Raw genomic sequence first — 112,734 nt, 5'->3', positions numbered from 1 at the left:
AGAGGTCCCAGGTTCAAGTCCTGGTAGCCCCACAAATACAGCCCCGGGGCCTTAGCTCAGTTGGTAGAGCGCCTGCTTTGCAAGCAGGATGTCAGGAGTTCGAATCTCCTAGGCTCCACCATGTGAAAAGCGCCGCCCCGAAGGGGCGGCGCTTTTCACATCATCGGGCACAGTGATTCGAACTGAGCGGCGAAGCCGCGTTCGACGGGCCCCTCGCAGAGGCTCCGCGCGACACGCAGTGGCGCGTGGAGGGGCGAGGGACTCCTAGGCTCCACCATGTGAAAAGCGCCGCCCCGAAGGGGCGGCGCTTTCGCGTATTCGGGGGGCGCTCTGGCTAGGGTGTCGGTGTGGACATCCGCGTGGCCGCCTACGCCGTCGTCGTGGACGACGCGCACCGCGTCCTCCTCGCGCACTGGAACGAGGGTCGACGCGCCGCCTGGACGATGCCGGGCGGGGGACTCGAGCCCGGTGAGGACCCGGAGCAGGCCGCTCGTCGCGAAGTCTGGGAGGAGACGGGCTACAAGGTGGAGATCCTGGAGCTCCTCGGCATCCATTCGCGGGTCATCCCGCCCTCGCGCCGCATCGCAGAGGATGCGACGGACCCGCTCCATGCCCTGCGCATCGTCTACCGCGCGCGTGTGACGGGCGGCCGCCTGCGCAACGAAGTCGACGGGTCGACCGATCGCGCCGAGTGGTTCCCGCTCGGCTCCGTCACGACGCTCCAGCGCGTCAAGCTCGTCGACATCGCGCTCGGGATGGCGGGCGCCGTCTGAAGGGCGTCAGCGCGCTTCGACGTCCTGCGAGATGTCGGCGACGGTCGCCGCATAGGCGGTGATGAGGTCGTCGGCCTGGACGAACAGGCTGTAGCCGTGCGCCCCGGCGCCCATCGCGATGCGTTCGCCCACGATGCGCTCGTCGGCGTACACGGGCCACTCGGTCGCGCTGCCGATCGGCACGATCGTGCCGCGCTCGTAGCCCGTCGCAGCGAGAGCGCGTTCCGGATCAGGCAGCTGCAGCTTGTTGACGCCCACGACGGCGCGCAGCTTGGGCCAGGAGATCGCACGATCGCCCGGCACGAGCGCGAAGAGGTAGGTGTCGTCGCTGCGCTTGACGACGAGCGTCTTCACGATGCCGGCGGGAGGGATGCCGAGAAGCTCGGCCGCCTCGGGGAGGCTCCTCGCCGCCGGCCGTTCGCGGATCTCGATGTCGAGCCCGCGCGCCGACGCCGCGTCTCTGACGCGTGCGGTGGGGTCGGTCAACTCAGGCGTCGGGGGCGCGCAGCGGGTCGTCGGCGACCCACAGCTCGTCGTCGGCGCGCAGCGTCTGCCATGCGGCGTATGCGACGCCGAGCGCTGCCGCGATCCCGAAGATGATCGCGATGACGCCGCCCGCGCCGATGCCGCTCTTCTTCGGCGGCTCGATGACGGGGAGGCGCGCGCCCGCGAACGAGACTCCGCGGCCCTCCGCGAGCTTCGCGCGAGTGTCGTTCGCGGCATCCCACACCGACAGCGCCGAGCCGACGAGCGCGCCCGCTGCAGGCACGACGCGGTCGTTCACGACCTGCTTCGACACCGCCATGCCCTTGTCGACATATGGTGCCGCGTACTTGCCGTACGTGTCCTTGGCCTGGGGAACGAGCTGCTCACGGCTGTAGTTGCCGAGCTGGCGCCGCGCCTCTTTGGCCACGGTGGCGGCCTCGCCCACGAGAACCTGCTGTGCATCCCACAGTCGGTTCGCCTGGTCCTGGAGTTTGCGGAGTTCCTTCTTGCGCTTGCGGCTGAGGCTCACGGGGCCCTCCCTGTCGATGGGGTGTGGTCTTCCCCATCTTGCCAGACAGGGCCTCAGCCGGGAGGGGTTGCGGAGAACTCTGGAACAATGTACCCATGCCCACGCCTACCGCGGTCGCGACCCTGCACACCAACCACGGCGACATCGTCGTCAACCTCTTCGGAGACCACGCTCCTCGCACGGTTCAGAACTTCGTCGGCCTCGCCGACGGCACCGGCGAGTGGAAGGACCCCTCGACCGGCCAGCCCGGCGAAGGAGCCCTCTACAACGGCGTCGTCTTCCACCGCATCATCCCCGGCTTCATGATCCAGGGCGGTGACCCCCTCGGTCTCGGCACCGGCGGTCCCGGCTACACGTTCAACGACGAGATCAGCCCCGAGCTCACCTTCCAGAAGCCCTACCTGCTCGCGATGGCCAACGCCGGCCTGCGTCGCAACGCCCTGACCGGCAAGCCGGAGGGCACGAACGGCTCGCAGTTCTTCATCACGACGGACCCCACGCCCTGGCTGCAGGGCAAGCACACGATCTTCGGCGAGGTCGCCGACGACGCGTCGCGCGGAGTCGTCGACGCGATCAGCGCCGTGCCGACCGCCGCGGGCGACCGGCCTATCGAGCCCGTCGTCATCGACTCGATCGACATCGCCTCCGTCTGACCGGGAAGCCGCGCCCTCGCCCGTGACCACGGACGCATTCCGTCGCAACAGCGACAACTTCTGCTACCGGCATCCCGATCGCGTGAGCTTCGTGCTCTGCCAGCGGTGCCTGCGCACCATCTGCGCCGAGTGCCAGACGCAGGGCGCGGTCGGTGTCATCTGCCCGGAATGCATGCGTGATCAGCAGAAGGCGCAGACCGACGCCCAGCGCAAAGCAGAGAAGCGCTGGGCGTCGCGTCCGCGCGCGGTGACGGTGTCGGACTCGCGTCCCTACGCGACGTACGGCATCATCCTCGCGACGGCGGTCGTCTTCGTCCTGCAGCTCGTCATCCCGGGTCACCTCGTCGAGCGGTTTCTGGGCTTCGCCGGTGCCTACGTCGATCCTACGAGCGGCTACGCGCTGCAACCATGGCGCCTGCTGACCGTCGCCTTCGTGCACGACGGGTTCTGGCACATCGCCCTCAACATGCTCGCCCTCTACATGATCGGGCGAAGTCTCGAGCCGCTTCTCGGGCACTGGCGATTCGTCGTGCTCTACTTCCTGAGCGCGCTGGGCGGATCAGTGGCTGTTGCACTGCTGATGCCGCCGACCGTCCTCGTGGTCGGCGCCTCGGGCGCCATCTTCGGCCTCTTCGGAGCCCTGCTCGTCATCGGCCGGCACATCGGGGCCGACATCCGCACGATCGCGATCCTCATCGCCATCAACTTCTTCTGGCCGTTCATCATCGCGCTCATCAGCAGCATCGGCCGCGGCTCGTTCAGCGACGCCCTCGCCACGATCGCCGTGTCGTGGCAGGCGCACCTCGGCGGCCTCCTCACCGGTGGGCTCGTCGGGCTCATCTACGCGCGCACACGCACCGCGGCGCGCCGCGCCGCCCAGATCTGGCTCCTCGTCGGGACGGCGGTCGCACTTCTCGCCCTCCTGGTCATCCCGGTGCTCTTCTACCGTTGAGACCCGGAGTTATCCACAGGCTCATCCACAGGTGGGGATGAATCACACCCGTGTAATTCGTGTGGTTCGGCAGACAAGAGAAAGGCCGAGACACGACGTGCGTGTCTCGGCCGAAGGAGGGATGCCGCGGGCTAGCGCCAGCGTGTTGTCATGAGGAAGCCGATGAAGGCGATGCCGAACCCGATCACGAGGTTCCACGGGCCGATGCCGGGGATCGGGTACTGCATGCCGCTCAGGTAGAAGACGAGCACCCACAGCAGACCGAGCAGCATGAGCCCGATCATGATGGGCTTGAACCATACGGGATTGGGGGCCGCTTCGCCCTCGCTGCGCTCGACGAGGTCTTCGTCTCTGCCGGATCGTGCCATTCCACCAGTCTACCGTCAGCCTTCTGAGGGACCAGCTGACTAAAATCACGCTGTGGATGAGCAACCCGGCGCACCGCTGCGCGCGCGCACGCGACGGCGACGGCGTGTCTCGTTCGTCGGGGTGCTCGGCGAAGTGCTCATCACGGTCGGCATCGTCGTCCTGCTCTACGTCGCGTGGCAGCTGTGGATCGGCGACCTCATCTACGGCGCCGAGCGCACCGCCCAGGCCCAGGCCCTCAGTGAGACCTGGCAGGAGGATTTCGAGGCGCAGCATCCCTCGCCCACCGCGAGCGGCACACCCGCACCCGCACCCATACCCACGGACGTGACGACAGACCCCGTCATCCTCCCCGAGGCCGCCGACGCCCAGGTGTTCGGCACGATGCACATCCCGAGGTTCGGCCCCGACTACGCCGTCGCCATCGCCGGCGGCGTCACGCGCGCGAGGACGCTCGATCCCATCGGCATCGGCCACTACCCGGGCACGCCGATGCCGGGTGCGGTCGGCAACGTGGCCTTCGCGGCGCACCGCACGACATGGGGAAAGCCGTTCAACCGCATCGCGGATCTCCACGTGGGCGATGCGATCGTGATCGAGACGCCCGACGGCTGGTACACCTATCGCTTCCGCACGCTCGAGTACGTCAAGCCGACGGCCGTCGAGGTACTGCTTCCCGTTCCTCAGGCGACGGGCGTCGCCGCCGACGACCGCTACCTCACGATGACCAGCTGCAGCCCCATGTACTCGCTCGCCGAGCGGATCGTCGCCTACAGCGTGTTCGAGTCCTTCACACCGCGGTCGGCAGGCGCACCGGCCTCGCTCACGACGGGAGCCGCCTGATGTACGCCGCGCTGTGGCACGTCCTTCCCGGCCCCTGGTGGCTCCGGGTGATCATCCTCCTGATCCTCCTCGCGGCAGTCCTGTACGGGCTGTTCTTCTACGTCTTCCCGTGGGTCAGCCCGCTCGTCAACCCGCAGGAGGTGACGGTCGAGTGACCGCCACGCCGAGCCGGGGCATCCTCGTCGTCGACAACCACGACAGCTTCGTCCACACCCTCGTGGGCTATCTGCACGAGCTCGGCGCACGCACGACGCTCGTCGAGGCGGACGCCATCGCCGCCGACGAAGCCCGCACCGTCATCGCGGGATACGACGCCGTGCTCGTGTCGCCGGGGCCGGGGACTCCCGAGCACGCGGGCTCCTCGATCGCCGTCGTCCACGCGGCGGCGGAGAGCGGCATCCCGCTCCTGGGGGTCTGTCTCGGGCATCAGGCGATCGCCGCCGCATTCGGTGCGACGGTCGATCACGCCCCCGAGCTCATGCACGGGCTGACCTCGCTCGTGCACCACGACGACGGCGCGCTGTACGCGGGCCTGCCCGATCCATTCGTCGCGACGCGGTACCACTCGCTCGCGGTCGTGCCCGACACGCTGCCGGCCGATCTCGTCGTGACGAGCCGCACCGACGGCGGTGTGATCATGGGGATCCGGCACCGGACGCTGCCGATCGAGGGCGTGCAGTTCCACCCCGAGAGCGTCTTGACCGAGGGCGGCTACCGGCTGCTCGGCAACTGGCTCGAGGCGGCGGGGATCCAGGATGCCGCGACCCGGGGCGCTTCGCTCAGTCCGCGCCGCTGACGGATCGGCCTCAGCTCGCGGGGCCCGAGCAGAACGTCAGGGTGATCGTCGAGTGCACGGGGACGTCGCCGGGTTGCAGTGACTGCTGGGTCACGGTCGGCGGCGTCGTCGCGGGGCACGTCGCGTCTTCCTGCGTCTGGACGGTGAGGCCGATCGTCGGAGACTCGAGGGCCGCCTTCGCCGCATCCACGGTGTAGCCCTTGTAGTCCACGATCGTCACGTTCCCCGTCGCGACCACGAGGTTCACGACCGTGCCCAGCGGCACCTCGCTGCCGGAGGCGGGATCGGCGGAGATGACGGTGTGGGCCGCGAGGCCGGGGTCATTGCGCGGCGTCACGGCGCCGACGGAGAGGCCGAGATCCTGCACCGCGGCGCGCGCGGCATCCTCGCTGAGGCCCTCGAGGGGCGGGATCTTGGCGGTCTGCACGCCGGCGGAGACGTAGACCTTCACCTGCTGTCCCGGAGCGACAGAGGTTCCGGATGCGGGATCGGTGCGGATGACGTTGTCCTGCGCGACGTCGGCGCTCGGCTCGTCGACGCGGTAGGCGAGGAGGTCCTCGCCCTCGAGCACCTGGTTGGCCTTGTCGTAGGTCATGTCGGTGACATCGGGGACGATGCGGGCGTTGGAGGGGACGGTGTTGTCGGGGTGGATCGTGAGAACCCAGAAGAGCACCGAGATCAGGAGCACGGCCAGCACGGCCACGCCGCCCCAGATCCACGCGACGGGCGGCCCCGCCTGTGTGCGCTTCATCGTGGTGTCGGTGCTGAGCTGGCGCAGCGACCGGGCGGTCTCGGCGGCCTGGCGCGGATTGGGCCCGTAGAGTTCGCTGGTCAGGGCGCCGACCTGTCGCTTCGACGGCACCTTCCCATCGACGGTCGCATCGAGGGCCTCACGGAAGGAGGCGGCATCCTGATACCGCTGGAAGGGATCTTTGGCGAGAGCGCGAAGCGCGACGGCGTCGAGCGAGCGCGGGACCGCCTCGTTGATCTCCGACGGCGCCACCGGCGTCTCGCTCACGTGCTGATACGCGACCGCGACCGGCGACTCGCCTCGGAACGGCTGCCGTCCCGAGAGCAGCTCGTACAGCACGACGCCCGTCGAGTAGAGGTCGGCTCGACCGTCGACCGGCTCACCCTTCGCCTGCTCGGGCGAGAAGTAGGCCGCGGTGCCGAGGATCTGCGTCGTCTCGGCGACCGTCGACGAGGAGTCGGACACGGCGCGCGCGATGCCGAAGTCCATGACCTTGACCTGGCCGGACTCCGTCACCATGACGTTGCCGGGCTTGATGTCGCGGTGCACGACGCCGGCGCGGTGCGAGTACTCCAGCGCCTCGAGGATTCCGTCGACGTAGCGCACGGCATCCGTGACTGGCACCGGGCCCGCCGAGATGATGTCCTTCAGGAGCGAGCCCTTGACGAGCTCCATGACGATGAACGGCACAGGGTGGACGGACCCGTCGGGGGCCGTCTCGCTGTCCTCGCCGGCGTCGTACACGCGCACGATCGCGGGGTGGGACATGCGCGAGGCCGCCTGCGCCTCGAGACGGAACCGCGTGCGGAACGCGTTGTCCGTCGCGAGATCGCGCTTGAGCACCTTGATCGCGACGACGCGGCCGAGCGTCAGGTCGTAGCCCCGATAGACGCTCGCCATGCCGCCACGGCCGATCAGCTCATCGACGCGATAGCGCCCCGAAAGCACGCGCGGCTCAGCTGTCAAAGGTCACTCCCTGGGGTGGAACACCTGCCAGCCTAGCCGACGGGCCCGGAGGGCCCGCCGGGTCACGGGGTCGGCTCGGCCTGCGGGGTCGAGGTCGCCGCCGACGTGATCGGCGCGTTGGCTTCGGGCGAGGAGCCGGACGTGCGCTTCTCGCCGTTGCCCGAGCAGTCGACCGTGTACGTGAGGATGATCGTCTGTCCGGCGGGGCCCGCCGTGAGCTCGCCATCGCGGTCGTTGCCGCCGTAGGAGATCTGCGTCACGTTCTGGCCGCCTGCGGAGAACGTGCCGTTGACCACCGTGAAGTTGTACGCACTCGGCGACCCGGAGCCGGACGGGCAGGTGTAGCCGGGCCACGTGAAGCTGACCGGCTGGCCTGTGACGGCAGGCGTCGTGGAGATGGTCGGCGCGTTGGGCGCGGGCATGGCGACCTGATCGGCGTAGTACGTGAGTGTCAGCAGTGTCGTCGGCTCGATGCGGCCGGACGGGTCGACCTGGTAGACGATGCCGACCTGGTCTCCCGTCGACGCCGCGTTGCCCGCGACGCACGACACGGACTGCACGCCGGCCTGCTTCGCGGCCGAGCTCGCGGCGTCGCACTGCTGCCCCGCGAGGTTGAGCGCGTCGATGTCGATGCGCGTCGCGGTGGGCGTCGGCGTCGGCGTCGGAGACGTCTGCGTGGCGGACGGCGTCGAGGGCGAGGGGTCGGGCTCGTTGGCGTTGTTGTTCGCGAAGATGGCCCACAACGTGCCGCCGAGCACGAGCAGCAGGAGGGCGATGAGGGCGATGAGCGGCCACGTCCACGGGCTGCGCTTGCGCTTCTGGGGCTCGTCCTCGACGGCCGTCATCGTGCTCGTGCCGGTGGCGACGCCGCCCGGCATGAGACGGGTCGCGGCGGACGTGTCGGTCGCACCCAGCAGCTGCGTCATGTCGTCGCCCGCGGCGGCACCGGCCGCGATGGCGGGCACGGCGGCTGCGGCGGCCGCGACGTCTCCCCGTCGCAGCGCCGTCGCGGCGCGCGCGACGGCCGACGCCGAGGCGGGCCGGTCTTCGGGCTTCTTGGCGATCATCGCCATGACGAGGTTCTGCACCGGCACGGCGACGGTCGGCGGCAGCGGCGGAGGCTGCTCATTGATCTGCGCCATCGCGATCGCGACCTGCGACTCGCCCGTGAAGGGGCGCTTGCCGGCGAGGCATTCGTACGCGACGATGCCGAGCGAGTAGATGTCGGTCGCCGGAGACGCCGGATGACCGGACGCCTGCTCGGGCGACAGATACTGCACGGTGCCCATGACCTGGCCCGTGGCCGTCAGCGGCACCTGGTCGGCGATGCGCGCGATGCCGAAGTCGGTGATCTTGACGCGGCCGTCGGGGGTGATGAGCAGGTTTCCCGGCTTGATGTCGCGGTGCACGAGCCCCGCGGCGTGGGCGGCCTGCAGCGCCGCCGACGTCTGCGCGACGATGTCGAGCGTCTTGTCGGTGGACAGCGACCCGTCGCGCTCGAGGATCGTCGAAAGCGCCTCGCCCGGAACGAGCTCCATCACGAGGAAGGCGGAGCCGTTCTCCTCGCCGTAGTCGAAGACGCTCGCGATGCCCTCGTGGTTCACGAGCGCGGCGTGACGGGCCTCGGCGCGGAAGCGCTCGAGGAACCCGGGATCGCCCATGTACTCGTCTTTGAGGATCTTGATCGCCACCGTCCGGCCGATGACGTGGTCTGTGGCTTCCCACACCTCGCCCATGCCGCCGATCGCGATCCGCGAATCCAGCTCGTAGCGTCCGCCGAAGGTCGCACCCTGCGTCGGTCTCATCGTCCCAGCACCGCCTCCATGACCTTCTTCGCGATGGGCGCCGCGATCGTGTTGCCGCTGCCCGATTGGCCTTGCCCGCCGCCATTCTCCACGACCACCGCCACGGCGACCTGCGGGTCGTCCGCGGGCGCGAACCCCGTGAACCACAGCGTGAACGGCTTGGTGTCGCCGTTCTCCGCGGTCCCGGTCTTACCGGCCACTTCGACGCCGTCTATTCTTGCACCCGACGCGGCGCCGTCACTGACATCGGCGACCATCATCGTCGTCAGCTGGGCGGCCAGATCCTGGCTGAGCGCCCGCCCGAACTCGGTGTCCTCGAACGTCTGCTGCACCGACAGGTCGGGGGCGATGACGCTGTCGACCATGCGGGGGTTCATCACCATTCCGCCGTTCGCGATGCCGGCCGAGACCATCGCCATCTGCAGCGGCGTCGCGGTCACCTGGCCCTGGCCGAATCCGCTGAGCGCGGTCTGCGCGTCGTCCTGGATCGTGCGCGGGTATCCCGACGGCGTCGAGACGAGCGGCACCTGGAACGACTGGTTGAACCCGTACTTCTCCGCCTCGTCGCGGATCGCGGTGTCGCCGAGCTGCACCGCGAGCTCCGCGAACGGGATGTTGCAGCTCAGCCGCAGCGCGTCGGCGATCGTGACGGTGTCGCCCGGGCCGCACGTGCCGCCCGATGCGTTGTACACGACGCTGCTGGACTGCGGGAGCGTGTACGAGGCCGGATTCGGCAGCGTCGACTGGGGCGTGTAGTCGCCCGATGCGAGGGCCGCCGACGCGACCACGAGCTTGAACGTCGACCCGGGAGGATTGAGGTCGCCGCCGATGGAGCGGTTGAAGAGCGGATGCGCCGGGTCGGCGTCGAGGCCGTCGTAGTACGTGTTCGCGGCCTTCGCATCGTGCGTGGCGAGCAGGTTCGTGTCGAACGTCGGGCTCGAGACCATCGCGAGGACGCGCCCTGTCTTCGGCTCGATGGCGATGACCGCGCCCTGCTGCGAGCCGAGCGCGTCGAACGCCGCCTTCTGCACCGTGGCATCCAGCGAGAGCATGACATTCGATCCGCGCTGGGGCTGACCCGTCACGATCTGCTCGATGCGCGCGAGGAACTGAGAACCCGCCGATCCGCTGAGCACCTGGTTCATCTCGAGTTCGATGCCCGTGGCCGACCCGAGGGCGGGGTTGATCCAGCCGGTCACCTGGCTCCACATGGGGGCGTCGGTATACACGCGCTGCCAGCTGTAGACGTCGGTCGAGGGCACCGACGTCGCGATCGCGGCACCGCTCGCGATGATCGAGCCGCGCTGAACCTGGTACGAGTCGTAGAGGGCTCGGGTGTTGCGGGGATTCTCGGCCAGGGTCTCGGCCTGCACCACCTGGATCCAGCTCGTCGACGCGAACAGCGCGAGGAACATGATGAGCATCAGGATGCTGAGGCGCTTCAGCTCCTTGGTCATCCGATCACCACCCTCGGGCGGCTGCGCACGGCGTCGGAGATGCGCAGGAGCAGCGCGACGATGAACCAGTTCGCGATGAGCGACGAGCCGCCTGCGGCGAGGAACGGCGTGGTCAGGCCCGTGAGCGGGATGATGCGCGTGACACCGCCGACCATGATGAACACCTGCAGGGCGATCGTGAACGACAGGCCCGTCGCGAGCAGCTTGCCGAAGTCGTCGTGCCCCGCGAGCCCGATGCGGATGCCGCGGCTCGCGAAGACCATGTACAGGCAGAGGATCGCGAAGACGCCGATGAGGCCGAGCTCTTCGCCGAGGCTCGGCAGGATGTAGTCGCTCTGCGACAGCGGGGTGAGGTACGGACGGCCCTGACCGAGCCCCGTGCCGATGAGCCCGCCCTGCGCGAGGCCGAAGATGCCCTGCACGAGCTGGTAGCTGCCGCCGTCGGCGTCGATGACGGCGGGGTTGAAGGCATCCAGCCAGTTCGTGAAGCGCCCCTGTACGTAGGGCAGCACGCGCGACGCGAGGAAGGCTCCCGCGACCGCGAGGCCGACGCCGATGACGACCCAGCTCGTCTTGCCCGTCGCGACGTAGAGCATCGCGACGAACATGCCGAAGATCAGCAGGCCCGTGCCGAGGTCGCGCTGCAGGACGATGATCGCGAGCGAGACGAGCCAGATCACCAGGAGGGGTCCGAGCTCGCGCGGCCGAGGCCACGTGATGCCGAGGAATCTCGTGCCGACCGAGCTGAGCGCCTCCCGCGTGCGCACGAGATAGCCGGCGAAGAAGATCGCGAGGGCGATCTTCGCCAGCTCGCCGGGCTGGAACGAGAAGATGCCCAGGTCGACCCACACGTCGGCGTTGGCATCGGCGCCGAGGCCCGGGATGATCGGCAGCAGGAGCAGCAGGATGCCGACGAGCCCCGCGATGTAGGTGTACCGGAACAGCACGCGGTAGTTGCGCAGCAGCACCACGATGAGGATCGCGCCGATGACCGCGATGGCCGTCCACGCGAGCTGACGCGTCGAGAAGGCATCCCACGCATGGAGCTTCTTGGCGATGTCGATCCGGTAGATCATCGCGAGCCCGATGCCGGTGAGCAGCGTCGCGATCGGCACGACGAAGGGGTCGGCATCCCGCGCTCGCAGGCGGAGCACGATATGGAGGGCGAGGACGAGGGCCGTCAGGCCGCCGCAGTAGACCAGGAAGAGCCCGTCGATCGCGTCCGTCGCGCCGAGCTGCACGAGCGCGATGGCCGCGCCGTTGATCGCGAACGCGAAGATCAGGAGCCAGAGCTCGCGGTTGCGCTGCGTCTGCGGGACGCGGATGCGGCGGAGGGCGCGGACGACGGCGGTATCGGTCGACACCACTCCGGTCCCCGCCGGCGGGGTCGTGGCGCTCATCCGCTCGCTCCCGTCGAATCGGCGAGGCTCGCGACGATCCGCTGCGCCTCCTGCAGGGACGATGCCGAGATCGTCTGCTCGACGGCCGCGCGCGTGAACTCCGTGAGGTCGTCGAGGGGGATGCCGGTGTCCTGGTACGGAGTCGAGAGCGAGATCGGGCCGATGTCCTGCTGGATGCCGCGGTAGATCACGACCGTGTCCTCGTCGGCGCCGACGAAATAGCGCGTCTGCGTCCACTGGTACCCGAGGAAGACCGCGAACGCGAGCAGCAGGATCGCGAGGGCGGCGCCGACGATCCAGCCCAGGCGCCGGCGCCGCGCGCGGCGCCGATCCTCCTCGATGAGCTCCTCGAGGAACTCCGGGGCCGGCTCGAAGTGCGACGGCTCGTTGGCCGCCTGCCGCACGGGATGCAGCCAGCCGGACCGGCCGGATCGTGCCGCCGGCACTTCGATGCCGATGGGGTTCGAGGCCGACCCGACGATCGTCGCGGTCCCCGAGAAGACGGGATGCTGCCCGCCGACGTCGACGAGCACGATCGTGACGTTGTCGGGCGCGCCACCGTCGAGCGCGTGCTTGAGCAGGATGTCGGCCGTGCGCCCCGGCGGAAGCCCCTGCGCCAGCGCCTTCGTCGTGTGCGCGTCGTCGACGACGCCGGACAGTCCGTCGGAGCACAGCAGCCACCGGTCGCCGGGCTGGGTCGGCATGATGAAGGTGTCGACTTCGGGCTCGGTGTCCATGTCGCCGAGCACGCGCATCAGCACCGACCGGCGCGGGTGGTAGCGCGCCTCCTCCGGCGTGATGCGGCCGGAGTCGACGAGGCGCTGCACGAAGGTGTGGTCGGTCGTGATCTGGGTCAGAGTGCCGTCGCGATACAGGTAGATGCGCGAATCGCCGATGTGGGCGATGACGGCATACTGGTCGACCATGACGAGCGCGCTGACGGTCGTGCCCATGCCGGCCAGCTCCGGGCGGATCCGCACGGTGTCGCTGAGCTCGCCGGCGGCATCCGAGATGGCATCCCGGAGGGCGCGCTCCGCCTCCGACGTCGCCGAATAGGGCTGGTCGAGCGCCTCCAGACGCGCGATGGCCAGACTCGACGCGACGTCGCCGCCCGCGTGCCCGCCCATTCCGTCGGCGACGACGAACAGGTTCGAACCGGCGTAGCCGGAGTCCTGGTTGTTGGAGCGCACCTTGCCGGTGTGCGAGATCGCAGCGCTCGAGCCCTGGAAGACCATCTGTCGGAGGACCGCTCGCTTACTTCCGCAGCTCGAACGTCGTGGCGCCGACCTTGATGGGGGCGCCGACGATCACGGGGACGGGCGTCGCGACGCGAACGCCGTCGTGCCACGTGCCGTTCGTCGAGTCCAGGTCCTGGATCATCCACTGATCCCCCCACAGCAGGAGGCGCGCGTGATGGCTCGAGGTGTAGTCGTCGCGAACGACGAGACCCGATTCGCTGGACCGCCCGATCGTGAGAGGTTCGGTGCCGAGGGGCAGCTCGAGACCGGTCTTGGGACCACTCGTGATCACGATGCGCGAGACGGTCGCGGTCGTCGCCTTCCCGCCCTTCAGAGGCGGAGCCGGCTTGACCGAGGGCGCGGCGGCGGTGGCGGCGGATGCCGCGGCCGACGCTGCTGCGGGGGTCGCGGCGGCCTGCGGCTCCGGCATCCTGCGCACCTTCACGCCGAACAGATCGGCTCGCAGCGAGTAGACGACGGCGAACACGAACGCCCACAGCAGCACGAGGAAGCCGATGCGCAGGAGGAGCAGCGTGAGCTCGCTCACGGCAGGGGCCCTCCTTCGCGGATGTCGAAGGCGCGCGTCACGTCGGAGGGCAGCGGGGGCTTGGGCGGCGCGGGAGGGGCGGCCTGCGCGACGACGCGGAACACGATGTCGGTGCGGCCGATCGTGACGGTCGAGTCGGGGGCGAGCGCGGCCTCGGCGACCTTCTGTCCGTTCAGCAGCGTGCCGTTCGTCGACTTGAGGTCGCGGACCATCGCCCGCTCGCCGTCCCAGAGGATCTCGACGTGTCGGCGGCTCGTGCCGGCGTCCGAGATCGTGATGTCGGCGTCGCTGCCGCGGCCGATCACCGTGCGGGACTTCGCGAGCGGATACCGGCGCCCGGCGATGTCGACGACGCCACGCCACGTGACGGCTCCCTGCGCGGCCGACGAGTCGACCCGCAGCGTGCCCGTCGAGAGCTGGTCGTCGCGCGCGATGGAGATCGTCACGGGTCCCGCGAAGCTGTACCCCTGCGCCTTCGCGTGCTTGTGCACGAGGGCGTCGAGCTCGTCGCCCAAGGCGGGGCCGAGAGTGCGCATTCTGTCGTCGTCAGCGGGCGCGAGCCGCACCGTGAACGTGTTGGGCGCCAGGATGCGGTCGCGGCTGACGACGGCAGCCTTCTTGTCGAGCTCGCTGCGCAGCGCGGATGCGATTTCGACAGGTTGGATGCCGCTGCGGAAGGTCTTCGCGAACGCGCTGTTGACTGCGCGCTCGAGTCCCTTCTCGAAGCTGTCAAGTAGTCCCACAAGACTCCTCAGGCAGGCGGGCCGGTGCGTACATGCTAGTCACTGAGCCTGGGACGCCCGTGGACCGTCCCCACCCGATTCGGGCGGTGCCGGGCTCCGTGTTATCCTCGGAAGGTTGATCCGCGGTGTTCACGACACTTCGGTTCGCGCGAGTGGCGGAATAGGCAGACGCGCTGGCTTCAGGTGCCAGTGCCCGCAAGGGCGTGGGGGTTCAACTCCCCCCTCGCGCACAAAATGACATCGGCCCCCGGTTACGGGGGCCGATGTCATTTTCAGGCTCCGTCGAGGGCGGGCACGAGCGCGAACACGACCTCCTCGACTTCCCGGTCGATGCCGGGTGCGAACGAGTCGGCGCGCGAGACCTCGGTGAACCCGCAGTGCTCGAGCACGGCGATCCAGCCCGGATCGACGGCGGCGGCGCGGGCGAAGAGCGGCCTGACCGGCTCGCGGGCGATCAGCAGGCGAAGGGCCGCGGTCGCGACGCCCCGACCCCACGCGTGGTGTGCGATCCAGCACGTCACCTCGCGGTCGCCGCCGACGGTGAACAGGGCGGCCGTGCCGGCGAATCCGCCGCGCTCGGTGACGACGAAGAGCGAGACATCCGCGGACGCCCGCTCCCGCGCGATCCAGGCGTCGAAACCCGCGCGGTCGTCGGGCTCGGACGCGGTGAAGGCGACCATCGCGACCGCCTCCGGGTCGCGCATCATCTCGTAGATCGCGTCGAGATCGTCGTCGTCGAGGTCTCGCAGCTCGATGTGGCCCACGGGGCCCACGCTAGCGACGGCCGCCGACGGGCGGAAGCGTCAGGCCAGGCCGTGCTGGGCGCGCAGGGCGCGCTCCGCACGATCGCCGTCCCGTGCGGCCAGCGCCGCCTTGAACTCCTCGTAGCCCTCGCTGCGCTGCACAGGGCACTCGACGAAGGGATGCCATCCCGAGAGGTTGCGCTTGATCACGAGCTCCGCCTCGCGCATGACGCGCACGAACGGGCGGTTCTTGGCGACGGAGGTCAGCGTCTCGAACAGGCGCGCGCTGCCGTCGATGATGCCGAGGCGGTCATCGGCACGGGATGCCACGATGACGGCGTCGATCTGGCCCAGGACGTCGTCGAGCTCGTCGTCGGACATGCGCGCGGCGGCGAGTCGGACGATGTTCCCGAGCAGGAGCACGACGAATTCGTGCGTCTCGCCGATGAGCCCGTGATCGGGCATCGTGACGCGCGTGTAGCGATTGGGGGCGACCTCGACGAGTCCCGTGCGCTCGAGGCGCTGGAGGGCCTCGCGGACCGGGGTGCGGGAAACGCCGAGCCAGCGCGCGAGCTCCTGGTCGCGAAGGTGTTCGCCGGGCTTGAGGCGCCCGTCGAGGATCGCCTCGCCGATCGCGGCGTACACCTCGTCTCCGAGCACGGTGCCGCGCGGATCCACGGGCATGAGCGGAACGGTGGTCATGGGCCCCACAAGTGTACTCGCGGCGTCATGCTCCTCGATCGGGGACTGATATATCGGTAGAGTGTGCGCTGTCACGCTCAGGCGTGGCCTATCCGGGGGGATCCGTCGGCGCCCGGGCCTCGAAGCTCATGCTCGGCCCGGGCGTTCGATGGTTTTGCGCACCATTCGGCCATGCAACGTTTATGTCACCTTCCGAAATGGGGCTATGTCGCATCCCTGGCTCTCGATAGCGTGTAAGCGTCGGCATGATTTGTGCCGGCGAAGAGCGTAGAACGGCATTTCATGAGCACGCAGGGCACCGTCAAGTGGTTCAACTCGGAGAAGGGCTTCGGCTTCATCGCGCCGGATGAGGGTGGTGCGGACGTCTTCGCGCACTACACCGCCATCCAGGCCGGTGGCTACCGCTCCCTCGAGGAGAACCAGCGCGTGGAGTTCGAGATCGCGCAGGGCCCCAAGGGGCTTCAGGCCGAGAACATCCGCCCCCTCGCGTAACCCGCGAGCACAGCCGCCCATCCACCGTCGGTGGATGCGGCGGTTTTTGTGCTGCCCGGACCTCAGTCCTTCTCGCCGCGGACCAGTTCGAGCCCCGCGCTCGCGAACTGACGGAGCGTGGCGTCGGGCAGGAACGCGCGGGTGAGACCCGTCGCGATGCGCGTGAGGTCGGTCTCGTCGCGGTAGAGGAGATACATCGTCTCGTACCGCGGGTGGAACTTCTCCTTGAACCGGTGCAGCGAACGGAACCCGTAGACGGGTTCGAGCAGCTCCGCGAGCCTGTCGGTGAGATCTGCGATGGGGCCGGCATCCTCGGGATACTCGTGTGTGAGCGGCGCGCCCGACAGCGAGAGGATCCGGGCCCCCTCTTGGGAGAAGTATCGCGCCGACGCGCCGATCAGATATTCCATGACGGGTCCGAAGCCGCCCTCGCGTCGGCGCATGAGGTCGAGCGTCCAGCCGCGCACCTCTGCATCGACGCCGTAGACGGGCAGCCACGAAAGGAAGCCGTCGACGTCTCCCTTGGGTGAGATCGCGAGGGCGAGGCGGACCTCGGGGTCCTGCGCCTCGTCGAGCGTGCCGAGCGTGAACCCCATCTCGGGCAGGCCTTTGTCACCGACCCACATCTCGGAGATCGCGCGCAGCTGCTGCTGAACGCCCCACGGCTCGTCGGCGAGTCGAGTCATGCGGAAGGTCATCTCCTCCCGCCCCGCGCGGTTGAGGGACGAGCGCACCGAGTTCCACTGCTTGCCCGTGAATTCGAGGCCCGGCAGGTCGACGATCGTGTCGTCGGCGACGACGAGGCTGCGCCATCCATCGGGCACAGCGGCCTTCGTCGCCTCGCTCGCGCTGAAGAAGCAGGGGATGAGCCCCGCGCGCTCCGCGCCGTCGATGAACTCGACGATCGAGTCGGGGCGGGATGCCTCCGCCCCGAGCGGGTCGGCGAGCACGATCGCGACGCCGGATCGGCGCTGATACGCGACGATGCCCGCGGAGGTGCGGACGTAGTCGTTGCCGTCCCACGTGGTCATCCACGACAGGGTGCCGCCGCCGCACCGATGCAGGACGTCCTTCACCTCGGCGACCGTCGGCGCGGGCTGCGCGCCGAGACGGGACTTGCGCCGTGCGCGGAAGGCGTGGCGCACCCACACGAGGTAGACCAGGAACATGAGCCAGAGCGCCGAGCGCGCGATCGCGACGCTGAAGTCGCCGACCGAGGACTGCAGGCCGGCGGTTCCGGCGAGGAGGAGGATGACCAGAAGCGTCGCGACGACGACGTTGAAGACGGCGTAGCCGACCGTCCAGCGCCAGGCCCAGCGGCGCCCGCGACGCAGGCCGTCGGCGAAGAACAGCGCGACGGCCGCGTCGATCGCGGCATCCAGCCACGGCCCCTCCACGGAATCCGTGTGCCCGAACGCTCCGTTCGTGGGAACGAGCGTCGTGAGCACCGAGACGGCGCCGAGGGTCAGCGCCACGACGAAGGCGATGAGCCGCTGCTCGCGGATGGTCGTGCGCTGGATGCGCAGCGACCGGTCGGCGAACAGCACGAGAGCGACCGCGAAGGCGTGCTCGAGGTCGTCGAGCGATCCCCAGAAGAGGAGGGCGAGCACGGTGACCCCGAGGAGCACGAGCCACGCCCGCACGCGCCACGGCTGCGCGAAGAGCCCGACGGCCGCGGCGATGCAGGCCATCGTGCCGCCCGAGGCTCCCACGTCGAGGGCGAGCGCCTCCTCCTGCGCCCACGGCCACGGGGTCATCGAGAAGACGAGGAGGAAGAGGGCCGATGCCAGCACGGCGAACAGCTGTCCGATCCCGAAATACGCGAGGGCGACGCGGGTGCCCCGGCGCGACTCCAGGAAGCCCATGCCCGCGAAGCTCGCGATCGTGAAGACGTAGGCCAGTGGATGGCTGACGAAGAACGTGCCCGTCACGGGCGTCCACCACCGGCCCTGGGACAGGGCGGGAAGGCCGTACGCGACCACCTCGAAGGTGTCGCTGTCTTCGAAGGGGTGCCAGAGGCCCTGCCAGACGACTCCGGCGACGAGCAGGAGCGCGACCACGGTCAGCGTCGCGGGGACGCGGCCGAGCATGCGCATCATCTGCCTCCCGTCGCCTCGAATTCTGCCAGCGCCTTGGCGTCCTCGGCATCCCGCATCGCACGGCGGGCGGAATCGAGCGCGGCAACGGGGTCCTGCGCCTGGCGGGCGTCGGCGAGCTCCCGCTGCGCCGACAGCAGCCGGAGGCGCGCGGGGGCGCCCGCTCGGGAGTGCACGACGGCTGCCTCGGCCTGTGCGATCGCGCCGCGCGCGGCGGCGAGCGTGCCCGGCAGGGCCGTGCGCGCACCGCGCAGTCGCTGCTGGGCCGTGTGGGCATCGCCGAGGGCGAGGTCGAGGCGATCGCGCAGCCGTGCGATGCGGTCGACGGTGCGAGTCGGATGCGAGCTCGACGCCGGCTCGAGCGCGTCGAGCTGAGCCGTCACGGCCCGAAGCTCCGAGCCGAGCCGAGCGGCGTCATCGGGCTCGAGGTGCTCGCGGGTCACGAGGGCCTGGCGCAGCGCGCCGCGCGCGGCCGCGAACTCGTCGGGGAGCGCCTGCGCCGCCTGCGTCACGAGGCGATGCGTCTCCTCGAGCGTGCGCGCGTCCGACTCGGCGAGCCGCAGCGACCGTTCGGCCGCCGCGAGATCGGCGAGAGCGCTGCGGGACGGATCGTCGGCCTCCGCGGCGGCACGCGCGAGCAGGCGTTCAGCCTGATCGGCCTCAGCGATCGCCGATTGCGCGCAGTGCGCGGCATCCCGCCATTCGTCCTCCGCGAAGCGGGCCCGCAGCTCGTCGACGAGCTTTCCCGGGTCGCCCATCGAGGCGCGCAGGCTTGCCAGTCGTGTGCGCTCGCCCTCGATCTGTGCGGCGGCGGAGACGTTGGCGCTCATCCACGCGGCGTGGTCGGCGCGCGCTCGCGCGATCGTCGCGAGGGCGTCGGAGCACTTGCGCTCGATGCGCGTCGCGACCCGCCTGATCTCGGGGGGCTGCACATCGGGCTCGCCCGACGCGCGATACTCATCGAACGCGGCATCCCGCGCGTGCTGTGCCGTGAGGCGTGCGCGGCGGAGGGATGCCGGAGCCCCGCCGCCGTAGAGCGCGCCGGACAGGCCCACCTCGAGCTCGAGCTCGGCCACGGCGTCGTCGAGGCGCACGAGCGCGGCGCCTGCGCGCTCGCGTTCGGCCAGAGCCCTCGTGCGCGCCTTGGACGAGCGCCGGGCTCGGCGCACCGCCCAGGCCGTGATCGCGATCGCGAGTGCCGTCGCGCCGAACACCACGAGCGCCGGGATGACCCACCCCAGCACTCCCGTGACAGTGTCAGCCATCGACATCCTCGATGAGCAGCAGGGTGCGCAGCTCCTCGACCGTGTCGACGGCGGCCTGCGCGCCGTCGGCCTCGTGCGGCCAGCTGAACCCCCACCGCACGAAGATGACGGGGACGCCGTGCTCGGCGCCGCCCTCGACGTCGTGATGACGATCGCCGACGAGCACGGGGCGGCTCGTGTCGACACCCGCCGCCGCGAGACGACGCAGCGCCTCGGCGACGATGTCGGACTTCGCGCTGAGCGTGCGCTCGTCGAGCGTCGCCCCCACGATGGAGGTGAGGTAGGGCTCGAGACCGAAGTGGTCCATGAGCGCCTGCACCTGGATCTCGGGCTTCGAGCTCGCGGTCGCCTGCGGCACGCCGTTCTCCGCGAGCTCGGCGATGAGCTCGCCGATGCCCGGGAAGAGCTTCGCCCCGGTCGTGTAGCCGTCGGCCTTGCCGATCGTCCGGTAGTACGCGACAGCCTCGGTGGCCTCGGCGGGACTCATGCCGACATTGACCTGGAACGAGTCGTACATCGGCGGACCGATCCAGTGCACGAGCTCAGCCCGCGTCGGGCGAGGCTTGCCGAAGTGGTCGAGGGCGATGGTCAGGCGACGCAGGATTCCGTCCGAGGCATCCACCACGGTCCCGTCGACGTCCCAGAGGACGCAGGTCCACGGTGATCGGAGCGACATGGGATCAGCCTAGGACGGGCCCGTGTCGTATGCCGGTCGCGGAAATGTCCGGTGCGTGTCGCACGCGGTTCCAGGACGGCGGCCCGGTGATCAGAAGAGGGTCGGGATGCCGCTCTCGACGCCCTTCATGGCGTCGTAGTCGAGCACGACGGTGACGATGCCGCGGTCGCCGGCGAGGGTCTTCGCCTGCGGTGCGATGCTCTGCGCTGCGAGAACGCCGCGCACGGGCGCCAGGTGGGGGTCGCGGTTGAGCAGTTCGAGGTAGCGCGTGAGCTGCTCGACGGCGTCGATGCCGGCGCGGCGCTTGACCTCGACGGCGATGTGCCGGGGCGAGCCCGCCTGCACCGTGAGGGTCGTGCGCAGCATGAGGTCGACGGGTCCGATGGCCGTCGGGAATTCGCGGCGGACGAGCGCGAGGTCGTCGCCGATGACGTCGACCTGCTCGGCGAGGAGGCGCTGCAGATCGGCCTCGACGCCGTCCTTGACGAGGCCCGGGTCGACGCCGAGCTCGTGCGACGAATCGTGGATCAGCTCGTGGATGCGCACGAGGAGCGCATCACCGGTCTTGGCGTGCGTCACGCGCCACTGCTCGACGACGCCTTCGGCGGCGGTCTCGGCATCCGGCTCCTCCACCGTGAGGGTGCAGGGCGGACTCATCCAGTTGAGCGGCTTGTACGACCCGCCGTCGGAGTGCACGAGGAGGCTGCCGTCGCCCTTGTGCACGAGCAGGCGCGTCGCGAGCGGGAGGTGCGCCGTGAGGCGACCCGTGTAATCGACGGAGCAGCGGGCGATGACCAGACGCACCCGAAGAGCCTAGCCCGGCGTCGCACCACCGCGAGCCGATACGTTCTCGACGAGCCGATACGGCTCAGACCGTCTGGCGCGTATCGGCTCGACAGGGCTGTATCGGCTCGCGGAAGAGGATGCCGGGTCAGTGCGCGGAGCGGTGACCGGCGCCGACCTGCGAGCCCGCGATCGGCTTGGCGGCGCCCGACGCGAAGCCCGACAGCGCGATGAGCGCGACGAGGATCCAGAGGGTCGGGAGCAGGCCGATCTCGTGGCTTACCCAGCCGAGGATCGGCGGGCCGCACAGGAACGCGATGTAGCCGATCGTCGCGGCGGCGCTCACGGATGCCGCGGCCTTGGCCGGGTCGTCGGCCGCGGCCGACATGCCGAGCGGGAAGCCGAGCGACGCCCCCATGCCCCACAGCGCGACGCCGATGAGGGCGACCGGCCAGGTCGGCGCGAGGATGAAGACGACGAGCCCCGCGCCCGCCGTGATCGCGAGGATGCGGAGCGTCCAGACGCGGCCGAAGCGGTCGACGAGCGGACCGCCCAGTGCCCGCACGGCCGTCATCGCCACGGAGAAGACGGTGAGCGCGATCGCGCCCTGCGCCTCCGTGCCGCCGTGGCCGTCGACGACGGCGAGCGGCAGCCAGTCGTTCGCCCCGCCCTCGGCGAAGGCCATGCCGAGCATGATCGCGCCGATCGCATAGGTGCGGGGGTCTCGCCACACGGCGACGGCCGCGGCGAAGCGCTCGCGACGCGTGACGGAGGGCACGTCGCCGGGGGTGTCGTCGGTGGCCTCGCGGCGCGGGACGAAGACGACCGCCACCGCGCCGCCGGCGACCACGACGGCTCCGACGATCCACAGGTGCGCAGCGACGCCGACCCCCCACGCCGTCATGGCGACGCCGACCGCGGCGCCCGCGACGGTGCCGAGGCTGAAGAAGGCATGGAAGAGCGGCATGATCGTCTTCCCCGTCGCCTGCTCGACGGCGGCGCCCTCGACGTTCATCATGACGTCGGTCGACCCCATGCCCAACCCCATGAGCGCGAGGCCGATGGCCGTCGCCGCGAACGAGGTCGTGATCTGGGCGCCGAGGCCCACGACGACGATGCCGGACGCGAAGATCCCGAGGCCCACGAGCAGTCCGCGGCGCGCACCCCAGCGGGCGAGGATGACGTTCGCGAGTGAGAGGCCGAGGATGGATGCCGCTCCCGACGCGAAGAGGAGGAGGCCCACCTCGAAGTCGTTGATGCCGAGGTTCGCCTTGACGGAAGGCACGCGCGACGCCCACGTCGCGAAGCCGAGGCCCGTCGCGAAGAAGATCGCGAAGATGGCCGTGCGCCAGGCGACGATCTGCGGGCGGGAGAGCGCGGTATCCATCGGAGTAGCTTACCGAATCGATTCGATGTTGAGGAGTGGGAGAGAGTACGATCGGAGCGCGATGAGCACCAGACGCGCCACGATCTCCGACGTCGCCCGCGAGGCGGGCGTCTCGCCGTCGACCGCGTCCGTCGTGTTCAGCGGCAAGACCCCGGTTTCCGACGCGACGCGCCGCCGCGTGCTCGAGGCCGCGGAGTCGCTCGGCTACACGGGCCCCGACCCGCGCGCGGCGTCGCTGCGGCGCGGCCGGTCGGGCATCGTCGCCGTCGTCTTCGAGGAGCACCTCGGCCGGGCCTTCCAGGACCCCGTCAAGATCCTCATGATGGACGGGCTCACCGAGAGCGTCGCGGGAATGGGCGCGGGGCTGCTGCTGCTGCGCGACCAGGACCCCGAGTCCAGCGCCCCCTCGCTCACGACGGCACCCGTCGACGCCGCCGTGCTCGTCGGCTGCAGCGGGATGCTGCGCGAGTCGCTCGCGGTCGTGCGCGCCCGCGGCATCCCGGTCGTCGTCATCGAGGGGGATGCGGGCGACGACGTGCCCCGCATCGGCCTGGACAACCGCGAGGCCCAGCGCCAGATGGCCAGCCACGTGCGCAGCCTCGGACACGAGCGCGTCGCCATCGTCGCTCTGCCCGTGCGCACGGGCTGGGAGCGCGGCTGGATCGACGATGACGAGCGCATCGCGGTCGACGTCACGCGCAATCGTCTGCTCGGCGCCCGCGATGTGTTCCCGCACGCGCCCGCGTTCGCGGCCGCCGGCAGCTTCATCGACGAGGGGCTCGCAGCAGGCCGCGTGCTCTTCGCCGATCCGGCGGCCCGCCCGACCGCCGTGCTCGCGCAGAGCGACCTGCTCGCAGCGGGCGTCGTGCGCGCCGCCGAGGAGGCGGGCCTGCGCGTGCCGGAGGATGTCAGCGTCACGGGATTCGACGGCATCGTCGTCGACGGGCTCGCGCCGTACGAGCTCACGACGATGTGGCAGCCGTCGGCCGACAAGGGCCGCGCCGCAGGCGAGGCGATCGTGGCGATGCTCCAGGGCGGGGAGGCGGCATCCATCCGCTTCACGTGCACATTCCGCGAAGGGAATACGACCGCTCCGCCGGCCTGAGTCCCGCCCTGCGGGAGGCCGGCCGACCCAGCGCCGGTAGACTGGCCGACGACCCCGAACGCCCGCGCCACTGGCCGCGACCCCCGAGGAGGCCGCGCATGCTCGTCCTTCTCGGCGCGTTCGCGGTGGCGCCCCTGCTGCTGCCGTGGCTCGTCGGACGGATCGGCGCACGCGCCTTCTTCTTCGCCGCGCTGCTGCCCGTCGTCGCCTTCGTGCAGGCGGCATTCGAGACGCCCGCCGTGCTCTCCGGCGACACCCCCTTCGAGACCTACGACTGGATCCCGGCGCTCGGCATCCAGCTGTCGATGCGCATGGACACGCTCGGCTGGCTCATGGCCCTCATCGTGACCGGCGTCGGCGCGCTCGTGATGATGTACTGCCGCTGGTACTTCCGCGGCAAGAGCGTCGAAGGGGTCGGCCAGTTCTCCGCCGTGCTCCTGGCATTCGCGGGCGCCATGTACGGGCTCGTGCTCACGGACGACATCGTCGTGCTCGTCATGTTCTGGGAGATCACGAGCGTCCTGTCGTACCTGCTCATCGGGTACTACCACCGCCGCGGCGCGAGCCGCCGTGCGGCGCTGCAGGCCCTGCTCGTGACGACCCTCGGCGGGCTCGTCATGCTCATCGGCGTCGTGCTCATCGTCGTCGAGGCGGGCACGTCGAGCCTCTCAACGATCCTGGCCCAGGCGCCGACGGGGGCCGTCGTCGACGCCGCGCTCGTGCTGATCCTCGTCGGAGCCCTCAGCAAGTCGGCCATCTTCCCGTTCCACTTCTGGCTGCCCGGCGCCATGGCCGCCCCCACGCCGGTCAGCGCATACCTCCATGCCGCCGCGATGGTCAAGGCGGGCATCTACCTCATCGCGCGCCTCGCACCCGTCTTCGCGATCGCCCCGCCGTGGCGGCCCATCGTCGTGTCGCTCGGCGTGTTCACGATGCTGCTCGGCGGCTGGCAGGCCCTCCGCGAGACCGACCTCAAGCGCGTCCTCGCGTTCGGCACCGTGAGCCAGCTGGGCCTGCTGACGGTCGTGCTCGGCTACGGCACGCAGGATGCCGCCCTTGCAGGCCTCGCGCTGCTCCTCGGCCACGCCCTGTTCAAGTCGAGCCTGTTCCTCGTCGTCGGCATCATCGACCGGCAGCTCTCCACGCGCGACATCCGCGAACTCAGCGGGGTGGGCCGGCAGGCGCCCGTCATGGCGACCTTCGCGACGATCGCCGTCGCCTCGATGATCGGCATCATCCCCACGATCGGGTTCGTCGCGAAGGAGGGCGCCCTGACCGCCCTGCTCGACGAGGCGACCGGCGGGGCGCCGTGGGGCATCGTCGCGTTCGGCGGGGTCGTGCTCGGCTCGGTGCTGACGTCCGCCTACGGCATCCGGTTCCTGTGGGGCGCGTTCTGGACGAAACGGGTCCCCACGCCCACTCCACGCGCCGCTGGCGCGTCGCGCGGAGCCTCCGGGCGCGTGGGCCCGGCCGTGGGCGAGACCATGCCCCCGACGGAATGGCCCGATCCGCCCATCGGCTTCCTGAGCGCACCCGTCGTGCTCTCCGGGCTCACCGTCGTCGCCGGTTTCGCGGCGCCGCTCCTCGACATCGCCTTCGCGCCCTACGCCGAGACGGCCCCCGCGTCGACCCCGGGCGTCGCCCCGCCCGAGCACATGTACCACCTGGCGCTGTGGCACGGGCTCGAGCCGGCGCTGTGGATCTCGCTCGCGACGATCGCGGTGGGAGCGGTCGTGTTCGCCCTCACGCGACGCGGGGCGCCCAGGCGCGTCATCCCGTTCACGGCCGCCGACATCTACAACGGCGCACTCCGCGGCATCGCGCGCCTTTCGGTGGTCACGACGAGCCTCACCCAGCGCGGGTCGCTCCCCGTCTACGTCGGCACGATCTTCGTCGTGTTCGTCGCGGCGGAGGGCACTGTGCTGGTCGCCGGCAACGACTGGCGCACGGCGTACGACGCGTACCAGACGCCCGCGCAGCTGCTCGTCGCCCCCGTCATGATCATCGCGGGCATCATCGCCACGCGCGCCCGCAAGCGCTACACGGGCGTCGTGCTCGTGTCGGTGACGGGCCTCGGGATGGTCGTGCTGTTCGCGACGAGCGGCGCCCCCGATCTCGCCCTGACGCAGATCCTCGTCGAGACCGTCACGCTCGTGGCCTTCGCGCTCGTGCTGAGACGCATCCCGTCGCGGCTCGGCGAGCACAACGCCTCGGTCGCGCCCATCGCGCGCGCGATCCTCGCGATCGCCGTAGGCCTCACGATGGCCGTCGTCGCGCTCGTCGCGACCGGTGCGCGGGTCGCGACGCCGATCTCCGCCGAGTGGGCCGATCTCGCCTACACGCTCGGCCACGGCAAGAACGTCGTCAACGTGGCCCTCGTCGACCTGCGCGGGTGGGACACGATGGGTGAGCTGTCGGTGCTGATCGTCGCGGCGACGGGGGTGGCATCCCTGGTCTTCGTGACCCACCGTGCCGACACGCTGTCGTCGCTGACCGCGCCGCTGCCTCGCGTGGCGTCACGGACGCGCCGGCCGCTCGTCGAGGCGGAGGACGGCGGCGTGCTGCCGCAGACCGCGGACCTCAGCCACCGGCCCCGAGCGTGGCTCGTCGGCGGGCAGCGGGTGAAGCCCGAGAACCGCTCGATCATGCTCGAGGTGATCGTGCGGATCCTGTTCCACACGATCATCATCGTGTCGCTCTACGTGCTGTTCGCGGGGCACAACCTGCCCGGCGGCGGGTTCGCGGGCGGGCTCATCGCGGGCATGGCGCTCGTCATGCGGTATGTCGCGGGCGGACGCTACGAGCTGGGAGCGGCGGCGCCGACGGATGCCGGACGGCTGCTCGGCGTCGGCATGACCCTCGCCGTCTCGTGCGCGATCGTGCCTCTGCTGTTCAACGCGCCGCCGCTGAAGAGCGCCTACTTCGAGGCGCACCTGGCGTGGATCGGCGACATCGAGTTCGTCACGCCGACGATCTTCGACATCGGCGTCTACCTCGTCGTGATCGGGCTCGTGCTCGACGTGCTACGCAGTCTCGGCGCCGAGGTCGATCGTCAGGCACTCGAGCTGCGCGAGGCGCGGGCGGGGGTGGGCTCGCGATGAACGTGTCGCTCATCCTCATCGTCGTCATGGCGGTGCTCTTCGCGTGCGGCGTGTACGCGATGCTCGAGCGAAGCCTCACGCGCGTGCTCATCGGGTTCCTGCTGCTGGGCAACGCCGCGAACCTGCTGCTGCTCGTCGTGATGGGCCGGCCGGGCGTCGCACCGTTCTACGGCGCGGGGGAGGCGGCATCCGATCCCCTTCCCCAGGCCCTCACGCTGACGGCGATCGTCATCACGTTCGCCGTGTCGGCCTTCCTGCTCGCGCTCATCTACCGGTCGTGGCAGCTCGGGCAGGCCGACACCGTGACCGACGACGAGGCCGACATCGCCGTGCGCGAGCGCAGTCTCGCCGCCGAGGAGACCATGGACGACGAGGCCGAGCTCATGGGCGACGACGCGACGACCGACTTCGTGGGCGTCGACACCGCGCCCATCACGGTGCTCGGCAGTCGCGACGTGCCAGGCATCGTCGACGACGCGCCGGCCGATCGGCCCCTCCGCGGACCGCGGGACAGGGGTGACGACTCGTGAGCGCGCTCGTCCCCCTGCTCGTGACGCTGCCCCTGCTGGGCGCGGCGATCGCCCTCATCGCGGGCCGCCACCGCAAGACGCAGGTCGTCGTGTCGATCGTCACGCTGACCCTCGTGCTCGTCATCGCCGCGGTGCTCCTGTGGGCCGTCGATGCGGGCGGACAGCCGATCGCCGTGTCGATCGGCGGGTGGCCCATCCCGTTCGGGATCGTGCTCTACGTCGACCGGCTCGCGGCGCTGCTCGTCGTCGTCTCGAGCATCGTGCTGCTCGCCGTCCTCCTCTTCTCGGTCGGCCAGGGTGCGGCAGACGGCGACGACGACACGCCCCTGTCGATCTTCCACCCCTCGTATCTGATCCTCGCGGCGGGCATCTTCAACGCCTTCATCGCGGGCGACCTCTTCAATCTCTACGTCGGCTTCGAGATCCTCCTCGTCGCGTCGTACGTGCTCATCACACTGGGGTCGACGGAGTCACGCATCCGCACGGGCGTCGTCTACATCGTCGTCTCGCTCGTGTCGTCGATCCTCTTCCTCGCGGCGATCGCGATGATCTACGGCGCCCTCGGCACGGTCAACATGGTGCAGATCTCGCAGCGCATGACCGAGCTGCCGCCCGACACCCAGCTCGTCCTGCATCTCATGCTCCTGCTGGCATTCAGCATCAAGGCGGCCGTCTTCCCGCTGTCCTTCTGGCTGCCCGACTCGTACCCGACAGCGCCTGCACCGGTCACGGCGGTCTTCGCGGGCCTGCTGACGAAGGTCGGCGTCTACGCCCTCATCCGCACCGAGACGCAGCTCTTCATCGACAGCAACGTCAACATGCTGCTCATGGTCGTCGCGCTCGCCACGATGATCGTCGGCGTGCTCGGCGCCGTCGCCCAGGCCGAGCTCAAGCGCATCCTGTCGTTCACGCTCGTGAGCCATATCGGCTACATGGTGTTCGGGCTCGCGATCGCCACGCCCGCCGCCATCGGCGCGACGATCTACTACATGGTCCACCACATCGTGGTGCAGACGACGCTGTTCCTCGCGGTGGGCCTGGTCGAACGCCGCGCGGGCAGCACGTCGATCCTGCGCGTCAAGGGCCTCATGCGCGCGGCGCCCGTCATCGCCGTGCTGTACTTCATCCCCGCCGTCAACCTGGGCGGACTCCCGCCGTTCTCGGGCTTCATCGGCAAGTTCGCGCTCTTCGACGCGGCGGCCAAGGTGGGCACGCCGGTCATGATGGTGCTCATCGTCGGCGGCATCGTGACGAGCCTCCTCACGCTCTACGCGCTCATGCGCGCCTGGAACCTCTCGTTCTGGCGCGAGGAGGAGGACTCATCCGAGACCGAGTCGCGCATCTCGTACCTCGGCGACGCGCCGGCGGCAGGCGTGCAGACCGAGCGCCGCGTCATCCCGCGCATCATGACCGCCGCGACGACCGGAATGGTGGCGGTCACTGTCGCGCTGACGGTGTTCGCCGGTCCGCTCTACGACGTGTGCGAGCGCATCGGCGCATCGCTGCTCGAACCCGTGACCCTCACGCAGCTGCAGGAGGACGCCGGACAATGAGCCCCGACTCGTCGAAGCGCCGCGTCGCGACGCAGCTGTGGCGCCAGCTGCCGTTCTTCGTCTGGCTCGTCGCCCTGTGGATGCTGCTGTGGGGCCAGTTCACGGTCGTCGCGTTCGTGACCGGCGTCATCGCGGCCGTCGTCGTGACGCGGGTGTTCCGCCTCCCGCCCGTCGAGCTGTCCGGGCGCGTCAACCTGTGGTGGGGCCTCGTGTTCGTCGTCGAGTTCCTCGTCGCCCTCGTCCGCGGGTCGCTGACGGTCGCGTGGCAGGTGCTCGACCTGCGCCGGCTGCCCGGGGCGGCCATCATCGCGGTGCAGCTGCGCATCCACGACGACCTCATCATGACCCACACGGCGGTCACGGCATCCCTCATCCCGGGCTCGCTCATCGTCGACGCCGATCGCGACCGCCGCATCCTGTATCTGCACGTCATCGGCGTGCGCAACGACGCCGACGTCGAGAGGCAGCGGGCGAGCGTGCTGCACTGGGAGGAGCGCATCGTGCGTGCGGTCGGCTCGCGCGCACAGGTGCGCAGGATCGCGGATGCCGTGGGAGGGGGTGCGTCGTGAACATCCTCGTCGCCGTCATCAGCGTCGTCTTCGCCGCCGCGGCCCTCGTCGCGCTGTACCGGATCGTCGTCGGACCCTCGATCCTCGACCGCGCCGTCGCGGCCGACGTGCTGCTGACCCTCGTCATGTGCGTCCTCGGCGCCGAGATGGCGATCAACCACCACACCCGGACGCTGCCCGTGCTCCTGATCATCGCGGCGGTGGGCGTCTTCGGCTCGATCTCGATCGCCCGCTGGGTCGCGCGACGGGACGGTGACAACAATGGATGAGATCCTCGACGTCGTCTCGCTCGTGCTGATCCTCATCGGCGCGCTGCTGTGCCTCACCGCCGCGATCGGCCTCGTGCGCTTCCGCGATGTGCCGAGCCGCCTGCACGCCGCGACGAAGCCGCAGGTGCTCGGCATGATCCTGATCTGCCTCGCGATCGCGCTGTCGCTGCGGTCGTGGCCCGTCGTCGCCTTCCTCGTGCCGATCGTGCTCATCCAGCTCGCCACGGCGCCGCTCTCGGCGCACATGGTGGGGCGGCAGGCTTACCGCAACGGCACGATCGACCGCGCGTCGCTGCACGTGGACGAGCTCGCCGGGTCGAGCGAGACCCCGCCCGCTGCCGGCGGCTGACCGGACCCGATGATCAGGATGCCGGGACGAGCGTCAGCGCGTCGGTCGTCGCGGCCGTGACCGCCTTGGGCGAAAAGACCCAGGGGGTCTGCTCGATCCGCTGCCACGTCTCGGTCTGGTCGGTGTAGTTCGGGTGGAAGGCGTGGCCGCTCTCGCCGGTCAAGTGGTTCCAGCGCGACGCGTCGAAGTCGGAGAGGTCGACGATCATGCGCATCGAGGGCACGGTGACGGTCTGGAATCCCTGGCCGAGGGTCCAGCCCGTCGCGTCGACGTTCGACGAACCGCCGCCCACCGGGTACGGGCCGCGGTTGAAGAGCCACTCGATGGGCGCGACGCCGGACTCGCCGAACGTCGCGTTCGTGAGCGTGAGCGCGTGCAGAGTGCCCCAGTTCCACCGGTCGATCTGGTCGCCCTGCAGCTTCACGAGCTTGTCGTACGCGCCCTTCGCGGTGCGTTCGAGCATCTCCTGCTGCCCCGAGACGCCGAGCCCCTCGTTCGTCCACCACGACGACGATGGGTCGTCGAGCAGGCGGCCGACGACGAGCGTCATGCGGCTCTGGTTCGACAGGGGCGCCGCATGCTCGCGTCCGCGCACGAAGAGGTTGCGCACGAGCTCGTCCCACAGCACGTTGGCGTACGCGGCGGCAGCCGAGTCGGGGTCGTTGTCGGCGTCCCACGTGCTGAGCAGGTCGAGAGCCGCGTCGACGTCGGCGTCGCCGGTCTGCACCGAGCCGTAGACCGAGGCGAGCTTCATCCCCATGCCGAAGCGGTCGTCGGCCTGGATGTCGCGCATGTCGTCGATGGTGACTCTGCCCTTGGCTATCGCACTTTCCAGGAGGTCGGTGATGCGCGCCGCCCGGTAGCCGTAGTCCCAGTCGCGCGTCAGAAGGTAGGGGTAGTCGGGTCCGACGATGGCGTTGTTCGCGGTGACGATGTAGCCCGCGCTCGGGTTGTACGACACGGGCAGCTCCTCGAAGGGGATCCAGCCCTTCCAGTCGTACGCCGAGTCCCAGCCGGGCTGGGGCATCGATCCGTCGCCCGCCCCGCGGATGGGGAGGCGGCCGGGTGCCTGGTAGCCGATGTTGCCCGCCGTGTCGGCGTAGATGAGGTTCTGCGCAGGCACGTCGAAGAGCGCGGCAGCGGCGCGGAAGTCGTCGAAGTCCTGCGCTGTATCGAGCGCGAAGATGGCGGATGCCGTCGTGCCGGGCTGCAGCGCCGTCCATTCGAGCGCGACGGCGTAGTCGCCTGACGCGGGCGGAGCGACCGGCGGCGACGTCGTACCGTCGGTGCCCTGATAGGGGTCGGCCGCGATCGCGTCGAAGTCGGAGGTGAGCCCGGACACGAGGGGACCGTGCGCCGTCGAGCGGATCTCCAGCTCGACGGGATCGGCGCCCGCGACCTCGATCGTCTCGGCGCGCACATCGAGGGGCACGAGCGCTCCGTCGCGCCAATACGAGTCGCCCTCCACCTTCTCGAGGTACAGGTCCGTCACGTCGGTCGTGAGATTCGTGAAGCCCCACGCGATGTGCTCGTTGTGCCCGATGACGACCCCCGGCATGCCGGAGAAGCCGAAGCCCGACACATCGAACGGGCACGACTCCGAGACCGTCTTGCAGCGCAGGCCGATCTGGTGCCAGACGCTGGGCATCGCAGCGCCGAGGTGCGGATCGTTGGCCAGGAGCGGCAGCCCGCTCTCGGTGTGCTCGCCCGACACGACCCAGGAGTTCGAGCCGATGCCCTCCGCGGCCCCGCCGACGAGCGTCGAGACGGCCGCGACGACGCCCTGCACCTCTGTCCAGTCGATCGACGCGGCTTGCGCCCGGGGCGCGGCATCCGGTGTCAGCGAGAGCGCGGGTGCGATCGGGGTGAGCTTCGGCACGATCACCGGATTGCGGTCGTAGGGATAGCCGGGATACAGCTCGGCGATCTGCTCGGCCGTGAAGTCGGGGGCCATGAGCGCGCGCTCGGTCTCGGTGTCGATGTTCTCGCGGAGGTCCCAGGCCATCGCCTTGAGCCACGCGACCGAGTCGGCCGGCGTCCACGGCTCGATCTCATAGTCCGGATTCTGGAGGCCGAGGATCGCGTACTCCAACGACACGTCGGCACCGGAGTGGCCTTTCAGGTAGGCGTTGACGCCGTCGGCGTACGCCTCGTAGTAGCCGCGTGTCGTGTCGTCGAGTGCGTCGACCTCGCGCTGCGCGATGTCGTGCCACCCGAGCGTGCGCAGGAACTCGTCCGTCGCGACCTGCGACTCGCCGAACAGCTCCGACAGCCGCCCCGACGTCACATGCCGGCGGAAGTCCATCTCCCAGAACCGGTCCTGAGCATGCACGTAGCCCTGCGCGTAGAAGAGGTCGTGCGTGTCGGAGGCCGTGATGACCGGGATGCCGAGACCGTCGCGCTGCACCGACACGTCGTGATCCAGCCCGGTGAGGGCGAGCTCGCCGGACACCTGGGGGAACGACCGCTGGATCGTCCACACGCCGAAACCCGCGGCGAGGGCACTGGTCACGAGCACGACGGCGACGATGCTGAACGCGATCACGCCGATCGTGCGCGCCACCGAGCGCTTGCGGGGGACCGGCACGGGGCCGGTGACGGGCTTCGGCATCGAAGGCACTTCCTCAGGAATGGACCGTGGGACGCCGTCTCATTCCGAGCGTGACCCAATCCCACGCGTCGGGCTCGCGCGGGCATCGTGTGGAATCGTAACCCGGGACGGCGCGGGATGCCTCGACCCGAAGGTATCGGCGCGGTATCGAGCCGCCTTCCCCATGTCGCCGGTCCTCTTGTGGGGGTCCGCCGCGGGGTGGTACACCGTGAGGACTGCACACACAGGACTTGGGGGTCAATCATGCGTGCAATGAATCGACGCGCCGCGGTGGGGACTGCGGCCATCACCTTCACCATCGCCCTGGCGGTCGGTGCGGCCGCTCCGGCGTTCGCGACCAGCCCGGTGGACGGCGACCACAGGGTCCCGTACTGCCACGCGACGCACTCGGAGACGAATCCGTACGTCTTCATCGAGACCGACAAGTATGCGGTCGTGCGGGCGCACGCCAAGCACCAGGACCTCGAGGACGTCTACCCGGGCTTCTGGTACGACGACCACGGCACGCCGACCTGGATGGACGGCCGCGGTGACGCGGCGTTCGCCGAGAACGGCTGCACGAGCGGCGGCATCGGCTGACACCAGCCATCGAGCACGCGCCGGTGCGGTCAGGAGACCGCCCCGGCGCGCGTAGCCGCGCCCCGGGGCGCCGTCAGCCGATGAGACTCGGCTGCAGGTCGCGGAGCGTGCGGAAGTGCGTCATGCGCGTCACTCCGATCGCGGCGACGACCAGGCCTCCCAGCATCCAGCTCATGAGCGCGATCAGGTCGGAGCCGACGCGGGCGAGGTCGCCGCCGTACATGAGCTGTCTCATGGCGTCGACGACGAAGCCCATCGGCAGCACCTGGTGCAGCGCTCCGAGGGGTGCCGGCAGCGTCTGCCACGGGAACGTTCCGCCTGCCGTCACGAGCTGGACGACCATCAGGACGAGCCCGAGGAACTGGCCGACCGAGCCGAGCCACACATTGAGGGCGAGGATGACGGCGGCGTAGGTGAACGAGGCGAGCACCATGACGCCCAGAGTTCCGAGCGGGTTGGCGAAGCCGAACCCGAGCGCGAACGCGAGGACGCCGAAGAGCGTCGCCATCTGCAGCGCGCCCAGCAGCGCGGGCGTCAGCCAGCCGGCCATCGTCACGCGGACGGGCGAGTGCAGCGCCGTCACGGCGCGCCGTGAGATGGGCTTCACGACGAGGAAGAGCGCGTAGATCCCGATCCAGCCCGCGAGGGCCGCGAAGAAGGGGGCGAGCCCGGCGCCGTAGTCGGCGGCCGATGCGACCTTGCCCGCCTCGACCGAGACCGGGTCGGAGATCGTCTCCGCCTGGCGCTGCCTGAGGTCGGCGGTCGAATCGGGGAGGGCCGCCACCCCCGCGTCGAGCCCGTCGCGCAGCTGCGCGGTGCCCTCGGCGAGCGTGCCGAGGCCGTTCGCGAGAGTGGATGCTCCGCCGCTCACCTGCGCCGCGCCGGAGGCGGCGGAGTCGGCACCCGTCGCGACCTGCTCCGCACCCGATGCCACCCGCCCCGCACCGGAGGCGAGCGCGTCGACGCGCCCGACGGCGGTCTGCACCGTCGTGTTGCCCTCGCGCAGCCGGTCGGCGACGGGATCGAGCTTCGCGAGCACGGCGTCGATCTGCGCCTGGTCGAGACCCTGGTCGGCGAGTGCCGCCGCGATGTCGGCGCGAGCCTGCGGGAGGGCGTCGGTCGCCGCCTGCACCGCGGTGCCGGCACGATCGGCGTATCCCGCGATCGTCGCCGTCCCTGCGGCGACCTGCTGCGCGCCGTCGGCCACCTGATGCGCGCCGTCCGCGAGTGAGGCGGTGCCCGTGGCGAGCGCGGCTGCTCCGGAGTCGAGCTGGGCCGCGCCGTCCGACGCCTGCGCGGCGCCGTCGGCGAGTTGCGCGGCACCCGACGCGGCATCGACGAGCTGCACGCGGATGTCGGCGAGTCCGGTGAGCAGGCGGCCCGCGGCCTCCTGCGCGACGAGCTGCGCGACCGAGGCGCGGATCTTCTCGACCGCCTGTGCGCCGATCGTCGAGGCGAGGTAGTTGTTGGCGTCGTTGGTCTCGAGTTCGATCGTCGCCTGGCGCGGGTCGCTGCCTGCGACCGAGGTGAGGGCTTCGGAGAAGTCGGCCGGGATCACGACGGTGAAGTCGACGACGCCCTCTTCGAGAGCGCGGGCGGCCTCGGGGCCCGACATGAGCCGCCAGTCGAACGCACCGCCGTCCAGCAGCTCGTCGGCGATCCGCCGACCGTAATCGTCGGACGATGCGTCGGCGGTGCCGGCATCGGCCGATGCCGCGACGCCGGCGTCCTCGTTCACGAGGGCGACGGGGATCTCGCTGAAACGTCCGTAAGGGTCCTGGTTGGCCCAGAGGTAGAGCCCGCCGTAGAGCACGGGCACGAGCACGAGCGCGATGAGCGCGATGACCGACATGCGCGTCGCGGTGAGGCGGCGCAGTTCCGCCGCGATCATGGCCGGGATCTTCACGCGCGCACTCTCCGGGACGAGGGGACGGCAGCTCGACGAGGCCGCACGCGGCTGGGGCGCGGCCGGGCGGGGCGCCCCGGCTGCGACGGTGCTTCGGCCAGGGCCATGACCGACGCCTCGCCGGCGACGACGAGCACGGCCAGCCCTCGGTCCGCGAACTCCTGCGCCAGCGCCCACCACTCCCGCGGGTCGCCGCCGTGTCGATCCGGTGAGACGAGCACGACGCCCTCGACGCCGTCCCGCAGGGTCGCGAGTTCGAGCAGCAGCCGCAGCCGCCGGGCGGGGGCGACGTCGGCGATCGGCACGCGGGCGAGGTCGCGCGCGTCCGTCTCGTCGAGCCAGCGGAGCGCGGCGAGGGGGTCGGAGCGGCGGCCGGCGAACATGAGCTCTTCGGCGACGATGCCGGCGACGGTCACGTTCGGCGCGGGATCGGAGACGTCGGGGACGTCGACGAGCGCGACGCGGCGGCGGAGAGCCGCGGCCCCCTTGTGGCCGTCGATGAGCACCGAGCCGGTGTCAGGACGCATGCGGCCCGAAGCGATGAGGCCGAGGATCGTCGGGCGCTGCTCGGTCTCGGCGATGGCGAGCGTGACCCGGCACGACGCGAACGCCACGGAGGTCTGGGGCAGGGCGATCCCGTCGCGCCCCTTCGAGACGTCGGTGAGCACGACGCGCATCACGCCTCGTCGTCCAGGAGCGACGGGTGGCGGTCGAGCAGGGCCGCCGACTCGGTCCACGACAGCCCCGCGATGCTCAGCACGGCGCGCACGGCGATCGATCGCGCCTCAGGCGACGAGGCATCCATCCGCGTGATGACCGCGCGCGCGGTCTCCTCCACGAGCCGCGCCAGGGTCGGCGCCGCGACGTCGGTGCGCAGTGTGCCGTCATTCTGCCCCGCACGGACGATCTCGGCGACCCGCCGCCGCACCGGCGCGAGCGCGTCGGCTGTGTCGTGCACGTGCGCCTCGTCGAGGGCGATGGATGCCGCGACCTGCACGTGCGCCGCCTCGCGCCACAGGCGCGAGGCGAGCCGGGCGAGCGCGACCCGCGCATCGGTGTCGTCGATCGTGAGGGCGATGGCGTTGAAGCGCTGTGCGCCGACCGCGATGACGGCGCGCACGAGCGTGTCACGGTCGTCGAAGTGGCCGTATAGCGCGCGGCGTGACAGGCCCGCCGACCGCGCGATGGCGTCGATCGAGGCGTGCGGGTCGCGGGCGATGAGGTCGGTGGCGGCCGTGAGGATCTCGGCGCGGTTCTCGAGGGCGTCGCGTCGTGGGCGTCGCGGAGTGGAGGTGGGTGTGCTCACTCACATCATGGTACTTAAGTTGCACAGGGGTGTGCAACTTAATGCGGCAACTGTCAGTCGGTGCCCAGGTCGAACGCGGCGCCTTCGTTCGCGGCATCGGTCGCCTCGGTCAGCGCTTCCTGATCGGCGCCGACCGGCAGCGCCGGCTCGGTGATCTCGTCGGCCTCGCCCGCCGAGACACGGCCCACGAGGGCGCCCGTCGCGCCGCCGATGAGGCCGAGGCCTGCGTACTGCTCGAGGCGCGCGCGCGAGTCGGCGATGTCGAGGTTGCGCATCGTGAGCTGGCCGATGCGGTCGGTGGGGCCGAAGGCGGCGTCGCCGACGCGCTCCATCGAGAGCTTCTCCGGCGAGTACGACATGCCGGCGGCGATCGTGTCGAGGATCGTGTAGTCGTCGCCGCGGCGCAGGCGGAGCGTGACCGAGCCGGTGATCGTGGAACCCACCCACTTCTGGATCGACTCGCGAAGCATGAGCGACTGCGGCTCGAGCCAGCGGCCCTCGTACATGAGGCGACCGAGGCGCCGGCCCTGCTCGTGATAGGTCGCGAGGGTGTCCTCGTTCAGGATGCTGTTCACCAGGCGCTCGTAGGCGATGAAGAGGAGCGCCATGCCCGGCGCCTCGTAGATGCCGCGCGACTTCGCCTCGATGATGCGGTTCTCGATCTGGTCGCTCATGCCCAGGCCGTGGCGTCCGCCGATGCGGTTGGCCTCGAACACGAGCTCGACGGGATCGATGAACTCCTGGCCATTGATCGAGACGGGTCGGCCGCCGTCGAACGAGATCGTCACATCCTCCGACGGGATGTCGACCGAGGAGTCCCAGAACCGCACGCCCATGATGGGCTCGACCGTCTCGAGCGAGACGTCGAGGTGCTCGAGCGTCTTCGCCTCGTGCGTCGCGCCCCAGATGTTGGCATCCGTCGAGTACGCCTTCTCGGCGCTGTCACGGTAGGGGAAGCCGTGTTCGACGAGCCACTCGCTCATCTCCTTGCGGCCGCCGAGCTCGGTCACGAAGTCGGCGTCGAGCCACGGCTTGTAGATGCGCAGCGCGGGGTTGGCGAGCAGGCCGTAGCGATAGAACCGCTCGATGTCGTTGCCCTTGTAGGTCGAGCCGTCGCCCCAGATGTCGACGCCGTCCTCTTTCATTGCGCGCACGAGCAGCGTGCCGGTCACGGCGCGGCCGAGGGGCGTCGTGTTGAAGTAGGTCTTGCCGCCCGACCGGATGTGGAAGGCGCCGCACGCGAGGGCGACGAAGCCCTCTTCGACGAGCGCGGTCTTGCAGTCGACGAGACGCGAGACCTCGGCGCCGTACTCGAGGGCGCGGCCGGGGATCGCGGCGATGTCGTCCTCGTCGGGCTGGCCGAGGTCGCCCGTGTAGGTGCACGGCACGGCGCCCTTGTCGCGCATCCACGCGACCGCGACGGAGGTGTCGAGTCCTCCCGAGAAGGCGATGCCGACGCGCTCGCCGACGGGCAGGGACTGGAGCACCTTGGACATGGAGTCCAGTCTATTGAAGAGGTCTCCGCGCCCATTCCGCAGACAAGGAGGATGCCGCGACCCGAAGGCCGCGGCATCCCCGTGTCTGTCCGCGCTCCGTCAGATGACGATCGCTCCCGATGCCGGAGTGTGGCGCCGCGTGGACCGCCGCTCCCGGAACCGGTCGATCGCGATGATCATCGCTCCGATGGCGAGGAAGCCCGCTGTCATGACCACGATGTACAGCAGCGGCGAGGTGTAACCGCCCGCGATGTGCGGGTCGAGGAACGGGTAGGGGTACCACCACGGTGTGGTCCCGTCGGGGTTCTCGACGCGCTCGCCGCGGACCATCGTGTACGTGACCCATGCGACCGGGTAGCCGACCAGCACGCCGAGCGACCACCACGGCAGTCCGCGACGGCGCGGCGCCAGCAGCAGATCGAGCAGGAAGTAGATCGGCATGACGACGTGCAGAACCTCGGCGGCGTACTTGTCGAGCAGCGCGATGCCGGCGGAGTCGCCCAGCGCGATGGCCGACGGCAGTCCGCGCAGCAGCAGGTTGTAGACGAGGCCGAGCAAGAAGACCGGGCCGGCGACCGCCGCGAGCGAGAGCGCGATGGCCAGCGGCTCACGCGACGATCCGGGGTGCCGCAGCGACCATGCTGCGGCGGCGAAGAGTGCCGCGATGCTCAAGAGCGTCGAGACGATCGTGAACAGGCTGAAGTAGTTCGCGAGCACATCGCCGAGAACCTCGGACTGCCGTGCTGCTCTGTCGACGTTGACGACGAACCCGGCGACGACCCCCGACATTGCCGTGAGTGCTGCCGCGATCCGGAACCATGACCAATACATTTCGACGACCTTTCCGTTTTGACTTGGTGGATATGTCGCCCCCATGCGGACAGGTGTACCGAGCGCCGCACCCGGAACCCCGAAACTCCGTAGGCCGGACAGCAGGTGCGCGATGTTGTCAGCGTTTGCCTTTGTGCGTGACCTACAACGCGTCCCCCAAATAGTGGACACTCTCGACAAAGCCCCTCATTCGGGCGAATCGAGCGGCGATTGCCCTGGTTCCCACCCGGTCGATAGCGTGGCGGGAAGTGTCGTCGACGGAACCGGGGGGCTCCAGGATGCTGCGGATTCGACGGGCGATCGTCGCGGGAGTGGTGGCGGCGCTCGTGGCTTCGGTGGTGGTTCCGGGCACCGCGATGGCGTTGGCCGACCCCGACCCCGCGGCGGTCACGGCGGTCGCCTCTCTCACGAAGGACGCGTCGGTCGACACGGTCGAGCCGGGCGAGACGTTCACCTACACGCTGACGATCGGATGCTCGTCGATCACCGACACGGGCTGTCGCGACGCCGTGGTGTCGGACACGGTTCCCGCCCCGTTCGTGCTCGTCAGCGCGGCGATCGGCCCCGGGGTCAACTCGGCGGCCCCACCGGTCATCGACGGCAATTCGGTCACCGTCGACTGGACCACCCCGCTCGGCGACGGCACCACAGGCATCCTCGACGCGTCGACGGCCGTCGTCGAGCTCACCGCCCAGCTGCCCGCCGGCGCCTCGTACGACGCGAACGGCGTCCCCGTCGTCAACAACGCCGTCATCGAGGGCACGAACTTCGTCGACGTCGACGCGGAGGCGCCGGTCACTCCCGTCATCCCTCTCGGCCTGGCCACGACCGCGACCAAGAGCTTCTCGCCGTCGTCGCTCATCGCCAGTCCGGGTGCTCCCGTGACGGCGAGCCTCGGCGGCTCCAACGACTCCAATGCCACGGTCACCTCCCTCGTGATCCAAGACCCCGGCGATCCCGACGCGTCCCCCAACCCGTTCACGCTCGCAGGATTCGCCGGCTTCGGCACGGTGACCGCTCCCGCGGGCACGACGGCGACCACGTACGAGGTCTACGTCGACGGGGCATGGGTCGTGGCTCCCGGCGGCGTGCTGCCGTCAGGCGTCGACCCCGCCGACGTCCGCGGAACGCGGGTGACGTTCACGGGCGAGATCCCCGCGGGCGCGACGGCGTCCGTCGATCTCGATCTCGAGCTGACCGAGCTCGCCACCACGCAGACCGACGGCACGACCGTGGGCAACGACGTCACATCGACGGTCGGCCGCGACGGACAGACGGCGTCCGACGACGCCGCCGCAGGTCTCGTGCTGCGGCAGAACTCGGTGACCGTCGGCGCCTCCAAGCAGTTCGATCCCGAGGTCGTGGTCGCCGGCGAGTCCTCGAACGTCACGATCGGCGGGTCGAACACCTCGGCGATCCCCATCGAGTCGCTCACGATCACGGAGCCCGCCGTGGGCTCGTTCCCGGCCGACTACACGTTCGCGGGCATCACCGGACCGGTGACCTATCCGGCCGGCGCGACGAGCGGCGAGGTGACCTATCACTTCACCGACGGCACGACCGAGACCGTGATCTTCGCCAGCGGCACGACGCCTCCGCCTCCGGCGACCCACGCGCTCGACGAGGTCGCGTCCTTCGAGGTCCACTTCGAGGGCGACATCGCCGTGGGCGGCGAGACCACCGTCCCCTTCCAGGTCGACACGGACCCGGATGCCGCGGGCCTGCCCGCGACCGTGCCCAATGAGGTGGGTGTGAGGGGCGAGAACCTCGGCAACACCGGCACCTCCACGGCATCCGACGACCTCTACATCTACAGCGAGCAGATCCAGACCTACGTCGACAAGTCCATCCGTCCCAGCCAGATCCTCGGGGTGCCCGGCGAGGTCGTCACGGTATCCCTGCAGGGCGGTCTGACCGACCGCCCGAATCCTCCGGACGTGCCCGACGGATCGACGGGCAACGCCTCCCAGATCGTGATCCAGGATCCTGAGGATCCCATCGAGGGCGACGCGTGGTGGAACGCGTTCGACATCACCGCGATCACGCAGACCCCGGTCCCCGCGGGATCCACGCTCACGATCGAGTACTACGACACGACGACCGGAACGTGGGAAGTGCTGACCAGCGACATCGCCGGTCCGACGATCTACTCGGCTCCTGTGCCCTCCGACGTGAGCGCCGTCGCCGGCGGCATCCGCTTCGTCTACGACGACACGACGGGTGAGGGCTTCCCCCCGGGCACCGACCTGGCCCCGAACTTCACGAGCGAGCTGCGCGCGGAGGGGCGGTACACCCCCGGACCGCCGTTCTCGGACACCGACTCGACATTCGTCCCCGACTGCGCGCAGTCCGGCGCGTCGAGCATCAACCCCGTGGTTCCGGATGCCGGGACGGCCATGCCTGCGGCCGATTGCCCCGAGATCGAGATCATCCCGCCGGATCCGGGCAACGCAGACCTGATCGACAAGGCGTTCGGCACGTCGAGCTCGGGCGGCATCAAGAGCGTCATCGCCCGCTCCGGCGACACCATCCCGTCCACGTTGTCATGGTCGACGGGCGGCTATTCGAACCTCGGGCACGTCGACATCACGGATGCCGCGGACAGCGAGACGGCGCCCGTGACGGCGACGATCTACGACTCGTTCAACCTGATCGGCATCGGCGCCATCACGGCGCTGACCGACCCGCTCATGATCTACGACCAGGTGCAGCAGGTGCAGATCTGGAACGGCACGGCGTGGATCGATGCGCCCGGCGACCCGTGTCCGGCCGCGTGCGTCGGCACGTTCCCCGGCATGACCTTCAACCTCGCGCAGCGGGAGACGATCCAGGGCGTGCGCCTGATCTTCGTCGAGAGCCCGAACCGTGCGGCGGTGTCGGCGGGCGTCGTCGATGCTCCGCCGGTCGGGTCCGGGGTGGCTCGATCGTTCACGAACGACCGCCTCATCACGCTGAACTGGACCATCCGTGACGACCGTCGTTCCGACGGCACGGCAGTGCTCGGTGACGAGCTCTACAACCTGGCGCAGGCGGGCGTCGTCCGCAACACCGCGAACGCGGCAGGCTATCCGGCAAGCGGCGACGACCCGATCACCTCCGACGCGCAGGACGACGTCACGATCATCGACGTGCCGCTGACGACGACCACCTCGAAGACGTGGAGCGGCGGCCCGGTCTCACCGCCCCCGGGGAGCGACGTACCGGCGAACCAGTACCCGACGACACGCATGTCGGTGACGACGCGCAACACGACTCCGGCCAAGGTCGATCAGCTCGTCATCACCGATCCCGTCGGTGTCACGGCGGATCGCCGGACGGACCCGTTCCAGGCGTTCAGCTTCACGAGGTTCGTGGCGATCAACGTCCCCGCCGGTGCGGACACGACCCTCGTGACGCTGTCCTGCCCTGACGGCTCGTCGTTCGACTACGACCTCGGGGGTGCCCTCGACCTCACCGAGGCGACGCTCCCGTGCGATGTCAGCGGCGTCCGCGCGCAGTTCGACGGACGCATCGTCTCCAACGGCGCTGGGACGCTGATCTTCGACATGAGGCTCCGGCAGTATTGGCGTGGGACCACCGAGCGCGTGACGATCGCCGACACTCCGATCAGCAACACCGCGCAGGGCGGCATCGCCGATGTCGATCCCCTGGGGCCCTGTCCGCCCCCGCAGATCGCGCGCTATGCGTGCGACCAGGACACCGCGACGATGACGATCGCAGACGCTGTGTTCGGGGTGGACGCCACGAAGTCGATCACGCCCGATGCGCAGAAGGAGAACGTCTTCGACCCCGTGACGGTGACGATCACGGGGCAGCCGACGGGCACGATCCGTACGCAGCAGCTGACGCTCGTGGATGACGACGCCAGCTTCTGGAACGCCTTCGACTTCCAGGGGATGTCGCCGGGCTGGCACCTCACCTCGCCCGTCGACTACGTCGAGGCCTGCTATCTGGACGGCGGCGACTTCACGGCCGCGAACGTGACGGCCGACGACGTCGGCGGCACCTGGACGTGCCAGCCCGCGGGCGGCGACGGCACCATCGCGACCGCATCGGCCTTCCTCGCGTCGGCTCCCCCGACGCTGCACGGGTTGCGATTCACCTTCCGGCAGGCGAACAACCTGGGGTGGCAGAACCCGGCGAATCCGCTGCTGGAGGTGCCGTTCCTCGTCGTGCGCCGCGACACGCTGCGCAGCGGCGGCACGACTCCCACGACGCGCTCGGATCAGGTGATCCCGCCGGGAGAGACCGAGCTGGGCACCTATACGAACACAGTGACCGCCGGGTCGGTGTCGACGGTCCTCGCCGGAGGAATCCCCGTCACCGCGACCGACTCGGCGGACGCGCAGTACCGCAACCTCCACCTCGAGGTGGCGATCAACGTCACGAAGACTCCGAATGGCGACGTGCAGCCGGGCATCGCGATCCCGTACACCCTCAGCTTCACCAACACGGGCGAGCTCCCTCTCCTCGACCCGATCTTCCGGGACCGACTGCCCACCGACGCCCAGGGGCCCCAGCTGATCCTCGACCCCGACCGCGATCCGAGTGTGCCGCCGTGGTCGTTCGCGTTGAGCGGTGCCGCACCGGTTCCGCCGAACGGCCCCGCACTCCCGACCGATCCGGATCTCGTCGACGTGTCGGAGGCCGATGACGTCATCACCTTCACGATGCCGCCCGGGTCCGTGCTCGAGCCGAGTCAGACCTACACCATCACGATCCTGCTGATGCTGCGCCCGGGCCTCACCCCCGACGACCAGGTCACGAACGTCGCGGCGATCGCCGTCGACGTCCCGCTCGACGCGTGCGTGCCGACCTTCGACCAAGAGACGGGGGAATGCACGGACTCCTCCACTGTGCAGCCTCTCGCGGTGCCTGCGCTGAGCACTGTCAAGAAGGTCAAGGCCGACACGCCTGTCGACCAGCCGGGCATCCCCGAGGTCTTCAGCACCGCGAACGACTTCTCGTGCGCGGATCAGGCCGACGCGCAGGGCTTCTACCGCTCCCCGTGCATCCCCGTGACCCTGCCGGGCGACACCGAGACGTGGAGGTTCAGCATCACGAACGCCGGCACGGTGCCCGTCGACAAGATCGTGTCGATCGACAACCTGCCGACGCCCGGTGACCAGGGACTCATCGTCGTGCTCCCGCGTGAGAGCGAGTGGCAGCCGACGTTCGCCGACGGCATCCAGCTGCTCGATGCGCCGCCGGGAGCGACGCTGGCGACGTTCGGCTCGACCTCCTCGGTTCCCTGCACGGCCGACCTCAACCCGGTCGGAACGCCGTGCGCGATCGGTGCGTGGCTGCCGCTGGCCGCGATGGACCCCGCGAATGTGCGGAGCATCAAGTTCGTCGTCGACTTCCCCGACGGCGACCGCTTCGTCCCGGGAGAGGTCATCTCGCTGCAGTACCAGACCCGCACGACCCCGACGGCGGTCGTCGCCGATCCCTATCCCATCGCGTACAACACGGTGTCGACGGGCGGCGAGGCCGTCGGTGCGACGGCGCCCATCGCGGTCCCCGCGACCGAGGGTCGCCGCGTCGGGGTGAGCTATCCGACCGGGCCCATCCAGCTGGAGAAGATCGTGTCGGGCCCCGCCGCGCAGTACGCGCCGGACTCCTTCCCGGTGCAGCTGACGTGCACGAGCGGCGGCACGCCGCTCACCGGCATCCCGTCGAGCGTCCTCGTTCCAGGCGCCGATCCGGTCGAGATCGCGGGGCTCCCGTGGGGAGCGGAGTGCACCGCGACCGAGGGCGAGAACGGCCAGAGCTCGGTGGTCATCGGCACCGCGACGGTGGGCGGTCCCGACGACGAGATCGGGCTCGTGTCGATCGAGAACGTCTTCGATGTCGGTGACCTCGACATCACGAAGGTCGTCGACTCGGATGCCGTCGACGCGAACGGCGACCCGGTCGAGTACGGACCGTTCGACTTCGCCGTCGACTGCACGTTCCTCGGTTCGGCGGTGTTCGCCGAGGGCTATGACGACCAGAATCCGATGGCCGCGACCCTCGGCGACGGAGAGACCTGGAGTCTTAGCGGCCTGCCGATCGGCGCCGAGTGCACCGTGACCGAGACCGACACCGACGGTGCGGCATCCACGCAGATCGTCGTCACTCAGGACGGCACGGCCGGAGATCCGATCGACGGCACGTCGGCCGAGGTGACGATCGGAGCGCAGTCGGGTGTGCTCGTGACGGCGACGAACTTCTTCGGCGCGGGGGATCTCACGCTCGTGAAGGTCGTCGACGGCGAGGCCGGGCCCGACTTCGGTGCGGGACCGTTCCGTCTCCACGTGGAGTGCACCCTCGATGACAGCACCGTGTGGGACGGCGACGTGATGCTGGGCGGCGACGACCCGCTCGAGGCGACCATCGACGACATCGCGGCCGGTGCCGAATGCACCGTCACCGAGCCGGACGACGCGGGCGCCACGAACTCGGTCATCGATCCCGGCACCGTCACGATCGGAGACGGGCAAGTGGTGACCGTCACGGTCACCAACACCTTCACGGCGGCATCGCTCAGGGTGAGCAAGGTGATCGACGGCGAGGGCGCTGAGCTGTACGGAGCGGGGCCGTTCGAAGTCACGCTGACGTGCCTGCAGGGCCTCACGCCCGTCGACATCCCCGGTGGGGCGACGCGAGAGCTGTCCGCCGGAAACGGCTACACGACGACTTATGCGCCGTTGCTGATCGGGCTCGTCTGCCGCATCGCAGAGACCGATGACGGCGGCGCGACCTCATCCACGATCACGGACGCCGACGGCAACGACGTCGGACTGTTCACGATCGACCCCGAGGGCACGCTCGACCTCACCGTGACCAACACCTTCGACGTCGGGTCTCTGGAGGTCGTCAAGTCCGTTTCGGGCACGGATGCCGCGGCCCACGCGGCGGACGAGTTCGAGGTGACGGCGGCCTGCACGTTCGACGGAGCCGCCATCGACATCCCGGACGGCGCGGTGCGCACGCTCACCGTCGCCGCACCTGTCGTCTATGAGGATCTGCCGGTCGGGGCGGAGTGCACGGTCGCGGAGACGGACGCCGGCGGCGCCGATGCCGTGACGCTCTCGCCGGCGGATCCGGCCGACCCGAGCCGGGCGCTCGTGACGGTCGGCGCCGACGCGGTGGCATCCATCACCGTCGACAACCGGTTCGATGCGCCGTTGCCGGTGACCGGCGGCGACCTCGGTCGAACGGCGCTCGCGGCGATGCTGGGCCTCCTGCTGCTCGGCGGCGGGGTGCTCGTGGTGTTGCGGAGGCGGCGGGCGTAGCCGACCTCGCCAGACCGCTCGGCGCGGGGGATCCTTCGGCTCTTCGAGGGAGGGTTCCTCGGGACACACCACCGAATCGAATGTCGGAGGTATGTTCTAAAGTCGGGGCATGTCGAACCACGCCTCACTCCTCGATGAGGAATGGCTTCCACCCATCCCCGATCCGGTGGATCTGGTGGTGGAGACCGACGCGATGGTGTCGGTGATGCTCGCCGAACGCTATCGGCGGGTGGACGCGATGCGTCGGGACGCGCTCGCCGACGCCGCATCGCGCGGGTATCGGCTCAACGAGGTGATCGAACGCGGCGTTCGACTCGAGCTCGCATGCGCGATGCGCATCACCGAGCACGCCGCCGGCTTGCTGTTGTGCGAGAGCGACGCTCTCGTGAACCGCTATCCGACCGTGCCGGGCTCCCTGGGTGGGGCGAGGATCACGCAGCGGCACGCGACCGACCTGGTCGCCGCGCTGGAGGGCGTGGAGTCAGAGTTCCGTGACCGGATCCTCGGTCCCGGGTTGACGCTCGCGGAGAGCCTCCCGGTCGGCACGTTCCGCCGGAAGCTGCAGAAGCTGGTGGAGACGGTGCGCGCCGCGACGCTCAGCGAGCGGTTCGGCGACGCGGTTCAGGCGCGGCGGGTCTGTGTGGAGAATCTCGGCGACGGCGTCGGGGCGCTGCACTGGCACGGTCCGATGGTCGACATCCGCGCCGCGTAAGATCGCGTGACCGCGCAGGCAAAGGCGATCGCGGCTCAGGACGAGGAGACCCGCACCGTCGATCAACTGCGCTCCGATGTTCTCGGCGACCTCCTCATCACCGGCGACACGACCATCCTTCCCGCGCAAGCGCGAGGGATCCGCGCCACCGTCTTCGTCACCGTTCCGGCGCTCGCACTGCTGGACGGCGACACTTCTCGGCATGGCGTCGCGAGCATGGAGGGTGTCGGTCCGATCCCGATCGAGCAGGCGCGGGAGCTGTGCGCGGGTGCACACTCGTGGATCCGGGTGCTCACCCACCCGGAGACGGGGATCGTGCTCTCCCTCGGGCGGAAGAAGTACCGGCCGCCGGCGGACCTGCGACGCGCTGTCCGATGGAGGAGCGACACGTGCGTCGGGCCGGGGTGCGGAATGCCCGCGTCGCGGTGCGATGTGGACCACAACATCGCATGGCAGGACGGCGGGGAGACCGCGATCTGGAATCACGCCCCGCTGTGCCAGGGCCACCACACCGTACGACACGCCACAGATTGGCGCATCGAGCAGATCCACGACTCCGGCGGAGTGATCAGGTGGACTTCACCGTCCGGGCGCACCTACCTCGTCGAACCTGAGCGACGAACACCCGCGTTCGGGCCCGGACCCCCGACGACCGGCGATGGTGACCCGCCGCCGTTCTAGGGCACGGTGCAGGCCAGCGATCGCCGGTCAGCGCCATGGCTCGCGGACCGCCGGGCGAGCCGTCGCCGGTCAGCGCCGCGCCGACGTATCCCCGACATGCACGGCGGAGGGCTCGGCATCCATCGACGCGATTCCTCGGCGCCGCCCCCACCACACCACGAATCCGCCGACGACGACGATCGCGACAGCGATGCCGACCACGTACACGACCACCGACGGCCACCCGCCGGGGCTGTTCGGGTCGAGGAAGGGATACGGATACCAGAACGGATCGCCCGACACCGGATTCGTCGTGAGCGGCCCGCGCAGCATCGTGTAGATCACCCACGCGATCGGGAACGCGAGGATGGTCCACAACGACCGCCACGACAGCGCCCGGCGCAGGGGCCCGACGAAGACGTCTGCGAGGAGGAACACCGGACCGATGAGGTGCAGCACCTCGTTCGACCAGGGGATCGGCTCCGAGCCCTGCGGCAGCACGATGGTGCGCAACAGCGTGTTGTAGACGATCCCCGTGATGATCATGTACGTGCTGACCGACGCGAGCGCCACGGCGAGGCCGAGCGGCTCGACATCCACCCGCCTTCCCCGCACGAGATACCAGGCGACCGCCCACAGCAGCACGACCGCCGTGCCCGTGTTGGACAGGATCGTGAAGAAGCTGAAGAAGTTCGCGATCGTCGTGGCGACATCGCGTCCGAGTTCCCTCGCGGTGTCGACCGACTTGACCAGCTGGGCCGCGATCGCCGCGATGGTCAGGATTGCCATCGCTGCGCGAGCGAGCGTCCAGCTCACCGCCCATGCCCGCGTGCGCATGGGCTCACCCTACCGAGGCCGTCCGATTTCAGCGCGGCAGACGCGGCACCGAGTCCACGAGGGTGCGGGTGTACTCCGATGACGGCGTCGCGAGCAGAGCCCGCGTCGGCCCCGACTCGACGACGCGTCCCGACCTCAACACGACGGTCCGGTCGCACACGGCCGCAACGGCGCCGAGGTCGTGCGACACCATGATGAGGGCCAGTCCGTGTTCGTGGCGCAGCCGGGCGAGCAGGTCGATGACGCGCACGCGCGTCGTGACGTCGAGTGCGCTCACGGGCTCGTCGGCGAGGAGCACGCGCGGCCGCGAGACGATGGCGCGCGCGATGGCGATCCGCTGCCGCTGGCCGCCGGAGAACTCGTGCGGATACCGGGTCAGCGCATCGGGCTCCAGGTTCACGGCGGCGACGGCCTCGGCGACGCGAGCGGTCAGCTCGGCGCCCTTCGCGAGGCCGAGCGAGCGGAGCGGCTCGCCGACGATGCGATCGACGCGCTGCCGCGGGTCGAGCGATGAGTAGGGGTCCTGGAAGACGGGCTGCACGGTGCTGCGGAAGCGGCGCATGAGGCGGCGGTCGCGGGGGTCGAGCGGAGCCCCGTCGAAGAGCGCGGCGCCCGTGCGGGGTGTCGCCAGGCCCAGCAGCATCCGGAGGATCGTCGACTTGCCGGCACCCGACTCGCCCACGAGTCCCACGCTCTCGCCGTCGTCGATCGACAGCGACACATCGTCCAGCACGCTCTGCTTCCCGTACGAGAAGCCGGCCGACCGGAGTTCGAGCACACTCATTCGGATCCTCCCGCGTCGAGTGCCGAGTCGAGAACGCGCGCGCTCTCGACGAGCGCGGCGGTGTAGGGATGCCGCGGCGCGCCCACGATCTGCGTCACGGGACCCTCCTCGACGACGACGCCGCCCTGCATGACGACGATGCGCTCGACCATGCGGGAGACGACCGCCAGGTCATGGCTGATGAAGAGCAGGCCCATCCCGCGCTCCCGCACGAGCGTCTCGAGCAGGTCGAGCACACCCGCCTGCACCGTCACGTCCAGTGCGGTCGTGGGCTCGTCGGCGACGAGCAGCCGCGGCCGGGCCGCGAGGGCGATCGCGATGGCGACGCGCTGCCGCTGCCCGCCGGACAGCTCGAACGGGAAGGAGCGCGCGATGCGGGCGTCGGGGAGCGCGACCTCCGCCAGCGCCCGCGACACCGCCTCGCGCAGCGCGGCGCCGCGCAGGCCGAGGTGGCGGCGCAGGGGCTCGGCGATCTGCCGGCCTACACGCATGAGCGGGTCGAGGGCCGTGAGCGGCTCCTGGAACACGATCTGGGCGACGGGACCGCGCAGCGGGCGCAGCGCGGCATCCGACCTCCCCACGACCTCGGAGCCGTCGAGGCGCACCGAGCCGGTGGCGGTCAGCGCGTCGGGAAGCAGGCCCAGCGCCGCGAGCGACGTCACCGACTTGCCGGAGCCGGACTCGCCGATGATTCCGACGCGCTCGCCGGCGTCGAGCGAGAAGGTCACGCCGTCGACGAGGGTCTTCGCGCCCGCGCGCACCGTCAGGGCCGAGATGTCGAGCAGGCTCACCGCGACCTCCGTCGGGTGGGATCCGTGAACTCGCGCAGCCCGTCGGTGAGGAAATTCACGCCGAGGACGAGCACGATGATCGCGATGCCCGGAGCGAGCGCACCGACGGGCGCCGTCAGCACGGTGCCCTGGGCCTCCTGCAGCATCCGTCCCCACGACGCGTTGGGCGGCGGAGCGCCCAGCCCGAGGTACGACAGGCTCGCCTCCGCGAGCACGGCGACGCCGAACTGCAGAGCGAGGGCGACCGCGAGCGTGGGCGCGATGTTCGGCAGGACGTGGCGCCACACGATGCCGGGCAGCCGCGTGCCGCTCGTCCGTGCGGCCGTCACGAACTGCTCCTGCAGCACGCGACGGGAGAGGATGCGGGCGAGCCGGGCGATGACGGCTGCCATCGCGAGGCCGATCGCGAAGATCGCCGACCCGAGCGAGGCCCCCTGTACCGCGACGACGAGCATCGCGAGGAGGAGGACGGGGAAGGCGATCACGACGTCGAGCGTCGCCGAGAGCGTGTCGTCGACCCACGGGCGGGCGAGGGCGGCGGTCAGGCCGATCGCGGTCCCGAGGATGCCGGCCAGCAGCGCCGCGCCGGCGCCCACCGTGAGGGCGATCCGAGCCCCCACCATGAGCTGGGACAGGAGGTCGCGCCCGAGCCGGTCGGTGCCGAGCAGATGCGCGCCGCTCGGCGCCTCGAGGCGGCCGCCCTGGATGTCGGTCAGCGGGTAGGGCAGCCAGACGAGCGAGACGAGCGCCGTGACGACGACGAGTCCGGTCAGGACGAGCCCGATCACGAGGGTCGCGTGGCCGCGCCGACGCCTCGCCGGCGCGGCGACGTGGATCTGCTGCTCGGCCGGCGTCTCGACGTGGCCCTGGGCTGTCGCGCTCATCGGTTCCCCGAGATGCTCGTGCGCAGGCGCGGATCGATGATGCGCTGCGCGATGTCGGCGAGGAAGCCGACGATGAGCACGAACAGTGTGCTCACGACAAGCACCCCCTGGATGTTCGGATAGTCGTGCTGCTGGATGCCCGTCAGGAGCATGCTCCCGAGCCCCGGCAGGGTGAAGACGCTCTCGACCACGACGGCGCCGAGGAGCGTCGTCGACAGCTCGATGCCGAGCACGGCGACGACGGGGACGGAGCCGTTGCGCACGCCGTGGCGCAGCAGTGCCTCGGTGAGCCCCGCACCGCCGGCACGTGCCGTGCGGAGGTAGTCGCTGCCGAGCACGTCGAGGGTCGCCGATCGCACGTAGCGGCTGATCGACGCGCTCATGACGATGGCGATCGTGATGACGGGCAGTGCGAGAGAGCGGAGGGCATCGCCGGGATCTTCCCAGTCGTCGCGGGGGAACCCGCCCGAGGGCAGGAGGCCGAGCTGCAGCGCGAAGATCCAGACCATGATGACCCCGACCCAGAACACCGGCACCGCGACGCCCAGCTGCGAGAAGCCGGAGAGGAGGATGCCGTACCAGCGGTCGGCCTTGACGGCGGCCGTGATCCCGATGACGAGGGCGAGCATGAGCGCGAGGACGAACGCGAGAAGGGCGAGCGGAAGCGTCACGGACAGGCGCGCGCCGACCTCGGGGCCGACGGGACGGGTCGAGATGTACGACGAGCCGAGGTCGCCGCTGAGCAGATGCCCGGCCCACGTCGCGAACTGCTGCGTGAGGGGCTGGTCGGAGCCGACCTGCGCGCGCGCCGCGGCGATCTGCTCGGGCGTGGCGTCGACCGACAGGAGGGCGTTCGCGGGGTCGCCGGGGAGGAGCCGGAGCAGCACGAAGATGACGATCATCGCGACCACGAGCGAGATCACGAGGAAGACCGATCGGCGGATCAGGTAGGAGAGCATGTTTCACGGGAAACGGCGGATGCCGGAACGCGGGCGTCCCCGCATCCGCCGTTCGGTCAGGACTTGACGATGTCGTAGGCGAAGAACTGCGAGTTCAGGCCGTTGACGCCGTAGCCGGTGACGTCGCTCGAGGCCACGACGATCTGCGGGTAGAGGTACAGCCACGCGCTCGCGGCATCCTGAGCGATCTGTTCGCCTACCTTCTTCAGCAGCGCCGTCTGCTCGTCGGTCGTCGTGGACTGCTCGGCGTCGGCGACCCACTGCTGCACGTCAGCGTTGTCGTAGCCCCAGTAGAAGTCGGGGTTGCCGTACCAGACGACGTCGCGGTCGTTCACGTGCTCCTGCAGCGTCGCCTCGAAGTCGCGGTCCTGGTAGACCTTCGTGTACCACTCGTCGGCGCTGATCGTGTTGATGTCGACCGTGATGCCGACTTCGGCGAGCTGAGCCTGCAGGAACTCCGCGACGGCGGGGTGCGGGTCGTAGCTGGGCGTGTCGAGCGTGAACGTGAAGCCGTTCGGGTAGCCGGCCTCGGCGAGCTCCTTCTTGGCGAGGTCGACGTCGTAGGGGTTGACGTTCGTGAGGTCCTCGTACCACGGGTCGGTCGGGGGGACCATCGAGCCGATGAGGGTGCCGTAGTCGCCCCAGATCGAGGACAGCAGCTTCTTCGTGTCGATCGCGGAGTACACGGCCTTGCGCACGAGGGTGTTGTCGAACGGCGCGACGCGGTCGTTGAAGGCGAGCAGCTCCTTCGTGGTCGAGGTCCCCTCGCTCACGACGTAGTCCTTGTTGTCGGTGAACTGCGCGAGCGCGTCGGGGCTCTGCACGCTCGTGATCAGGTCGACCTCGCCGGTCAGGAGGGCGTTGTTCTCGGCGGTCGCGTCGGTGAAGTAGGTGAAGACGACCTCGGCGTTCTTCGCGGCGTCGCCCCAGTAGTCGTCCCAGCGCTTGAGCGTCAGGGTGCTGCCCTGCTTCCACTCGTCGAGCACGTACGGTCCCGTGCCGTCCTCGGTCTGGGTCAGGTCGCCCGCCTCGGAATTGACGATCCACACATAGCTGAGGTTGTAGAGGAACGAGATCGCGCGCTGCGACAGCGTGAAGACGACGGTCGAGTCGTCGGGCGTCGCGATGTCGCTGATGACCGTGAAGGAGGACTTGCGCGCCGACTTCGAGTCGTCGGCCGTCACGGCCTCGACGCTCGCCTTGACGTCGGCCGAGGTGAGCTTCTTGCCCGAGTGGAAGGTAACGTCGTCACGCAGAGTGATCGTGTAGGTGAGTCCGTCGTCGCTCACCTGGGCGTCCTTGGCGAGCAGCGGCTCGACCTGGCCCTCGTCGGTGAGCTTGTAGAGGCCCTCGTACACGTTGCCGTTGAACGCCTCGGTGACGCCCTGGCCACCGCCCTGCGTGTTGCTCAGGTTCTGCGGCTCGTAGAGCGAGCCGATGGCGATGGTGGCGTCGTCCGAGCTCGTCGCGGACGTGTCGCCGCTCGACGAGCAGCCGGCGAGAAGCAGGACGGCGGCGACGGCCGCCGATGCGGCTGCAAGGGATCTCTTCATGAGGGGTGGTGCTCCAGGGGTGCTGTGGGTGCGGCGGATCACGCCGCGTAGATGTCGAAGCCGTCGCGGAACACGACGGTCTTCTCTCCGGCGCGGATCGGCAGGGGGAACCGGTTCGAGGCGGGAGGCAGGGGGCAGTTGTACTGGGCGGAGAAGCCGCACGGCGGCACGAAGGCGCGGTTGAAATCGAGCTCGACCTCGCCCGCCTCGCCGTGCGCGGCATCGCGGTGCACGTAGAGGAAGCGGCCCGCGCCGTAGGTCTCGGAGCCGTTCGTCTCGTCGGCGAAGACGAGCAGCAGCGTGCCGCCATCGTCGAAGGCGGCCAGCGTGTAGTCGCGTCCGGCGACGGTGACGAGGATGTCTCCCGGCACGACGAGCTCGCGCGTGCCGCCGTTGTCGCGGATGTGCTCGAACGGCACCGTGCGGTCCTCCGCCACGGGGACGAATCGGCCCGTCAGCACCCACGCGGGGTCGTAGGAGTACGTGTCGATGCGGTCGAAGGAGCCGATGGCGGGGGATGCGGCATCCCACACCCGCAGGCCGTGCTGGGTGTCGCCCGTCGCGAGGTCGGTGCGCTCGATGGGCGTGACCCGGGCCGTGTCCGGCGCAGCCGCACGGGCGGCGTCGAGGTCGGCGGGTGCGCCCGTCCAGCGGGTCTCGATGAGGGCGAGGTTGCCCGTGGGCGCGGTGACGGCCTGGCGGCGCTCGGCCTGCCAGCGGGCGTGCGCGTCTGACGTGGACATGGTGAGCCCATTCTTTTGAATACAGGGGGGATGACGGAATCGATCGTCATGTAGGGCAATGCGGCGGGTCGATGGCGTATTCCCGGCCCTCGATAGGATGGGGTGTAACCGTCCGCTACGAACGGGGGAGGCCCCATGCCTGGCATCGTGATCGTCGGAGTCCAGTGGGGAGACGAGGGCAAGGGCAAGGCCACCGATCTGCTCGGTGAGCGCACCGACTGGGTCGTCAAGTTCAACGGCGGCAACAACGCCGGGCACACCGTCGTGATCGGCGACGAGAAGTACGCCCTGCACCTCTTGCCGTCTGGCATCCTGTCGCCCGGGGTGCACCCCGTCATCGGCAACGGCGTCGTCGTCGACCTCGAGGTGCTCTTCAACGAGCTCGAGGCGCTGCACGCGCGCGGCCTGGACACGTCGCGACTGCGCATCAGCGCCAACGCCCACATCATCACGCAGTACCACCGCACGCTCGACAAGGTCAGCGAGCGCTTCCTCGGCAAGCGCCAAATCGGCACGACCGGCCGCGGCATCGGCCCCGCGTACGCCGACAAGATCAACCGCGTCGGCATCCGCGTGCAGGACCTCTTCGACGAGAACATCCTGCGGCAGAAGATCGAGGGCGCCCTCGATCAGAAGAACCACCTCCTCGTGAAGGTCTTCAACCGCCGCGCCATCACGTGCGACGAGATCCTCGACGACCTGCTGTCGTACACCGAGCGTCTGCGCCCCATGGTGGCCGACACCGGACTGCTGCTGAACGAGGCACTCGACGCCGGCGATGTCGTCGTGTTCGAGGGGGGCCAGGCGACGATGCTCGATGTCGACCACGGCACCTATCCGTTCGTCACGTCGTCGTCCGCGACGGCGGGCGGCGCGGCGACCGGTTCGGGCGTGGGCCCCAACCGCCTCGACCGCATCGTCGGCATCGTGAAGGCCTACACGACGCGCGTCGGCTCGGGTCCGTTCCCCACCGAGCTGTTCGACGAGAACGGCGACTTCCTGCGCTCCCGCGGCTTCGAGTTCGGCACCACGACGGGCCGTCCGCGCCGCGTCGGCTGGTACGACGCGCCGATCACCCGCTACGCGACGCGCATCAACGGCATCACCGACCTCGTGCTGACCAAGCTCGACATCCTCACGGGGCTCGACCAGATACCGGTCTGCGTCGCGTACGACGTCGACGGCGTGCGCTTCGACGAAGTGCCGGTGAACCAGTCCGACTTCCACCACGCCAAGCCGATCCTCGAGTACTTCCCCGGCTGGAAGCAGGACATCTCGACAGCGCGCACCTTCGAAGACCTCCCGCGCGAGGCGCAGGACTATGTGCTCGCGCTCGAGCAGATGAGCGGCACGCGCATCTCTGTCATCGGCGTGGGTCCCGCGCGCGACGCCGTCATCGTGCGCCACGATCTCATCGACTGATGAGGTTCCTGCTCGGCGGCTACACGGCCGACATGGACGGCAACGCCTCCGGCATCGGCCTGCTGCTGGCCGGCGCCGCCGACGACGCGCTCGCCGGCGGACCGCTCGGATTCGCGGGGGATGCCGCGCTCACGTCGGGCTCGCCGTCGTGGCTCACGCCCCATCCCACGCTCGACGTCGTCTACGCGGCGCTCGAGGGAATCGGGAAGGTTCAGGCGTTCCGCCGCACGGGCGAGGCGACGTTCGTCCCTCTCGGGGGCCCGGTCGACGCCGGCGAGTTCGTGTGCCACATCGCCGTCTCGCCCGACGGGGGGTGGCTCGTCGCGAGCTGCTGGGGCGACGGCCGGGTGGTGCGGATGGCACTGGATGCCGCGGGTCGGCCCTCGTCGCCGGTGATCGCCGCTGCCGCGACCGATCCGTACGGGCCGGAGGCAGCACTCCCGACCGCCGTCGGCGACATCGATCTCGCCGCGGCCGCACGGGCGCTGCGCGAGGCCGCGGGCGAGGAGTACGCGCACCTCGTCCCCGACCACGACCGCGAAGAGCCCGCCGCTGAGACGGCGGAGGAGGCATCCCGCCCGTCGCACGCCCACCAGGCCGTCTTCCTTCCCGGCGGACTCGTCGCGACGACCGACATGGGCTTGGACGTCGTGCGCTTCTGGCGACCGCGCGCGGACGGGCTGGCACCCGTGCAGGACGTCGTGCTGCCGAAGGGCTCGGGCCCGCGCCACATGGTCCGCCACCCGAGCGGGCACCTGTACGTCGTGACGGAGCTCTCGCACGAGGTCTTCGCCCTCGCGCCCGACCCTTCGACAGGCTCAGGGCAGGCCGGGTCGTGGCGCGTCGTGGGCGGCACGAGTCTGGGTGCCGGCATCCTCCCCGACGACACCGCCGCCGAGCTCGCGCCGTCGCGCGAGGGAGAGTTCCTGTACGCGGGCGTGCGCGGCAGCGACGCCATCGCGGTCGTCCGCGTGCGGGGCGCGGGCGAGACCCTCGAGCCCATCGCACTCGTCGAGGCGGGCGTGACATGGCCCCGCCACCACGTCGTCGTGCGCGACACGATCCTCGTCGCGGGGCAGCTCTCCGACGAGGTCGCATCGCTCGGAATCGACCTGCGCACGGGCGTCCCGGGCGGCGTGCGGCATCGCACTCCGGCCCCGTCTCCGACCTGTCTGCTCCCCGTTCGCTGAGGTATCGCCCACGGCGGGTGAGCGGCGCGAGATCGGCCCCCGCGAGGGTATCGGCCTCGCCGGGCCGGGATTAGCTTGAGATCGGCGCCAGGGGGGCGACCCGCCGAGCACGGCGGCCGATGCCCCTGAGGCTTCGACTCGTGACTTCAGAAGGGAAGACAATGGCTGAATTCCGCTATGGGCCCGTCGAGCTGTTCCTGCTCGGCCTCGAAGGTGAGCGGCCCGATCCGCAACTGCTCGAAGAGCTGTCCCACCTCGTCGACGGTGGTGTTCTGCGCGTCCTCGACTTCGTGGTCATCTCGAAGTCGGAGTCTGGCGACGTGTCGATCGTCGAGATCGAAGACGACTCCGACGAATACGCCGCGCTCGACCTCGTGCTCAGCGGCATCACGGGTGAAGAGGACATCGCCGAGCTCGCCGAGCTCGTGCCGGCGGGCGGCTCGGCCGCCGTCGTCGCCCTCGAGCTCCTGTACGCCCGCAAGCTCGCCGGCGCCCTTGCCGCCAGCGGCGGCGTCGTGCTCACGTCGGAGCGCATCCCCGCGCCCGTCGTCAACGCCCTCGTCGACGTGATCGAAGAGGCGGCGGCCGAGGAGATCCTCGAAGAGGCCGCCGAAGAACTCACCGAAGACGAAGAACTCGCCGAAGAGAAGTAAGGAGACCAGCAACATGATGCGCAGAGTCGGACGTCCGGGCCTCGTGGGCCTCGCCGCACGCACCGCTGTCGTCGCGGGCACCGCGACCGCCGTCAACAACGGCATGAACAACCGCCAGCAGCGCAAAGCGCAGGAGCAGTGGGAGCAGGACCAGTATCAGGCAGCGCAGCAGCAGGCCGCCATGAACGCCGCGGCCCAGCAGGCCGTCGCGCAGCAGATGGCAGCCGCTCCCGCCCCCGCGCCCGCTCCCGCGCCCGCGCCGGCTGCTCCGGCCGCCGGCGGCGAGGACATCGTCGCATCGCTGCAGAAGCTGGCCGCCCTGCGCGACGCCGGCGCCCTCAGCGACGCGGAGTTCGAGGCCGCGAAGGCCCGCCTGCTCGGCTGAACCACCGGGGCGCGGCATCCCGGATCATCTGAAACGGGTGATTCGCGGATGCCGCGCCCGTGTCAGCCAACAGACTTGACCAAGGAGCGCACTGACGCCCCTTGTCTTTCTTGGAGGAAACGAAAATGTTCGACGGCAGCTTCTGGAACATCGTGCTGTGGTTCTTCTGGGTGTTCGCGTTCGTCGCCTACCTGTTCGTGCTCATCACGATCTTCAGCGACCTGTTCCGCGACCACAAGCTGAGCGGCTGGTGGAAGGCCGTGTGGGTGATCTTCCTGATCTTCCTGCCCTTCCTGACGGCCCTGATCTACCTCATCGCGCGCGGCTCGGGCATGCAGGAGCGTGCACTCGCCGAGGCGAAGAAGCAGCAGGAGGCCACCGCGGCCTACATCCAGTCGGTTGCGGCTTCCCAGGGCGGCGGCGCCAGCGCGGCTGATGAGATCGCGAAGGCCGCCGACCTGCTCAAGGCCGGCACCATCACGCAGGCGGAGTACGACCAGCTGAAGGCTCGCGCCCTCGCCTGATCACCTCTGCGACAGACGAAAGGCACCCGGCGGATTCCGCTGGGTGCCTTTTCGTTCGCGATTCGGATTTCGGCGGTTCAGGTCGGCCGTGGTCCGGTATGCGGGGACGGCGATAGACTCGCCACGCGATCAGCGCAGCCCACCCCTCGGGGTGGACTCCCGCGACGTTCGCCGGTCTCCTGACGCTCGCCCCGTCGAGGGGCCGCGTGCGAGGGCTGAAGGAGGGCGCGATGACCCTGCCATCGGGGGCCTTCTCGACCCCTGCGTGGACGCGTCACCACCCGCCGGCGCGCCAGCCCTCGACTCTCGAGCGGGCGGGCCTCGTGCGGATGCTCGATGACCTCGTCGCCGATCATCCCGTGACGCTCGTCACGGCACCGAGCGGCTTCGGCAAGACCACGCTCGTCAGCGCGTGGGCCGACCGCACGGCGCAGCTCGTCGCCTGGCTCGCCCTCGATCCGCTCGAGGAAGCCGGCGTCGACGAGGCAATCATCGCGGCCCTGGAATCCGTCGTCCCCCAGGACCACGTCGTTCCCGCCGACGCGTACGGCATCGACGACGCCGAGTCCGATCCGCGCCGACGCCTCGACGACGCCCTCGCGGGCCTCGTCGACATCGTCGTCCTGGTCGTCGACGACGCGCAGCGCGCCCAGCACAGCCTCGAGTCCGGCCTCCTCGGCAGCCTCGTCGCCCGCACGCCGGCCTTCCTGCGCGTCGTGCTGGTCGGCACGACCGCGCTCGAACTGCGCATGCCGCGCTTCATCCTCAGCAACCCCGACGCCGTGATCGGCGCCGAGACCCTCGCCTTCGACGCGCGCGAAGTGCACGATCTCGCGATCGAGATGGGCAGCACGGCGGACGCCGCGGCCGTGCACGCCGACACGGCCGGCTGGCCCATCGCCGTGCGGCTCGCACTGCTGAGCGGTTCGGCGCCGCGCGCCGTCTCGGCCCGCGGCGGCGGTCTCATGCGCGAGTACGTGCGCGACGTCATCCTCTCCGCGCTCGATCCCGAGCTCGCGCGATTCGTCGTCGAGGCGACCGTGTGCGGATCGCTCACGGCCCGGCTCGCCGCGGAGCTGACCGGCCGCCAGGATGCCGCTCGGCTGCTGGAGCAGTGCCGTCGCCTGGGTCTCTTCCTCGACCGGCACGAAGGGTCGGGCGGGGTCGAGTACCGCTGGCACGCCCTCTTCGCGCGCCACTGCCGCGAACTCCTCGCCGAGGAGGACCCCGAGCGCCTCGCCGAGATGCACCGCAGGGCGGCGACCCTCCTCGCGGAAGCCCGGCCGCTCGAGGCCGTCGCGCACCACCTCGAGGTCGGCGAGGCGGAGGACGCGGCATCCGTCATCCTCGACTCGTGGGTGCGACTCGTCGTGGGCAACTCCGCGGCCTCGGTCGATCGCGCGTGCCTGTCGCTGCCGCCGGCGATCGCCGAGCGTCCGGCACTCCAGCTCGTCAGGGCGTGCGCCCGCGACGTGCTGGGCGAGCAGAAGGCCGCCCGTGAGCTCTTCGAGCGGTCGCAGGCCGCCGCGGTCGCCGACCCCGCTGTCGAGCGCACCCTCGAGCTCGCGTGGCTCTTCTTCGCCGACGACCGCACGCGCACCGCCGCCGCGATCGCGGCCGTGCGCACCCGGCTTCTGACCGAGACGCCGTCCCCGACGGAACGCGCGGCGATCACCTTCCTCCTCGGCTGGACCGAACTGCGCCAGCGGGGGAACCCCGACCAGCTCATCGAGACGCTCGAGGCAGCGGTGCGCGAGGCAGATGCGATCGGCGACCGCGGTCTCGCTCGGCGGTCGCGGGAGTGCCTCGCCTACGCCCTCGCGTGGGCGGGCGAGTTCCGGGAGGTCCGGCCGCTGCTGGTCGACCTCGCCGCCGAGGAGCCCGACGAGTCGTCGTGGGTCGCGTACATCGGGGGCAGCGGCGGCGTCGCGGCGGGCAAGGTCGCCTATTGGTCGGGCGACCTCATTCGCGCGGAGCAGGAGTTCCGGCGGATCATCGCCTTCGGGGGCTCGGGGCGCACCTTCGCGGACCTCGCCCGCGTTCTCCTCGCCTGCACCGCGGCAGCGACCGGCGATCCGCGTCAGTGCCGGCGCGCCGCGCTCGAGCTGCAGTTCCTGCCGCGCGTCGAGTCACAAGGACTCGCGTGGCCGAAGCTCCGGCAGATGGCGGTCGCGCTGCTCGAGGAGGCCGTCGGCCACCGTGACCGTGCGCTCCAGATCGCGCGTGCCCTGTCGGACGAGCCTGCCATGCCCCTCATGTCGGTGCTCGTCGCGGGCATCCTCCGCCGCGCCGGGGCCTACACCGAGGCGCTGCAGGTGCTGCGCCGCCTGCAGCCGTACGCGGCCGTCTCGTACATCCGCGTCGCGACGCTCGTGACGCGGGCTCTCTCGCACTGGACCTCCGGCCAGCCGGATGCCGCGCACGAGCTGTGCGAGGAGGCGCTCATGATCGCCGAGCCCGAGCTCGTGCGCATGCCGTTCAGCGAGTCCGACCCCGAGCTGCGCGAACTGCTGAGCGCGCACATCGCGTGGGGAACGCGGCACGAGGAGTTCGTGCTGTCCTGCCTGCGGCCGGGTGCAGTCGGCTCGGCGCTCGGCATGCTCTCCGAGCGCGAGCGCGACGTGTTCGAGCAGCTGCGCACGACGCTCACGACCATCGAGATCGCCGATCGGCTCGGCGTCTCGGTCAACACCGTCAAGACGCACCAGCGCGCGATCTACCGCAAGCTCGGCGTCACCTCGCGGCGAGAGGCGCTCCGCCAGTACACCTGAGCGGCCGGCTCACGTGCGGGTCTTGGCATCCTGTCTCGGGATGAAGATCTGCTTGATGATGAGCAGGATGGATGCCGTCACAGGAATGGCGACGAGCGCACCCAGCAGCCCGAACAGCGTGCCGCCGACGAGCGCCCCGATCACGACGAGCGCCCCCGGCACGGAGACCGTCTTGTTCATGACGCGCGGCGTCAGGAGGTACGCCTCGATCTGGATGTAGATGAGGTACACGACGCCGAAGATGAGGGCGTCGACAGGGCTCGTGAACAGTGCGATCACCGTCGCGAAGATCAGGTAGCAGACCGAGCCGATGAGCGGGATCAGCGTGATGAGGAACGCCGCGACGGCCATCAGGAACGGGAACGGCAGCCCGAGCACCAGGTGCAGGATGAGGCCGACGACCGAGTTGAAGAACGCCAGGATCACCATGCCCGTGAGGTAGCCGCCGATCGAGTCCGTGATCTGGTTCGTGAGGCTCGTCACGGTCGGGCGGCTGTGCGCGGGCGTGAGCTGCGCGAAGGCGACCTTCATGGCGGGGAGCCCGCCCAGGAAGTACAGGCTCAGCACGAGGATGATGAGCCCGCCCGAGATCGCGAGGCCGATGCCGACGCCGACCTTGACGATTCCGCCGCCGATCGCCGCGAGGTTCGACGGATTCGAGAAGAACGCCTCGACCTGGTCCAGGATCTGGCCCGTCTGCGTGCCGAACGTGGACTCCATCCACTTGGCGAACTGCGAGTTCTCCGCGTCGGTGATGGTCTGGGGCAAGTTCTTGATCACGGTCTGCATCTGGGTGAACAGGGCCGGGATGAGGAACCAGAGCGCCGCGATGAGGATGATGCCGAAGATGCCGTAGACGATGACGATGCCCCACGCCCGGGCGATCCCGTGCCGCTCGAGCCGCTTGACGACAGGGTCGAGCGCGAGGGCGAAGAACAGCGCCATGATGATGTAGAAGACGATCGTCGACAGGTTGATGAAGGCGACGCCGATCCCGATGGCGACGAGCCCGCCGATCGTGAGCACCAGCCCCGTCGCGAAGGGACGCCCGATGTTCGCCCACACCTGCGGCTGAGGGCTGTCGTCGATCACGGCGGGGATGATCTCGTTCGGCACGGCCGCGTCGGCGGCATCCGTGCCCGCCGACGCGTCGACGGAGAGGGGGCGAGCACCCTCGATGGCATCGGTCATGGCCACACTCTAGGCCGTAGGTGCTCGCGATAGGGTCGAGGCACAAGGAGGAACCACCCATGACAGGCGAGGACCCGACGCAGACCCTGCTGCGCCTGCGAGGCAGCATCGACAACATCGACGCAGCCCTCGTCTTCATGCTCGCGGAGCGCTTCAAGGCCACCAAGCGCGTCGGCGAGCTCAAGGCCGAGCACGGGATGCCTCCTTCGGACCCCGCGCGCGAGGAGCAGCAGCTCGCCCGTCTGCGCGCTCTCGCCCTCGATGCCGACCTCGATCCCGAGTTCGCCGAGAAGTGGTTCAACTTCGTCGTGGCCGAGGTCATCCGCCATCACACCGAGGCGGCCGACGGGCGCTGAGCCGGCTACGGGCGCTCAGCCGATCCCGGCTGCGGCCCGCCCGCAGGCTACGGCACGGTGCGGCGCAGCGTGAGGAACGCGATCCCCGCGAGCACGACCGCCCCGGCCGCGCCGGCCCACGCCAGGCCCATCGCGCCCGCCGTGCCGAGCCACGTCGCGACGGCGACCCACGAGTCGGTCCATCCGACGAGCGCCACGAGCCCCACCAGCGCGAGTCCGAGCCCCACGAGCACGATCGTCAGCACGGTGCCGCCGAACCGCTTGTAGATCGTCGCCGACCAGAAGCCGACGATGAACAGCAGCACCGCCATGACGGAGTAGAAGAACGCGGCGCCGAGGGGTCCCGCCGCCCAGATCCACGGGAAGTAGAAGAACCAGCCGTTCATGCCCCACCCGCCGGTGGCCAGCTCGACGAACCCGCCCACTACGAAGATCGCGGCGAGCACGACCGCCGCGAGCACCGCGGTCAGCAGCGTGCCGACGTAGAAGTCGCGACGCGTGACGCTCATGGCCTGGGAGAACGGGAAGGTGAGCGTCAGCGCCTGGATGCCGACCGCGAGGAGGTACCAGAGCGGCGCCTGCGCCCCTCCGCCGTACTTCGGCGCGTCGGTGGGGATCATGGCGTACACGAGCAGCGAGAGGACGAAGCTGCCGCCGAGGATGATGAGCGGCATCCACACGTAGGTCTGGCGGTTCACCAGCTGCATGCGCACGACGTTGAGCGCGCGGTTCATCGGAGTGCTCCTTCCTGCGTGGAGGCGGGTTCGCCGGTCGCGTGCTGCGTCGTGCGGACGATGAGCTGCTGCAGCGACACGGGGCCGACCTCGAGGCCCGCCACCGCGAGGGCCCGGCGGTCCGCGTCAGTCAGGGCGCCGATCACGGTGACCGACGAGACGCGCCCGAGACTCTCGCGGTGCACGACGTCGCGGCCCGCGACGAACGCCTCGACGGCGGCGGTGTCGCCGACGATCGTCGCGGCGCGGTCGCGCACGGCATCCGTGTCGTCGTCCATGACGATGCGCCCGCGGTCGATCACGACGACCTTCTCGATGAGGTTCGCGACCTCGTCGATGAGGTGGCTGGAGAGGATCACGGTGCGCGGATGCTCCGTGTAGTCCTCGAGGAGGCGATCGTAGAAGATCTGCCGCGCGACGGCGTCGAGCCCGAGGTAGGGCTCGTCGAAGAAGGTGACCTCGGCGCGCGACGCGAGGCCGATGACGACCCCGACGGCCGACAGCTGCCCGCGGGAGAGCTTCTTGATGCGCGTCCCGAGCGGGATCTGGAACTCGTCGACGAGCCGCTCGGCGAGCTCCTGGTCCCACTGGGGGAAGAAGAGACGCGCCGTGCGGAACGCGTGGGTCGGCTTTGCGTCGTCGGGGTACTTCTGGCTCTCCCGCACGAAGCAGAGGCGCTGGAGCACCCGCGCGTTCTCGTACGGATGCTCTCCGAAGACGCTCACCCGCCCGCTCGTCGCGAAGTTCTGCGCGGTCAGGATCGACATGAGCGTCGTCTTACCGGCGCCGTTGCGGCCGAGCAGGCCGTAGATGCGGTCGCGCTCGATCGAGAGGGTGACGGAGTCGAGCGCGAGCGTTGAGCGGTAGCGCTTCGTGAGGCCTTCGACCTCGATGACGGTGTCGGGCGAGGTGGTCATGACGCCTTCTCTTGGAGAGTGGATGCTTCGTCCGACGCGGCACGCGAGCGGACGAGGTCGGCGAGCTCGTCGGGGCCGAGCCCGAGCTTGCGGGCTTCTCCGACGAGCGGTGAGATGTAGCGGTCGGCGAACGCCGCGCGACGCTCCTGCAGCAGGGCGCCGCGCGCGCCGGCGGCGACGAACATGCCGATTCCGCGGCGCTTGTAGAGCACGCCCTTGTCGACGAGCATGGCGATCCCCTTCGCGGCGGTGGCGGGGTTGATGCGGTAGAAGGCCGCGAGCTCGTTCGTGGAGGGTGCCTGGCCCTCTTCGGGGAGGGACCCCTCGACGATCGAGTCCTCGACGCTCTCCGCGATCTGCAGGAAGAGCGCCCTGCCTTCTTCGATCACCGCACCTACCTCGTTGGTTGCTTACTTGACTAACTAACCATGCAACGGCCAGGCGCCGCTGTCAAGACCCTCGTTTGACCAGTCGTCGCCGCGCCAATAGGTTGCAGGAGACGGGAGGCAGGATGCAGGGATCCACCGCGTTCGTGCTCGGCGGCGGCGGGGTGCGCGGCGCCGTCGAGATCGGCATGATCCGGGCACTGTTCGAGGCGGGCATCCATCCCGATCTCGTCGTGGGCACCTCGATCGGCGCGATCAACGGCGCGCTCATCGCGCAGGATCCGACGCTCGGGGTCATCGACACGCTGCTCGACGCGTGGGCCTCGCCCGAGGCCAATGCCGTCTACGGCGACGGGCTCGTCATGCAGCTCACCCGGCTCGTGAAGACCAAGACGCACCTCAACTCGCCGCGGCCGCTCGAGGAGCTGCTGGAGCGGAGCCTCGGGGCGGGCGCGACCTTCGAGGGCCTCGCCGTGCCGCTCCAGGTCGTCGCCGCGAGCATCGAGCGTGCGGCGGAGCACGTGTTCGACGAAGGGCCGCTCATCCCGGCGATCCTCGCGTCGGCCGCCGTCCCAGGCCTCTTTCCGCCGGCGCGCGTCGGTGACGAGCACTTCATCGACGGCGGCGTCGTGAACTCCATCCCGATCGAGCAGGCCGTCACCGCACGCGCGCAGCGGATCTTCGTCCTCCAGGTCGGACGCGTCGAGACGCCGCTGGAAGCGCCGAGCTCGGCGGTCGACACGGCACGCGTCGCGTTCGAGATCGCGCGCCGCCACCGCTTCGCCCGCGACATCGCGACGCTCCCCGACGGCGTCGACCTGTTCGTGCTGCCCAGCGGAGGCGCGCTCGCCGGCGATGACTCGATCCGTGCCTACCGGCGCCTCGAGACCGTGAAGCTCCGCATCGACCACGCCTATGAGGCGAGCCGCGACTTCCTCTACGAACGCGGCTTCCCACCGCTGTCCGAGAAGGGAGCAGCCGAATGAGGCTTCCTCCCACCTGGGTGCGCCGCGTCGTGATCGCGCCGCTCGTGATCGTCGTCTCGCTTCTGGTCGTCCTGACGATCCCGCTGTGGCTGCTCGGCGCGCTCGGGCTCACCTCGCTCGTTCCAGGGCGGTTCCGGCTGCCCCGTGTGCTGTGGCTCGTGTCGGTGTACCTGCTCTGGGATGCGTCGCTCCTGGTCATCCTGTTCGCGACGTGGATCGGGTCGGGCTTCGGCTGGAAGCTGGACACCCCCGCCTTCCGTCGCCTCCACTACCGCATCGGCGCGCGGGCGCTCGAGATCCTGTTCGAGGTCTTCGGGTCGGTGCTGAGGCTCGACATGGTCATGACGGCGGGCGACGACGAGGATGATCGGGATGCCGCGCGTGCGGCCTTCGACGAGCTCTTCCGGCCGGGAACGCCGCTCATCGTCGCGAGCCGCCATGCGGGTCCCGGCGACTCGTTCATCATCGTGCACACGCTCCTCAACGAGGTCGAGCGCATGCCGCGCATCGTGCTGAAGTACACGATGCAGTGGGATCCGACGATCGACGTGCTCCTGGGCCGCATCCCGACGCGCTTCATCGTGCCCTCGGGCTTCGGGGGCAAGACCAAGGGCGGCGGCCACGGGGTCGAGGAGAGCCTCCGCGACCTCGCCACCGGGCTCGGCCCCGATGACGCCTTCGTCATCTTCCCCGAGGGCGGCAATATGACCTCGACGCGCCGTCGCACTCGAATCGACCGCCTGCGCGCGTCGGGCCGGACGGCTCTGGCCGACCGGGCCGAGTCGATGCTGCACGTCATGCCGCCGCAGCCGGGCGGCATGTACGCGGCGCTCGAGGCGTCGCCCGACGCCGACGTCGTCTTCATCGGCCACACGGGCCTGGACCGGCTCATCACGATGGGCGACATCTGGCGCGACCTGCCGATGGACAAGCGCATCACGATGCATGCGTGGCGCGTGCCGCGGGCCGACATCCCGAGCGCCCGCGAGGAGCAGGCCGAGTGGCTCTTCGGATGGTTCGAGCAGATCGACGGCTGGATCTCGACACGCACCGCGCTCGACGACGCGCCCGCCTGATAATGCGGACAACCGCGGCGCCCGGATAGACATGAAAAGCGGCGACATTCGCAAAATAATGCGCATTATCACCTTGGCAAGCTGAGGCCCCGCGGCACAGACTTCTGATCGGCACGACGACGTGCCGACCGAGGAGGATTCGAGTGCTCCATCACCGCGTCACGCAGGCCGACGTCGCGGCCCTGGCTCGAGTGAGCCAGGCGACCGTGTCGCTCGTGCTCAACGACAGCGTCCCCGCCGGGGTGCGCATCAGCGAGGAGACGCGGCAGCGGGTGCTCGACGCCATCCGCATCACGGGATACATGGCCAACCCCATGGCCCAGCGGCTCGCCGGCGGCCGGAATCAGATCCTCGGGGTCTTCACGTACGAGACGACGTTCCCGGCGCGCGGCCGTGACTTCTACGGCCCCTTCCTGAACGGCATCGAACGGGCGGCCGAGGGTCTCGGAGTCGACATGCTCCTGTTCACGAGCGCACGCGTCGTCGACGGCCGCCGCCGGCTCACCCGCGAGGGCTGGCACCGTCTGGGGGTCGCGGACGGCTGCCTGCTGCTCGGACAGCAGGAGGATCAGAGCGAGCTCCAGCATCTGCTCGACACCAACTACCCCTTCGTGTTCGTGGGGCGCAGGCGGAGCGAGGGGATGCGGCTGCCCTACGTCGGCGGCGACTACGTGAGGGCGACGGCGCGTCAGGTGGAGAGACTCGCGGCACTCGGCCACGAGCGGATCGCCTACGTGGGTCCGCAGGGTCCGGACCAGCCGAGCATCGACCGCGTCCAGGGCTTCCGGTCCGGGATGGCGGCCCACGGCCTGCAGGCACGGTTCGTGCCGGGCGACGTCGTCGCCGAGACGGCCCGGGAGATCGTCGAGCGCCGCATCACCGGCGTGCTGATCGCCCCCGAGCTGCACCCCGAGGAGCTGGTCGACGAGCTCACCGCCCGCGGCCTCGACGTGCCGCACGACCTGTCGATCCTGGTCCTCGGACAGCCGCACCACGGGCGGCCGGGCGGCCACGCGTGGTCGGGCTTCGTCATCCCGCGCGAGGAGATGGGTGCGCGGGCTCTCGTGCTGCTCTCGCGCCTCGTCGAGGAGAGCCGGCCGCGGCAGGGCGCGCCGCGCGAGCAGGTCCCGCCAGACGATCTGCACCAGCTGCTCGACTGTCCCGACTTCGAGGGCCAGACCCTCGCGCCGCCCCGGGCGGAGCAGTCGTGAGCGCCGCCGAGCTCTCGTGCGACGTTCTGGTCGTGGGGGGCGGCCTCGGCGGCGTCGCGGCCGCGCTCGCCGCGGCCGACCGCGGCGCGTGCGTCGTGCTGACCGAGGAGCATCCCTGGCTCGGCGGCCAGCTCACTTCCCAGGCCGTGCCCCCCGACGAGCACCCGTGGGTCGAGCGGTTCGGCACGACGGCGCGGTATCGCGCGCTGCGCGACGGCATCCGCGAGGTCTACCGGCGACGCTACCCCCTGACGGATGCCGCGCGTCGGCGTCCGGATCTCAATCCGGGCGCGGGCTGGGTCTCGAAGCTCTGCCACGAGCCCCGTGTGGCGGTCGGCGTCATCGAGGAATTGCTCGCGCCGCATCGGTCGTCGGGCCGGCTCAAGATCCTGCGACGCGTGCGGCCCGTCGCCGCGACGACCGACGGGGACCGGGTCACCTCGGTGACCCTCGCATCGGTCGTCGGCGCGGGCGACACCGTCGTCGCGGCGGCATATGTGCTCGACGCCACCGAGACGGGCGAGGTGCTGCCGCTGGCAGGCGTGGAGTACGTCACGGGCTTCGAGTCGCAGGGTGAGACGGGGGAGCCGAGCGCCCCCGCCGAGGCGCAGCCGGACAACGTGCAGGCGCTGAGCGTGTGCTTCGTCGTCGAGCACGTCGACGGCGACCACACGATCGATCCGCCGGAGCGTTACGGCTTCTGGCGTGACTACGCGCCCGACGCGTGGCAGGGAGCGCGGCTCGTGTCCTGGCAGGCGCCGAATCCCCGCACGCTCGAGCTCGAGAGCCGGGGCTTCACCCCGAATCCGGGCGACGACCCCCTGCTCGTCGACGCCGACCAGTCCCGGAGCGCCGGCGACGGCGACCTGTGGGTCTTCCGCCGCATCCTGGCGCGCGACCTCTTCGCGCCCGGTGCGTACGACAGCGACCTGTGTCTCGTGAACTGGCCCACGATCGACTATTTCCTCCAGCCCGTGCTCGACGTCGACCGCGAGACGGAGGAGGCGGCGTACGCGGACGCCCGGCAGCTGAGCCTGTCGATGCTGCACTGGATGCAGACCGAGGCGCCCCGGGCCGACGGGGGCACGGGTTTCCCCGGCCTGCGGCTGCGCCCCGATGTCATGGGCACCGACGACGGACTCGCGCAGGCGCCCTACCACCGGGAGTCGCGCCGCATCCGGGCCCTCACCACGATCACCGAGAACGACGTCTCGTACGCCGTTCGCGGCAGCAGGGGAGCGACCCGCTACGACGACAGCGTCGGCGTGGGCATGTACCGCATCGACCTGCACCCCTCGACGGGGGGCGACACGTACATCGACGTGGCGTCCACGCCGTTCGAGATCCCGCTCGGCGCGCTGATCCCGCGACGCGTCGCGAACCTCCTTGCGGCGGGCAAGGACATCGGCACCACCCACATCACCAACGGCTGCTACCGCCTGCACCCCGTCGAGTGGAACGTCGGCGAGGCCGCAGGGCACCTCGCCGCGCACTGCCTCGCGACGGGACGCTCGCCGCACGCCGTCCACGCCGCCCCGGAGCTCCTCGAGGACTTCCAGCGCGAGCTCGTCTCCGCCGGATTCGAGCTGCGCTGGCCCGCTGAGGCACACCCGTACTAGGGGCGGCGACCTTGCGATCACAGGAAGGGAATCCCATGCACCACTTCTCAGCGCGCCACCGTCGCACGACGATGGCCGTCATCGCCGCCGCCGCCGGACTGCTTCTCGCCGGATGCTCCGGCGGCGCGCAGCCCAGCCAGTCGGAGTCGACAGGCCCCGTCGACCTCCGCATGACCGTCTGGACCGCCGACGCGACGCAGCTCGCGGTCTTCCAGAAGATCGCCGACGCCTACGTCGCGGAGAATCCCGAGAAGGTCTCGAGCGTCACGTTCGAGACGATCCCGTTCGCCGACTACACGACGACCCTGACGACGCAGCTCGCGGGCGACAACGCGCCGGATCTCGCCTGGATCCTCGAGAGCTACGCCCCGCAGTTCGTCGCGAGCGGAGCCCTCGTCGACGTGAAGCCCACCCTCGAGGCGACCGACGGGTACGAGTACGACGACCTCCTCGACAGCTCGCTCGCCCTGTGGGAGAAGGACGACGGACTGTATGCCTATCCGTTCTCCAACAGCCCCTTCGGCGTCTTCGTCAACACCGACCAGATCGCCGCGGCCGGTCAGCCGAACCCCGCCGACCTCGTGACCGACGGGAAGTGGACATACGACGCGGCCCGCGACATCGCCGCGGCGACGGCCGCGGCATCCGGGAAGCAGGGTCTCGTCGTCCGCGACTTCGACTACAAGGTCTGGGAGAACCTCGCCACGATCTGGGGAGGATGGGAGGCCGAGCCCTGGAGCGCGGACGGCACGACGTGCGAGTTCACGAAGAAGCCCATGGTCGACGCGATGACCTGGATCCACGACGCGGTGTTCGCCGACGCCGCGATGCCCGGTCCCGGGACGACGGCGGACTTCTTCGCGGGCGAGTCGGCCATGACGATCACGCAGATCAGCCGGGCCTCGGCGCTCGACGACTCGTTCAGGTGGGACCTCGTGCCGCTGCCGTCGGGTCCTGAGGGACAGCAGAACGTCATCGGACAGGCGGGGATCGGCGTCTTCGCGGCGGGTGAGCACCCGCAGGCGGCGGCCGACTTCCTGGCGTACTTCACCGACCCGGAGAACGCCGAGACCCTTGCGGCGTATTTCCCGCCGCCGCGCGAGTCGCTGCTCAACGCCGCGACGCTCGCGGCCGCGAACCCGAAGCTCTCCGAGGACCAGCTGCAGGCCGTGGTCGTGGACGGGATCCAGGATGCCGTCACCAAGCCGTCGCACGTCGATTTCGCCAAGATCCAGGACACCGTGCGGGCGTCTCTCGACGCGCTGTGGGTGCCCGACGCCGATGTGAAGTCCGTGCTCGCCTCGACGTGCGACGCCATCGAGCCGCTGCTGGCGGGCTGACGTGACGCAGACGGCCGCGATCGGCGCCGGCGTGGGTCGGCGGGGGCGCACCCCCCGCGGCCCGCGCCGGCTCACGGCAGCGCATCGCGACTGGATCGCGGGGTACGCCATGACGGCGCCCGTCGTGCTCGGTGCGCTCGTCTTCGTCGTGCTGCCGCTCGGGGCCGTCTTCTGGTACTCGCTGCACGACTGGAACGTGCTGGCGAACTCGTTCGTCTTCGCAGGCTTCGACAACTTCGAGCGCATGCTCGCCGACCCGGGCCTGCGCTCCTCGCTGCTGGCGAGCCTGTGGTTCTCGATCGGGCTGGTCGTGCTGAACATCTCGCTTGCCCTCGGGCTCGCGGTGCTGCTGAATCAGAAGCTGCCCGGCACGACGACGTTCCGCACGATCTTCTTCTCGCCTGTCGTCGTCTCGCTCGTGGCCTGGACGATCGTGTGGGGCTTCCTGCTGCAGGACGACGGCGGCATCAACGGGTTCCTGCACCTTCTCGGAATCGACGGCCCGAACTGGCTGCGCTCCGGACCGACGGCGATGCTCTCGGTCATCGTCGTGCAGGTCTTCAAGAACGTGGGGCTGAACATGATCCTGTTCCTCGCGGCGCTCCAGGGCGTGCCCGAGGACCTCTACGAGGCGGCGCGGCTCGACGGTGCCGGTGCGTGGCGGCGGTTCCGCTCCATCACGGTGCCGCTCATCAGCCCGAGCTCCTGCTCGTCTCGATCCTCACGATCGTCGGCTCGCTGGAGGTCTTCGCGCAGATCGCCGTGCTCACAGGCGGCGGGCCGGGCACCTCGACGACGGTGCTCGTGTACTACCTCTTCCAGCAGGCGTTCCGGTTCAACGACTTCGGCTACGCCAGTGCGATCGCCGTGCTGCTCTTCGGCATCGTGCTCGTGCTGACCCTCCTCCAATGGCAGACCCGGAAGCGATGGGTGTTCCATGAGAACTGACGTGCTCGACGCGGCGGCAGACGTGGACGGCTCGCCTGCTGCCGGGCCGGATGCCCCATCCCCGGCGCGGTCGGTCGAGCGACGTCGTCGCCGCCGCGGGCGGGCTCTCATCGTCGCGCTGCTCGCCGTGGTCAGCATCCCCTTCGTCTTCCCGACGTGGTGGATGGCCACTTCGAGCCTCAAGCCGATGAGCGAGATCCTCAGCTCCGTGCCGACGCTGTGGCCGCAGTCGCCGACCTTCGACGCGTATCTCGACGTCTTCCGCCTGCAGCCGTTCGCGCAGCAGTACCTGAACAGCCTCTACATCGCCGTGCTCGTCACGGCGGGCACGATCCTGTTCTCCTCGGTCGCGGGGTACGCCTTCGCGCGCATCCGGTTCCCCGGGGCGAACGCGCTGTTCCTGCTCGTCCTGACGGGCCTGCTCGTGCCGAGCGAAGTCACGATCGTGCCGCTGTTCCGCGCCGTGAGCGCGCTCGGGCTCATCGACACCCACTGGCCGCTGATCGTCGTGCCCGTCTTCGGCGCACCCAGCGTGCTCGCGACTTTCATCATGCGGCAGTTCTTCCTCGCCCTCCCCGTCGAGCTGGAAGAGGCCGGACGCATCGATGGGCTGGGCCGGTGGGGGATCTTCTGGCGCATCGCATTCCCGCTCGCGCGCCCCGCGGTCGCGGCCGTCGCCATCTTCACGTTCCTGAAGTCCTGGAACCTCTACCTCGAGCCGATCGTCTACCTCTCGAGCAAGAACATGTTCACGCTGCCGCAGGCCCTCACGCAGTACGTCGACGCCTACGGCGGGCCGATGTGGAACGTGCAGCTCGCGGCGACGACCCTCACGGTCGTGCCCGTGCTGATCGTGTTCCTGCTCGCGCAGCGCCAGTTCGTGGAGGGGCTCGCGCACACCGGACTCAAGGGCTGAGCCGCTCGGTTCGGCCGCGGCAAGATGCGGGTGCCCGGGATGCCGCACCCGCACCACGCCGCGGGTGCCCGGGATGCCGCACCCGCACCACGCCGCGGGTGAGCCGGCCGTCTCGGGTCAGGGGCGGGGCTTGGGGCGGGTGATGCGGCCCGGTGCGGTGTCGGCGCCTCGCGACGGGACGGGCCAGGTGCCGTGCGGTGCGTTCGCGCCCGCGGAAGGGCGGGCGGGCATCGCCTCGGGTTCCGGTACAGGCATCGCCCGAGGCTTCGGTTCGGCAGCCGGGGCCGCCGGCTCAGGGCCCGTCGCGGTCGGTCCAGCGGTCAGCTCGTGCCCGACCTGCTTCTCGAGCACGACGATCGCCTCGTCGGACAGCGAGATGAGGCCGTCGAGCTCTTCACGCACGCGCTTGTAGGCGAGCTGGCGCTCGGCCGGCGTCGCGGCCTGATCGATCGCGACCGTCAGGAGCTGCTTGGCCGTGTCGAGGCGCTTGCGCTCGACGTCGGTGAAGCCGGAGTCCTTGATGCGGCGGGCGTCGCGTTCGGCGACGTCGAACGCGACCTCGTAGTCGGTCACGGCGTTGCGATACTCCGACAGCTGTTCGCTCGTGAGCTTCGTCCTGGCGTTCGGGGGGCGCAGGCCGTCGGCGACCTTCCTCGCCCGCAGGAACGCGGCGGTGAGCGGCTGGCGGCCGTCGCTCATGGCCGGATAGGCGATGAGCTTCGCGACGTCGAGCTCGTACTCGAGCCAGCGCGCGGTGACGTCGTCGTGCGCCGCGAACAGCCGTTCGAGCTGGCTCGGCGCGGCCGCCACGGACGTCGTCTGCGCCGCCGTCGAGTCGGCCTGCTGCGGGATCGGACCTGTCACCGGTCGCCCCCGTGCAGCGGCCTGGGCGGCCTTCAGCTCGGCCTTCGCGTGCAGCACTTCGAGGCGGCGACGGTGTCTCCGCCGCGCGCCGCGCTCCCAGGCGCTCCCGAGCGAGGCCAGCACGCCGAACAGCGGGAAGACCAGCCACCAGTAGCCCCCGATGAACTCGAACATCGGCTGCACTCTGTCATGCTAACCGCGTCGGATACCCCTGCGGCTGACGGTTTGCTCCGTGATCAGGATGCCGGGCGCTGCGTCGATCGCGACGGCACGGGCCAGACCGGCTCGCGCCGCTCTGCGGAGGGCGGCGGCGGGCTCGGGGCGGCCGATGGCGCGGGGGCCTTCTCCGGGCGCGGGGGCGCGGCATCCTGCACTCGCGCGGCCACCCAGGCGGCGTTCTCGGTCGCCCAGGCGAGCGCCGCAGACGACCGCTCGAGGAACTGCTGGGCCGCGGCCGTCCACGCGGCGGCGGCCGGCTCGGGCTTGGGCTCGGGCGGGGCCATGCCCGATGCGCGGGCCTCGCGCCACGCCTCCTTCTCGGCAGCCTCGAAGGCGTGGCCGAGGCGATCGACGGCGTTGCGGTACGCGACGTACTGCACGGGCGTGATGCGGGCCTGCGCCGAACCCGGTCGCAGGTCCTGCGCCTCCGCGCGCGCCGTCAGGTACGCGGCGGTCGTCGGCACGCGCCCGTCGCTCATGAGCGGAAAGGCGATGAGCCGCGCGGGGTCGGTCTCGTACGCGAGCCACCGCGCATTGATCGTGTCGTGCACGACCATGACGCGCGTCAGCGGACGGTGCGCGGGGTCGCTCGTCGCGGCGAGCCCTGAGCGCGCGGCGCTGACCCGCATGCGGCGGACGCGCACGTTCGCCGACGCGGCGCGCACGTCGCGCTGAGCGGACTGCAGGGCGCGTCGGGCGGCCGCGACGTCGGAGGGCGTGGCACGGGATGCCGCCCGCTCGGCCTGCGCGCGGGTGAACTCGGCGCGTGCGAGCTTGAGCGTGCTGCGCGAGGACCACTCCTGAGCGCGGGCGTCGTGGAGCTCGAGGCGCGCGGCGTCGAGCTCGAGCCGGCGCGCGTCGAGCGCGCGCTGGTGTCTCAATCCGAGCATCCCGAACACCCCCGCCCCGACCGCGATCGGCGCGACCCACCACAATTCTGCGATCGACGCCCACAGCGGATCCACGCGGCCATGCTAACCCTCTCGGGCGTCGCGCGCGCTGGGGATCAGCCGAACAGGAGGGCGAGGACCGTGGCGCCGCCGCCCACGATGATGAGGCTGATGATGACGACCCACGCGGTGACCTTCACGCGGCGCTGCCGCGCGTCCTGGAATCCGGTGTACTCGTCGTCGTCGGCCATGCGTCCAGCTTAGGGCCGTGCGTCAGCGCGCCGGGGGTTTGGGGCGGAGCCCCATTGAGTCACTGCGTGCCGGTCGGCTCGGCGACAGTCGCGCCGAACACGGCGGGGAGCGTCGCGCTGGACAGCTCGCGCAGCTCGGCGAGGGGCACCGTGAACAGGCCCTGCACCTCCAGCGCGGGCTCGTCGCCGTCGCCGGGCGCGTCGGTCACGCCGATGCGCAGCACGGGATAGCCCCGGCCCTCGCACAGTCCGCGGAACTTGACGTCGTCCTCGCGCGGCACCGTGACGATGACGCGGCCGGTCGACTCCGAGAACAGGGCAGTCGCGGCATCCACTCCGTCGCGCTCGATGAGCTCGGTGAGCCACACGCGCGCGCCGACGCCGAAGCGCATGACGCCCTCGGCCAGGGCCTGCGCGAGGCCACCCGACGACAGGTCGTGCGCGCTGGAGACGAGCGACTGCAGCGAAGCCGCATGCAGCAGCTCGGCGAGGCGCTTCTCGTGGCTCAGGTCGACGGCAGGCGGACGGCCGCCGAGGTGGCCGTGGATCGTGCCGGCCCACGCCGACCCGCTGAGCTCGGTCGAGGTGACCCCGAGGAGGTAGACGTTCTCGCCCTCGTCCTGCCACCCCGAGGGGATGCGGCGGGCCACGTCGTCGATGATGCCGAGCACGCCGATGACCGGCGTCGGGAAGATCGGCACATCGCCGGTCTGGTTGTAGAAGCTCACGTTGCCGCCCGTGACCGGGATGCCGAGTTCGAGGCATCCGTCGGACAGGCCGTCGACGGTCTGCGAGAACTGCCACATGACCTCGGGGTTCTCCGGCGAGCCGAAGTTGAGGCAGTCGGTGACGGCCGTGGGGATCGCGCCCGTCACGGCGACGTTGCGGTACGCCTCGGCGAGAGCCAGCTTGGCGCCCTCGTAGGGGTCGAGCTGGCAGTAGCGGCTGTTGCAGTCGGTCGCGATCGCGAAGCCGAGGCCCGAGTGCTCGTCGACGCGCACCATGCCGGCGTCGTCGGGGAACGAGAGGGCGGTGTTGCCCATGACGTAGCGGTCGTACTGGTTGGTGACCCAGTCGACGTCGGCGAGGTTGGGGCTCGCGACGAGCTGGGTGAACTGCGCGCGCAGCGTCTCGGGGTCGACAGGCCGCGGGAGAGCCGCGGCGGCGTCGTCGTGGAGCGCGTCGATCCACGTCGGGTAAGCGACGGGGCGCTCGTAGACGGGGCCGTCGACCGCGACCGTCGAGGGGTCGACGTTCACGATCTCCTCGCCGTGCCAGAAGATCTGAAGGCGGCCGTCGCCGGTCACCTCGCCGAGCACGCTCGTCTCGACATCCCACTTGCCGACGACCTCGAGGAAGGCATCCAGCTTCTCGGGCGCGACGATCGCCATCATGCGCTCCTGGCTCTCGCTCATGAGGATCTCCTCCGGCGTGAGCGAGGGGTCGCGCAGCAGCACGTTCTCGAGGTCGACGCGCATGCCCGAGCCGCCGTTGGCGGCCAGCTCGCTCGTCGCGCACGAGATGCCGGCGGCGCCGAGGTCCTGGATCGCCTCGACGAGCTCGCCGCGGTAGAGCTCGAGACAGCACTCGATGAGCACCTTCTCGGCGAACGGGTCGCCCACCTGGACGGCGGGGCGCTTGGTGGGGCCGCCCTCCGAGAACGTGTCGGAGGCGAGGATGGATGCTCCGCCGATGCCGTCGCCGCCCGTGCGGGCTCCGAACAGCACGACCTTGTTGCCGGCGCCGGTGGCGTTGGCGAGCTTGAGGTCTTCGTGGCGGAGGACCCCGACCGCGAGGGCGTTGACGAGCGGGTTGCCCTGGTAGACGGCGTCGAACACCGTCTCGCCGCCGATGTTGGGCAGGCCGAGGCAGTTGCCGTAGAACGAGATGCCCGACACCACGCCGTGCACGACGCGCGCCGTGTCGGGGTCGGAGATGTCGCCGAAGCGCAGCTGGTCCATGACGGCGACGGGGCGCGCGCCCATGGAGATGATGTCGCGCACGATGCCGCCGACGCCCGTCGCGGCGCCCTGGAACGGCTCGATGTAGCTCGGGTGGTTGTGCGACTCGACCTTGAACGTCACGGCCCAGCCTTCGCCGATGTCGACGACGCCGGCGTTCTGGCCCATGCCGACCATGAGCCGTTCCCTCATCTCGTCGGAGACCTTCTCGCCGAACTTCCGGAGGTAGATCTTCGACGACTTGTACGAGCAGTGCTCCGACCACATGACGGAGTACATGGCGAGCTCGCCCGAGGTGGGGCGCCGGCCGAGGATCTCGCGGATCTTGTCGTACTCGTCGGCCTTGAGGCCGAGCGCCGCGTACGGCTGCTCGCGCTCGGGAGTCGCGACGGCGTTCTCGACGGTGTCGGCGACGGGGCGCGCAGACGTGGATGAGGAGGAGGTGGTCATGCGGCTGAGCTCCAGGAATCGCGGGCGCCGGACGCACCAAGTCTAATCGGGGTCTTGACGCGTCTGATCGGCGGAGCTAACGTACAACCAAATGGTTGTACAAACGGAGCTCGAAGACGATGAGATCGACCGGATCTTCCACGCACTCGCCGCGGCGACGCGGCGGGACATCCTGCGTCGCACGATCGAGCGGGAGCAGTCGGTCTCGACTCTCGCTCGCGACTACGACATGTCGTTCGCCGCGGTGCAGAAGCACGTCGCGGTGCTCGAGGCCGCCGGCCTCGTCGTCAAGCGGGCCGAGGGGCGCGAGCGCCTCGTCCGGGCGGATCCGAGCATGATCGCCCGCGCCCGCGCCCTGCTCGACCGCTTCGAGGCGATGTGGCGCTCGCGCGTCGACCGCCTCGACGCGCTGCTCGCCGAAGAGACCGAAGAAGAACCGACCACCACCGAAGGAGAGTGACATGCCTGTCACCGACGTCACGACCGACCCCGAATCGCTCACCATGACGCTGACCGCGGAGTTCGCCGCACCGGTCGAGCGCCTCTGGACGGCGTTCACCGACCCGAGCCAGCTCGAGCGCTTCTGGGGCCCTCCCGGCTGGCCGGCGACGTTCCCGCGCTTCGACTTCACGGTAGGCGGCGGCGCCGACTACTACATGACCAGCCCCAAGGGCGAGAAGGCCGGCGGGTCGTGGGAGTTCCTCGAGATCGACGAGCCGCGGGGCTTCACGGTGCTCGACTCGTTCGTCGACGACCTGGGCAAGCCCGCCGAGGGGATGCCGTCGATGCGCGTCGTGTTCGCGTTCGAGTCGACCGACTCGGGGTCCAAACTGACCAACACGTCGTACTTCACCTCGTCCGAGGCGCTCGAGCAGGTCGTCGCGATGGGCGCCGTCGAGGGGTCGACGATGGCCCTCAACCAGCTCGACCGCGTGCTGCAGAGCCTGCGCGAGTACTCCGAGGGCAAGGGGACGCAGACCGAGATCATCGACGACACCCACGTGCGCATCACGCGTCTCGTCGAAGGGCCGCGCGATCTCGTGTGGCGTGCGCATCAGGAGCCCGAGCTCATGCAGCAGTGGCTCCTCGGTCCCGACGGCTGGCGCATGTCGGTGTGCGAGATCGACCCGTCCGTCGGCGGCACCTACCGCTACGCGTGGGAGCCCGTCGACGGAACTCCCGGCCAGGCGTTCGGCTTCGACGGCGAGACGCTCCTGTCCGAAGCGCCGCGCCGCGCGGTGACGACCGAGCACATGACGGGAACCGACTTCCCGTCGACGCTCAACGACCTGAGCCTCGAGGAGGAGGACGGCGCGACCCTCATCACGCTCCTCATCGAGTACCCCGACAAGGACACCCGCGACATGGTGCTCGCAACGGGCATGACCGACGGCATGGAGACCAGCTACGCGCGTCTCGAGGGAGTGCTCGAGAAGGTCGGCTGACCTGCGGCGAGCCTCGGACCGTCCTCGGTCCGGGGCTCATCGCTGGGTAGAGTGCCGCCATGGCCGATGTCGCGTATCCGCGCGACCTCGCGCTCATCGCGGCGATCTTCGGTCTTGCCGCGTTCGTCTGGGCGGGCTGGGCCCAGGAGCACCCGCCGCGCGGCCCGGTGTGGCGTGTCGTGCTCGCTGTGCTGGGCCTCGGGGGGCTGGCGCTGGCCGCGGTGGGGATCGCGATGGCGGTCCGCGTCTGGGAGACGCCCACGGCGATCGAGCCCGGCACGCCGGAGTTCTTCTTCTACGTCGTCGTCTTCTGGGTCGAGCTGATCGGTGCGGGGATCATCGCCTTCTTCACGATCCGCGCCGGGATGTCGGACTTCGTGGCTCCCATCGTGCTCGGAGTCGTCGGCATCCACTTCTTCGCCCTCGCTCCCGTCTTCCACCAGCCGTTCCTGTTCTTCCCGGCGGTGCTGCTGACCGCGGCCGCCCTCGCGGCGGCGTTCATCGCCTCGGACGACGTCGCGCGCAGCTTCTGGTGCGGACTGTTCGGCGCGCCGGTCTTCCTCGCCTTCGGCGCCTGGGCGGCGGTCGCCGCGGCGCAGACGCTCCCCGAGTGACCTTCACGCCTCGCCCGTCGCGGGCGGTTCGGGTGCGACCATCGCCGGGTTCAGCCACCTCGTCCCCCTAGCATGGCGCTGTGGACTTCAGCATCGCCTTCACTCCTGAGAACATCGCGGTCTTCCTGACGCTGTTCGTCCTCGAGCTCGTCCTGGGGATCGACAACGTCATCTTCATCTCGGTGCTCGCCTCGAAGCTCCCGAAGGAGCTGCAGGCCCGCGCCCGCAACCTCGGCCTCACGCTCGCCATGATCATCCGGGTGATCCTGGTGTTCTTCGCCGGGTGGATCATCACGCTGACCGAGCCCGTCTTCACGATCTTCGGCATCGACTTCTCGTGGAAGGACATCATCCTCATCGCGGGTGGTCTCTTCCTCGTCTACAAGGCCGTCACCGAGATCCACCACAAGCTCGAGGGCGTCGAGGAGGGTGATCACGCCTCCGACGACGGCAAGCCCGTGACCTTCCTCTCGGTCATCGTGCAGATCCTCCTGCTCGACATCGTGTTCTCGCTCGACTCGGTCATCACGGCCGTCGGCATGACGTCGAACATGGCGATCATCGTGTCGGTCGTCGTCCTGTCGTTCGGCATCATGCTGTTCGCATCGCGCTACATCTTCGCGTTCGTCAACAAGCACCCCACGGTCAAGATGCTCGCGCTGTCGTTCCTCATGCTCATCGGCGCCTTCCTCATTGCGGAGGGCTTCCACATCCACGTCGAGAAGGCCGTCATCTACGGCTCGATGGCCTTCGCGGTGCTCGTCGAGGTGCTCAACCTCGCCGTCGCCCGCAACAGGGCGCGGCGCGAGAACAAGAAGCGCGCGACGGTGCAGCTGCTGCCGTCGTACCCCCGGATCGACGAGTCGGTCGCGGTCGGCGCAGCGCTGTCGAAGGCACCCGGCTCTGGCGCCGTCGGCCTCTCCGCGAAGCCGATCGAGGGCGACGTGGACCCCGAGGCGGAGGGTCGCGCCGGGCTCGGCTGACCTTCGCGTCGCTCGCACCCCTCGCACGTCGGACGATTCGACCTTCGTCGGATCATTCGACGCGAATCGTCCGATTCCGGTGCAATCGTCCGACGTGGGGGGGGGGAAAGGCCGCGTGACACCAGAGTGGTGTTGACGCGACACCAGAGTGGTGTCATCATGGCGTCATGAACATCGGGACCCATGTCGAGCAGCTCCAGCGTCAGCTCCTGTCGGCCGCCGCGGCCGGCGGAGCCGAGACCGAGGAGATCGCGGCCCGGCTCGCCGCGGCGCTCGACGCCGCCGGACGCCTCGCGATCCTCGAGGCGCTGTCCGAGGCCGCCGGCGAGATCACGGCCGAGCTCGCTCCCGGGTCGGTCGACGTGCGCCTGCGCGGCCGCGACGTCGAGTTCGCCGTGACCAAGCCCACGACGGCCGAGGCTCCCGCGACGGCAGCGCCCGCGGCATCCCTTCCCGAAGAAGGGGAGGATGCCTCGACCTCGCGCACGACGATCCGTCTGCCCGAGGCGCTCAAGGCCCGCGCCGAGCGCGCCGCCGAAGCCGAAGGCCTCTCGCTCAACCAGTGGTTCGTGCGCGCCGTCTCGGCGGCGCTCGAACCGGCCCGTCGCGCGGCGCCCGAGTCGAAGGGCTCGTCGTTCACGGGGTGGGTGCGCTGATGGACGACCTCAGCTTCCCGGGCGCGACCGAGCTGCGGGCCGAGATCCAGATCGGCCGGCTCGACATCGTGGCATCCGACCGCACCGACATCTCCGTGACGGTGCGCCCGAGCAATCAGGGCCGCTCCGGCGACCGCTCGGCCGCCGAGGCCGTGCGGGTCGACCGGCAGGGCCCGGCCGTCGTCGTGACGGGTCCCTTCCGCCTCAACCTCATCGGTCCCGGAGACTCGGTCGACGTCGTCGTCGAGGTGCCGACCGGCACGGCCGTGAGCGCCGACGTCAAGTACGGCTCGATGCACATCGCCGGACGCGTCGGCGCCGCGCGGCTCGGCCTGCCGTACGGCGAGCTCACGCTCGACGACGCGGAGCGGCTCGAGGTCAAGCACGGCCACGGCGGTGTGCGCGTCGGACGCGTCGACGGCGACGCCGAGGTCACGACCAAGTCCGGCTCGGCGACGCTCCGCTCGGTCGGCGGCGCGCTGCGGCTCAAGGGCAGCGACAGCGCCCTCTCGGTCGACCACGTCGCGGGGCCCGCCGAGCTGTCGACCTCGAGCGGATCGATCGACATCGGCACGGCGGAAGGCGCCGTCACCGTCAAGGCCGCCTACGGCACAGTGCGGATCCGGCATCTCGCACGCGGCGTAACGCGCATCGAGGGGTCGTACAGCGGCGTGCACGTCGGGGTCCGGCGCGGCACGGCAGTGTGGCTCGACGCCTCGAGCCAGCACGGCACCGTGCGCACCGACCTCGCCTCCGACGCCGGCCCGACCGAGGGCGAGGACACGCTCGAGCTGCACGTCCGCACGGGCTACGGCAACATCTCCGTCCATCGCTCGGAGGCGCCGCCGGGCGCCTGACATCCGGTTTCGTCCGGGTCGAGGCATCCCCTCGCACCCGCTGTCCGGCGTGCCCGCACGCCTCCCCTCCCCACCCTGAAAGGAGTCGTCATGACTTCCGTCATCCAGACCGAAGGGCTGCGCAAGTCCTTCGGCCAACAGGTCGTGCTCGACGGCATCGACCTCGACATCGCCGGGGGCGGCGTGTTCGCCCTCCTCGGACCCAACGGCGCCGGAAAGACCACGTTCGTGCAGATCCTCTCGACGCTCATGCGCCCCGATGCCGGGACCGCGCGCGTCGAGGGCCACGACGTCGTGCGCGAGCCCGCCGCCGTACGCGCCGCGATCGGCGTCACAGGGCAGTTCTCGGCCGTCGACGACCTCCTCACGGGCGAGGAGAACCTGCGGCTCATGGCCGACCTGCGTCACCTCGGTCGCGCCGGCAAGGCCCGCGTCGCGGCGCTCCTCGAGCGCTTCGACCTCTCCGAAGCGGCGCGCAAGCCGCTCGCGCAGTTCTCGGGCGGCATGCGAAGGCGGCTCGACCTCGCGATGACGCTCGTGTCGCGCCCGCGGCTCGTCTTCCTCGACGAGCCGACGACGGGGCTCGACCCCCGCAGCCGCGTCGGCATGTGGGAGATCGTGCGCGAACTCGTCACAGAGGGCACGACCGTCCTGCTCACGACCCAGTACCTGGAGGAGGCCGACGAGCTCGCCGACCGCATCGCGGTGCTCGATCGCGGCACGATCGTCGCCGACGGAAGCCCGACCGAGCTGAAGAGACTCGTTCCGGGAGGCCGCATCCGCCTCGAATTCGAGCACCTCCGGGAACTGGATGCCGCATCCGCCGCCTTCGCCGACGCGCAGCGCGACGACGCGGCGCTCGCGCTCGACATCCCGAGCGACGGCGGCTTCGGCTCGATCCGCACCGTGGTCGACCGCCTCGACGGCCAGGGCGTCGAGGCCCGCACCCTCAGCATCCACACGCCCGATCTCGACGACGTCTTCTTCGCCCTCACGGGGCACGAAGCATCCATCCCCACGGCAACGGAGGAGGTCGCCTCATGAGCACCATCGCCGCGCCGCGCCGCAGCGTCGCCTACACCGTCTCGGACTCGCTCACGATGCTGCGCCGCAACCTCGTGCACGCCGTCCGCTACCCCGTCATCCTGTACCTCATCGCGATGCCGGTCGTCTTCCTGGTGCTGTTCGTCTACGTGTTCGGCGGCACGATGGGCGCCGGTCTCGTGCCGGGTGCTCCGGCGGCCGGCTCGGGCGAGTACCTGCAGTACCTCCTGCCCGGGATGCTGCTCGTGACGCTCGCGAGCGGAGTGTCGGGCCCTGCGATCTCGGTGTCGAAAGACCTCACCGAAGGCATCATCGCGCGATTCCGCACGATGGACATCTCGCGCTCGGCCGTGCTCTCCGGGCATGTGCTCGGCAACCTCGTGCAGTCGGTCATCGCGGTCGTCGTGGTGCTCGGAGTCGGGCTGCTCATGGGCTTCCGCGCTCCTGCGTCGGTGTGGGGATGGCTCGGGGCGGCGGGGTTCCTCACACTCATCGGCTACGCGCTGTGCTGGATGGGCGCCGCGTTCGGCGTCTTCGCCCGTGGGGTGGAGAGCGCCAGCAACCTGCCGATGCCGCTGCTCATCCTGCCGTTCCTGTCGAGCGCGTTCGTGCCGACCGAGTCGCTGCCGGTGTGGATGCAGTGGTTCGCCGAGTACCAGCCCTTCACGCCGTTCACCGAGGTCTTGCGCGGGCTCCTGTTCGCGACCCCCATCGCCGCGCTCGACGTCTGGCTCAGCTTCGGCTGGATCGCCCTGATCGGCGTCGGCGGGTGGCTCTGGGCGCGCACGACATACGAGCGCAAGACGATCCGTTGACCGGCACAATGCGCCCTCTGAGCCCGAACGGGTCGGGTTCAGGGGGCCGATTTCGTCGGGTCCGGCTGGGGATCCGGCAGAGTGTGCCCACTGAGCCCGAGGGCGGGCGCGGCCGGGGTCAGGCGCGGGCGAGGGCGTCCTCGAAGGCGACCCAGGCGAGCATCGCGCACTTGACGCGCGCCGTGTACTTCGAGACGCCGCTGAGGGCTGCCGCATCGGAGAACGTCTCCTCGTCGAGGTCGATCGTGCCGCGCGAGCGCAGCGCCGTGCGGAATCCGTCGATGAGGGCGGATGCCTCGGCTCGCGGCATCCCGCCCTCTTCGGCGACGAGCGACGCGAGCATCGAGGCCGACGACTGCGAGATGGCGCAGCCCGCGCCCTCCCACGTGACGTCGCGCACGACGTCGCCGTCGACCCGCACGCGCAGCGTGATCTCGTCGCCGCAGATGGGGTTGCGCTGGTGAGAGGTGGCGGAGCCGTCGCCTTCCTCGGCGAGGCCGAACCCCACGCGTCGCTTCGAGTGGTCGAGGATGAGCTCCTGGTAGAGCCCGTCGAGCCCGCTCATCGCCCCACCCCGAAGTAGGCCCGCGTGCCGGAGAGCACGTCGAGGAACACGTCGACCTCGGCCTCCGTCGTGTAGAGCGCCGCGGAGGCGCGCACCGAGGCGGTCAGCCCGAAGCGGCGGTGCAGCGGCTGCGCGCAGTGATGCCCGACCCGCACCGCGATGCCGCGGGCGTCGAGGAACTGGCCGACGTCGTGCGCGTGAACTCCCTCGACGTCGAATGCCGACAGAGCCACGCGCTCGACACCGGCGGCATCCCCCAGGAGCCGGATGCCGGGCATCGACCGCAAGCCGTCGCGGAGGCGCCGCTCGAGCACCTGCTCGTGCGCGTGCACGGCGGGCATGCCCACGGCCTCGAGGTAGCGCACAGCGGCCGCGAGCCCGATCGCCTGGGACACGGGCTGCGTGCCCGCTTCGAACCGCTGCGGCGGCGGCAGGTACGACGCCTCGTCGAGCGTGACGGTCGTGATCATCGACCCGCCCGTGAGGAACGGGGGCAGGGCCTCGAGCACGTCCGACCGGCCGTAGAGGCCGCCGATGCCGTAGGGCCCCAGCATCTTGTGGCCTGAGAAGACGGCGAGATCGACATCGAGTGCAGGAAGGTCGAGGGGCAGGTGGGGGGCCGACTGGCAGGCATCCATCACCGCGAGAGCACCCGCGGCGTGCGCGAGTGCGACGAGCTCGGCGACGGGGTTGACGATGCCGAGCACGTTGGACACGTGCGGGAACGCGACGATCCGCGTGCGCTCGCCGATAATCGAGGCTGCGGTGTCGAGATCGAGGGTGCCGTCGTCGCGAACGGGGATGTGCCGCAGCACGGCGCCCGTGCGGAAGGCGAGCTCCTGCCAGGGGATGAGGTTGGCGTGGTGCTCGGTCTCGGTCACCACGAGCTCGTCGCCGGGTGCGAGGGCGAAGCGACGCGCCTCGTCTCCGCCGCGTCCCGCCGTGGCGTTGCCGATCGCGTACGCGACGAGGTTGAGGCCCGCCGTGGCGCCGCTGGTCCAGACGAGCTGCTCGGGCCGGGCGCCGAGGAAGGCGGCGACGGTCGCGCGCGCGTCCTCGTAGAGCTCGGTCGCCTCGGCGGCGAGCGTGTGCGCCCCACGGTGCACGGCGGAGTTCGCCGTGGTCAGGAACGACACCTCGGCGTCGATGACGGCCTGCGGCTTCTGGCTCGTCGCGCCCGAGTCGAGGTAAACCAGCGCGCTGTCGCCGATGCGCGAGCCGAGGATCGGGAAGTCGGCCCGCAGCGTCTCGAGGTCGAGCGCCGCGGTGCGAGGAGGAGCCGTTGTCACCCTCCCAGGCTACGCGGCGCCGCGGCGGCGGGCGCGGGAGGTCCCGATCAGGGCCCTTCGAGACTCGACCGCTGCGCCGTGGGGACGTTCTCGGCCGTCGGGTCGAACGGGCGGCCCGCGCGCTCCTGACCGGGAAGCGGACGCGAACGGCGGCCGTAGATGAGCTCCGACGAGTCGAGCAGCCAGGGCACGAGGGTGATCGTGACGCCGTGGATGAGCATGAGCTGCTGCCCGATGCGGCGGGCGCGACGGTTGTGCAGGAGCGACTCCCACCAGTGGCCCACGATGTACTGCGGCAGGTACACGGTGATGACCGACGATCCGTGCTTCTCGCGGTACTGCTTGATGAAGTCGGCGACGGGCCCCGCGTAGGTGCGGTAGGGCGACTCGATGATCGTGAGCGGGATGGGCATGCGGTGCGCCTCCCACTCCTTCTGGATCGACTCGGCCTCTTCCTTCGTGACGGCGACGTGGATCGCGACGGTCTTGTCGTGTCGCGCCGCGAGGGCGTAGTCGATGGCCTTCGCGACGGGCTTCTGCAGGCGGTTGACCAGGATGAGCGCCATGTCGCCGGCGGCGCCGAAGTGCACGTCGTCGTCCATCTGGATCTCGTGCTCGACGTCGCGGTAGTACCGGTGCACGCCGACCATGAGGGTGGCGAGGACGGGGATGGCGATGAAGACGAGATAGGCGCCGTGCGTGAACTTCGTGATCGTGACGATGACGAGCACCGATACCGTCATGGCGGCCCCGATCGAGTTGATCGTGAGGCTCCTGATCGCGCCGCGGCGCTCCGCGCCCGACTTCGGGTCGCGGCGGCCCTCGGCGCGCGTCGTCTCGCGCAGCAGGCGCCGCCAGTGCCGGATCATGCCGATCTGCCCGAGCGAGAACGAGACGAAGACACCGATGATGTAGAGCTGGATGAGCGAGGTGACGTTCGCCTGGTAGATCACGATGACACCCATGGCGACGATGCCGAGGATGATCATGCCGTTCGAGAAGACGAGACGGTCGCCCCGGGTGTTGAGCGCCTTGGGCGCGTAGCCGTCGCGCGCCAGCACCGCGCCGAGCAGCGGGAAGCCGTTGAACGCCGTGTTGGCCGCCAGGAGCAGGACGGCGGCGGTCGCCGCCTGGATCACGAAGAACGGGATCGAATTCCCGCCGAAGATTCCCGCCGCGACCTGGGCGATGAGGCTCGGCTGCACCTGGGTCGCGCAGTCGAAGCCGATCAGGTCGCAGGGGTTCTCGGCGTAGTGCACTTTCGAGATGAGCGCGAGCGCCGTGAGGCCCGTGAAGAGCACGATCGCGATGCCGCCGACGAGGGCGAGTGTCGCACGGGCGTTGCGCACCTTGGGCAGGCGGAAGGCGGGCACGCCGTTGGCGACGGCCTCGACGCCCGTCAGCGCCGAGCAGCCGCTCGAGAAGGCGCGCAGCACGAGCAGGATGACCGCCGCCTGGGTCATGTCCTCGGTCTGGACGGTGTAGTCGGCGCTCGACGCGACCGGCGGATTGCCGAGGAACGTCTGGATGAGGCCCACGACGACCATGACGGCGACCGAGCCGATGAAGATGTAGGTCGGGATGGCGAAGAAGAGCGACGCCTCGCGCACACCGCGGAGGTTCACGACGACGATCAGGATGACGAAGACCACGGCCATCTCGACGCGCAGGCCGTTGAGGAAGGGAAGGGCGGAGATCAGGTTGTCGACGCCCGACGAGACCGACACGGCGACCGTCAGCACGTAGTCCACGAGCAGCGCCGACGCCACGACGACCCCGGGGATCTCGCCGATGTTCTTGCGCGCCACCTCGTAGTCGCCGCCGCCCGACGGGTAGGCCTTGATCAGCTGCCGGTAGCTCAGCACCACGACGAGGAGCACCAGGATGACGGCGCCCGCGACGAGCGGTGAGAAGGCGAGGAAGGCCAGGCCCCCGGTCATCAGGATGAGGAGCATCTCCTGCGGCGCATACGCGACCGACGACAGTGCGTCCGAGGCGAAGATGGGCAGCGCCATCCTCTTGGGAAGCAGGTGCTCGTCGGCGGCCTCGGACGAGAGAGGGTCGCCGATGAGGATGCGTTTGGCGATCGGCGATTCAGCGGGGCCGGGCTCGCGTCCGTCGGTTGTCACGGCCCGCGACACTACGCTCTCCGGCGCCGTGATGCAACGCGGCTGGCGCGGCGTTCATCCGTTCGATATGGGGCGGACTCAGGCCGAGGTTCCGAGGAACTCTCGCGCGGCGACGACGAGGGCGTCCACACCCCGCTCGATCGTGGGGTGGGGGACGGGCGCGAAGAACGGCGAGTGGTTCGTCGGGATGTCGCGCTCGAGCGTGCCGGCCGCCAGTGCGGCCGCGTAGAGCTGCGGGTCGACGCCGCCCCAGAACCAGAAGACGAGCGGCACACCCGCCTCCCGCGCGAACCACGAGACGTCTTCGCTGCCCGTGAACATGCCGGGGTCGACGACGGTGCCGGTGCCGAACGCGTCGTCGAAGGCGCGCGTGACGCGGGCCGTCGCGTCGGCGTCGTTGATCGTCGGGGGGAGTGAGTGGTCGACCGCGATGATCGGCTGCTCCTCGGCACCGGATGCCTGGGCCTCGGCGCGCACGACGCGCTCGACCTTCGCCATGATGCGGCTGCGCGCCTCGTCGTCGGGGTAGCGCAGGCTCAGCTCGAGCCTCGCCTCGGCGGGGATGATGTTGTTCTTGAGTCCCGCGTGGATCGAGCCGACCGTGACGACGGCGACGTCTCGGGGGTCGACCTCGCGCGACACGATCGTCTGCAGCCGCATGACGGTCGCTGCGGCCATGACGACGGGGTCGATCGTCGAGTGCGGGCGCGACCCGTGGCCGCCCCGCCCGAGCAGCGTGACGGTGAGCCCGTCCGACGCAGCCATCTGCGTGCCGGGGCGCACGCCGATCGTGCCGGCGGGCAACGGGGTGACGTGCTGTCCGAGCACGATGTCGGGCTTGGGGAAGCGCTCGAACACGCCGTCGGCGATCATCGCCTGCGAGCCCGCGCCGTACTCCTCGGCGGGCTGGAAGACGGCCACGACGGTGCCCGACCACTCGTCCTTCGAGCTCACGAGCCGCTCGAGTGCGCCGAGCAGCGCCGTCACGTGCAGGTCGTGGCCGCACGCGTGCATGACGGGCACGTCCTGGCCCGCGGGGTCGACGCCACGCGCCGTCGAGGCGTACTCGAGGCCGGAGCGCTCCTCGACGGGCAGGCCGTCCATGTCGGCGCGCAGCCACACGACGGGGCCCTCGCCGTTGACGATCGACGTCGCGACGCCGGTCTTGCCGAGCCCCTCGACGTACTCGAGGCCGAGGGCGGCGAGCGTCTGCACCACGACCCCCGCTGTGCGGGTCTCCTGGAACGAGAGCTCGGGGTGCCGGTGCAGGTCGAAGTAGAGCGCCTCGAGGTCGATCGTCATGCGGACGAGCCTATCCACCCGACCTCGTCGGCCACTTGCGGCGATTGGCGGTCTGGTCGGCGAATCGACGCAAGTGAACGGGGCCGGCGATGTTCAGTCGCGCCGAATCGCGGCCGTCGTGGCGAAACGCCGCAAGTGAGCGAGGGGATGCCGGGGCGGGTGGTCAGGCCGGCAGGCGGGCCGTCGATCCGCGCACGATGAGCTCGAACGGCAGGTCGGCGCGTGCGCGGTCGCCGGCGGGCGCGTCCAGTTCCGCGAGGATCGCGTCGGCGGCGCGCTCACCCTGCGCGAGCGGGAACTGATCGACCGTCGTGAGGCGGAAGAACTCGCCGAGCTCATGGCCGTCGATGCCGACGACCGAGAGGTCCTCCGGCACGCGGTAGCCGAGTTCGCGCGCGGCGAGCAGGGCGCCGATCGCCATCTCGTCCGATGCCGCGAAGATCGCCGTCGGACGCTCGCCCGGCCGCCCCATCAGCTGCTTCGCGGCCCGGAATCCGCCTTCGATCGTGAAGTCGGCGGGCTCGAACAGGGCGGCCCGGGCCGGGATGCCGGCATCCGTCATCGCCACCTCGAATCCCTGTCGCCGCTGCGTCGGGATGTGGAAGTCCAGGTCGAACTCCTGGCTCGCGCCGATGTGCGCGATGGCGGTGTGGCCGAGCGCGATGAGGTGCTCGGTCGCGAGCCGGGCGACCGTGATGTCGTCGACCGTGAGCGTCGTGAGCTTGGGGTTGGGCCCGCCGATCGCGATGACGGGAAGGCCGAGCTCGAGCAGCAGATCCGTCTCCTCGTCGCCGAGCTCGATCGAGATCGCGATGACGCCGTCGACGCGCTGCCGGCGCAGGAAGGTGTCGAAGATCTCGCGCCGCTGCGTGCGGTCGGCCGTCAGCGTGTAGAGCGTGATGTCGTACCCGCGGCGCTGCAGCGCCGTCGCGATGCCGCTCAGCACGGTCGAGAAGAACCACCGGTCGAGGAACGGCACGAGCACGCCGATGTTGCGCGTGCGACCCGAGGCGAGGCTCGATGCCGACGCCGACACGACGTAGCCGAGGCTCTTCGCAGCGGCTTCGACGCGCGCCCGCGTCGGGTCGGACACGTGCCCGCGACCGCTCAGCGCCCGCGAGACCGTCGCCGTCGAGACCCCCGCCTCGCGCGCCACTTCGTCGATGCTGACCACGTCGCCGCACCCCCCTTCAGCCGAGCGCAGACGTCAGTCGTCGGCGAGCCAGACCGCGGTGTCGGTCGGGAGCGTCCGCGGGCCGAGCGGCCCGCTCGACGCGATCACGATACCGTCCGGCAGGGCGACAGGAGCGTTCGACGCGTTGGCGACGACCGTGATGCTGCCGTTGCGGAACGCCAGCACGCCTTCGCCCAAGCCTTCGAGCCACTCCAGCGAGCCCGAGCCGAGGTGCCGCGCGCGGCGCGACGACAGCAGCGACCGGTACAGCGAGAGAGTGGATGCCTCGTCCGCCGCCTGCGCGTCCCGCGCGAGCACCGCCCACTCGGCGGGCTGCGGAAGCCACGACTCACCGGTCGGGCTGAAGCCGTAGGCCGCGGCGTCCGAGGTCCACGGCAGCGGCACGCGGCAGCCGTCGCGGCCGTACCGCTCGCCGCCCGTGCGGAACCACGTGGGATCCTGGCGGGCGTCGTCGGCGAGCTCGATGACCTCGGGCAGGCCGAGCTCTTCGCCCTGATAGACGTAGGCGGAGCCCGGGAGGGCGAGCATCACCGTCGTCGCGGCGCGGGCGCGGCGCAGGCCGACGTCGGGGATGGGCTTGCCGGGCGAGAGCGGTCCGATGCCGTGCCCCTGCGGGTTCTCGGCCGTGAGAGCGAGGCGTGACGCGTGCCGCACGACGTCGTGGTTCGACAGCACCCACGTGCTGGGGGCGCCGACGGCGTGGAAGGCGCGCAGCGACGCCGTGATGACGGCGCGGAGGGCCGCGGCATCCCACTCCGTCTCGAGGTAGGCGAAGTTGAACGCCTGGTGCATCTCGTCGGGGCGCACCCACTGGGCGGTCCGCTCGGGCGTGGGCAGCCACGCCTCGGCGCACAGGGCGCGGTCGCCGTCGTACTCGGCGAGCAGGAGGTTCCAGTCGCGGTACACCTCGTGCACGCCGTCCTGGCCCCAGTAGGGCACGTCGGCTGCATCGCCGCCCATCGAGCCGCCCTCAGGGTCGGGCGTGTGGTCGGGGAGTCCCTCGGCCTTGACGAGACCGTGCGCGACGTCGACCCGGAAGCCGTCGACGCCGCGGTCGAGCCAGAAGCGCAGGATGCGGCGGAACTCCTCGCGCACCTCGTCGTTCGACCAGTCGAAGTCGGGCTGCGACGAGTCGAACAGGTGCAGGTACCACTGGCCGAGCGTGCCGTCGGCCTCGACGACGCGCGTCCAGGCGGGGCCGCCGAAGACCGACTCCCAGTTGTTCGGCGGCACGTCGCCGTCCAGGCCGAGGCCGTCGCGGAAGAGGTAGCGGGCGCGCTCGCGGCTTCCGGGGCGGGCCGCGAGGGCCTCCTGGAACCACGCGTGCTGGTCCGACGAATGGTTGGGCACGAGGTCGACGATGATCCGGATGCCGCGGGCGTGCGCCTGCGCGAGCAGCTCGTCGAAGTCGGCGAGCGTGCCGAACAGCGGGTCGACGTCGCAGTAGTCCGAGACGTCGTAGCCGGCGTCCTTCTGGGGGGAGCGCTGGAAGGGGCTCAGCCACAGGGCGTCGACGCCGAGGGCCTCGAGGTCGGCGAGCCGCGACGTCACGCCCGGCAGGTCGCCGACGCCGTCGCCCGAGCTGTCGGAGAAGGAGCGGGGGTAGATCTGGTAGATCACGGCCGTGCGCCACCATTCGGCGCCGGGGGTGCTCGTGCGCGCGTCGAGGGTGATCGTGCGCGCGCCGGGGGTGGCGAGTTCGGGCGATGTCATGCAGACCAGGGTAATGCAAGCGCTTACATTCCGGATGCGCGGGCCTCGATGACCGGGCCTCCCCTTGTAGGGTGGCGCCGTGGCGACCATCGATCTGACCCGCGCCGAATCCCTCATCCGCACCATCCCGGACTACCCCGAGCCCGGGGTGCTGTTCCGCGACATCACGCCGCTGCTGGCGGATGCCGCAGCCCTGCGCAGCTGCATCGACGCCATCATCGAGCCGTTCGCGGGCGAGTTCGACGTCGTCGCCGGCATCGAAGCGCGCGGATTCCTGCTCGCGGGGGCCGTCGCCATCGCGGCGGAGGTCGGCCTCGTGCCGATACGCAAAGCCGGGAAGCTGCCTCGGCCCGCGGCATCCGTCTCCTATGCCCTGGAGTACGGCGAAGCGACGATCGAGGCGCACGACGACATCGCCGAGGGCACGCGGGTGCTCCTCGTGGACGATGTGCTCGCGACCGGCGGCACGCTCCAGGCGGCGCATGACCTCATGGCGACGCTCGGCGGCGTGGTGGTCGGCACGTCGGTGCTCATGGAGCTCGACGCCCTCGGCGGACGCGAGGTCGTCGGCGACGTGCACACCCTCTTCCACGCCTGACGGGATCGTTGCGGGCCGGTTTCACACCGTGAATTCCGCGTGACGAGTGCGGTCGGGGGCTGGATCCGGCGCACCGGCGTCTTCTAGCCTCGGCGGACACGATGGGTCCGTGATGACCCGCCCGGGCGGCAAAGCGCACGGACGGGGCGTCTCCCGGAGGAGGGGGAGCGCGCATCCGGCGACCTGCGGATCCTGGGCGCAGTACCGAGGGCAGTGCGCAGGCGCCCCTCGCTCAGACGGCGGCGGAGGCCCGGGATGCGGATCCCGGGCACCGCCGGCGTCGACCCCGGGGCGGGCTCGGGGACCGCCCCGATCGACCGGTCAGACGAAGGTCGGCAGGTCGAGCCACGCGTCGGGGGCGGCATCCACTCCCTCGCGCACGACGGTCCCCTCGATGAGCCCGTACGGACGGTCGGCGGCGAAGAACACCTCGTTGGGGTTCTCGAGGCCGAAGGGCGAGAGGTCGTAGACGAAGTGGTGCTTGTTGGGCATCGCGAAGCGCACCTCCGCGATCTCGGGCCGCGCCTCGATCGCGGCGGCGCCCATCGCGAACAGGGTCTGCTGCAGCGCGAGCGAGTGCACGGTCGCGAACGTCGACAGCAGCACTGCCGTGACCTCGGCGTAGAGGCCGTTGTAGTCGATGCCCGCCTCGACGGCGTCGGGCAGGAAGCGCCAGCGCCCCGTCACCGAAGTCGCCATGATTCGGTCGTCGGTCTCGACGAGCGTCGTGTACCGGTCGCGCGGGAAGCCGGCGAACTCGCTGCCCGTCGACTTCAGCACGACGAGGTCCTTGACGCCGCCGGTCACGTGCGTCGCGCCGCCCTCGACCTGCACGGACGCAAGGCGCGTGCCGCGGCCCGACCGCACGAAGGAGTGGTCGTGGGGCTGCCCGTCGACGAGGATTCGCTCCCACTCGTACTGCTCGGCCTGCCAGAGCCCGCCATCGATCCAGTCGAACTCCGTCGTGAAGTGCCGCGACAGCGTCAGCAGGAACTCCTCCGGAGAAGGGATGCCGTGCGCCTTCGCGAACGCGAACACGGTGTTCTTCTGCGTGTCGGTCGCGACGACCTTGCTGTTGTCGCCCGTGAGATACGAGTCGGCGAGGGCCGCGCTGCGCAGCTGCGAGGAGACGCTCAGATCGACGATCTCGTGGCGCGGGGTGTCGCGCACGATCCGCACGACGCGGTTCTCCGCCTTGCCGTACTTGTTGGCGCCGAGGCTCACCCTGACCATGATCAGCTCCCTCTGTAGGTCGAGTACGCGAACGGGCTGAGCAGCAGCGGCACGTGGCAGTGCCTGCTCGATCCCTCGGTCTCGGCTTCGACGATGAAGGTCACGATGACGTATGGGTAGAACGTCGGGGCGCCGCGGGCGGCGAAGTACTCGCCGGTCAGGAAGGTCAAGGTGTAATCGCCGGGCTCGAGCGCGTCGGGACCGATCGCGAGGCGGCCGTCGGCATCCGTGACGCCGTGAGCGATGATCGCGCCGGCGGTCTCGGCGACGACGGAATCGCCGGATGCCGCTGCCAGCACGACTCCGATGCCGCGGGCGGGTTCGCCCGTCGCGGCATCCAGGACGTGCGTCGTGACGTGGGTCATGCGGGGATCCTCTCGTTCGTGACCGTCGCCCGCAGTCGCAGCACTGCGATCTGGGCGAGCTGGTCGAGGGCTTCGACGGTCTCGGCCCCGTCGTCGTTGTCGAGGCGCCGCTCGAGCTCGGTGAGCATCTCGTCAGGCGTGCGGCCCGCCGCCCGGATGAGGAAGACCCGCCCGAACCGCTGCTCGTATGCGGCGTTGCCTGCCGCGATCGCCCGCGCGACGGCTTCGGCCGCCGTCGCCATCGACGACTGTTCGCGACGGGATGCCGCGGCCTCGGCGCCCGATCCCATTGCGCGCTCGCCGATGCGGGGGTGGTGGGCGAGAGCCGTGTCGAGGTCTGCGCGGGTCCAGTCGGCGGCCTCCGCGGCAGCCGTCGCTGCCAGCTCGTCGACGCTGCCGTACGGGCGACCCGCGACGACGGCATCCACCCACCCGGGGATCGCCGCCCACACGCCCACGGTCTCCGCGGCCGTGGCGGTGTCGAGGGCGTTGAACTCGGCGAGCTCCATGGGCTCACGGTAGCCCCGCGGCGTTTCCCGGGGATTACGGCGTCAGCGGTCGGCGTGGACGATGAGCCACTGCGCGACGGCGTCGTCGGTGCCCGTGTTGTGGATGCGGTGGGGCCGCGAGCACGGATAGCTGATGGCGTCGCCGGGGCGGAGGACGACCCGTTCCTCGTCGAAGTCGATCGTCAGCTCGCCCGAGATCACCGTGCCGACCTCGTAGCCGTCGTGGCGGAAGAGGTCGTCGTCGGCGTGCGCCGTGCTCCCCGGCGGGTAGGTCGACTCGAAGTAGTCGACGCCGGGAGTCCGTCCGGGCGAGAGTCGGCGGAAGGTGACGCCGCTGTCGAGGACGACGCTCGACGAGTGCTCCGCGCGCTGAAGGGCGAAGCCGGAGGCCGTCGCGGCGACCTCGGCCACGACGTCGTCACGGCCGTCGAAGACGGCCGCGAGGGGCACTCCGAGAGCATCCGTGATCGCGATGAGCCGCGAGACGCTCGGATTGAGAACGCCCCGCTCGATCTGCGAGACGGCGCTCGGCGAGATGCCGAGGGCCGTCGCGAGGGCGCGTGCCGACATGCCCTGCTGCTTGCGCAGACGTCGCAGGCGCGCACCCACGTCCGAGCGCGATCCGAGCTCGGCGGGCGTATCGACGCCCGCCGCCGAGTCGGTCGCGTGAGCCATGCCTGCATCCTATGGGCGCGGTTCCGCTCGGCCCGAAGTGCCGGAACGGTGCCGTCATTCGTGAAGTGGCAACTTCACAAGGGCGTTACATGAGCGAAACCAGGAACAAATCGTGAAGCAATAGCTTCACATCAGCACCACCAGGCCGCGGACTCCACGTCGTGGTCATCTCCATGACCCGGGCACCCGCCCGCTCCCACCTGGAAGGCACTGCTCATGACCCCTCCCGAAGAGTCCGCGCCGATCGCGGCGCCGCTCACCAAACCGCAGGACATCGTCGAAGCGGCGGGACACCCCGTCGGCTCGGGCAACATGAAGCCGGAGTACGACCCCCGCCTCGCGAACGAAGACCTCGCCCCGCTGCGCAAGCAGAAGTGGACCTGGTACAACATCTTCGCGTTCTGGATGTCGGACGTGCACTCCGTCGGCGGCTACGTCACGGCCGGATCGCTCTTCGCGCTCGGCATCGCGGCGTGGCAGGTGCTCGTGGCGCTCATCATCGGCATCGTCATCGTGCAGGTCTTCACGAACCTCGTCGCGAAGCCGAGCCAGAAGACCGGCGTGCCCTACCCGGTCGTGAACCGGGCGATCTTCGGCGTGAGGGGTGCGAACATCCCCGCCATCATCCGCGGGCTCATCGCGATCGCCTGGTACGGCGTGCAGACCTTTCTGGCAGCCGAGTCGCTCAACATCATCTTCCTGAAGTTCATGCCGGGCTCGGAAGCGCTGCTGGAGCCGTCCTTCCTCGGGCTCTCGGCGCTCGGCTGGATCTCCTATTCGATCCTGTGGGTGGCGCAGGTCGCCCTCTTCTGGAACGGCATGGAGGTCATCCGCCGCTTCATCGACTGGGCGGGCCCGGCCGTGTACGTCGTGATGATCCTCCTCGCCGTCTACCTCGTGTCGCAGGCCGGCTGGGAGAACATCGACTTCAACCTGTCGGAGCCGGGCAGCGAACCCAGCGGATTCTGGGGCACCATCGGGCTCATGGCGATGGCCATCGGCATCGTCGTGTCGTACTTCTCCGGGCCGATGCTGAACTTCGGCGACTTCGCCCGCTACGGCAAGTCGTTCAAGCAGGTCAGGCGCGGCAACTTCTGGGGCCTGCCGGTCAACTTCCTCTTCTTCTCGCTCCTGACCGTCATCACGGCGGCAGCCACGGTGCCGGTGTTCGGCGAGCTGATCGTCGACCCCATCCACACCGTCCAGGCGATCGACACGCCGTTCGCGATCCTCCTCGGCGGGCTGACGTTCGTCACGGCGACCGTCGGCATCAACATCGTCGCGAACTTCATCTCGCCGGCGTTCGACTTCTCGAACGTCGCGCCGCACCGCATCTCCTGGCGGATGGGCGGCATGATCGCCGCCGTCGGCTCGGTCTTCCTCATGCCGTGGAACTGGTACAGCAACGCCACCGCGATCCACTACTCGCTGGGCCTCCTCGCGGCGCTCATCGGACCGCTGTTCGGCCTGCTCATCGCCGGCTACTACGTCGCGGCGCGACAGCGCATCAAGGTCGACGAGATGTTCACCCTGTCGACGACGGGTGCGTACTGGTACCGCAAGGGCTACAACCCCAACGCGATCAAGACGCTGCTGTGGGCGGGCATCCCGACGATCATCCTCGCGATCTTCCCCAAGATGTTCGCGGACATGGGCCTGTTCGACGTCTCGTGGATCGGCAATTTCACATGGTTCATCGGCTGCGGGCTCGGTTACGGATTCTTCGTCCTCTTCGAGAAGCTCGACCCGAGAGTGCCGACGTTCGCGGGCGAGACGGCGGGCATCTCGGACGGCACGTTCGACGGCGCCGCGAAGACGGATGCCTCGGAGCCGCCCGCGATCTCGACCGAGATCCCCGTCGTGCGGGAGACCGGCGCGTGAGGATCACCCTCGTCAACCCCAACACCTCCCGGGCGATGACCGCGAAGATCGCGGCCGCCGCCCGGGAGGTCGCGGGGCCCGGGGTCGAGATCGCCGCCGTGTGCCCCGAGCGCGGTCCGGCCGCGATCGAGAGCCATCTCGACGAGGCGTACGCGGCGGTCGCCGTCGTCGAGCTCATCGAGCAGGACCTGTGTGCCGGCGGCAGCGACGCGTACGTGATCGCGTGCTTCGGCGATCCGGGGCTCGACGCGGCCCGCGAGCTCGTCGACGTGCCCGTCGTCGGCATCGCCGAGGCGGCCATGCACGTCGCGGCGATCGCGGGGCGCTCGTTCGGCGTCGTCACGACCCTCGGCCGCACCCTCGGTCGCGCGCAGGACCTCGTGGAGCGGTACGGGATGGCCCGGGCCTGCGTCTCGCTGGCGGGCTCGGGCATCCCGGTGCTCGACCTGGAGGACGCGGGATCCGCGGCAGTCGAGACGATCACCGGCCTGTGCGCCGACGCCGTCGCCGGTGGTGCCGACGTCATCGTGCTGGGCTGCGCCGGCATGGCCGACCTCTGCCACGCGATCTCGGCCCGCATCGGGGTGCCGGTCGTCGACGGTGTCGCCGCGGCGGTGGGCCTCGCGGCCGGCATGGCGCGCATGGGGGTCGGCACGAGCAAACGCGACGAGTACGCCGCTCCGCCGCGCCGGCCCCAGCCGGTCCGACCGGGGGAGGAGAACCGAGCTGCGGAGGAGCCGCACGCGGGATCGGTCCTCCCTTCGTCGAATCCGCTCCGCTCCTCCGCGCCAGGGGAGGGTGCGCCGGCAGGAACGCGGGAAACACCCGGGAAACGCGCCGACGTTACCGTGAGCGCATGACCCGTCCCACCTCGCTCGCCGCGCGCCGCGCATTCATCGACGGCGCATGGACGCCCGCGACCTTGCGCATCGAGGACGGCGTCATCGCCGGGATCGATCCGTTCGATCCGGGCGCCGACGAGGCCGTGCCCGACGATGCCGTGCTCCTCCCTGGTCTGGTGGATTCGCACGTGCACCTCGACGAACCGGGCCGCACCGAGTGGGAGGGCTTCGCGACGGGCACCGCCGCGGCCGCGGCGGGCGGCGTCACGACGGTGTTCGACATGCCGCTCAACTCGGTGCCCGTCACGACGACCGTCCAGGCGCTCGCCGCCAAGCGCTCCGCCGCAGCCGGCAAGCTCGCCGTCGACGTCGGATACTGGGGCGGCGCCGTGCCCGAGAACCTCGGCACGCTGCAAGCGCTGTGGGACGCGGGCGTCGTCGGCTTCAAGTGCTTCCTCTCACCCTCGGGCATCGACGAGTTCGGCCATCTCGACGCCGCGCAGCTCGAGGCCGCGCTCGCCGAGATCGCGGAGTTCGACGGCGTGCTCATCGCGCACGCCGAGGATCCGGCCCACCTGCACGCCGACGGTCCGCTGGGCCGCCGCTATGCCGATTTCCTCGCCTCCCGACCGCCGGCGAGCGAGAAGGCGGCGATCCGGCTCGTGATCGAGGCATCCCGTCGCACGGGCGCCCGGGCGCACATCGTGCACGTCTCCGACGGCACCGCTCTCGATGCCGTGCGGGCGGCGAAGGCGGCGGGCGTGCGGCTCACCATCGAGACGTGCCCGCACTACCTCACCCTGCGTGCGGAGGACGTGCCCGACGGGGATGCCGCGTTCAAGTGCTGTCCGCCGATCCGCGACTCCGCCAACCAGGACCTCCTGTGGGCCGGCGTCCTCGACGGCACGATCGACGCGATCGTGAGCGACCACTCGCCCTCGACGCGCGCGCTCAAGGAGCAGGGCGGCGGCGACTTCGGCCTCGCCTGGGGCGGCATCTCAGGCCTGCAGACGGGGCTCGCGGCCGTGTGGACCGAGGCGCGGAGGCGCGGCATCCCGCTCGAATCCCTGCTGCCGCTGTTCACGACGGGTCCCGCGCGCATCGCCGGGCTCGGCGGGCTCGGGCGCATCACCGTCGGTGAGCCGGCGCACCTCGCGGTCTTCCGGCCGGAGGCGCCGTTCACGGTCGACGCCGATCGGCTCGAGTACCGCAACAAGCTCTCCCCGTGGCACGGCGCGACGCTTCACGGCGTCGTCACCGACACGTACGTGCACGGCGTGCTCGCCTACCGCGACGGCGTCGTCGAACGCGCCGGCCGTGAGATCGTGGCCGTGCCCGCCCTCGCCGACGAAGGAGCCGCGTGACCGTCGAGATCCTGCAGCCCGGCACGGGGGAGCTCCCCGGCGACCACTACCTGCCGTCGACCCCCGACACGGTGCTCTGGGGGCGGCTTCCATGCGCGACGGATGCCGCTGTCCTGACGATCTCGTCCGGTGAGACGGTGACGATCGACACCGTGAGTCACGAGGGCGTGCTCGAAGACCAGGGCAAGGACCCGCTCGCGTACTTCGGCGGGCACGGTGTCGACGCATCGTCGGTGCTCGACGACGCCGTCGCAATCGCCGCGACGCTGTCGCGCGATCCCGCCGCCGACGGGCCGCACATCGTCACGGGGCCGATCCGCATCGAGGGCGCCGAGCCCGGCGATCTGCTCAAGATCACCGTCGACAAGCTCGTGCCGCGCGTGCCGTACGGCGTCATCTCGAACCGCCACGGCAAGGGCGCGCTCGTCGGCGTCCTGCCGCGCAGCGAGGGGAGCGTCAGCGTCTTCGCCCCCGTCGAGGAGCGGGACGCGGGGCTCGTCGGCGTGCTGCCGGTCACGCACGGCGGCCGGCGCCTCGTGGAGTTCCCGCTCGCCCCCTTCCTCGGCACGATGGGCGTGGCCGTCGCCTCGCACGAGAGACCGCACTCCGTGCCTCCCGGCGCGCACGGCGGCAACATCGACATCAAGCTCCTCGTCGAGGGCGCCGTGCTCTACCTCCCGGTGCAGGTCGCGGGCGCTCTGGCGTACGTCGGCGACCCGCATTTCGCGCAGGGCGACGGCGAGGTCGCGCTCACGGCGCTCGAGGCATCCCTCCGCGCGACGCTGCGGTTCGACGTCGTGCCGCGGGCCGAGGCGGTACGCGAGTTCGGCGAGGTCGCCGGACCCCTCGTGCGCACGGACGAGTACCTCGTGCCGACGGGTCTCGACCCCGACCTCGACGAGGCGATGCGCAAGTGCGTCCGCGCCGCGATCGAGCTCATCTCGGCGCGCTGGGGCATGGACGAGCACCTCGCCTACGCGTACCTCAGCGCCGCGACCGACTTCGACATCTCGCAGGTCGTCGACATCGTGTGCGGCATCCACGCCCGCATCCGCGAGGCGGACTTCGAGGCGGTGCCGCGTGGCTGAGATCCCCGACGACCTGTTCACGGCGTTCGAGGACTACGAGCGCGCGATCCTCTCGAACGACCTCGACGCGCTCGACGCCGCCTTCGCGCCGGGACCGCAAACCCTGCGCGGCGACGCCGCCGGCCTCCTTGTGGGCCACGACGCGATCAGTGCCTTCCGCGGCGTGCGCGGGGGCGTTCCGCCGCGCACGATCGAGCGGGTCGAATACCGGCCGTTGGGGAGGGATGCCGCGCTTCTCGTCTCCGTGTCGCACTACCTCGAAGGCGGCACAGGCCTGCAGACACAGCTCTGGGAGCGCGTCGACGGTCGCTGGCTCATCACCGCGGCGCACGTGACGGGGCGCGCCCAGGCGCTCGATCGGTCGGTGTGGCGCACCGTCGGCGACCCGCTCTACCAGGGCGCGTGGGAGGGGCCGCTGGCGGGCCTCACGGTCGCCGTCAAAGACCTCTTCGCGATCAAGGGCTACCGCGTCGGGGCGGGCAATCCGACGTTCCTCGACTCCGCGAAGGCCGAGACCACGACGGCGCCGGCCGTCTCGGATCTGCTGCGGGGCGGAGCATCCCTCCGCGGCATCGCCCGCACCGACGAGTTCGCCTACAGCATCGCCGGCGACAACGCGCACTACGGCACTCCGCCCAACGGCGCCCTGCCCGGCGCGCTGCCGGGCGGCTCGTCGAGCGGACCGGCCTCGGCCGTCGCGACCGGCCAGGCCGAGATCGGGCTCGCGACCGACACCGCAGGGTCGATCCGCGTGCCGGCGTCGTACCAGGGACTCTGGGGTCTGCGCACGACCCACGGGCTCGTGCCGCGGCAGGGGCTCCTCCCGCTCGCGCAGTCGTTCGACACGGTGGGGTGGCTCACGCGCGACAGCGCGACGCTGCAGCGCGTCGTCGACTGGTGTCTCAGCTACGACGGCTCCGCGTCGACCGAGAGCGTCTACGGCGCCTCGGATGCCGAGCTGCCGTGGCGGCTCCTCATCCCGCAGGAGACGCTCGCTGCGAGCGAGCCCGAGACGCTCGCGGCGTTCGACGCATTCCTCGTCCGGATCGCGGCGTCCGACGATCCTCCGACGCTCGCGCGGATCGAGATCGGCGCCCTCCACGACTACTACGAGCCCTTCCGCACGGTGCAGGCCGCGGAGGCGTGGCGCAACAACGGCGAGTGGCTGGCCGCGCATCCGGATGCCACGGGTCCCGCCGTCGCCGAGCGGTTCCGGTTCGCCGCCGGCATCACCGCCGAGGCCGAGGCATCCGCCCGCTCCGCCCTCGAGCCGCTGCGCGAGCGCCTCCACGCGCTCGTCGCAAGCTCCGTGCTGATGTTCCCGACCGTGCCGGGGCCGGCGCCGATGCGCACGCACGGCGGAGCTCGCGTCGATGCCGTGAGGCAGGCGACGCTGCGCATGACGGCGCCGGCCGCCGTCGGCGGGCTCCCTTCCGTCTCCGCGCCGCTGCTGACCGTGCCGTCGCAGCTCGGCCCCGCGCCCGTCGGTGTCGCGCTCGTGTCGCGCGCGGGCACCGACGTCGCGCTCGTCCGCCTCGCCCGTCGCCTCGCGCGCCTCGTCGCCGACCCGACCTCACCGGAGAACTCATGACCCCCGGCCCCATCGATCCGCCCGCGCGACTGCTCATGGGCCCCGGCCCGATCTCGGCCTACCCGAGCGTGCTGCGCGCGATGTCGGCACCGCTCGTCGGCCAGTACGACCCGTTCATGACGGCGACGATGGCCGAGACGCAGGAGCTGTACCGCGGCGTGTGGGCGACGGCGAACGATGCGACGCTGCTGATCGACGGCACGTCGCGCGCCGGCATCGAAGCGGCCCTCGTCTCACTCATCCGCCCCGGCGACCGCGTGCTCGTTCCCGTCTTCGGGCGCTTCGGGCACCTGCTGGCCGAGATCGCCGAGCGTGCGATGGCCGAGGTGCACACGATCGAGACCGAATGGGGTCAGGTCTTCCCGCCGTCGGTGGTCGAGGAGGCGATCGTCCGCGTCAAGCCCGCCGTGCTCGCCCTCGTGCAGGGCGACACGTCGACGACGATGAATCAGCCGCTCGATGAGATCGGTGCGATCTGCGCCCGCCACGGCGTGCTGTTCTACACCGACGCGACGGCCTCGCTCGGCGGCAACGCCTTCGAGGCCGACGCCTGGGGGGTGGATGCCGCGACCGCCGGGCTGCAGAAGTGCCTCGGGGGTCCCTCGGGGTCGGCCCCCCTCACTCTTTCCGACCGCGCCGTCGAGGTCGTGCAAGCGCGCAAAAAGGTCGAGGCGGGCATCCGGGAGCCCGGCGATCCGTCCTCGCCCGACTTCGTGCGCTCCAACTACTTCGATCTCGGCATGATCCTCGACTACTGGGGCCCGCGCCGCCTCAATCACCACACCGAGGCGACATCGATGCTCTACGCGGCGCGCGAGTGCGCGCGGCTCATCCTGCTCGAAGGCCGCGACGCCGTCATCGCGCGGCACGAGCTCGCCGGCCGCGCGATGCTCGAAGGGGTCGAGGCGCTGGGGCTGACCGTGTTCGGCGACGTCGCGCACAAGATGAACAACGTCGTCGCGGTTCTCATCCCCGACGGCGTGCCCGGGGATGCCGCGCGCGCGGCGCTGCTCGACGACTTCGGCATCGAGATCGGCACGTCGTTCGGACCCCTCCACGGTCGCGTGTGGCGCATCGGCACGATGGGCTACAACGCGCGCAAGGACGCCGTGCTCACGACCCTCGCCGCGCTCGAGGCCGTGCTCGCGCGCTGCGGCGTGGCCGTGCCGGCGGGCGGCGGCGTCGAGGCGGCGGCCGGGGTGTACGCGGGGGCGGCGTGAACGCGGGGCGCGGCGTGAGCCCGCGCCTCGAGACCACGCCCGACCACATCGCGACATCGGCCCGGCGGGTCATGGCGCGCTGCGACGAGCTCGCGCGGGTCTCGTCGGCGCGCGGACGCATCGAGCGCGTCTACCTCTCGCCCGAGCACGCCCGGGTCAACCGGCTCGCGGCGGAGTGGATGCGGGAGCTCGGCATGACCACGTGGCAGGATGCCGCGGGCAACCAGTTCGGCCGGCTCCAGGCATCCACTCCCGACGCGCCGGCGCTCCTCATCGGCTCGCACCTCGACACCGTGCCCGACGCGGGCCGCTTCGACGGCATCGTCGGCGTGCTGATCGGGCTCGAGGTCGTGCGACTGCTGCGCGTCGCGGGACCGGACGGCTCGTGGCGCTCGCCGCTGCCCTTCGCGATCGAGGTCGCGGCGTTCTCCGACGAGGAGGGCGTGCGCTTCGGCAAGGCGCTGCTCGGCTCGTCGGCCGCGGGCGGCGTGTGGAACGACGAGTGGTGGGCGCTGACGGACGCCGACGGCACGACCGTGCGCGAGGCGTTCCTCGACTTCGGCCTCGACCCCGGTCGTCTCGGCGAGGCCGCGCGGCGCCCGGCGGAGCTCGTCGGCTACCTCGAAGCGCACATCGAGCAGGGTCCCGAGCTCGACCGCCGCGGCGAGTCCCTCGCCGTCGTGTCGTCGATCGCCTCGGCGCGGCGCTTCCAGCTCATCGTGGAGGGCGAGGCGAGACACGCGGGCGGCACTCCGTACGACGTGCGGCGCGACGCCCTGCTCGGTGCGTCGGAGGCCGCACTCGCCGTCGAGGCGATCTGCCGCGCCGAGCACCACATCATCGGCACGGTCGGGCAGCTCGAGGCCTTCCCGCGCGCCATCAACGTCGTGCCGGGTGAGGCGCGGCTCTCGCTCGATCTGCGCGGCGAGTTCGACGGCGAGCGCGACCGCGTGTGGGACGCGATCGCCCGCGAGCTCGACGCCATCATGGGCCGCCGCGGGCTGCGCTGGGCGGCCCGGGAGGTGCACAACGCGCCCGCCGTGTTCTGCGCGCCGCTCCTCCAGGACGTCATCCGCGAGGGCATCGCCGCGACCGCGCCGATCGAGCCGCCGCCCACTCTGTTCAGCCCCGCGGGGCACGACGGCATGGCGATCGGCGCGATCACCGACGTCGGGATGCTGTTCCTCCGCAACCCCGACGGCATCAGCCACCACCCCGACGAGTCGGTCTCGGCCGCCGATGTCGGCCTCGGCATCCGCGCGCTCGCCGAGGCCGTGCTGCACCTCGCGGCCGAGCCCTCCTGACCAGCCCTCCCGAAACCACCATCTGTTGCGCGAAACCACCTTCACGGGAAGGTGGTTTCGCGCAACAGATGGTGGTCTCGCGCTAGCGGGTCTCGCCCTTCATGCCCATGCGGGTCAGGACGACGCTCTCGGCCACCTGCACGATGTTGTAGAGCACGAGGGTGATGAGGGTGATGATCGCGATCGCGCCCCACAGCTGCGCGAACTGCGCCTGCGCGTTGAACTTGAGGATCGCGCCGCCGATGCCGAGCCCGGTCGACAGCCATTCGGCCAGCAGCGCGCCGGTCACGGCCGCCGGCACCGAGACGCGCGCCGCGGCGAAGACCGACGGCATGGCGCCCGGGAGGTTGACCTTGCGCATCGCCATGGGCCGGTTGCCGCCGAAGACGTGCACGACGTCGAGGCTCTGCCGGCTCGCGCGGCTCAGCCCGAACAGCACGTTCGCGAGCGCCGGGAAGAGCACGACGATCGTGCCGATGACCGCGACGGATGCCGTCGTGCCGCGTCCCGTGATGAGGATGATGACGGGCGCGATCGACACGAGCGGGATCGTGCGCAGCAGCAGCACGAGCGGCATGACGCCGGCCTCGACCGACTTCGACAGGCTGAACGCGATGGCCAGGACGATCGCGACGAGCATGCCCACGACGAATCCGATCGCCGAGTCGGCGAGCGTCTGCCACACGAGCGGGAACAGCACGGCGCGGTGCGCGGCGGCATCCTCGTCGGCGAACAGATGGTTCCAGACGTCGAGCGGGCCTTTCGCGACGTAGGGCGAGATGCCCGTGAGGCTCACGACCGCCTGCCACAGCACGAGGAGCACGACGAGGGTGATGAGCGCGTTGCCGAGGGCGCGCAGCACGGCCTTCGAGACGGCGCGGCGTCGGTCGGCGCGCAGGCGCGCCTGCGCCGCGGCGTCTGCGGCGAGCACGAGCTGCGCCGTCGGTGCGGCGGGCGGGTGGGCGGTGTGGACGGGCTCGGCCTTCGGTGTCATGACGGCCTCCCGGCGACCCAGGGCGTGACGAATCTGACGAGCAGCCCCACGAGGCCGTAGGCGACGAGCGCGAAGACGCCGCAGAGGAGGAACACCGACCACACCCCCGCGGAGTCGAGCTGCCCCTGCAGCCGGATGAGCGTAGGCCCGACTCCCGCCGTGATCGAGCCGAGGTACTCGCCGAGCACGGCGCCGAGGAAGGCGGTCGGCACGGCGATCTGCAGCGCGTTGAGGATCGACGGGAGGGCTGCGATGAGCCTGACCTTCACGAGCTGCGTCCACGCGCTGCCGCCGAAGACCCGCACGACGTCGAGCGAGGCCTTGTCGGCCGAGGCGAAGCCCAGGATCGACCCGACGACCGTCGTGAAGACGCACACGATCGCGGCGAGGAAGATCGCCGTCGCGGACGGGTCGCCGGGGTTCTTCGCCCCGCCCACGACGACGACCGAGATGCCGCCGATCGCGACGATCGGCAGGCAGTACGTCACGACCGCGATCTGCGTGATGAGCGTCTCGAGCCGGGGGAGCAGCAGCACGAGGGTCGCGAGGACGAGCGCGATGCCGTTGCCCCACGCGTAGCCGATCGCGGCCGCCGTGATCGTGGGCTGGAAGACGTTCCAGGCGCCGAGGATGTTGCCTTGCACGAACAGCCAGTCGAAGACCGCGAAGGGCGAGGGCACCGGGGTGAAGGTCGTCCCCTCCTGCGGCTGGAAGGCGAGGACGGAGAACACCCCCCACACAACGACGAGCCCGACACCGCCGATGAGCGCCGCGGCCCAGCCGGGAAGGCGCATGCCTAGGCCTCCGCCTCGGCCCGGCCGTCGACGCCGAACAGCAGCTCGGAAGCGCGGTCGACGAGAGCGTGGAACTCGGGCGTGCGCATCATCTCGGGCGTCCGCGGACGCGGCAGGGCGACCTCGATGATCTCCTTGATGCGTCCGGGGCGGGGCGACATGACCGCGACCCGGTCGGCGAGGAAGATCGCCTCGCTGATCCCGTGCGTCACGAGAAGTGTCGTGGCGGGCTTCTCCGTCCAGATCCGCAGGAGCTCGAGGTTGAGGTTCTGCCGCGTCATGTCGTCGAGCGCGCCGAACGGCTCGTCGAGGAGGAGCACCGAGGGCTTCAGCACGAGCGCGCGGGCGATCGACGCGCGCTGACGCATGCCGCCCGACAGCTGCGCAGGCTTCGCGCTCGCGAAGTCCTTGAGGCCGACGAGCTCGATGAGCTCGTCGACGTAGTCCTTGTCGACGGGGCGTCCCGCGACCTCGAACGGCAGCTCGATGTTCTTGCGGATGCTCCGCCACGGCAGCAGCGCGTGATCCTGGAACGCGATTCCGAGCTCGCTGCCGGCGCGCATCTGATCGGGCGTTTCGCCGTCGACGAGCACCGTGCCGGTCGAGGGATGCTCCAGCGCCGCGAGGATGCGCAGGATCGTCGACTTGCCGCAGCCGGAAGGACCGAGGAGGGCCAGGAATGAGCCCTTCTCGGTGTGCAGGTCGGTTCCCTGCAGCGCGAGCAGAGACTTCCCGCCGCGCAGCGAGAACGACTTCGATACGCCTGTGATCTGGATGCCGGTACCCGTGAGGGCACCGGCATCCAGGTTCTCCGAAATGGTCATGATCCCTACGGGAGGTAGTCCTTGAGCTCGGGCTGCTCTTCGTAGATCTCGTCGATGATCGACGTGTCGAAGAGCTGGTCCGCCTTGAGATCCCAGCCGGATGCCTTGAGCGAGGCGAGGGTCTGCTTCTGAAGGTCGTCCGAGATGGTGAACAGGCCGTTCGCCTGCGTCTCGTCGGTCGAGATCAGGAGCTTCTCCGCCTCGATCGCCTTCGCCGTCTTCTCGGGGTCGAGGTCGCCGAACGTGAGGTCTCCCGCGGCCGCCGAGTCGTTGTAGTGCTTCACGACGACGTCGACGGTGTCGGTCGTCTCGGCCTGGAAGACATCGGTCCAGCCCTTGATCTCGGCGATGAGGAAGGCCTTCAGGAGGTCCTTGTTCTCCGCGAGGTACTGGTCGGTCACGGTGAAGGTCTCGGCGACGTACGGCAGGCCGTTCTCGGCGTAGGCCAGGTTGGTGACGGGGTAGCCGGACAGCTCGACGGTGATCGCCTCGTTCGTCAGGTAGGCCATGAAGCCGTCGACCTCGCCGTTGATGAGCGGCGTCGGGTCGAAGTCGACCGGGACGATCGTGAGCTCGCTCTCGTCGATGCCGTTCGCCGCGAGCAGCGCCTTGAAGACGGAGGCGTTGGAGTCCTGCACGCCGATCTTCTTGCCGATGAGGTCTTCGGGCGTCTCGATGTTCGCGCCGTTCTGGAGCGAGAGGATCGTGAAGGGGTTCTTCTGGAACGTCGTGCCGATGATCTTCAGCGGCGCGTCCTGCTCGGCGACGGCGGCGCCGACCGACGCGGCGTCGCTCAGAGCGACCTGGACCGAGCCGGACAGAAGCTTCGCGACCCCCGTGTCGGGGCCGGCGACGCCCGTCACCTCGGAGAAGCCGGCCTCGTCGTAGTAGCCCTTGTCGTAGGCGTAGAACTCGCCCGCGAACTCCTCGTTCTTGATCCACGAGTACTGCACGCTGATGTCGCCGTACGAGGCGGCCGCGCCGGCGCTGGGCGCCGCGGAGCCGCTGCCCGAGGCGCAGGCGCCGAGAAGGAGGCTGGATGCCGCAAGGCCGACTGCGAGTGCGAGGAGCCGTCCGCGCCGGCCACGGCGCGGGGATTTGCTGTGTGATGCCATCGGGAGACCCTCCAAAGGGTGGATGCTGTGCGCCCGACGCTATTCCCGCCACGTTTCCGCAGGGCCGCCGCGGTGTTTCGGGGGTGTGACACTCAGGATGATGGGATGTCGGACTCAGGGTCGCGGCATCCGCGAGCCCTGCGCAGCCCTCCAGACGCGATCGCGCGAGAAGGGCTGCTCGTACACGCGGGTGCCGAGCGCGCGCGAGATCGCGTTGCCGATCGCGGGGGCGACGGGGTTGTACGGCGACTCGCTCATCGACTTCGCGCCGAACGGTCCGAGGTCGTCGCTCGTCGACGCGAAGTACACCTCGGTCACCGGGACGTCGGCCATCTGCGGCACGCGGTACTGGCGGAAGACCGGGTTCACGACGTGCCCGTCCTCGACGAGCACCTCCTCGTACAGTGCGCTGCCGATGCCCTGCGCTGCCCCGCCCTCGACCTGCCCGCGGCACTGCGCGGGATTCATGACGAAGCCGGCGTCGGCGGCCTGCACCGACTGCAGCACTTTCACGGCGCCCGTGTCGGGATCGACCGCGACGCGCGCCGCGTGCACGTTGAAGACGAGCGACCGGAGGTCGCCGAATTCGCGACCGTCGGCGACGAGACCGTGCTCGTCGCGCTCGGCGGCCGGAGCCGCCGCGACGATGCGATCGAAGCCGACGAGCCCCGCTCGGGTGCGCACGCCGTCGGCCGTCAGCACGGCGCCCTCGGGGCTCGAGCCGGTCAGCGACGCCGCGATCTGCAGCATCCGCCCGCGCAGCGAGACGCACGCCGCGTGCAGCGCCTTGCCGGCGACGGTGATGCCGGCCGACGCGAACGCGCCCGTGTCGTGGCGCACGACGTCGGTGTCGGAGCTGCGCAGCACGAGCCGGTCGAACGGGGCCTCGAGCACGGTCGTGGCGATCTGCCGGTGCACGGTCGTCGTGCCGTTTCCGAACTCGGCCGTCCCGACGGCGAGCACGTAGGTGCCGTCGGGGCGGAGCGTCGCGGTCGTGTGCGCGATATGGCCGCCCGGCGCCATCGTCGACAGCATCCCGAGCGCCATACCCTCGCCGACGAGCCAGCCGTCGGGCGCCTTCACGCCGTTGCCCCGACGCAGCGCCGTCTCGGCGAGGTCGAGGCACTGGTCGAGGCCGTAGCTGCCCCAGACGAGGTCCTCCTCCCAGTCGTCGTCGGTCTCGTGCAGCGGGTCGCCCCCCTGCACGACGTTGCGCCGGCGCAGCTCGAACGGGTCGAGGTCCAGGCGCTCGGCCAGGAGGTCCATCGCCGACTCGATGCCCAGGATCACCTGCCCCAGGCCGTAGCCCCGAAACGCTCCGGAGGGCACGTTGTTCGTGTACACGACCTCCGCGTCGACCCGCTTGATCGGGCACTTGTAGACGGCGATCGACTCGGCGCAGCCGTGGAACAGGACGCCGATCGAATGGTTGCCATACGCGCCGGTGTCGCTGAGCACGTCGACCTTCATCGCCGTGAGCACGCCCTCCTGCGTCGCGCCCAGCGAGACCGAGACGCGCATGGGATGCCGCACCGACGCGCGGCGGAACTCGTCGGCGCGCGAGAACTCGTACGAGACGGGCCGACCCGTGCGCAGCACGGCGAGGGCGACGAGGTCTTCCGTGAAGATCTCCTGCTTGCCGCCGAACCCGCCGCCGAGGCGGGTCGCGAAGACGCGCACGCGGTCGGGCGGGAGGTCGAACAGGCGCGCGAGCTCGTCGCGGGTGAGGAACGGCACCTGCGTGCTGGAGCGGATGACGAGCCGGTCGTCGTCGTCGAGCCAGCCGATCGAGCCGTGCGTCTCGAGCTGCGCGTGCGTCACACGCTGCGTCTGCCATGTGCCCGAGGCCGTGACCTCGCTGTCGGCGAGGGCGGCGTCGACATCACCCCCGAAGCCGTCGTGCAGCCCGGCGATGACGTTTCGGGATGCCTCGGCCACGCGGTCGTCGGGCGTGAGTTCGGGATGGATGATCGGCGCTCCGGGGCGGCGGGCCGACTCGGGGTCGAAGACGGCGGGGAGCGCGTCGTACTCCACGTGGATGAGCCGCAGCGCCTCCTCGGCGGCGGCGCTCGTCTCGGCGACGACGGCGGCGACCCGCTGTCCGACGTGGCGCACGACGTCGTCGAGCAGGCGCGTGTCGTCGGGGTCGTCCTCGCGATGCTCGTGCCGAGCCGTCGAGTATCGGTCGCGCGGGACGTCTTCGTGCGTGAAGACGGCGACGACGCCGGGCACGGCGCGGGCCGCCGACGCGTCGATCGCCGTGATCCGCGCGTGCGCATGCGGTGATCCGAGCACGCGAAGCACGAGCGCGCCGGGGATGGTCGTGTCGAAGGTGAACGGCTCGAGGCCCTGCACGATCCGCCGGCCCGCCTCGGGGCGGGCCGAGCTTCCCACCCGGTCGTCGCGGGGGCGGGTCTCGCGCACCGGTCCCAGCACGGCCTCCGTGATCGCTTCGCGGATCGGACGGTAGCCCGTGCATCGGCACAGGCTCCCCTTCATGCGGCGATCGAGGTCGGGCAGGTCGTCGGGCGTGAGCGTCGAGGCCGTGACGCTCATGCCGGGCGTGCAGAACCCGCACTGGAAGCCGAAGTGCCGGGCGAGCGCCTCCTGCACGGGGTGGAGGTCGTCGCCGGGGGCGAGTCCCGCCGCCGTCGTGACCTCGGCGCCCTCGGCCCGCACGGCGGGGATGATGCAGGAGTGCACGGGCTTGCCGTCGAGGATGACGGCGCACGCCCCGCAGTCGCCCGCGTCGCAGCCCTTCTTCACCTCGTGGTGTCCCTGCTCGCGCAGGAGTGTGCGCAGGCACTGTCCGGGCCGCGGGTCGGCGTCGAGAGACTCGCCGTTGACCTCGAGCCTCATGCCGCAAGCTCCCTGCGGACGCGCTCGGCGAGCACTCCTGCGACGCCGCGGCGCCAGTCGGCGGCGCCGAGCGGATCGGAGTAGTAGCCGGCCGCCTCCGCGACATGCTGCGCGAGCGTGTCAGCCGTGGGGAGCGCGGGATACCGCAGCACGACCGGGACCAGTGTCGCCGCCGTGATTCCGAAGACGGCGGAGCCGTCGGCATCCACCCGCCCCGTCACGACGGCACCCGATCGGCCGAGCTCGGCGAGGGCGATCTTGTGCAGCAGCGCTCTCGATCGGAGCGCCGCGGCCGGCAGGAGGATCGCCCGCAGCACTTCGCCCGGTGTGAGGCTGTTGGTGCCGTTGCCCGTGATGAGGTCGGCGACGGCGAGGCGGCGCTCCTCGCCGTCGGGCGTCCAGACGATCGCGACGCCGTCGAGCGCGGTCGCGAGGGCGACCATCGACGCCGCGGCGAACGAGCGGCACACGTTGCCGCCGACCGTCGCGGTGTTCCAGATCTTGAACGACGCCAGCAGCGCGTTCGCGGCGTCGGGGATGATCGCCGCCGCCGTCCACTCGGCCGGCCGCTCGCTGCTGTGCGCCCAGGCGACGAGCTCGGCGATCGTGCAGGTCGCGCCGATGCGCAGGCCCTCGTCGGTGACCTCGAGCGCCGGCCAGCCCATGGTCGTGAGATCGACGAAGCCGGTCGTGTCGGGCTGCGGCTCGCTCATGAGCCACGTGCCGCCCGCGAGGAACGTCTCGCCGTCGGCGAGGGTGAGATCGACGCGGTTCCGCGCCTTGCGGTAGCTCGTGATCGTGTCGATGTCCACGGGATGCCGCATCAGAGCCGGGCGGCGAGGGCGCGCGATGCGGCGGCGACCTCCTCCGCGATGACGGGTTCCTCGGCCGACGTGAGTGCGCCCTCCTCGACGATCGCGCGTCCGCCGACGTAGAGGCGGTGCAGCGGGGGGAGGGCGCCGAGGCCGAGGGCGGCGACGGGGTCGAGGATGCCGGCGTGCTCGACGCCGTCCACGCGCCACACCGCGATGTCGGCGACCTTGCCGGGCTCGAGCGAGCCGAGCTCGGCGTCACGTCCGAGCACACGTGCCCCGCCGATCGTCGCGATGCGCAGGCCGTCGCGGACGCTGAACGAGTCGGCACCCGTGCGCAGCCGGTTCATGAGAACGGCCTCGCGGATCTCGATGCCGAGCTGACCCGACTCATTCGACGCGGCGCCGTCCACGCCGAGCCCCACCGGTACCCCGGCGCGGAGGAGATCGTGAACGGGTGCGATGCCGGCCGCCAGCCGGGCGTTGGAGGAGGGACAGTGCGCGACGCCCGTGCCGGTTGCGGCATATCTTGCGATCGCCGTGTCGTCGAGGTGCACGCCGTGCGCCATCCAGACGTCGTCGCCGAGCCAGCCGAGGTCTTCCAGGTGCTGCGTCGGCGTCTTCCCGAACTTCTCGGCGCAGTACGCGTCCTCCTCGACGGTCTCCGAGGCGTGCGTGTGCAGCCGCACCCCGAGCGACCGGGCGAGCACGGCAGCCTCGCGCAGCAGGTCGGTCGTCACCGAGAACGGCGAGCACGGCGCGATCGCGATCTGCACGGGCGAGCCGAACGACGGGTCGTGCCAGCGCTCGACCGCCTCCTGAGAGGCCGCCAGCGCGGCATCCGTCGTCTCGACCGCGAAATCGGGAGGCAGGCCGCCCTGCGAGGCGCCGAGGTCCATCGAGCCGCGCGTCGCGTGCAGTCGCACGCCGACGCGCGCCGCCGAC

General features: G+C 70.4%; 103 protein-coding genes and 3 tRNA genes (1 of these 106 only partly in view). 51 read left to right on the top strand and 55 right to left on the bottom strand.

Annotated features, from left to right (window positions below):
• The 3 genes from ACH3VR_RS15585 to ACH3VR_RS15575 all read left to right on the top strand — a co-directional run.
• Window positions 1-32 (top strand) — tRNA-Ile (locus ACH3VR_RS15585) (it extends 42 nt beyond the left edge of the window).
• A 13-nt stretch (window positions 33-45) separates the two neighbouring features.
• Window positions 46-121: transfer RNA gene (locus ACH3VR_RS15580), tRNA-Ala, on the top strand.
• Window positions 122-347: 226 nt separating this feature from the next.
• Window positions 348-773, top strand: a complete 426-nt coding sequence (locus ACH3VR_RS15575; protein WP_397557233.1) for an NUDIX hydrolase — start codon at window positions 348-350, stop codon at window positions 771-773.
• A gap of 6 nt (window positions 774-779) precedes the next feature.
• On the opposite strand, the gene ACH3VR_RS15570 is transcribed toward ACH3VR_RS15575, so the two are convergent.
• A complete protein-coding gene (locus ACH3VR_RS15570; RefSeq protein ID WP_397557232.1) occupies window positions 780-1,259 on the bottom strand; it encodes an aminoacyl-tRNA deacylase in 480 nt (159 codons plus the stop codon).
• A gap of 1 nt (window position 1,260) precedes the next feature.
• Window positions 1,261-1,788 carry a DNA helicase gene (locus ACH3VR_RS15565; RefSeq protein WP_397557231.1) on the bottom strand — a complete coding sequence of 176 codons (528 nt, stop codon included), beginning with the start codon at window positions 1,786-1,788 and terminating at the stop codon, window positions 1,261-1,263.
• A gap of 95 nt (window positions 1,789-1,883) precedes the next feature.
• Here ACH3VR_RS15565 and ACH3VR_RS15560 point away from each other — a divergent pair, with 95 nt between their 5' ends.
• Both ACH3VR_RS15560 and ACH3VR_RS15555 read left to right on the top strand, forming a co-directional pair.
• Entirely contained in the window at window positions 1,884-2,441 is a 558-nt protein-coding gene (locus ACH3VR_RS15560; RefSeq protein WP_397557230.1) for a peptidylprolyl isomerase, read from the top strand.
• A gap of 22 nt (window positions 2,442-2,463) precedes the next feature.
• Window positions 2,464-3,393 carry a rhomboid family intramembrane serine protease gene (locus ACH3VR_RS15555; RefSeq protein ID WP_397557229.1) on the top strand — a complete coding sequence of 310 codons (930 nt, stop codon included), beginning with the start codon at window positions 2,464-2,466 and terminating at the stop codon, window positions 3,391-3,393.
• 131 nt (window positions 3,394-3,524) lie between these two features.
• Here the strand turns inward: ACH3VR_RS15555 and ACH3VR_RS15550 are convergent, their stop codons facing one another.
• A complete protein-coding gene (locus ACH3VR_RS15550; protein WP_345801005.1) occupies window positions 3,525-3,761 on the bottom strand; it encodes a cell division protein CrgA in 237 nt (78 codons plus the stop codon).
• A gap of 52 nt (window positions 3,762-3,813) precedes the next feature.
• On the opposite strand from ACH3VR_RS15550, the gene ACH3VR_RS15545 reads away from it, so the two are divergent.
• From ACH3VR_RS15545 to ACH3VR_RS15535, 3 genes are read left to right on the top strand one after another with little or no spacing between them, the layout of a single operon-like run.
• Window positions 3,814-4,602, top strand: a complete 789-nt coding sequence (locus ACH3VR_RS15545; protein WP_397557228.1) for a class E sortase — start codon at window positions 3,814-3,816, stop codon at window positions 4,600-4,602.
• Window positions 4,602-4,757 (top strand): hypothetical protein, encoded by a 156-nt coding sequence (locus ACH3VR_RS15540; RefSeq protein WP_397557227.1) that lies wholly within the window; start codon window positions 4,602-4,604, stop codon window positions 4,755-4,757. Before ACH3VR_RS15545 ends, ACH3VR_RS15540 begins: the two co-directional genes overlap by 1 nt.
• Window positions 4,754-5,398, top strand: coding sequence for a glutamine amidotransferase-related protein (locus ACH3VR_RS15535; RefSeq protein WP_397557226.1), 645 nt, complete (start codon window positions 4,754-4,756; stop codon window positions 5,396-5,398). Before ACH3VR_RS15540 ends, ACH3VR_RS15535 begins: the two co-directional genes overlap by 4 nt.
• A gap of 10 nt (window positions 5,399-5,408) precedes the next feature.
• Here the strand turns inward: ACH3VR_RS15535 and pknB are convergent, their stop codons facing one another.
• The 7 genes from pknB to ACH3VR_RS15500 form a co-directional block, all read right to left on the bottom strand.
• Window positions 5,409-7,115: a Stk1 family PASTA domain-containing Ser/Thr kinase gene (pknB, locus tag ACH3VR_RS15530; protein ID WP_397557225.1), complete on the bottom strand. Its 1,707-nt coding sequence runs from the start codon at window positions 7,113-7,115 to the stop codon at window positions 5,409-5,411.
• Window positions 7,116-7,177: 62 nt separating this feature from the next.
• Window positions 7,178-8,920, bottom strand: coding sequence for a serine/threonine-protein kinase (locus ACH3VR_RS15525; protein ID WP_397557224.1), 1,743 nt, complete (start codon window positions 8,918-8,920; stop codon window positions 7,178-7,180).
• The gene (locus ACH3VR_RS15520; RefSeq protein ID WP_397557223.1) at window positions 8,917-10,377 is read right to left on the bottom strand and encodes a peptidoglycan D,D-transpeptidase FtsI family protein; all 1,461 of its coding nucleotides are present in this window, start codon (window positions 10,375-10,377) and stop codon (window positions 8,917-8,919) included. The genes ACH3VR_RS15525 and ACH3VR_RS15520 overlap by 4 nt, the downstream gene beginning before the upstream one ends.
• Window positions 10,374-11,777 (bottom strand): FtsW/RodA/SpoVE family cell cycle protein, encoded by a 1,404-nt coding sequence (locus ACH3VR_RS15515; protein WP_397557222.1) that lies wholly within the window; start codon window positions 11,775-11,777, stop codon window positions 10,374-10,376. Before ACH3VR_RS15515 ends, ACH3VR_RS15520 begins: the two co-directional genes overlap by 4 nt.
• Window positions 11,774-13,012 carry a PP2C family protein-serine/threonine phosphatase gene (locus ACH3VR_RS15510; RefSeq protein ID WP_397557221.1) on the bottom strand — a complete coding sequence of 413 codons (1,239 nt, stop codon included), beginning with the start codon at window positions 13,010-13,012 and terminating at the stop codon, window positions 11,774-11,776. Before ACH3VR_RS15510 ends, ACH3VR_RS15515 begins: the two co-directional genes overlap by 4 nt.
• Before the next feature lie 19 nt (window positions 13,013-13,031).
• Window positions 13,032-13,562 (bottom strand): FHA domain-containing protein FhaB/FipA, encoded by a 531-nt coding sequence (locus ACH3VR_RS15505; RefSeq protein ID WP_397557220.1) that lies wholly within the window; start codon window positions 13,560-13,562, stop codon window positions 13,032-13,034.
• Window positions 13,559-14,305, bottom strand: a complete 747-nt coding sequence (locus ACH3VR_RS15500; protein WP_397557219.1) for an FhaA domain-containing protein — start codon at window positions 14,303-14,305, stop codon at window positions 13,559-13,561. Before ACH3VR_RS15500 ends, ACH3VR_RS15505 begins: the two co-directional genes overlap by 4 nt.
• A 146-nt stretch (window positions 14,306-14,451) precedes the next feature.
• Between ACH3VR_RS15500 and ACH3VR_RS15495 the strand changes: the two genes are divergently transcribed.
• Window positions 14,452-14,535: transfer RNA gene (locus ACH3VR_RS15495), tRNA-Leu, on the top strand.
• Between the two features lie 42 nt (window positions 14,536-14,577).
• Here ACH3VR_RS15495 and ACH3VR_RS15490 read toward each other — a convergent pair.
• Window positions 14,578-15,069, bottom strand: a complete 492-nt coding sequence (locus ACH3VR_RS15490) for a GNAT family N-acetyltransferase (RefSeq protein ID WP_397557218.1) — start codon at window positions 15,067-15,069, stop codon at window positions 14,578-14,580.
• A 39-nt stretch (window positions 15,070-15,108) separates the two neighbouring features.
• Window positions 15,109-15,750: a GntR family transcriptional regulator gene (locus ACH3VR_RS15485; RefSeq protein ID WP_397557217.1), complete on the bottom strand. Its 642-nt coding sequence runs from the start codon at window positions 15,748-15,750 to the stop codon at window positions 15,109-15,111.
• 282 nt (window positions 15,751-16,032) lie between these two features.
• Between ACH3VR_RS15485 and ACH3VR_RS15480 the strand changes: the two genes are divergently transcribed.
• Window positions 16,033-16,242 (top strand): cold-shock protein, encoded by a 210-nt coding sequence (locus ACH3VR_RS15480; RefSeq protein ID WP_165126338.1) that lies wholly within the window; start codon window positions 16,033-16,035, stop codon window positions 16,240-16,242.
• Between the two features lie 62 nt (window positions 16,243-16,304).
• On the opposite strand, the gene ACH3VR_RS15475 is transcribed toward ACH3VR_RS15480, so the two are convergent.
• From ACH3VR_RS15475 to ACH3VR_RS15455, 5 genes are all read right to left on the bottom strand, one after another.
• Window positions 16,305-18,341: a bifunctional lysylphosphatidylglycerol flippase/synthetase MprF gene (locus ACH3VR_RS15475; protein WP_397557216.1), complete on the bottom strand. Its 2,037-nt coding sequence runs from the start codon at window positions 18,339-18,341 to the stop codon at window positions 16,305-16,307.
• Window positions 18,338-19,603: a hypothetical protein gene (locus tag ACH3VR_RS15470; protein WP_397557215.1), complete on the bottom strand. Its 1,266-nt coding sequence runs from the start codon at window positions 19,601-19,603 to the stop codon at window positions 18,338-18,340. Before ACH3VR_RS15470 ends, ACH3VR_RS15475 begins: the two co-directional genes overlap by 4 nt.
• Window positions 19,596-20,279 carry an HAD hydrolase-like protein gene (locus ACH3VR_RS15465; protein WP_397557214.1) on the bottom strand — a complete coding sequence of 228 codons (684 nt, stop codon included), beginning with the start codon at window positions 20,277-20,279 and terminating at the stop codon, window positions 19,596-19,598. The genes ACH3VR_RS15470 and ACH3VR_RS15465 overlap by 8 nt, the downstream gene beginning before the upstream one ends.
• 90 nt (window positions 20,280-20,369) lie before the next feature.
• Window positions 20,370-21,083, bottom strand: coding sequence for an endonuclease NucS (nucS, locus tag ACH3VR_RS15460; RefSeq protein ID WP_397557213.1), 714 nt, complete (start codon window positions 21,081-21,083; stop codon window positions 20,370-20,372).
• 127 nt (window positions 21,084-21,210) lie between these two features.
• Window positions 21,211-22,449, bottom strand: coding sequence for an MFS transporter (locus ACH3VR_RS15455; protein ID WP_397557212.1), 1,239 nt, complete (start codon window positions 22,447-22,449; stop codon window positions 21,211-21,213).
• A gap of 61 nt (window positions 22,450-22,510) precedes the next feature.
• Between ACH3VR_RS15455 and ACH3VR_RS15450 the strand changes: the two genes are divergently transcribed.
• From ACH3VR_RS15450 to mnhG, 7 genes are all read left to right on the top strand, one after another.
• Entirely contained in the window at window positions 22,511-23,554 is a 1,044-nt protein-coding gene (locus ACH3VR_RS15450) for a LacI family DNA-binding transcriptional regulator (protein ID WP_397557211.1), read from the top strand.
• 98 nt (window positions 23,555-23,652) lie between these two features.
• The gene (locus ACH3VR_RS15445; protein WP_397557210.1) at window positions 23,653-26,655 is read left to right on the top strand and encodes a Na+/H+ antiporter subunit A; all 3,003 of its coding nucleotides are present in this window, start codon (window positions 23,653-23,655) and stop codon (window positions 26,653-26,655) included.
• Complete coding sequence (locus ACH3VR_RS15440) at window positions 26,652-27,185, top strand: Na(+)/H(+) antiporter subunit C (RefSeq protein WP_397557209.1); 534 nt, start codon at window positions 26,652-26,654, stop codon at window positions 27,183-27,185. The genes ACH3VR_RS15445 and ACH3VR_RS15440 overlap by 4 nt, the downstream gene beginning before the upstream one ends.
• Window positions 27,182-28,738, top strand: a complete 1,557-nt coding sequence (locus ACH3VR_RS15435) for a Na+/H+ antiporter subunit D (RefSeq protein ID WP_397557208.1) — start codon at window positions 27,182-27,184, stop codon at window positions 28,736-28,738. The genes ACH3VR_RS15440 and ACH3VR_RS15435 overlap by 4 nt, the downstream gene beginning before the upstream one ends.
• A complete protein-coding gene (locus ACH3VR_RS15430; RefSeq protein ID WP_397557207.1) occupies window positions 28,735-29,307 on the top strand; it encodes a Na+/H+ antiporter subunit E in 573 nt (190 codons plus the stop codon). The genes ACH3VR_RS15435 and ACH3VR_RS15430 overlap by 4 nt, the downstream gene beginning before the upstream one ends.
• Complete coding sequence (locus tag ACH3VR_RS15425) at window positions 29,304-29,576, top strand: monovalent cation/H+ antiporter complex subunit F (protein ID WP_397557206.1); 273 nt, start codon at window positions 29,304-29,306, stop codon at window positions 29,574-29,576. Before ACH3VR_RS15430 ends, ACH3VR_RS15425 begins: the two co-directional genes overlap by 4 nt.
• Window positions 29,569-29,925: a monovalent cation/H(+) antiporter subunit G gene (gene mnhG / locus ACH3VR_RS15420; protein ID WP_397557205.1), complete on the top strand. Its 357-nt coding sequence runs from the start codon at window positions 29,569-29,571 to the stop codon at window positions 29,923-29,925. Before ACH3VR_RS15425 ends, mnhG begins: the two co-directional genes overlap by 8 nt.
• A 13-nt stretch (window positions 29,926-29,938) precedes the next feature.
• On the opposite strand, the gene ACH3VR_RS15415 is transcribed toward mnhG, so the two are convergent.
• Window positions 29,939-32,536, bottom strand: coding sequence for a penicillin acylase family protein (locus ACH3VR_RS15415; RefSeq protein WP_397557204.1), 2,598 nt, complete (start codon window positions 32,534-32,536; stop codon window positions 29,939-29,941).
• Window positions 32,537-32,788: 252 nt separating this feature from the next.
• Here ACH3VR_RS15415 and ACH3VR_RS15410 point away from each other — a divergent pair, with 252 nt between their 5' ends.
• Window positions 32,789-33,115, top strand: coding sequence for a hypothetical protein (locus tag ACH3VR_RS15410; RefSeq protein ID WP_397557203.1), 327 nt, complete (start codon window positions 32,789-32,791; stop codon window positions 33,113-33,115).
• 73 nt (window positions 33,116-33,188) lie between these two features.
• Here the strand turns inward: ACH3VR_RS15410 and ACH3VR_RS15405 are convergent, their stop codons facing one another.
• The 5 genes from ACH3VR_RS15405 to ACH3VR_RS15385 all read right to left on the bottom strand — a co-directional run bounded on the left by ACH3VR_RS15405 (window position 33,189) and on the right by ACH3VR_RS15385 (window position 38,654).
• Window positions 33,189-35,021, bottom strand: a complete 1,833-nt coding sequence (locus ACH3VR_RS15405; RefSeq protein ID WP_397557202.1) for a YhgE/Pip domain-containing protein — start codon at window positions 35,019-35,021, stop codon at window positions 33,189-33,191.
• Complete coding sequence (locus ACH3VR_RS15400) at window positions 35,018-35,698, bottom strand: hypothetical protein (RefSeq protein ID WP_397557201.1); 681 nt, start codon at window positions 35,696-35,698, stop codon at window positions 35,018-35,020. Before ACH3VR_RS15400 ends, ACH3VR_RS15405 begins: the two co-directional genes overlap by 4 nt.
• Window positions 35,698-36,327, bottom strand: coding sequence for a TetR/AcrR family transcriptional regulator (locus ACH3VR_RS15395; protein WP_397557200.1), 630 nt, complete (start codon window positions 36,325-36,327; stop codon window positions 35,698-35,700). The genes ACH3VR_RS15400 and ACH3VR_RS15395 overlap by 1 nt, the downstream gene beginning before the upstream one ends.
• Before the next feature lie 53 nt (window positions 36,328-36,380).
• Window positions 36,381-37,823 carry an argininosuccinate synthase gene (argG, locus tag ACH3VR_RS15390; protein WP_397557199.1) on the bottom strand — a complete coding sequence of 481 codons (1,443 nt, stop codon included), beginning with the start codon at window positions 37,821-37,823 and terminating at the stop codon, window positions 36,381-36,383.
• Between the two features lie 99 nt (window positions 37,824-37,922).
• Window positions 37,923-38,654 (bottom strand): Pr6Pr family membrane protein, encoded by a 732-nt coding sequence (locus ACH3VR_RS15385; protein WP_397557198.1) that lies wholly within the window; start codon window positions 38,652-38,654, stop codon window positions 37,923-37,925.
• A gap of 278 nt (window positions 38,655-38,932) precedes the next feature.
• On the opposite strand from ACH3VR_RS15385, the gene ACH3VR_RS15380 reads away from it, so the two are divergent.
• The 3 genes from ACH3VR_RS15380 (at window position 38,933) to ACH3VR_RS15370 (ending at window position 47,324) form a co-directional block, all read left to right on the top strand.
• Window positions 38,933-45,931 carry a DUF5979 domain-containing protein gene (locus ACH3VR_RS15380; RefSeq protein WP_397557197.1) on the top strand — a complete coding sequence of 2,333 codons (6,999 nt, stop codon included), beginning with the start codon at window positions 38,933-38,935 and terminating at the stop codon, window positions 45,929-45,931.
• 109 nt (window positions 45,932-46,040) lie between these two features.
• A complete protein-coding gene (locus ACH3VR_RS15375) occupies window positions 46,041-46,643 on the top strand; it encodes a hypothetical protein (RefSeq protein WP_397557196.1) in 603 nt (200 codons plus the stop codon).
• 6 nt (window positions 46,644-46,649) lie between these two features.
• Window positions 46,650-47,324, top strand: a complete 675-nt coding sequence (locus tag ACH3VR_RS15370; RefSeq protein ID WP_397557195.1) for an HNH endonuclease signature motif containing protein — start codon at window positions 46,650-46,652, stop codon at window positions 47,322-47,324.
• A gap of 69 nt (window positions 47,325-47,393) precedes the next feature.
• Here the strand turns inward: ACH3VR_RS15370 and ACH3VR_RS15365 are convergent, their stop codons facing one another.
• The 7 genes from ACH3VR_RS15365 to ACH3VR_RS15335 are packed head-to-tail and all read right to left on the bottom strand — an operon-like array spanning window position 47,394 to window position 53,854.
• Window positions 47,394-48,140 (bottom strand): Pr6Pr family membrane protein, encoded by a 747-nt coding sequence (locus tag ACH3VR_RS15365; protein ID WP_397557194.1) that lies wholly within the window; start codon window positions 48,138-48,140, stop codon window positions 47,394-47,396.
• Between the two features lie 28 nt (window positions 48,141-48,168).
• Entirely contained in the window at window positions 48,169-48,924 is a 756-nt protein-coding gene (locus ACH3VR_RS15360) for an ABC transporter ATP-binding protein (RefSeq protein ID WP_397557193.1), read from the bottom strand.
• Window positions 48,921-49,715: an ABC transporter ATP-binding protein gene (locus ACH3VR_RS15355; protein ID WP_397557192.1), complete on the bottom strand. Its 795-nt coding sequence runs from the start codon at window positions 49,713-49,715 to the stop codon at window positions 48,921-48,923. The genes ACH3VR_RS15360 and ACH3VR_RS15355 overlap by 4 nt, the downstream gene beginning before the upstream one ends.
• Window positions 49,712-50,599: an ABC transporter permease gene (locus tag ACH3VR_RS15350; RefSeq protein WP_397557191.1), complete on the bottom strand. Its 888-nt coding sequence runs from the start codon at window positions 50,597-50,599 to the stop codon at window positions 49,712-49,714. Before ACH3VR_RS15350 ends, ACH3VR_RS15355 begins: the two co-directional genes overlap by 4 nt.
• The gene (locus tag ACH3VR_RS15345; RefSeq protein ID WP_397557190.1) at window positions 50,596-51,558 is read right to left on the bottom strand and encodes an ABC transporter permease; all 963 of its coding nucleotides are present in this window, start codon (window positions 51,556-51,558) and stop codon (window positions 50,596-50,598) included. The genes ACH3VR_RS15350 and ACH3VR_RS15345 overlap by 4 nt, the downstream gene beginning before the upstream one ends.
• Window positions 51,559-51,614: 56 nt before the next feature.
• Window positions 51,615-53,111, bottom strand: coding sequence for an ABC transporter substrate-binding protein (locus tag ACH3VR_RS15340; protein ID WP_397557189.1), 1,497 nt, complete (start codon window positions 53,109-53,111; stop codon window positions 51,615-51,617).
• 38 nt (window positions 53,112-53,149) lie between these two features.
• On the bottom strand, window positions 53,150-53,854 hold the full coding sequence (locus ACH3VR_RS15335; RefSeq protein WP_397557188.1) for a DUF1684 domain-containing protein: 705 nt from the start codon (window positions 53,852-53,854) through the stop codon (window positions 53,150-53,152).
• Between the two features lie 135 nt (window positions 53,855-53,989).
• On the opposite strand from ACH3VR_RS15335, the gene ACH3VR_RS15330 reads away from it, so the two are divergent.
• The 6 genes from ACH3VR_RS15330 to ACH3VR_RS15305 all read left to right on the top strand — a co-directional run bounded on the left by ACH3VR_RS15330 (window position 53,990) and on the right by ACH3VR_RS15305 (window position 60,799).
• On the top strand, window positions 53,990-55,276 hold the full coding sequence (locus ACH3VR_RS15330; RefSeq protein WP_397557187.1) for an adenylosuccinate synthase: 1,287 nt from the start codon (window positions 53,990-53,992) through the stop codon (window positions 55,274-55,276).
• Entirely contained in the window at window positions 55,276-56,466 is a 1,191-nt protein-coding gene (locus ACH3VR_RS15325; protein WP_397557186.1) for a lactonase family protein, read from the top strand. Before ACH3VR_RS15330 ends, ACH3VR_RS15325 begins: the two co-directional genes overlap by 1 nt.
• 161 nt (window positions 56,467-56,627) lie before the next feature.
• On the top strand, window positions 56,628-57,119 hold the full coding sequence (locus ACH3VR_RS15320) for a DUF6325 family protein (RefSeq protein ID WP_397557185.1): 492 nt from the start codon (window positions 56,628-56,630) through the stop codon (window positions 57,117-57,119).
• A 13-nt stretch (window positions 57,120-57,132) separates the two neighbouring features.
• Window positions 57,133-57,504, top strand: a complete 372-nt coding sequence (locus ACH3VR_RS15315; RefSeq protein WP_397557184.1) for an SHOCT domain-containing protein — start codon at window positions 57,133-57,135, stop codon at window positions 57,502-57,504.
• Window positions 57,505-57,629: 125 nt separating this feature from the next.
• On the top strand, window positions 57,630-58,028 hold the full coding sequence (locus ACH3VR_RS15310) for an SHOCT domain-containing protein (protein WP_397557183.1): 399 nt from the start codon (window positions 57,630-57,632) through the stop codon (window positions 58,026-58,028).
• Window positions 58,029-58,258: 230 nt separating this feature from the next.
• Complete coding sequence (locus ACH3VR_RS15305; protein WP_397557182.1) at window positions 58,259-60,799, top strand: helix-turn-helix transcriptional regulator; 2,541 nt, start codon at window positions 58,259-58,261, stop codon at window positions 60,797-60,799.
• A 9-nt stretch (window positions 60,800-60,808) separates the two neighbouring features.
• Here ACH3VR_RS15305 and ACH3VR_RS15300 read toward each other — a convergent pair whose 3' ends face one another.
• On the bottom strand, window positions 60,809-61,990 hold the full coding sequence (locus tag ACH3VR_RS15300) for an AI-2E family transporter (RefSeq protein ID WP_397557181.1): 1,182 nt from the start codon (window positions 61,988-61,990) through the stop codon (window positions 60,809-60,811).
• Between the two features lie 59 nt (window positions 61,991-62,049).
• On the opposite strand from ACH3VR_RS15300, the gene ACH3VR_RS15295 reads away from it, so the two are divergent.
• Window positions 62,050-62,346 (top strand): chorismate mutase, encoded by a 297-nt coding sequence (locus tag ACH3VR_RS15295; RefSeq protein ID WP_397557180.1) that lies wholly within the window; start codon window positions 62,050-62,052, stop codon window positions 62,344-62,346.
• A gap of 47 nt (window positions 62,347-62,393) precedes the next feature.
• On the opposite strand, the gene ACH3VR_RS15290 is transcribed toward ACH3VR_RS15295, so the two are convergent.
• Genes ACH3VR_RS15290 through ACH3VR_RS15280 form a run of 3 tightly spaced genes read right to left on the bottom strand, consistent with a single transcriptional unit; the run spans window position 62,394 to window position 64,386 of the window.
• Window positions 62,394-63,080 (bottom strand): hypothetical protein, encoded by a 687-nt coding sequence (locus ACH3VR_RS15290; RefSeq protein WP_397557179.1) that lies wholly within the window; start codon window positions 63,078-63,080, stop codon window positions 62,394-62,396.
• Window positions 63,077-63,997: an ABC transporter ATP-binding protein gene (locus ACH3VR_RS15285; protein WP_397557178.1), complete on the bottom strand. Its 921-nt coding sequence runs from the start codon at window positions 63,995-63,997 to the stop codon at window positions 63,077-63,079. Before ACH3VR_RS15285 ends, ACH3VR_RS15290 begins: the two co-directional genes overlap by 4 nt.
• Window positions 63,994-64,386: a GntR family transcriptional regulator gene (locus ACH3VR_RS15280; protein WP_397557177.1), complete on the bottom strand. Its 393-nt coding sequence runs from the start codon at window positions 64,384-64,386 to the stop codon at window positions 63,994-63,996. Before ACH3VR_RS15280 ends, ACH3VR_RS15285 begins: the two co-directional genes overlap by 4 nt.
• Before the next feature lie 122 nt (window positions 64,387-64,508).
• On the opposite strand from ACH3VR_RS15280, the gene ACH3VR_RS15275 reads away from it, so the two are divergent.
• The 7 genes from ACH3VR_RS15275 to ACH3VR_RS15245 all read left to right on the top strand — a co-directional run bounded on the left by ACH3VR_RS15275 (window position 64,509) and on the right by ACH3VR_RS15245 (window position 72,479).
• On the top strand, window positions 64,509-65,369 hold the full coding sequence (locus tag ACH3VR_RS15275) for a patatin-like phospholipase family protein (protein ID WP_397557176.1): 861 nt from the start codon (window positions 64,509-64,511) through the stop codon (window positions 65,367-65,369).
• Window positions 65,366-66,445, top strand: coding sequence for a 1-acyl-sn-glycerol-3-phosphate acyltransferase (locus ACH3VR_RS15270; protein ID WP_397557175.1), 1,080 nt, complete (start codon window positions 65,366-65,368; stop codon window positions 66,443-66,445). Before ACH3VR_RS15275 ends, ACH3VR_RS15270 begins: the two co-directional genes overlap by 4 nt.
• A 143-nt stretch (window positions 66,446-66,588) precedes the next feature.
• Complete coding sequence (locus ACH3VR_RS15265) at window positions 66,589-67,656, top strand: LacI family DNA-binding transcriptional regulator (protein WP_397557174.1); 1,068 nt, start codon at window positions 66,589-66,591, stop codon at window positions 67,654-67,656.
• Window positions 67,653-69,275, top strand: coding sequence for an FAD-dependent oxidoreductase (locus ACH3VR_RS15260; protein ID WP_397557173.1), 1,623 nt, complete (start codon window positions 67,653-67,655; stop codon window positions 69,273-69,275). Before ACH3VR_RS15265 ends, ACH3VR_RS15260 begins: the two co-directional genes overlap by 4 nt.
• A gap of 35 nt (window positions 69,276-69,310) precedes the next feature.
• A complete protein-coding gene (locus ACH3VR_RS15255; protein ID WP_397557172.1) occupies window positions 69,311-70,615 on the top strand; it encodes an extracellular solute-binding protein in 1,305 nt (434 codons plus the stop codon).
• Between the two features lies 1 nt (window position 70,616).
• Window positions 70,617-71,513, top strand: coding sequence for a carbohydrate ABC transporter permease (locus ACH3VR_RS15250; protein ID WP_397557171.1), 897 nt, complete (start codon window positions 70,617-70,619; stop codon window positions 71,511-71,513).
• Between the two features lie 39 nt (window positions 71,514-71,552).
• A complete protein-coding gene (locus ACH3VR_RS15245; RefSeq protein ID WP_397557170.1) occupies window positions 71,553-72,479 on the top strand; it encodes a carbohydrate ABC transporter permease in 927 nt (308 codons plus the stop codon).
• A gap of 117 nt (window positions 72,480-72,596) precedes the next feature.
• On the opposite strand, the gene ACH3VR_RS15240 is transcribed toward ACH3VR_RS15245, so the two are convergent.
• The 4 genes from ACH3VR_RS15240 to purL form a co-directional block, all read right to left on the bottom strand.
• Window positions 72,597-73,517, bottom strand: a complete 921-nt coding sequence (locus tag ACH3VR_RS15240) for a hypothetical protein (RefSeq protein ID WP_397557254.1) — start codon at window positions 73,515-73,517, stop codon at window positions 72,597-72,599.
• 62 nt (window positions 73,518-73,579) lie between these two features.
• The gene (locus ACH3VR_RS15235) at window positions 73,580-74,527 is read right to left on the bottom strand and encodes an efflux RND transporter periplasmic adaptor subunit (protein WP_397557169.1); all 948 of its coding nucleotides are present in this window, start codon (window positions 74,525-74,527) and stop codon (window positions 73,580-73,582) included.
• A 41-nt stretch (window positions 74,528-74,568) separates the two neighbouring features.
• The gene (locus ACH3VR_RS15230; RefSeq protein ID WP_397557168.1) at window positions 74,569-74,703 is read right to left on the bottom strand and encodes a hypothetical protein; all 135 of its coding nucleotides are present in this window, start codon (window positions 74,701-74,703) and stop codon (window positions 74,569-74,571) included.
• Window positions 74,704-74,762: 59 nt separating this feature from the next.
• Entirely contained in the window at window positions 74,763-77,114 is a 2,352-nt protein-coding gene (gene purL / locus ACH3VR_RS15225; protein WP_397557167.1) for a phosphoribosylformylglycinamidine synthase subunit PurL, read from the bottom strand.
• A 91-nt stretch (window positions 77,115-77,205) separates the two neighbouring features.
• On the opposite strand from purL, the gene ACH3VR_RS15220 reads away from it, so the two are divergent.
• From ACH3VR_RS15220 to ACH3VR_RS15185, 8 genes are all read left to right on the top strand, one after another.
• Window positions 77,206-77,574 carry an ArsR/SmtB family transcription factor gene (locus tag ACH3VR_RS15220; protein ID WP_397557166.1) on the top strand — a complete coding sequence of 123 codons (369 nt, stop codon included), beginning with the start codon at window positions 77,206-77,208 and terminating at the stop codon, window positions 77,572-77,574.
• A 1-nt stretch (window position 77,575) separates the two neighbouring features.
• Window positions 77,576-78,559, top strand: a complete 984-nt coding sequence (locus ACH3VR_RS15215; RefSeq protein ID WP_397557165.1) for an SRPBCC family protein — start codon at window positions 77,576-77,578, stop codon at window positions 78,557-78,559.
• Between the two features lie 59 nt (window positions 78,560-78,618).
• On the top strand, window positions 78,619-79,173 hold the full coding sequence (locus ACH3VR_RS15210; protein ID WP_397557164.1) for a hypothetical protein: 555 nt from the start codon (window positions 78,619-78,621) through the stop codon (window positions 79,171-79,173).
• 80 nt (window positions 79,174-79,253) lie between these two features.
• Window positions 79,254-80,156 carry a TerC family protein gene (locus tag ACH3VR_RS15205; RefSeq protein ID WP_397557163.1) on the top strand — a complete coding sequence of 301 codons (903 nt, stop codon included), beginning with the start codon at window positions 79,254-79,256 and terminating at the stop codon, window positions 80,154-80,156.
• 167 nt (window positions 80,157-80,323) lie between these two features.
• The gene (locus ACH3VR_RS15200) at window positions 80,324-80,812 is read left to right on the top strand and encodes a toxin-antitoxin system HicB family antitoxin (protein ID WP_397557162.1); all 489 of its coding nucleotides are present in this window, start codon (window positions 80,324-80,326) and stop codon (window positions 80,810-80,812) included.
• Window positions 80,812-81,669, top strand: a complete 858-nt coding sequence (locus tag ACH3VR_RS15195) for a DUF4097 family beta strand repeat-containing protein (protein WP_397557161.1) — start codon at window positions 80,812-80,814, stop codon at window positions 81,667-81,669. The genes ACH3VR_RS15200 and ACH3VR_RS15195 overlap by 1 nt, the downstream gene beginning before the upstream one ends.
• Window positions 81,670-81,759: 90 nt before the next feature.
• Window positions 81,760-82,713 carry an ATP-binding cassette domain-containing protein gene (locus tag ACH3VR_RS15190; RefSeq protein WP_397557160.1) on the top strand — a complete coding sequence of 318 codons (954 nt, stop codon included), beginning with the start codon at window positions 81,760-81,762 and terminating at the stop codon, window positions 82,711-82,713.
• The gene (locus tag ACH3VR_RS15185) at window positions 82,710-83,528 is read left to right on the top strand and encodes an ABC transporter permease (RefSeq protein WP_397557159.1); all 819 of its coding nucleotides are present in this window, start codon (window positions 82,710-82,712) and stop codon (window positions 83,526-83,528) included. Before ACH3VR_RS15190 ends, ACH3VR_RS15185 begins: the two co-directional genes overlap by 4 nt.
• 118 nt (window positions 83,529-83,646) lie before the next feature.
• Here ACH3VR_RS15185 and sufU read toward each other — a convergent pair whose 3' ends face one another.
• The 6 genes from sufU to ACH3VR_RS15155 all read right to left on the bottom strand — a co-directional run bounded on the left by sufU (window position 83,647) and on the right by ACH3VR_RS15155 (window position 91,721).
• Entirely contained in the window at window positions 83,647-84,093 is a 447-nt protein-coding gene (sufU, locus tag ACH3VR_RS15180) for a Fe-S cluster assembly sulfur transfer protein SufU (protein WP_397557158.1), read from the bottom strand.
• On the bottom strand, window positions 84,090-85,382 hold the full coding sequence (locus tag ACH3VR_RS15175; RefSeq protein WP_397557157.1) for an aminotransferase class V-fold PLP-dependent enzyme: 1,293 nt from the start codon (window positions 85,380-85,382) through the stop codon (window positions 84,090-84,092). Before ACH3VR_RS15175 ends, sufU begins: the two co-directional genes overlap by 4 nt.
• Window positions 85,383-85,429: 47 nt before the next feature.
• On the bottom strand, window positions 85,430-87,523 hold the full coding sequence (locus tag ACH3VR_RS15170) for an APC family permease (RefSeq protein WP_397557156.1): 2,094 nt from the start codon (window positions 87,521-87,523) through the stop codon (window positions 85,430-85,432).
• A gap of 66 nt (window positions 87,524-87,589) precedes the next feature.
• Window positions 87,590-88,813 carry an amidohydrolase gene (locus ACH3VR_RS15165; RefSeq protein ID WP_397557155.1) on the bottom strand — a complete coding sequence of 408 codons (1,224 nt, stop codon included), beginning with the start codon at window positions 88,811-88,813 and terminating at the stop codon, window positions 87,590-87,592.
• Window positions 88,814-88,976: 163 nt separating this feature from the next.
• Entirely contained in the window at window positions 88,977-89,987 is a 1,011-nt protein-coding gene (locus ACH3VR_RS15160) for a LacI family DNA-binding transcriptional regulator (RefSeq protein ID WP_397557154.1), read from the bottom strand.
• A gap of 33 nt (window positions 89,988-90,020) precedes the next feature.
• Window positions 90,021-91,721: a glycoside hydrolase family 13 protein gene (locus ACH3VR_RS15155; RefSeq protein WP_397557153.1), complete on the bottom strand. Its 1,701-nt coding sequence runs from the start codon at window positions 91,719-91,721 to the stop codon at window positions 90,021-90,023.
• Between the two features lie 79 nt (window positions 91,722-91,800).
• On the opposite strand from ACH3VR_RS15155, the gene ACH3VR_RS15150 reads away from it, so the two are divergent.
• Entirely contained in the window at window positions 91,801-92,319 is a 519-nt protein-coding gene (locus ACH3VR_RS15150; protein WP_397557152.1) for an adenine phosphoribosyltransferase, read from the top strand.
• Window positions 92,320-92,640: 321 nt separating this feature from the next.
• On the opposite strand, the gene pucL is transcribed toward ACH3VR_RS15150, so the two are convergent.
• Genes pucL through ACH3VR_RS15130 form a run of 4 tightly spaced genes read right to left on the bottom strand, consistent with a single transcriptional unit; the run spans window position 92,641 to window position 95,101 of the window.
• Entirely contained in the window at window positions 92,641-93,552 is a 912-nt protein-coding gene (gene pucL, locus ACH3VR_RS15145; protein ID WP_397557151.1) for a factor-independent urate hydroxylase, read from the bottom strand.
• 2 nt (window positions 93,553-93,554) lie between these two features.
• Window positions 93,555-93,917 (bottom strand): hydroxyisourate hydrolase, encoded by a 363-nt coding sequence (uraH, locus tag ACH3VR_RS15140; RefSeq protein ID WP_397557150.1) that lies wholly within the window; start codon window positions 93,915-93,917, stop codon window positions 93,555-93,557.
• The gene (gene uraD, locus ACH3VR_RS15135; protein WP_397557149.1) at window positions 93,914-94,426 is read right to left on the bottom strand and encodes a 2-oxo-4-hydroxy-4-carboxy-5-ureidoimidazoline decarboxylase; all 513 of its coding nucleotides are present in this window, start codon (window positions 94,424-94,426) and stop codon (window positions 93,914-93,916) included. Before uraD ends, uraH begins: the two co-directional genes overlap by 4 nt.
• 42 nt (window positions 94,427-94,468) lie before the next feature.
• Window positions 94,469-95,101 (bottom strand): helix-turn-helix domain-containing protein, encoded by a 633-nt coding sequence (locus tag ACH3VR_RS15130; protein ID WP_397557148.1) that lies wholly within the window; start codon window positions 95,099-95,101, stop codon window positions 94,469-94,471.
• 216 nt (window positions 95,102-95,317) lie between these two features.
• On the opposite strand from ACH3VR_RS15130, the gene ACH3VR_RS15125 reads away from it, so the two are divergent.
• Genes ACH3VR_RS15125 through ACH3VR_RS15095 form a run of 7 tightly spaced genes read left to right on the top strand, consistent with a single transcriptional unit; the run spans window position 95,318 to window position 104,391 of the window.
• Window positions 95,318-96,982 carry an NCS1 family nucleobase:cation symporter-1 gene (locus ACH3VR_RS15125; protein WP_397557147.1) on the top strand — a complete coding sequence of 555 codons (1,665 nt, stop codon included), beginning with the start codon at window positions 95,318-95,320 and terminating at the stop codon, window positions 96,980-96,982.
• The gene (locus tag ACH3VR_RS15120) at window positions 96,979-97,842 is read left to right on the top strand and encodes an aspartate/glutamate racemase family protein (protein WP_397557146.1); all 864 of its coding nucleotides are present in this window, start codon (window positions 96,979-96,981) and stop codon (window positions 97,840-97,842) included. Before ACH3VR_RS15125 ends, ACH3VR_RS15120 begins: the two co-directional genes overlap by 4 nt.
• Entirely contained in the window at window positions 97,839-99,188 is a 1,350-nt protein-coding gene (gene allB / locus ACH3VR_RS15115; RefSeq protein ID WP_397557145.1) for an allantoinase AllB, read from the top strand. Before ACH3VR_RS15120 ends, allB begins: the two co-directional genes overlap by 4 nt.
• The gene (locus tag ACH3VR_RS15110; RefSeq protein ID WP_397557144.1) at window positions 99,185-100,276 is read left to right on the top strand and encodes an acetamidase/formamidase family protein; all 1,092 of its coding nucleotides are present in this window, start codon (window positions 99,185-99,187) and stop codon (window positions 100,274-100,276) included. The genes allB and ACH3VR_RS15110 overlap by 4 nt, the downstream gene beginning before the upstream one ends.
• Complete coding sequence (locus ACH3VR_RS15105; RefSeq protein ID WP_397557143.1) at window positions 100,269-101,867, top strand: AtzH-like domain-containing protein; 1,599 nt, start codon at window positions 100,269-100,271, stop codon at window positions 101,865-101,867. The genes ACH3VR_RS15110 and ACH3VR_RS15105 overlap by 8 nt, the downstream gene beginning before the upstream one ends.
• Complete coding sequence (locus ACH3VR_RS15100; RefSeq protein ID WP_397557142.1) at window positions 101,864-103,087, top strand: pyridoxal-phosphate-dependent aminotransferase family protein; 1,224 nt, start codon at window positions 101,864-101,866, stop codon at window positions 103,085-103,087. The genes ACH3VR_RS15105 and ACH3VR_RS15100 overlap by 4 nt, the downstream gene beginning before the upstream one ends.
• Before the next feature lie 14 nt (window positions 103,088-103,101).
• Window positions 103,102-104,391, top strand: coding sequence for an allantoate amidohydrolase (locus ACH3VR_RS15095; protein WP_397557141.1), 1,290 nt, complete (start codon window positions 103,102-103,104; stop codon window positions 104,389-104,391).
• An 82-nt stretch (window positions 104,392-104,473) separates the two neighbouring features.
• Here ACH3VR_RS15095 and ACH3VR_RS15090 read toward each other — a convergent pair whose 3' ends face one another.
• The 7 genes from ACH3VR_RS15090 to ACH3VR_RS15060 form a co-directional block, all read right to left on the bottom strand.
• Window positions 104,474-105,385: an ABC transporter permease gene (locus ACH3VR_RS15090; protein WP_397557140.1), complete on the bottom strand. Its 912-nt coding sequence runs from the start codon at window positions 105,383-105,385 to the stop codon at window positions 104,474-104,476.
• Entirely contained in the window at window positions 105,382-106,179 is a 798-nt protein-coding gene (locus ACH3VR_RS15085) for an ABC transporter permease (protein WP_397557139.1), read from the bottom strand. The genes ACH3VR_RS15090 and ACH3VR_RS15085 overlap by 4 nt, the downstream gene beginning before the upstream one ends.
• A gap of 2 nt (window positions 106,180-106,181) precedes the next feature.
• On the bottom strand, window positions 106,182-107,003 hold the full coding sequence (locus ACH3VR_RS15080) for an ABC transporter ATP-binding protein (RefSeq protein WP_397557138.1): 822 nt from the start codon (window positions 107,001-107,003) through the stop codon (window positions 106,182-106,184).
• A gap of 5 nt (window positions 107,004-107,008) precedes the next feature.
• A complete protein-coding gene (locus tag ACH3VR_RS15075) occupies window positions 107,009-108,118 on the bottom strand; it encodes an ABC transporter substrate-binding protein (protein WP_397557137.1) in 1,110 nt (369 codons plus the stop codon).
• A 114-nt stretch (window positions 108,119-108,232) separates the two neighbouring features.
• The gene (locus ACH3VR_RS15070) at window positions 108,233-110,977 is read right to left on the bottom strand and encodes a molybdopterin-dependent oxidoreductase (RefSeq protein ID WP_397557136.1); all 2,745 of its coding nucleotides are present in this window, start codon (window positions 110,975-110,977) and stop codon (window positions 108,233-108,235) included.
• Window positions 110,974-111,789 (bottom strand): FAD binding domain-containing protein, encoded by an 816-nt coding sequence (locus ACH3VR_RS15065; protein ID WP_397557135.1) that lies wholly within the window; start codon window positions 111,787-111,789, stop codon window positions 110,974-110,976. Before ACH3VR_RS15065 ends, ACH3VR_RS15070 begins: the two co-directional genes overlap by 4 nt.
• 11 nt (window positions 111,790-111,800) lie before the next feature.
• Window positions 111,801-112,734 (bottom strand): amidohydrolase family protein (locus ACH3VR_RS15060; RefSeq protein WP_397557134.1); only part of this gene is annotated, 934 nt, incomplete at its 5' end.

This window comes from Microbacterium alkaliflavum (assembly GCF_044325405.1).
GTDB classification, from domain to species: Bacteria; Actinomycetota; Actinomycetes; order Actinomycetales; family Microbacteriaceae; genus Microbacterium; species Microbacterium alkaliflavum.
Note: the sequence above shows the minus strand (reverse complement) of the source record. Positions and strands in the feature narration are given on the sequence as shown.

Excerpts from the sequence above, each read along its gene's own strand:
- ACH3VR_RS15560 (WP_397557230.1), top strand. The coding sequence starts at position 1,884 with ATGCCCACGCCTACCGCGGTCGCGACCCTGCACACCAACCACGGCGAC.
- ACH3VR_RS15550 (WP_345801005.1), bottom strand. The coding sequence starts at position 3,761 with ATGGCACGATCCGGCAGAGACGAAGACCTCGTCGAGCGCAGCGAGGGC.
- ACH3VR_RS15540 (WP_397557227.1), top strand. The coding sequence starts at position 4,602 with ATGTACGCCGCGCTGTGGCACGTCCTTCCCGGCCCCTGGTGGCTCCGG.
- ACH3VR_RS15525 (WP_397557224.1), bottom strand. The coding sequence starts at position 8,920 with ATGAGACCGACGCAGGGTGCGACCTTCGGCGGACGCTACGAGCTGGAT.
- ACH3VR_RS15520 (WP_397557223.1), bottom strand. The coding sequence starts at position 10,377 with ATGACCAAGGAGCTGAAGCGCCTCAGCATCCTGATGCTCATCATGTTC.
- ACH3VR_RS15515 (WP_397557222.1), bottom strand. The coding sequence starts at position 11,777 with ATGAGCGCCACGACCCCGCCGGCGGGGACCGGAGTGGTGTCGACCGAT.
- ACH3VR_RS15510 (WP_397557221.1), bottom strand. The coding sequence starts at position 13,012 with ATGGTCTTCCAGGGCTCGAGCGCTGCGATCTCGCACACCGGCAAGGTG.
- ACH3VR_RS15485 (WP_397557217.1), bottom strand. The coding sequence starts at position 15,750 with ATGACCACCGTTCCGCTCATGCCCGTGGATCCGCGCGGCACCGTGCTC.
- ACH3VR_RS15480 (WP_165126338.1), top strand. The coding sequence starts at position 16,033 with ATGAGCACGCAGGGCACCGTCAAGTGGTTCAACTCGGAGAAGGGCTTC.
- ACH3VR_RS15475 (WP_397557216.1), bottom strand. The coding sequence starts at position 18,341 with ATGATGCGCATGCTCGGCCGCGTCCCCGCGACGCTGACCGTGGTCGCG.
- ACH3VR_RS15470 (WP_397557215.1), bottom strand. The coding sequence starts at position 19,603 with ATGGCTGACACTGTCACGGGAGTGCTGGGGTGGGTCATCCCGGCGCTC.
- ACH3VR_RS15465 (WP_397557214.1), bottom strand. The coding sequence starts at position 20,279 with ATGTCGCTCCGATCACCGTGGACCTGCGTCCTCTGGGACGTCGACGGG.
- ACH3VR_RS15455 (WP_397557212.1), bottom strand. The coding sequence starts at position 22,449 with ATGGATACCGCGCTCTCCCGCCCGCAGATCGTCGCCTGGCGCACGGCC.
- ACH3VR_RS15450 (WP_397557211.1), top strand. The coding sequence starts at position 22,511 with ATGAGCACCAGACGCGCCACGATCTCCGACGTCGCCCGCGAGGCGGGC.
- ACH3VR_RS15445 (WP_397557210.1), top strand. The coding sequence starts at position 23,653 with ATGCTCGTCCTTCTCGGCGCGTTCGCGGTGGCGCCCCTGCTGCTGCCG.
- ACH3VR_RS15440 (WP_397557209.1), top strand. The coding sequence starts at position 26,652 with ATGAACGTGTCGCTCATCCTCATCGTCGTCATGGCGGTGCTCTTCGCG.
- ACH3VR_RS15430 (WP_397557207.1), top strand. The coding sequence starts at position 28,735 with ATGAGCCCCGACTCGTCGAAGCGCCGCGTCGCGACGCAGCTGTGGCGC.
- mnhG (WP_397557205.1), top strand. The coding sequence starts at position 29,569 with ATGGATGAGATCCTCGACGTCGTCTCGCTCGTGCTGATCCTCATCGGC.
- ACH3VR_RS15415 (WP_397557204.1), bottom strand. The coding sequence starts at position 32,536 with ATGCCGAAGCCCGTCACCGGCCCCGTGCCGGTCCCCCGCAAGCGCTCG.
- ACH3VR_RS15410 (WP_397557203.1), top strand. The coding sequence starts at position 32,789 with ATGAATCGACGCGCCGCGGTGGGGACTGCGGCCATCACCTTCACCATC.
- ACH3VR_RS15400 (WP_397557201.1), bottom strand. The coding sequence starts at position 35,698 with ATGCGCGTCGTGCTCACCGACGTCTCGAAGGGGCGCGACGGGATCGCC.
- argG (WP_397557199.1), bottom strand. The coding sequence starts at position 37,823 with ATGTCCAAGGTGCTCCAGTCCCTGCCCGTCGGCGAGCGCGTCGGCATC.
- ACH3VR_RS15385 (WP_397557198.1), bottom strand. The coding sequence starts at position 38,654 with ATGTATTGGTCATGGTTCCGGATCGCGGCAGCACTCACGGCAATGTCG.
- ACH3VR_RS15380 (WP_397557197.1), top strand. The coding sequence starts at position 38,933 with ATGCTGCGGATTCGACGGGCGATCGTCGCGGGAGTGGTGGCGGCGCTC.
- ACH3VR_RS15375 (WP_397557196.1), top strand. The coding sequence starts at position 46,041 with ATGTCGAACCACGCCTCACTCCTCGATGAGGAATGGCTTCCACCCATC.
- ACH3VR_RS15365 (WP_397557194.1), bottom strand. The coding sequence starts at position 48,140 with ATGCGCACGCGGGCATGGGCGGTGAGCTGGACGCTCGCTCGCGCAGCG.
- ACH3VR_RS15360 (WP_397557193.1), bottom strand. The coding sequence starts at position 48,924 with ATGAGTGTGCTCGAACTCCGGTCGGCCGGCTTCTCGTACGGGAAGCAG.
- ACH3VR_RS15350 (WP_397557191.1), bottom strand. The coding sequence starts at position 50,599 with ATGAGCGCGACAGCCCAGGGCCACGTCGAGACGCCGGCCGAGCAGCAG.
- ACH3VR_RS15345 (WP_397557190.1), bottom strand. The coding sequence starts at position 51,558 with ATGCTCTCCTACCTGATCCGCCGATCGGTCTTCCTCGTGATCTCGCTC.
- ACH3VR_RS15340 (WP_397557189.1), bottom strand. The coding sequence starts at position 53,111 with ATGAAGAGATCCCTTGCAGCCGCATCGGCGGCCGTCGCCGCCGTCCTG.
- ACH3VR_RS15335 (WP_397557188.1), bottom strand. The coding sequence starts at position 53,854 with ATGTCCACGTCAGACGCGCACGCCCGCTGGCAGGCCGAGCGCCGCCAG.
- ACH3VR_RS15330 (WP_397557187.1), top strand. The coding sequence starts at position 53,990 with ATGCCTGGCATCGTGATCGTCGGAGTCCAGTGGGGAGACGAGGGCAAG.
- ACH3VR_RS15325 (WP_397557186.1), top strand. The coding sequence starts at position 55,276 with ATGAGGTTCCTGCTCGGCGGCTACACGGCCGACATGGACGGCAACGCC.
- ACH3VR_RS15320 (WP_397557185.1), top strand. The coding sequence starts at position 56,628 with ATGGCTGAATTCCGCTATGGGCCCGTCGAGCTGTTCCTGCTCGGCCTC.
- ACH3VR_RS15315 (WP_397557184.1), top strand. The coding sequence starts at position 57,133 with ATGATGCGCAGAGTCGGACGTCCGGGCCTCGTGGGCCTCGCCGCACGC.
- ACH3VR_RS15310 (WP_397557183.1), top strand. The coding sequence starts at position 57,630 with ATGTTCGACGGCAGCTTCTGGAACATCGTGCTGTGGTTCTTCTGGGTG.
- ACH3VR_RS15305 (WP_397557182.1), top strand. The coding sequence starts at position 58,259 with ATGACCCTGCCATCGGGGGCCTTCTCGACCCCTGCGTGGACGCGTCAC.
- ACH3VR_RS15300 (WP_397557181.1), bottom strand. The coding sequence starts at position 61,990 with ATGACCGATGCCATCGAGGGTGCTCGCCCCCTCTCCGTCGACGCGTCG.
- ACH3VR_RS15295 (WP_397557180.1), top strand. The coding sequence starts at position 62,050 with ATGACAGGCGAGGACCCGACGCAGACCCTGCTGCGCCTGCGAGGCAGC.
- ACH3VR_RS15290 (WP_397557179.1), bottom strand. The coding sequence starts at position 63,080 with ATGAACCGCGCGCTCAACGTCGTGCGCATGCAGCTGGTGAACCGCCAG.
- ACH3VR_RS15285 (WP_397557178.1), bottom strand. The coding sequence starts at position 63,997 with ATGACCACCTCGCCCGACACCGTCATCGAGGTCGAAGGCCTCACGAAG.
- ACH3VR_RS15275 (WP_397557176.1), top strand. The coding sequence starts at position 64,509 with ATGCAGGGATCCACCGCGTTCGTGCTCGGCGGCGGCGGGGTGCGCGGC.
- ACH3VR_RS15270 (WP_397557175.1), top strand. The coding sequence starts at position 65,366 with ATGAGGCTTCCTCCCACCTGGGTGCGCCGCGTCGTGATCGCGCCGCTC.
- ACH3VR_RS15255 (WP_397557172.1), top strand. The coding sequence starts at position 69,311 with ATGCACCACTTCTCAGCGCGCCACCGTCGCACGACGATGGCCGTCATC.
- ACH3VR_RS15245 (WP_397557170.1), top strand. The coding sequence starts at position 71,553 with ATGAGAACTGACGTGCTCGACGCGGCGGCAGACGTGGACGGCTCGCCT.
- ACH3VR_RS15240 (WP_397557254.1), bottom strand. The coding sequence starts at position 73,517 with ATGTTCGAGTTCATCGGGGGCTACTGGTGGCTGGTCTTCCCGCTGTTC.
- ACH3VR_RS15230 (WP_397557168.1), bottom strand. The coding sequence starts at position 74,703 with ATGGCCGACGACGACGAGTACACCGGATTCCAGGACGCGCGGCAGCGC.
- purL (WP_397557167.1), bottom strand. The coding sequence starts at position 77,114 with ATGACCACCTCCTCCTCATCCACGTCTGCGCGCCCCGTCGCCGACACC.
- ACH3VR_RS15220 (WP_397557166.1), top strand. The coding sequence starts at position 77,206 with ATGGTTGTACAAACGGAGCTCGAAGACGATGAGATCGACCGGATCTTC.
- ACH3VR_RS15215 (WP_397557165.1), top strand. The coding sequence starts at position 77,576 with ATGCCTGTCACCGACGTCACGACCGACCCCGAATCGCTCACCATGACG.
- ACH3VR_RS15210 (WP_397557164.1), top strand. The coding sequence starts at position 78,619 with ATGGCCGATGTCGCGTATCCGCGCGACCTCGCGCTCATCGCGGCGATC.
- ACH3VR_RS15200 (WP_397557162.1), top strand. The coding sequence starts at position 80,324 with ATGAACATCGGGACCCATGTCGAGCAGCTCCAGCGTCAGCTCCTGTCG.
- ACH3VR_RS15195 (WP_397557161.1), top strand. The coding sequence starts at position 80,812 with ATGGACGACCTCAGCTTCCCGGGCGCGACCGAGCTGCGGGCCGAGATC.
- ACH3VR_RS15190 (WP_397557160.1), top strand. The coding sequence starts at position 81,760 with ATGACTTCCGTCATCCAGACCGAAGGGCTGCGCAAGTCCTTCGGCCAA.
- ACH3VR_RS15185 (WP_397557159.1), top strand. The coding sequence starts at position 82,710 with ATGAGCACCATCGCCGCGCCGCGCCGCAGCGTCGCCTACACCGTCTCG.
- sufU (WP_397557158.1), bottom strand. The coding sequence starts at position 84,093 with ATGAGCGGGCTCGACGGGCTCTACCAGGAGCTCATCCTCGACCACTCG.
- ACH3VR_RS15165 (WP_397557155.1), bottom strand. The coding sequence starts at position 88,813 with ATGACGATCGACCTCGAGGCGCTCTACTTCGACCTGCACCGGCACCCC.
- ACH3VR_RS15155 (WP_397557153.1), bottom strand. The coding sequence starts at position 91,721 with ATGACATCGCCCGAACTCGCCACCCCCGGCGCGCGCACGATCACCCTC.
- pucL (WP_397557151.1), bottom strand. The coding sequence starts at position 93,552 with ATGGTCAGGGTGAGCCTCGGCGCCAACAAGTACGGCAAGGCGGAGAAC.
- uraH (WP_397557150.1), bottom strand. The coding sequence starts at position 93,917 with ATGACCCACGTCACGACGCACGTCCTGGATGCCGCGACGGGCGAACCC.
- uraD (WP_397557149.1), bottom strand. The coding sequence starts at position 94,426 with ATGGAGCTCGCCGAGTTCAACGCCCTCGACACCGCCACGGCCGCGGAG.
- ACH3VR_RS15130 (WP_397557148.1), bottom strand. The coding sequence starts at position 95,101 with ATGGCTCACGCGACCGACTCGGCGGCGGGCGTCGATACGCCCGCCGAG.
- ACH3VR_RS15125 (WP_397557147.1), top strand. The coding sequence starts at position 95,318 with ATGACCCCTCCCGAAGAGTCCGCGCCGATCGCGGCGCCGCTCACCAAA.
- allB (WP_397557145.1), top strand. The coding sequence starts at position 97,839 with ATGACCCGTCCCACCTCGCTCGCCGCGCGCCGCGCATTCATCGACGGC.
- ACH3VR_RS15100 (WP_397557142.1), top strand. The coding sequence starts at position 101,864 with ATGACCCCCGGCCCCATCGATCCGCCCGCGCGACTGCTCATGGGCCCC.
- ACH3VR_RS15090 (WP_397557140.1), bottom strand. The coding sequence starts at position 105,385 with ATGACACCGAAGGCCGAGCCCGTCCACACCGCCCACCCGCCCGCCGCA.
- ACH3VR_RS15085 (WP_397557139.1), bottom strand. The coding sequence starts at position 106,179 with ATGCGCCTTCCCGGCTGGGCCGCGGCGCTCATCGGCGGTGTCGGGCTC.
- ACH3VR_RS15080 (WP_397557138.1), bottom strand. The coding sequence starts at position 107,003 with ATGACCATTTCGGAGAACCTGGATGCCGGTGCCCTCACGGGTACCGGC.
- ACH3VR_RS15075 (WP_397557137.1), bottom strand. The coding sequence starts at position 108,118 with ATGGCATCACACAGCAAATCCCCGCGCCGTGGCCGGCGCGGACGGCTC.
- ACH3VR_RS15070 (WP_397557136.1), bottom strand. The coding sequence starts at position 110,977 with ATGAGGCTCGAGGTCAACGGCGAGTCTCTCGACGCCGACCCGCGGCCC.